The 111130-nt window shown below is 62.3% G+C and carries 113 protein-coding genes, 1 other RNA gene and 1 riboswitch (1 of these 115 cut by a window edge); of the genes, 74 read left to right on the top strand and 40 right to left on the bottom strand.

Going from position 1 to position 111130, the window contains the following annotated elements:
- Positions 1-21 precede the first annotated feature (21 nt).
- The 12 genes from ACQ4WP_RS09420 to ACQ4WP_RS09365 all read left to right on the top strand — a co-directional run bounded on the left by ACQ4WP_RS09420 (position 22) and on the right by ACQ4WP_RS09365 (position 11793).
- The gene (locus ACQ4WP_RS09420) at positions 22-762 is read left to right on the top strand and encodes a Crp/Fnr family transcriptional regulator (RefSeq protein WP_436519939.1); all 741 of its coding nucleotides are present in this window, start codon (positions 22-24) and stop codon (positions 760-762) included.
- A 56-nt stretch (positions 763-818) separates the two neighbouring features.
- Entirely contained in the window at positions 819-3062 is a 2244-nt protein-coding gene (locus tag ACQ4WP_RS09415) for a PAS domain S-box protein (RefSeq protein WP_436519937.1), read from the top strand.
- 28 nt (positions 3063-3090) lie between these two features.
- Positions 3091-3897 (top strand): response regulator, encoded by an 807-nt coding sequence (locus tag ACQ4WP_RS09410; protein ID WP_436519935.1) that lies wholly within the window; start codon positions 3091-3093, stop codon positions 3895-3897.
- A gap of 39 nt (positions 3898-3936) precedes the next feature.
- Entirely contained in the window at positions 3937-4191 is a 255-nt protein-coding gene (locus ACQ4WP_RS09405; protein ID WP_436519933.1) for a hypothetical protein, read from the top strand.
- Between the two features lie 108 nt (positions 4192-4299).
- A riboswitch (TPP riboswitch) is annotated at positions 4300-4415 on the top strand.
- A 79-nt stretch (positions 4416-4494) separates the two neighbouring features.
- A complete protein-coding gene (gene thiC / locus ACQ4WP_RS09400) occupies positions 4495-6408 on the top strand; it encodes a phosphomethylpyrimidine synthase ThiC (RefSeq protein WP_436519931.1) in 1914 nt (637 codons plus the stop codon).
- Positions 6409-6428: 20 nt separating this feature from the next.
- Entirely contained in the window at positions 6429-6632 is a 204-nt protein-coding gene (thiS, locus tag ACQ4WP_RS09395; protein ID WP_436520117.1) for a sulfur carrier protein ThiS, read from the top strand.
- A gap of 14 nt (positions 6633-6646) precedes the next feature.
- Positions 6647-7441: a thiazole synthase gene (locus tag ACQ4WP_RS09390; protein WP_436519929.1), complete on the top strand. Its 795-nt coding sequence runs from the start codon at positions 6647-6649 to the stop codon at positions 7439-7441.
- On the top strand, positions 7441-8205 hold the full coding sequence (gene thiD / locus ACQ4WP_RS09385) for a bifunctional hydroxymethylpyrimidine kinase/phosphomethylpyrimidine kinase (RefSeq protein WP_436520115.1): 765 nt from the start codon (positions 7441-7443) through the stop codon (positions 8203-8205). The genes ACQ4WP_RS09390 and thiD overlap by 1 nt, the downstream gene beginning before the upstream one ends.
- Before the next feature lie 10 nt (positions 8206-8215).
- The gene (gene thiE, locus ACQ4WP_RS09380) at positions 8216-8851 is read left to right on the top strand and encodes a thiamine phosphate synthase (protein ID WP_436519927.1); all 636 of its coding nucleotides are present in this window, start codon (positions 8216-8218) and stop codon (positions 8849-8851) included.
- A gap of 79 nt (positions 8852-8930) precedes the next feature.
- Entirely contained in the window at positions 8931-9563 is a 633-nt protein-coding gene (locus tag ACQ4WP_RS09375; RefSeq protein ID WP_071079471.1) for an ANTAR domain-containing response regulator, read from the top strand.
- A gap of 100 nt (positions 9564-9663) precedes the next feature.
- Complete coding sequence (locus tag ACQ4WP_RS09370) at positions 9664-10770, top strand: S-(hydroxymethyl)glutathione dehydrogenase/class III alcohol dehydrogenase (RefSeq protein ID WP_436519925.1); 1107 nt, start codon at positions 9664-9666, stop codon at positions 10768-10770.
- Positions 10771-10956: 186 nt separating this feature from the next.
- Positions 10957-11793 (top strand): hypothetical protein, encoded by an 837-nt coding sequence (locus ACQ4WP_RS09365; RefSeq protein ID WP_436519923.1) that lies wholly within the window; start codon positions 10957-10959, stop codon positions 11791-11793.
- 1 nt (position 11794) lies between these two features.
- Here ACQ4WP_RS09365 and ACQ4WP_RS09360 read toward each other — a convergent pair whose 3' ends face one another.
- Together ACQ4WP_RS09360 and ACQ4WP_RS09355 are read right to left on the bottom strand one after the other, a co-directional pair.
- Positions 11795-12319 (bottom strand): GNAT family N-acetyltransferase, encoded by a 525-nt coding sequence (locus ACQ4WP_RS09360; protein ID WP_436519921.1) that lies wholly within the window; start codon positions 12317-12319, stop codon positions 11795-11797.
- Entirely contained in the window at positions 12316-12594 is a 279-nt protein-coding gene (locus ACQ4WP_RS09355) for a hypothetical protein (RefSeq protein ID WP_436519919.1), read from the bottom strand. The genes ACQ4WP_RS09360 and ACQ4WP_RS09355 overlap by 4 nt, the downstream gene beginning before the upstream one ends.
- A 109-nt stretch (positions 12595-12703) precedes the next feature.
- Here ACQ4WP_RS09355 and ACQ4WP_RS09350 point away from each other — a divergent pair, with 109 nt between their 5' ends.
- Positions 12704-15013 carry a UvrD-helicase domain-containing protein gene (locus ACQ4WP_RS09350; RefSeq protein ID WP_426074674.1) on the top strand — a complete coding sequence of 770 codons (2310 nt, stop codon included), beginning with the start codon at positions 12704-12706 and terminating at the stop codon, positions 15011-15013.
- A 62-nt stretch (positions 15014-15075) separates the two neighbouring features.
- Here ACQ4WP_RS09350 and ACQ4WP_RS09345 read toward each other — a convergent pair whose 3' ends face one another.
- The 3 genes from ACQ4WP_RS09345 to ACQ4WP_RS09335 form a co-directional block, all read right to left on the bottom strand.
- Positions 15076-15861, bottom strand: a complete 786-nt coding sequence (locus tag ACQ4WP_RS09345) for a BPSS1780 family membrane protein (RefSeq protein ID WP_436519917.1) — start codon at positions 15859-15861, stop codon at positions 15076-15078.
- 2 nt (positions 15862-15863) lie between these two features.
- A complete protein-coding gene (locus ACQ4WP_RS09340; RefSeq protein WP_436519915.1) occupies positions 15864-16820 on the bottom strand; it encodes a homoserine kinase in 957 nt (318 codons plus the stop codon).
- An 83-nt stretch (positions 16821-16903) separates the two neighbouring features.
- Positions 16904-17299: a hypothetical protein gene (locus ACQ4WP_RS09335; protein WP_099760675.1), complete on the bottom strand. Its 396-nt coding sequence runs from the start codon at positions 17297-17299 to the stop codon at positions 16904-16906.
- Positions 17300-17589: 290 nt separating this feature from the next.
- Between ACQ4WP_RS09335 and polA the strand changes: the two genes are divergently transcribed.
- Positions 17590-20349 (top strand): DNA polymerase I, encoded by a 2760-nt coding sequence (gene polA, locus ACQ4WP_RS09330; protein ID WP_436519912.1) that lies wholly within the window; start codon positions 17590-17592, stop codon positions 20347-20349.
- A gap of 28 nt (positions 20350-20377) precedes the next feature.
- A complete protein-coding gene (locus ACQ4WP_RS09325) occupies positions 20378-21262 on the top strand; it encodes a dienelactone hydrolase family protein (protein ID WP_436519910.1) in 885 nt (294 codons plus the stop codon).
- Positions 21263-21340: 78 nt separating this feature from the next.
- Here the strand turns inward: ACQ4WP_RS09325 and ACQ4WP_RS09320 are convergent, their stop codons facing one another.
- On the bottom strand, positions 21341-21622 hold the full coding sequence (locus ACQ4WP_RS09320) for a hypothetical protein (protein WP_436520128.1): 282 nt from the start codon (positions 21620-21622) through the stop codon (positions 21341-21343).
- On the opposite strand from ACQ4WP_RS09320, the gene ACQ4WP_RS09315 reads away from it, so the two are divergent.
- From ACQ4WP_RS09315 to ACQ4WP_RS09305, 3 genes are all read left to right on the top strand, one after another.
- Positions 21510-22268, top strand: coding sequence for a ZIP family metal transporter (locus tag ACQ4WP_RS09315; RefSeq protein ID WP_071079461.1), 759 nt, complete (start codon positions 21510-21512; stop codon positions 22266-22268). The two genes, ACQ4WP_RS09320 and ACQ4WP_RS09315, sit on opposite strands and share 113 nt — an antisense overlap.
- A gap of 284 nt (positions 22269-22552) precedes the next feature.
- A complete protein-coding gene (locus ACQ4WP_RS09310; RefSeq protein ID WP_436519908.1) occupies positions 22553-23947 on the top strand; it encodes an ATP-binding cassette domain-containing protein in 1395 nt (464 codons plus the stop codon).
- Positions 23868-24296 carry a hypothetical protein gene (locus tag ACQ4WP_RS09305; protein ID WP_436519906.1) on the top strand — a complete coding sequence of 143 codons (429 nt, stop codon included), beginning with the start codon at positions 23868-23870 and terminating at the stop codon, positions 24294-24296. Before ACQ4WP_RS09310 ends, ACQ4WP_RS09305 begins: the two co-directional genes overlap by 80 nt.
- A 43-nt stretch (positions 24297-24339) precedes the next feature.
- On the opposite strand, the gene ACQ4WP_RS09300 is transcribed toward ACQ4WP_RS09305, so the two are convergent.
- Genes ACQ4WP_RS09300 through ACQ4WP_RS09290 form a run of 3 tightly spaced genes read right to left on the bottom strand, consistent with a single transcriptional unit; the run spans position 24340 to position 27284 of the window.
- Entirely contained in the window at positions 24340-25191 is an 852-nt protein-coding gene (locus ACQ4WP_RS09300; RefSeq protein WP_436519904.1) for a sulfurtransferase, read from the bottom strand.
- Between the two features lie 12 nt (positions 25192-25203).
- Positions 25204-26127 (bottom strand): DMT family transporter, encoded by a 924-nt coding sequence (locus ACQ4WP_RS09295; protein ID WP_436519902.1) that lies wholly within the window; start codon positions 26125-26127, stop codon positions 25204-25206.
- Positions 26128-26183: 56 nt separating this feature from the next.
- Complete coding sequence (locus tag ACQ4WP_RS09290) at positions 26184-27284, bottom strand: aromatic ring-hydroxylating oxygenase subunit alpha (RefSeq protein ID WP_436519900.1); 1101 nt, start codon at positions 27282-27284, stop codon at positions 26184-26186.
- 351 nt (positions 27285-27635) lie between these two features.
- On the opposite strand from ACQ4WP_RS09290, the gene ACQ4WP_RS09285 reads away from it, so the two are divergent.
- The 6 genes from ACQ4WP_RS09285 (at position 27636) to ACQ4WP_RS09260 (ending at position 34855) form a co-directional block, all read left to right on the top strand.
- The gene (locus ACQ4WP_RS09285) at positions 27636-27887 is read left to right on the top strand and encodes an exodeoxyribonuclease VII small subunit (protein ID WP_010394784.1); all 252 of its coding nucleotides are present in this window, start codon (positions 27636-27638) and stop codon (positions 27885-27887) included.
- Positions 27884-28795, top strand: a complete 912-nt coding sequence (locus ACQ4WP_RS09280; RefSeq protein WP_436519898.1) for a polyprenyl synthetase family protein — start codon at positions 27884-27886, stop codon at positions 28793-28795. Before ACQ4WP_RS09285 ends, ACQ4WP_RS09280 begins: the two co-directional genes overlap by 4 nt.
- Positions 28796-30664 carry a 1-deoxy-D-xylulose-5-phosphate synthase gene (dxs, locus tag ACQ4WP_RS09275; RefSeq protein WP_436519896.1) on the top strand — a complete coding sequence of 623 codons (1869 nt, stop codon included), beginning with the start codon at positions 28796-28798 and terminating at the stop codon, positions 30662-30664. It begins immediately after the preceding gene.
- A gap of 193 nt (positions 30665-30857) precedes the next feature.
- A complete protein-coding gene (locus tag ACQ4WP_RS09270; protein ID WP_436519894.1) occupies positions 30858-32939 on the top strand; it encodes an FUSC family protein in 2082 nt (693 codons plus the stop codon).
- 87 nt (positions 32940-33026) lie between these two features.
- Entirely contained in the window at positions 33027-34166 is a 1140-nt protein-coding gene (locus ACQ4WP_RS09265) for a cytochrome-c peroxidase (protein WP_436519892.1), read from the top strand.
- Positions 34167-34477: 311 nt separating this feature from the next.
- On the top strand, positions 34478-34855 hold the full coding sequence (locus tag ACQ4WP_RS09260) for a glutaredoxin family protein (RefSeq protein WP_436519890.1): 378 nt from the start codon (positions 34478-34480) through the stop codon (positions 34853-34855).
- 317 nt (positions 34856-35172) lie between these two features.
- On the opposite strand, the gene ACQ4WP_RS09255 is transcribed toward ACQ4WP_RS09260, so the two are convergent.
- On the bottom strand, positions 35173-35727 hold the full coding sequence (locus ACQ4WP_RS09255) for a cob(I)yrinic acid a,c-diamide adenosyltransferase (protein WP_436519888.1): 555 nt from the start codon (positions 35725-35727) through the stop codon (positions 35173-35175).
- Positions 35728-35879: 152 nt separating this feature from the next.
- Between ACQ4WP_RS09255 and ACQ4WP_RS09250 the strand changes: the two genes are divergently transcribed.
- Genes ACQ4WP_RS09250 through glcF form a run of 3 tightly spaced genes read left to right on the top strand, consistent with a single transcriptional unit; the run spans position 35880 to position 39699 of the window.
- Entirely contained in the window at positions 35880-37370 is a 1491-nt protein-coding gene (locus tag ACQ4WP_RS09250) for an FAD-linked oxidase C-terminal domain-containing protein (RefSeq protein ID WP_436519886.1), read from the top strand.
- Positions 37371-37386: 16 nt separating this feature from the next.
- Positions 37387-38463 (top strand): glycolate oxidase subunit GlcE, encoded by a 1077-nt coding sequence (gene glcE / locus ACQ4WP_RS09245; RefSeq protein ID WP_436519884.1) that lies wholly within the window; start codon positions 37387-37389, stop codon positions 38461-38463.
- 6 nt (positions 38464-38469) lie between these two features.
- On the top strand, positions 38470-39699 hold the full coding sequence (glcF, locus tag ACQ4WP_RS09240; protein ID WP_436519882.1) for a glycolate oxidase subunit GlcF: 1230 nt from the start codon (positions 38470-38472) through the stop codon (positions 39697-39699).
- Here glcF and ACQ4WP_RS09235 read toward each other — a convergent pair.
- The 4 genes from ACQ4WP_RS09235 to ACQ4WP_RS09220 all read right to left on the bottom strand — a co-directional run bounded on the left by ACQ4WP_RS09235 (position 39692) and on the right by ACQ4WP_RS09220 (position 44661).
- Complete coding sequence (locus ACQ4WP_RS09235) at positions 39692-41803, bottom strand: putative bifunctional diguanylate cyclase/phosphodiesterase (protein ID WP_436519880.1); 2112 nt, start codon at positions 41801-41803, stop codon at positions 39692-39694. The two genes, glcF and ACQ4WP_RS09235, sit on opposite strands and share 8 nt — an antisense overlap.
- A gap of 184 nt (positions 41804-41987) precedes the next feature.
- On the bottom strand, positions 41988-42473 hold the full coding sequence (locus ACQ4WP_RS09230) for a glutathione peroxidase (RefSeq protein ID WP_436519878.1): 486 nt from the start codon (positions 42471-42473) through the stop codon (positions 41988-41990).
- Between the two features lies 1 nt (position 42474).
- A complete protein-coding gene (locus ACQ4WP_RS09225) occupies positions 42475-43614 on the bottom strand; it encodes a PilT/PilU family type 4a pilus ATPase (protein WP_436519876.1) in 1140 nt (379 codons plus the stop codon).
- A gap of 3 nt (positions 43615-43617) precedes the next feature.
- Entirely contained in the window at positions 43618-44661 is a 1044-nt protein-coding gene (locus tag ACQ4WP_RS09220; RefSeq protein ID WP_436519874.1) for a type IV pilus twitching motility protein PilT, read from the bottom strand.
- A 70-nt stretch (positions 44662-44731) separates the two neighbouring features.
- On the opposite strand from ACQ4WP_RS09220, the gene ACQ4WP_RS09215 reads away from it, so the two are divergent.
- Complete coding sequence (locus ACQ4WP_RS09215) at positions 44732-45433, top strand: YggS family pyridoxal phosphate-dependent enzyme (protein ID WP_436519872.1); 702 nt, start codon at positions 44732-44734, stop codon at positions 45431-45433.
- Between the two features lie 16 nt (positions 45434-45449).
- Positions 45450-46280 (top strand): pyrroline-5-carboxylate reductase, encoded by an 831-nt coding sequence (gene proC / locus ACQ4WP_RS09210; RefSeq protein ID WP_436519870.1) that lies wholly within the window; start codon positions 45450-45452, stop codon positions 46278-46280.
- Positions 46281-46287: 7 nt separating this feature from the next.
- On the opposite strand, the gene ACQ4WP_RS09205 is transcribed toward proC, so the two are convergent.
- The 8 genes from ACQ4WP_RS09205 to ACQ4WP_RS09170 form a co-directional block, all read right to left on the bottom strand.
- Positions 46288-47004 carry an anti-sigma factor gene (locus ACQ4WP_RS09205; protein ID WP_436519868.1) on the bottom strand — a complete coding sequence of 239 codons (717 nt, stop codon included), beginning with the start codon at positions 47002-47004 and terminating at the stop codon, positions 46288-46290.
- Positions 47001-47558: a sigma-70 family RNA polymerase sigma factor gene (locus tag ACQ4WP_RS09200; protein WP_436519866.1), complete on the bottom strand. Its 558-nt coding sequence runs from the start codon at positions 47556-47558 to the stop codon at positions 47001-47003. Before ACQ4WP_RS09200 ends, ACQ4WP_RS09205 begins: the two co-directional genes overlap by 4 nt.
- Positions 47559-47651: 93 nt before the next feature.
- On the bottom strand, positions 47652-48209 hold the full coding sequence (locus ACQ4WP_RS09195; RefSeq protein WP_436519864.1) for a DUF3455 domain-containing protein: 558 nt from the start codon (positions 48207-48209) through the stop codon (positions 47652-47654).
- Between the two features lie 88 nt (positions 48210-48297).
- On the bottom strand, positions 48298-48648 hold the full coding sequence (locus ACQ4WP_RS09190) for a hypothetical protein (protein WP_436519862.1): 351 nt from the start codon (positions 48646-48648) through the stop codon (positions 48298-48300).
- Entirely contained in the window at positions 48645-49031 is a 387-nt protein-coding gene (locus ACQ4WP_RS09185) for a phage holin family protein (protein WP_436519860.1), read from the bottom strand. Before ACQ4WP_RS09185 ends, ACQ4WP_RS09190 begins: the two co-directional genes overlap by 4 nt.
- Positions 49032-49098: 67 nt before the next feature.
- Positions 49099-49455, bottom strand: coding sequence for an ElaB/YgaM/YqjD family protein (locus ACQ4WP_RS09180; RefSeq protein WP_070222586.1), 357 nt, complete (start codon positions 49453-49455; stop codon positions 49099-49101).
- A 108-nt stretch (positions 49456-49563) separates the two neighbouring features.
- Positions 49564-50418 carry a 4-hydroxybenzoate octaprenyltransferase gene (gene ubiA / locus ACQ4WP_RS09175; protein WP_436519858.1) on the bottom strand — a complete coding sequence of 285 codons (855 nt, stop codon included), beginning with the start codon at positions 50416-50418 and terminating at the stop codon, positions 49564-49566.
- A 77-nt stretch (positions 50419-50495) separates the two neighbouring features.
- Complete coding sequence (locus ACQ4WP_RS09170; protein WP_436519856.1) at positions 50496-51434, bottom strand: hydrogen peroxide-inducible genes activator; 939 nt, start codon at positions 51432-51434, stop codon at positions 50496-50498.
- A 134-nt stretch (positions 51435-51568) separates the two neighbouring features.
- On the opposite strand from ACQ4WP_RS09170, the gene ACQ4WP_RS09165 reads away from it, so the two are divergent.
- From ACQ4WP_RS09165 to ACQ4WP_RS09130, 8 genes are all read left to right on the top strand, one after another.
- Positions 51569-51808: a DUF3717 domain-containing protein gene (locus ACQ4WP_RS09165; RefSeq protein WP_436519854.1), complete on the top strand. Its 240-nt coding sequence runs from the start codon at positions 51569-51571 to the stop codon at positions 51806-51808.
- 33 nt (positions 51809-51841) lie between these two features.
- Positions 51842-52324 (top strand): adenylyltransferase/cytidyltransferase family protein, encoded by a 483-nt coding sequence (locus ACQ4WP_RS09160; protein ID WP_436519852.1) that lies wholly within the window; start codon positions 51842-51844, stop codon positions 52322-52324.
- Positions 52325-52453: 129 nt separating this feature from the next.
- Positions 52454-53962, top strand: a complete 1509-nt coding sequence (locus ACQ4WP_RS09155) for a hypothetical protein (RefSeq protein ID WP_436519850.1) — start codon at positions 52454-52456, stop codon at positions 53960-53962.
- Positions 53959-55428, top strand: coding sequence for a hypothetical protein (locus ACQ4WP_RS09150; protein ID WP_436519848.1), 1470 nt, complete (start codon positions 53959-53961; stop codon positions 55426-55428). Before ACQ4WP_RS09155 ends, ACQ4WP_RS09150 begins: the two co-directional genes overlap by 4 nt.
- Before the next feature lie 43 nt (positions 55429-55471).
- On the top strand, positions 55472-55912 hold the full coding sequence (locus ACQ4WP_RS09145) for a hypothetical protein (RefSeq protein ID WP_436519846.1): 441 nt from the start codon (positions 55472-55474) through the stop codon (positions 55910-55912).
- A 36-nt stretch (positions 55913-55948) separates the two neighbouring features.
- The gene (locus ACQ4WP_RS09140; protein ID WP_436519844.1) at positions 55949-59626 is read left to right on the top strand and encodes a tubulin-like doman-containing protein; all 3678 of its coding nucleotides are present in this window, start codon (positions 55949-55951) and stop codon (positions 59624-59626) included.
- A gap of 33 nt (positions 59627-59659) precedes the next feature.
- Positions 59660-60877: a hypothetical protein gene (locus ACQ4WP_RS09135; protein WP_436519842.1), complete on the top strand. Its 1218-nt coding sequence runs from the start codon at positions 59660-59662 to the stop codon at positions 60875-60877.
- A 17-nt stretch (positions 60878-60894) separates the two neighbouring features.
- Positions 60895-61641 carry a hypothetical protein gene (locus tag ACQ4WP_RS09130; RefSeq protein ID WP_436519840.1) on the top strand — a complete coding sequence of 249 codons (747 nt, stop codon included), beginning with the start codon at positions 60895-60897 and terminating at the stop codon, positions 61639-61641.
- Here the strand turns inward: ACQ4WP_RS09130 and trmL are convergent.
- Both trmL and ACQ4WP_RS09120 read right to left on the bottom strand, forming a co-directional pair.
- Positions 61638-62108 (bottom strand): tRNA (uridine(34)/cytosine(34)/5-carboxymethylaminomethyluridine(34)-2'-O)-methyltransferase TrmL, encoded by a 471-nt coding sequence (gene trmL, locus ACQ4WP_RS09125; protein ID WP_436519838.1) that lies wholly within the window; start codon positions 62106-62108, stop codon positions 61638-61640. The genes ACQ4WP_RS09130 and trmL overlap by 4 nt on opposite strands.
- 44 nt (positions 62109-62152) lie before the next feature.
- Positions 62153-62902, bottom strand: a complete 750-nt coding sequence (locus ACQ4WP_RS09120; RefSeq protein WP_436519836.1) for a double zinc ribbon domain-containing protein — start codon at positions 62900-62902, stop codon at positions 62153-62155.
- 57 nt (positions 62903-62959) lie between these two features.
- Between ACQ4WP_RS09120 and ACQ4WP_RS09115 the strand changes: the two genes are divergently transcribed.
- On the top strand, positions 62960-63883 hold the full coding sequence (locus tag ACQ4WP_RS09115) for a methyltransferase domain-containing protein (protein ID WP_436519834.1): 924 nt from the start codon (positions 62960-62962) through the stop codon (positions 63881-63883).
- 159 nt (positions 63884-64042) lie between these two features.
- On the opposite strand, the gene ACQ4WP_RS09110 is transcribed toward ACQ4WP_RS09115, so the two are convergent.
- A complete protein-coding gene (locus ACQ4WP_RS09110; protein WP_436519832.1) occupies positions 64043-64270 on the bottom strand; it encodes a hypothetical protein in 228 nt (75 codons plus the stop codon).
- A 79-nt stretch (positions 64271-64349) separates the two neighbouring features.
- On the opposite strand from ACQ4WP_RS09110, the gene coxB reads away from it, so the two are divergent.
- Genes coxB through ACQ4WP_RS09080 form a run of 6 tightly spaced genes read left to right on the top strand, consistent with a single transcriptional unit; the run spans position 64350 to position 69026 of the window.
- The gene (gene coxB / locus ACQ4WP_RS09105; RefSeq protein ID WP_436519830.1) at positions 64350-65558 is read left to right on the top strand and encodes a cytochrome c oxidase subunit II; all 1209 of its coding nucleotides are present in this window, start codon (positions 64350-64352) and stop codon (positions 65556-65558) included.
- A gap of 13 nt (positions 65559-65571) precedes the next feature.
- Positions 65572-67164, top strand: a complete 1593-nt coding sequence (gene ctaD, locus ACQ4WP_RS09100; RefSeq protein ID WP_436519828.1) for a cytochrome c oxidase subunit I — start codon at positions 65572-65574, stop codon at positions 67162-67164.
- Between the two features lie 54 nt (positions 67165-67218).
- Positions 67219-67335, top strand: coding sequence for a cytochrome oxidase small assembly protein (locus ACQ4WP_RS09095; protein ID WP_216350353.1), 117 nt, complete (start codon positions 67219-67221; stop codon positions 67333-67335).
- A 1-nt stretch (position 67336) separates the two neighbouring features.
- A complete protein-coding gene (locus ACQ4WP_RS09090; RefSeq protein WP_436519826.1) occupies positions 67337-67909 on the top strand; it encodes a cytochrome c oxidase assembly protein in 573 nt (190 codons plus the stop codon).
- A 9-nt stretch (positions 67910-67918) separates the two neighbouring features.
- On the top strand, positions 67919-68125 hold the full coding sequence (locus ACQ4WP_RS09085; protein WP_436519824.1) for a DUF2970 domain-containing protein: 207 nt from the start codon (positions 67919-67921) through the stop codon (positions 68123-68125).
- A 40-nt stretch (positions 68126-68165) separates the two neighbouring features.
- Entirely contained in the window at positions 68166-69026 is an 861-nt protein-coding gene (locus tag ACQ4WP_RS09080) for a cytochrome c oxidase subunit 3 (protein ID WP_289952273.1), read from the top strand.
- Between the two features lie 122 nt (positions 69027-69148).
- Here ACQ4WP_RS09080 and ACQ4WP_RS09075 read toward each other — a convergent pair whose 3' ends face one another.
- Positions 69149-69349: a twin transmembrane helix small protein gene (locus ACQ4WP_RS09075; RefSeq protein WP_436519822.1), complete on the bottom strand. Its 201-nt coding sequence runs from the start codon at positions 69347-69349 to the stop codon at positions 69149-69151.
- 78 nt (positions 69350-69427) lie between these two features.
- On the opposite strand from ACQ4WP_RS09075, the gene ACQ4WP_RS09070 reads away from it, so the two are divergent.
- Genes ACQ4WP_RS09070 through ACQ4WP_RS09045 form a run of 6 tightly spaced genes read left to right on the top strand, consistent with a single transcriptional unit; the run spans position 69428 to position 74571 of the window.
- Entirely contained in the window at positions 69428-70153 is a 726-nt protein-coding gene (locus ACQ4WP_RS09070; protein WP_436519820.1) for an SURF1 family protein, read from the top strand.
- Positions 70134-70763 carry an SCO family protein gene (locus ACQ4WP_RS09065; RefSeq protein ID WP_436519818.1) on the top strand — a complete coding sequence of 210 codons (630 nt, stop codon included), beginning with the start codon at positions 70134-70136 and terminating at the stop codon, positions 70761-70763. The genes ACQ4WP_RS09070 and ACQ4WP_RS09065 overlap by 20 nt, the downstream gene beginning before the upstream one ends.
- An 18-nt stretch (positions 70764-70781) precedes the next feature.
- Complete coding sequence (locus ACQ4WP_RS09060; protein ID WP_436520113.1) at positions 70782-71957, top strand: COX15/CtaA family protein; 1176 nt, start codon at positions 70782-70784, stop codon at positions 71955-71957.
- Entirely contained in the window at positions 71958-72857 is a 900-nt protein-coding gene (cyoE, locus tag ACQ4WP_RS09055) for a heme o synthase (protein ID WP_436519816.1), read from the top strand. It abuts the gene before it with no gap.
- A complete protein-coding gene (locus ACQ4WP_RS09050) occupies positions 72854-73447 on the top strand; it encodes an SCO family protein (RefSeq protein ID WP_436519814.1) in 594 nt (197 codons plus the stop codon). The genes cyoE and ACQ4WP_RS09050 overlap by 4 nt, the downstream gene beginning before the upstream one ends.
- Before the next feature lie 47 nt (positions 73448-73494).
- On the top strand, positions 73495-74571 hold the full coding sequence (locus ACQ4WP_RS09045) for an AI-2E family transporter (protein WP_436519812.1): 1077 nt from the start codon (positions 73495-73497) through the stop codon (positions 74569-74571).
- Here ACQ4WP_RS09045 and ACQ4WP_RS09040 read toward each other — a convergent pair whose 3' ends face one another.
- Both ACQ4WP_RS09040 and ACQ4WP_RS09035 read right to left on the bottom strand, forming a co-directional pair.
- Positions 74572-75912 carry a hemolysin family protein gene (locus ACQ4WP_RS09040; RefSeq protein ID WP_436520111.1) on the bottom strand — a complete coding sequence of 447 codons (1341 nt, stop codon included), beginning with the start codon at positions 75910-75912 and terminating at the stop codon, positions 74572-74574. It lies immediately after the preceding gene.
- Positions 75913-76022: 110 nt separating this feature from the next.
- Complete coding sequence (locus ACQ4WP_RS09035) at positions 76023-77357, bottom strand: MFS transporter (protein WP_436519810.1); 1335 nt, start codon at positions 77355-77357, stop codon at positions 76023-76025.
- 182 nt (positions 77358-77539) lie between these two features.
- Between ACQ4WP_RS09035 and ACQ4WP_RS09030 the strand changes: the two genes are divergently transcribed.
- Positions 77540-78559 (top strand): serine hydrolase domain-containing protein, encoded by a 1020-nt coding sequence (locus ACQ4WP_RS09030; protein ID WP_436519808.1) that lies wholly within the window; start codon positions 77540-77542, stop codon positions 78557-78559.
- Here the strand turns inward: ACQ4WP_RS09030 and nhaR are convergent, their stop codons facing one another.
- Entirely contained in the window at positions 78560-79456 is an 897-nt protein-coding gene (gene nhaR, locus ACQ4WP_RS09025) for a transcriptional activator NhaR (RefSeq protein WP_436519806.1), read from the bottom strand.
- A gap of 115 nt (positions 79457-79571) precedes the next feature.
- On the opposite strand from nhaR, the gene ACQ4WP_RS09020 reads away from it, so the two are divergent.
- From ACQ4WP_RS09020 to ACQ4WP_RS09000, 5 genes are all read left to right on the top strand, one after another.
- Positions 79572-80651, top strand: a complete 1080-nt coding sequence (locus ACQ4WP_RS09020) for a DUF475 domain-containing protein (protein ID WP_436519804.1) — start codon at positions 79572-79574, stop codon at positions 80649-80651.
- A gap of 131 nt (positions 80652-80782) precedes the next feature.
- Complete coding sequence (locus ACQ4WP_RS09015) at positions 80783-81358, top strand: TerD family protein (RefSeq protein WP_436519802.1); 576 nt, start codon at positions 80783-80785, stop codon at positions 81356-81358.
- 74 nt (positions 81359-81432) lie between these two features.
- The gene (locus ACQ4WP_RS09010; RefSeq protein WP_436519800.1) at positions 81433-82140 is read left to right on the top strand and encodes a TIGR00266 family protein; all 708 of its coding nucleotides are present in this window, start codon (positions 81433-81435) and stop codon (positions 82138-82140) included.
- 38 nt (positions 82141-82178) lie between these two features.
- The gene (locus ACQ4WP_RS09005) at positions 82179-82760 is read left to right on the top strand and encodes a TerD family protein (protein WP_278317785.1); all 582 of its coding nucleotides are present in this window, start codon (positions 82179-82181) and stop codon (positions 82758-82760) included.
- A 93-nt stretch (positions 82761-82853) separates the two neighbouring features.
- Positions 82854-83072: a YqaE/Pmp3 family membrane protein gene (locus tag ACQ4WP_RS09000; protein ID WP_426074505.1), complete on the top strand. Its 219-nt coding sequence runs from the start codon at positions 82854-82856 to the stop codon at positions 83070-83072.
- 70 nt (positions 83073-83142) lie between these two features.
- On the opposite strand, the gene ACQ4WP_RS08995 is transcribed toward ACQ4WP_RS09000, so the two are convergent.
- The 3 genes from ACQ4WP_RS08995 to ACQ4WP_RS08985 all read right to left on the bottom strand — a co-directional run bounded on the left by ACQ4WP_RS08995 (position 83143) and on the right by ACQ4WP_RS08985 (position 87923).
- Positions 83143-84795 (bottom strand): patatin-like phospholipase family protein, encoded by a 1653-nt coding sequence (locus tag ACQ4WP_RS08995; protein ID WP_436519798.1) that lies wholly within the window; start codon positions 84793-84795, stop codon positions 83143-83145.
- 72 nt (positions 84796-84867) lie between these two features.
- A complete protein-coding gene (locus tag ACQ4WP_RS08990; protein ID WP_436519796.1) occupies positions 84868-87192 on the bottom strand; it encodes a CPBP family intramembrane glutamic endopeptidase in 2325 nt (774 codons plus the stop codon).
- A complete protein-coding gene (locus ACQ4WP_RS08985) occupies positions 87189-87923 on the bottom strand; it encodes an ABC transporter ATP-binding protein (protein WP_436519794.1) in 735 nt (244 codons plus the stop codon). Before ACQ4WP_RS08985 ends, ACQ4WP_RS08990 begins: the two co-directional genes overlap by 4 nt.
- Here ACQ4WP_RS08985 and ACQ4WP_RS08980 point away from each other — a divergent pair.
- Positions 87922-88086 carry a hypothetical protein gene (locus tag ACQ4WP_RS08980; RefSeq protein ID WP_436519792.1) on the top strand — a complete coding sequence of 55 codons (165 nt, stop codon included), beginning with the start codon at positions 87922-87924 and terminating at the stop codon, positions 88084-88086. The genes ACQ4WP_RS08985 and ACQ4WP_RS08980 overlap by 2 nt on opposite strands.
- A 46-nt stretch (positions 88087-88132) precedes the next feature.
- Here the strand turns inward: ACQ4WP_RS08980 and ACQ4WP_RS08975 are convergent, their stop codons facing one another.
- Positions 88133-88831, bottom strand: a complete 699-nt coding sequence (locus ACQ4WP_RS08975; protein ID WP_436519790.1) for an ArsR/SmtB family transcription factor — start codon at positions 88829-88831, stop codon at positions 88133-88135.
- A 76-nt stretch (positions 88832-88907) separates the two neighbouring features.
- Between ACQ4WP_RS08975 and ACQ4WP_RS08970 the strand changes: the two genes are divergently transcribed.
- The gene (locus ACQ4WP_RS08970) at positions 88908-90047 is read left to right on the top strand and encodes a cytochrome P450 family protein (protein WP_436519788.1); all 1140 of its coding nucleotides are present in this window, start codon (positions 88908-88910) and stop codon (positions 90045-90047) included.
- Positions 90044-90391 carry an antibiotic biosynthesis monooxygenase family protein gene (locus ACQ4WP_RS08965; RefSeq protein ID WP_436519786.1) on the top strand — a complete coding sequence of 116 codons (348 nt, stop codon included), beginning with the start codon at positions 90044-90046 and terminating at the stop codon, positions 90389-90391. The genes ACQ4WP_RS08970 and ACQ4WP_RS08965 overlap by 4 nt, the downstream gene beginning before the upstream one ends.
- 2 nt (positions 90392-90393) lie before the next feature.
- Here ACQ4WP_RS08965 and ACQ4WP_RS08960 read toward each other — a convergent pair whose 3' ends face one another.
- Positions 90394-90858 carry a hypothetical protein gene (locus ACQ4WP_RS08960; RefSeq protein ID WP_436519784.1) on the bottom strand — a complete coding sequence of 155 codons (465 nt, stop codon included), beginning with the start codon at positions 90856-90858 and terminating at the stop codon, positions 90394-90396.
- Between the two features lie 178 nt (positions 90859-91036).
- Between ACQ4WP_RS08960 and ACQ4WP_RS08955 the strand changes: the two genes are divergently transcribed.
- Positions 91037-91303 carry a hypothetical protein gene (locus tag ACQ4WP_RS08955; protein ID WP_436519782.1) on the top strand — a complete coding sequence of 89 codons (267 nt, stop codon included), beginning with the start codon at positions 91037-91039 and terminating at the stop codon, positions 91301-91303.
- Between the two features lie 89 nt (positions 91304-91392).
- Here the strand turns inward: ACQ4WP_RS08955 and rpoH are convergent, their stop codons facing one another.
- From rpoH to ACQ4WP_RS08930, 5 genes are all read right to left on the bottom strand, one after another.
- A complete protein-coding gene (gene rpoH / locus ACQ4WP_RS08950; protein ID WP_436520109.1) occupies positions 91393-92286 on the bottom strand; it encodes an RNA polymerase sigma factor RpoH in 894 nt (297 codons plus the stop codon).
- Positions 92287-92771: 485 nt separating this feature from the next.
- On the bottom strand, positions 92772-93692 hold the full coding sequence (gene ftsX / locus ACQ4WP_RS08945; RefSeq protein ID WP_436519780.1) for a permease-like cell division protein FtsX: 921 nt from the start codon (positions 93690-93692) through the stop codon (positions 92772-92774).
- Entirely contained in the window at positions 93689-94426 is a 738-nt protein-coding gene (locus ACQ4WP_RS08940; protein WP_436519778.1) for a cell division ATP-binding protein FtsE, read from the bottom strand. The genes ftsX and ACQ4WP_RS08940 overlap by 4 nt, the downstream gene beginning before the upstream one ends.
- A gap of 8 nt (positions 94427-94434) precedes the next feature.
- Positions 94435-95493, bottom strand: coding sequence for a signal recognition particle-docking protein FtsY (gene ftsY, locus ACQ4WP_RS08935; RefSeq protein WP_436519776.1), 1059 nt, complete (start codon positions 95491-95493; stop codon positions 94435-94437).
- A gap of 164 nt (positions 95494-95657) precedes the next feature.
- Positions 95658-96608: a MerR family transcriptional regulator gene (locus tag ACQ4WP_RS08930; protein WP_436519774.1), complete on the bottom strand. Its 951-nt coding sequence runs from the start codon at positions 96606-96608 to the stop codon at positions 95658-95660.
- Between the two features lie 191 nt (positions 96609-96799).
- Here ACQ4WP_RS08930 and ACQ4WP_RS08925 point away from each other — a divergent pair, with 191 nt between their 5' ends.
- From ACQ4WP_RS08925 to ACQ4WP_RS08885, 9 genes are all read left to right on the top strand, one after another.
- On the top strand, positions 96800-98110 hold the full coding sequence (locus tag ACQ4WP_RS08925) for an NAD(P)/FAD-dependent oxidoreductase (RefSeq protein WP_436519772.1): 1311 nt from the start codon (positions 96800-96802) through the stop codon (positions 98108-98110).
- Positions 98100-98897 (top strand): DUF1365 domain-containing protein, encoded by a 798-nt coding sequence (locus tag ACQ4WP_RS08920; protein WP_436519770.1) that lies wholly within the window; start codon positions 98100-98102, stop codon positions 98895-98897. Before ACQ4WP_RS08925 ends, ACQ4WP_RS08920 begins: the two co-directional genes overlap by 11 nt.
- A gap of 68 nt (positions 98898-98965) precedes the next feature.
- Complete coding sequence (locus tag ACQ4WP_RS08915) at positions 98966-100135, top strand: class I SAM-dependent methyltransferase (protein ID WP_436520107.1); 1170 nt, start codon at positions 98966-98968, stop codon at positions 100133-100135.
- 2 nt (positions 100136-100137) lie between these two features.
- Positions 100138-100686 (top strand): chalcone isomerase family protein, encoded by a 549-nt coding sequence (locus ACQ4WP_RS08910; RefSeq protein ID WP_436519768.1) that lies wholly within the window; start codon positions 100138-100140, stop codon positions 100684-100686.
- Entirely contained in the window at positions 100683-101984 is a 1302-nt protein-coding gene (locus tag ACQ4WP_RS08905) for an MFS transporter (protein WP_436519766.1), read from the top strand. Before ACQ4WP_RS08910 ends, ACQ4WP_RS08905 begins: the two co-directional genes overlap by 4 nt.
- Complete coding sequence (locus tag ACQ4WP_RS08900; RefSeq protein ID WP_436519764.1) at positions 101981-102748, top strand: SDR family NAD(P)-dependent oxidoreductase; 768 nt, start codon at positions 101981-101983, stop codon at positions 102746-102748. Before ACQ4WP_RS08905 ends, ACQ4WP_RS08900 begins: the two co-directional genes overlap by 4 nt.
- The gene (locus tag ACQ4WP_RS08895) at positions 102745-103200 is read left to right on the top strand and encodes a nuclear transport factor 2 family protein (RefSeq protein WP_436519762.1); all 456 of its coding nucleotides are present in this window, start codon (positions 102745-102747) and stop codon (positions 103198-103200) included. Before ACQ4WP_RS08900 ends, ACQ4WP_RS08895 begins: the two co-directional genes overlap by 4 nt.
- 974 nt (positions 103201-104174) lie before the next feature.
- Complete coding sequence (locus ACQ4WP_RS08890) at positions 104175-105272, top strand: porin (protein WP_436519760.1); 1098 nt, start codon at positions 104175-104177, stop codon at positions 105270-105272.
- A 151-nt stretch (positions 105273-105423) separates the two neighbouring features.
- Positions 105424-105966, top strand: coding sequence for a hypothetical protein (locus ACQ4WP_RS08885; RefSeq protein ID WP_436519758.1), 543 nt, complete (start codon positions 105424-105426; stop codon positions 105964-105966).
- Positions 105967-106038: 72 nt separating this feature from the next.
- On the opposite strand, the gene ACQ4WP_RS08880 is transcribed toward ACQ4WP_RS08885, so the two are convergent.
- On the bottom strand, positions 106039-107742 hold the full coding sequence (locus ACQ4WP_RS08880) for a thiamine pyrophosphate-binding protein (protein WP_436519756.1): 1704 nt from the start codon (positions 107740-107742) through the stop codon (positions 106039-106041).
- Between the two features lie 215 nt (positions 107743-107957).
- On the opposite strand from ACQ4WP_RS08880, the gene rnpB reads away from it, so the two are divergent.
- The 5 genes from rnpB to ACQ4WP_RS08855 all read left to right on the top strand — a co-directional run.
- An RNA gene (rnpB, locus tag ACQ4WP_RS08875) (RNase P RNA component class A) lies at positions 107958-108319 on the top strand.
- Positions 108320-108980: 661 nt separating this feature from the next.
- Positions 108981-109409 carry a division/cell wall cluster transcriptional repressor MraZ gene (mraZ, locus tag ACQ4WP_RS08870; RefSeq protein ID WP_436519754.1) on the top strand — a complete coding sequence of 143 codons (429 nt, stop codon included), beginning with the start codon at positions 108981-108983 and terminating at the stop codon, positions 109407-109409.
- Between the two features lie 9 nt (positions 109410-109418).
- Positions 109419-110396, top strand: coding sequence for a 16S rRNA (cytosine(1402)-N(4))-methyltransferase RsmH (gene rsmH, locus ACQ4WP_RS08865; protein ID WP_436519752.1), 978 nt, complete (start codon positions 109419-109421; stop codon positions 110394-110396).
- The gene (gene ftsL / locus ACQ4WP_RS08860; RefSeq protein WP_071325289.1) at positions 110393-110662 is read left to right on the top strand and encodes a cell division protein FtsL; all 270 of its coding nucleotides are present in this window, start codon (positions 110393-110395) and stop codon (positions 110660-110662) included. Before rsmH ends, ftsL begins: the two co-directional genes overlap by 4 nt.
- Positions 110662-111130, top strand: partial view of a peptidoglycan D,D-transpeptidase FtsI family protein gene (locus tag ACQ4WP_RS08855; protein WP_436506255.1) — the start only. The gene runs 1310 nt beyond the window's last position; 469 of the gene's 1779 nt are visible here — the first part of the coding sequence; its start codon is at positions 110662-110664; the stop codon falls past the right edge of the window. Before ftsL ends, ACQ4WP_RS08855 begins: the two co-directional genes overlap by 1 nt.

Genomic DNA, 111130 nt, shown 5'->3' with positions numbered 1-111130 from the left:
TGGAAACCAGGAATCCTGCCCATGTCGAGTCCGCATGCCCAGTTGCACAACCCGAATCAAAACCATTTGCTCGCCGCCATGCTCGACGCCGATTTCGCGCGCCTGGTTCCTCATCTGGAGCAAGTCTCCATGCTGCTGGGCGACGTGATCTACGATTCGGGCGACAAGCTGCAGCATGTGTACTTTCCCACCACCGCCATCGTTTCTCTTCACTATCTGCTGGAAAATGGCGGTTCGTCGGAAATTGCCGGCGTGGGTAATGAGGGCGTGGTGGGCGTGTCGCTGTTTATGGGTGGCAACTCGACCCCCAGCCGCGCCGTGGTGCAGACGGGCGGCGTCGGCTATCGCCTGAAGGCGCACCTGCTGATGGAAGAATTCGACCGTGCCGGTCCCGTCATGCGCTTGCTGCTGCGCTATACGCAAGCCCTGATCACGCAAATGTCGCAGACGGCCGTGTGCAACCGCCACCATACGGTGGAGCAGCAACTGTGCCGCTGGCTGCTGCTGACCATGGACCGCCTGCCGAACCGCGAGCTGACCATGACGCAGGAACTCATCGCCAACATGCTGGGCGTGCGCCGCGAAGGTGTGACGGAAGCGGCCGGGCGCTTGCAGGCGCGTGGCTTCATCAGTTACCGGCGCGGCCATATCTCCGTGCTGGACCGCGCCGGCCTCGAAGGCCATGTGTGCGAATGCTATGGCGTGGTGAAGAAGGAATTCACGCGTCTGCTGTCGGACGTGCGCCAGCGCCAGGCGCACTGAACACCGCATTGAGTACCACATTCCCCCTCTTATCGTAGTCATTGCCCAGGCTCATCATGCAATCTGTCGAAAACACCCCCCCGCGCGCACCCTCGCGCTGGCCCATGGCGCTGGCATTTTCCTTCAGCGCCGTCGTGCTGCTGGCCGTTGGCGTACTGGCCTGGCGCGCGCCGTTCGAGACGGCATGCGCCATTGACGCGCTGGTATTCCTGCTGCTGATGCTGCTGGCGGCACTGTACCGGCGCACGGTGGCGGCCAGCCTGCCACGCCAGCTGCTCAAGGCGGGCGCCTTGCAGGATGCGATCTTCAACAGCGCCAATTTCTCCTGCATCGCCACCGATGCGCAGGGCGTGATCCAGATTTTCAATGTGGGCGCCGAACGCATGCTCGGCTATGAAGCCAGCGACGTGGTCGACAAGCTGACGCCGGCCGGCATTTCCGACGCGCAAGAAATCATTGCGCGCGCCGCCGCCCTCAGTGCCGAACTCGATACCGTCATCACGCCTGGCGTGGAGGCGCTGGTGTTCAAGGCCACGCGCGGTATCGAAGATATTTATGAGCTGACCTACATCCGCAAGGATGGCAGCCGCTTCCCCGCCATCGTCTCCGTGACGGCCCTGCGCGACGCGCAGAGCAAGGTTATCGGTTACTTGCTGATCGGCACCGACAATACGGCGCGCAAGCAGGTCGAGGCGGAACAGGCGCTGCTGGACCAGCGCTTGCGCGAGCAGCAGTTCTATACGCGCTCGCTGATTGAATCGAATATCGACGCCCTGATGACGACGGACCCGCGCGGCATCATCAGCGACGTCAACCAGCAGATGGAAGCGCTGACGGGTTGCACGCGCGACGAATTGATCGGCGCGCCGTGCAAGAATTACTTTACGGAACCGGAACGGGCCGAGGAAGCCATCGCACGCGTGTTGCGCGAAGGCAAAGTGACCAATTACGAGCTGACGGCCCTGGCACGTGACGGCAAGCAGACGGTGGTGTCGTACAACGCCTCGACCTTCCACGACCGCAACCGCAAGCTGCAGGGCGTGTTTGCCGCCGCGCGCGACGTGACGGAACGCAAGCAGTTCGAACTAGCCTTGCAAGACACGAATATCGAAATGGAAAAGGCCCGCCAGGCAGCGGAAAAGGCGAACCTGGCGAAGTCCGAGTTCCTGTCGAGCATGAGCCATGAATTGCGCACGCCCTTGAACGCCGTGCTGGGCTTTGCCCAGCTGATGGCGTCCGAAACGCCGGCGCCGAGCTTGCCGCAGCAGCGCTCGATCGACCAGATCCTCAAGGGCGGCTGGTATCTTTTGCGTTTGATCAATGAAATCCTCGACCTGGCCATGATCGAGTCGGGCAAGGTCACCATGTCGGAAGAGGCGATGTCCTTGCTCGACGTGCTGCAGGATTGCCAGGCGATGATCGCGCCGCAGGCGGAAAAACGCGGCATCAGCATGCATTTCCCCCGCTGCGGCCAGACTTTCTATGTGCATGCCGACCGTACGCGCGTAAAACAGGTGATGATCAATCTGCTGTCGAACGCCATCAAGTACAACCAGAGCGGTGGCAGCGTGAAAGTCGATTGCCGCCAGCGCGGCGACAAAGTGCGCACCAGCGTCACCGACAGCGGCGCCGGCTTGGACGCCGAACAAATGAGTCAGCTGTTCCAGCCTTTCAACCGCCTGGGCCAGGAAAGCAGCACGGAAGAGGGCACGGGCATCGGCCTGGTCGTCACCAAGCAGTTGGTCGAACTGATGGGCGGCGAGATTGGCGTCGATAGCACGGTGGGCCTGGGCACCACTTTCTGGGTGGAATTCAAGGCTTCGCGCGCGCCCGAACTGCACCTGGAACCGGGCGAGGTCTTGCTTGTGGCACAGGAAGACCAGGAAACCCAGCGCACCTTGCTGTACGTGGAAGACAATCCGGCCAACCTGGCGCTGGTGGAGCAATTGATCGCCCGCCGCAGCGATTTGAAACTGCTCACCGCCATCGATGCGCACCTGGGCATTGACCTGGCGCGCACGTATCAGCCGGACGTGATCTTGATGGATATCAACCTGCCCGGCATCAGCGGCTATGGCGCGCTGCACATCCTGCACGACGACCCCCTCACCAGCCACATTCCCGTGATGGCGCTGTCGGCCAACGCCGTGCCGCGCGACATCGAGAAAGGCCTGGAAGCGGGCTTCTTCCGCTACCTGACCAAGCCGATCAAGGTCGTCGAATTCATGGATGCGCTCGACGTGGCCCTGCACCATGCGGCTGCGCACGGCCTGGCCGACGACACTCACGCAGTACGCTAATTCAGCACTTCATTTTAGGAATACCGCCATGCTTCAAGCCACCGAGATCCTGAACGCCAGCATCCTCATCGTCGATGACCAGGAAGCCAACGTCATGCTGCTGGAACAGGTGCTGCGCAATGCCGGCTACACGCGCATCACGTCCACCATGGACCCGCAAGCCGTGCACGCGCTGCACCAGCAGCACCGCTACGACCTGATCCTGCTCGACTTGCAGATGCCGGAAATGGATGGCTTCGAAGTCATGGAAGGCTTGCGCGACATCGAGGCGGGCAGCTATCTTCCCGTGCTGGTGATCACGGCCCAGCCCGGCCACAAGCTGCGCGCGCTGCAGGCGGGCGCCAAGGACTTCGTCAGCAAGCCCTTTGACCTGGTGGAAGTGAAGACGCGCATCCACAACATGCTGGAAGTGCGCTTGCTGTACCAGAAGCTGGCCGAATACAACAAGTCGCTGGAACAGATGGTGGAAGAGCGCACGGCGGAGTTGCGCGAAAGCGAAGCGCGCTTCCAGCGCTTCACGGAGCTGTCGTCCGACTGGTACTGGGAACAGGATGCGCAGGGCAATCTGACGCGCTTTTCCGGCCCCGTGGCCGAAATGCTGGGCATCGGCAGCGAAGAAGAGCCGCAGCGCTGGAACGCCGCCGAGCGCGCCTCGCTCGACGCCAAGATTGCCGCGCGCGAACCCTTCCTCGACTTCATCTACAGCCGCGCCAACCTCGATGGCAGCACGCAGTATCTGCAGGTCAGCGGCGAACCGATGTTCGATAATGGCAGCCGCTTCATCGGCTACCGCGGCATCGGCCTCGATGTCACGGAGCGCCATCGGAGTGCCTGATTTATACTTGCTGCTATCCATATCCACAAGGAAAGCATCATGACTGACAAATCTCCCTCCTACTGGTTTCCAGCCAAGACCTATGGCTGGGGCTGGGGCTTGCCCATCACCTGGCAGGGCTGGCTGGTGTTCCTGGCCGCGCTGGCGCTGTTCGCCTGCGGTGCCTTCCTGTTTCCCCCGCAAACCATGCTGGTGGGCTACATCGTGTATGAAGTGGCCGTCGTTGCCCTGCTCATTTTCATCTGCCAGCTGAAGGGCGAACCGACCCGCTGGCGCTGGGGCAAGAAGAAATAAGCGTGCTGGCATCTGCTGCATTGCAGCAGATGCGCAAAGACGACAGCTGCAAGAAATCATCTGGCCATGCGGCGCGAACCGCGTATAATTGGCTCGCTGCCGCAAGGCGGCAAACGCTAGGGGTCCTGCCTTTCGCTGTGGAAACACAGTGCAAGCGCGGGTGAGAAATACCCTCCGAACCTGATCTGGATAATGCCAGCGAAGGGAAGCTTTAGGATGAACGCACCCCGCTTTTCCGCGTGCGCGCAGCCGAACCTCCTTAGCTGGCTCCAGGCTTAAAAATAGTCTAGCCAAGGAGCCAAAATGAACGCCAACCCGAAATTCCTCTCCGCCACCGCCACGGTCGACGAAGCCGCCATCGCGCCGCTGCCCAATTCGCGCAAGATTTACGTGCAAGGTAGCCGCCCCGACATCCGCGTGCCCATGCGCCAGATCAGCCAATCCGACACGGAAGCGTCGTTTGGCGGAGAAAAGAATCCACCGATCTACGTGTATGACACCTCCGGCCCGTACACGGACCCGGACGTGCAGATCGACATCCGTTCGGGCCTCGACACGCCACGCCTGCCGTGGATCATGGAGCGGGCCGACACGGAAGAGCTGCCCGGCCCCACCTCCGATTACGGCATCGCCCGCCTGGCAGACCCGAAACTGGCCGAGCTGCGTTTTAATTTGCACCGCAAGCCGCGCCGCGCCATGGCCGGCAAGAACGTGACGCAAATGCATTACGCGCGGCGCGGCATCATCACGCCGGAAATGGAATTCGTCGCCATCCGCGAAAACATGCGGCGCGCAGAGTACTTGAAAGAGTTGAAAGCCTCCGGCCCCATGGGCGAGCGCCTGGCCGACCTGATGGGCCGCCAGCACCCGGGCCAGTCGTTCGGCGCCAGCATCCCGGCCGAGATTACGCCGGAATTCGTGCGCGAGGAAATCGCCCGCGGCCGCGCCATCATCCCCGCCAACATCAACCACCCGGAAGTGGAACCGATGATTATCGGGCGCAACTTCCTGGTAAAAATCAACGCGAACATCGGCAATTCGGCCGTCACCTCGTCGATAGGCGAGGAAGTGGAAAAGATGACCTGGGCCATCCGCTGGGGCGGCGATAACGTGATGGACTTGTCCACCGGCAAGCATATCCACGAAACGCGCGAATGGATCGTGCGCAACAGCCCCGTGCCTATCGGTACGGTGCCCATCTATCAGGCGCTGGAAAAGGTCAATGGCAAGGCCGAAGATCTGACCTGGGAAATTTTCCGCGATACCCTGATCGAGCAGGCAGAACAGGGCGTCGACTATTTCACCATCCACGCGGGCGTGCTGCTGCGCTACGTGCCGATGACGGCCAAGCGTTTGACGGGCATCGTCTCGCGCGGCGGCTCCATCATGGCCAAGTGGTGTCTGGCGCACCACCAGGAATCGTTCCTGTACACGCATTTCGAAGATATCTGCGAAATCATGAAGGCGTATGACGTCTCGTTCTCGCTGGGCGACGGCTTGCGCCCCGGCTCCATCTATGACGCCAACGACGAAGCGCAGCTGGGCGAACTGAAAACCCTGGGCGAGCTGACGCAAGTTGCCTGGAAGCATGACGTGCAAGTGATGATCGAAGGCCCGGGCCACGTGCCCATGCAACTGATCAAGGAAAACATGGACTTGCAGCTGGAGCAGTGCGGCGAAGCGCCGTTCTACACCTTGGGACCGCTGACCACCGACATCGCGCCCGGCTACGACCACATCACCTCAGGCATCGGCGCGGCCATGATCGGCTGGTATGGCACGGCCATGCTGTGTTACGTGACGCCGAAGGAACACCTGGGTCTGCCGAACAAGGCCGATGTGAAGGACGGCATCATCACCTACAAGATCGCGGCGCACGCGGCCGACCTGGCGAAAGGCCATCCGGGCGCGCAAATCCGCGACAACGCCCTGTCGAAAGCGCGCTTCGAATTCCGCTGGGACGACCAGTTCAACATCGGCCTGGACCCGGACAAGGCGCGCGAATTCCACGATGAAACCCTGCCCAAGGATTCGGCCAAGGTGGCGCATTTCTGCTCCATGTGCGGCCCGCATTTCTGCTCGATGAAGATCACGCAGGAAGTGCGCGAATACGCGGCCGGCATGGGCATCGCGGAAGACAAGGCGCTCAAGCAGGGCATGGAAATCAAGGCCATCGAATTCATCAAGAACGGTGCCGAGCTGTACCGCAAGGTCTGAAGGAGAGCGTGATGACTGCATTGATATCCATCACGCTCAACGGCGCGCCGCACCAGGTGCCGCCCGGGCAAACCCTGGATCAATTGATCGCTACGCTGTCGCTGGAAAACCAGGCGCTGGCGCTGGCCGTCAACCGCAACGTCGTGCCGCGCAAGGCGTGGCCGGGCAAGACCTTGCAAAGCCAGGATCAAGTGGAAATCGTCCGCGCCATCGGCGGCGGCTAGACTAAGGAAAAGCAATGACAAGTAATAACAACGACGACCTGCTGACCATCGCAGGCAAGCAATATCAATCACGCCTGCTGGTGGGCAGCGGCAAGTACAAGGACTTGCCGCAGACGCGCGAAGCGACGGACGCGGCGGAAGCGCAAATCATCACGGTGGCGATACGCCGCGTGAATATCGGTCAGGACCCGAACGCGCCCAGCTTGCTCGATGTCGTGCCGCCCGACCAGTACACGATCTTGCCGAACACGGCCGGCTGCTACAACGCGAAAGATGCCGTCTATACCCTGCAGCTGGCGCGCGAGCTGCTGGGCGGGCGCAACCTGGTCAAGCTGGAAGTGTTGGGCGATGAAAAGACCCTGTTTCCGCACATGCCGGAAACCCTGATCGCGGCCGAAGCGCTGGTCAAGGATGGCTTTGACGTGATGGTCTATTGCAGCGATGACCCCATTCAGGCAAAGATTCTGGAAGACATCGGCTGCGTGGCCGTCATGCCGCTGGCATCCCTGATCGGCTCGGGCATGGGCATCTTGAATCCGTGGAACTTATCGCTGATCATAGCCCAGGCGAAAGTGCCCGTGCTCGTCGATGCTGGCGTGGGCACGGCGTCGGATGCGGCCATCGCCATGGAGCTCGGTTGCGATGGCGTGCTGATGAACACGGCGATTGCCGGCGCGCGCGATCCCGTGCGCATGGCGCATGCCATGAAGCTGGCCGTGCGGGCAGGGCGCGAAGCGTTTCTGGCGGGACGCATGCCCCGTAAATTCGCCGCCTCGCCGTCGTCGCCGATGGCGGGCCGCCTGGCGTGATGGGGCAACGGCGTCCCACCGTGCTGGTGTTTGCCGGCCTCGACCCGTCGGGCGGCGCCGGCCTGGCCGCCGATATTGTGGCCATTGCGGCGCAGGGCGCGCATGCGCTGCCCGTGATTACGGTGCTGACGGTGCAGGACAACGATCGCGTGTTTGCCGTCGAACCGGTGGCGCCGGAATTGCTGCGCCGCCAGGCGCAGGCGCTGATCGACAAGATGGTGATCAGCGCCGTGAAAATCGGCATCCCGGGCAGCGCCGCGAATGCGGCCGTCATTGCGCAACTGATCGCGCAATTGCGGCTGGCCCGGCCTGACTTGCCCGTGGTGCTCGACCCCGTGCTGGCCAGCGGCCATGGCGACGTGCTCAGCCGGGACGATGCCGTGCTGGCGCTGGCGCCCTTGTTGCCGGTGACAACCGTGATCGTGCCGAACGGGCCGGAAACGCTGGCCCTCGGCGGCGAGGCAGCCTTACTTGCGCAAGGCTGCAAGAACGTGCTGGTGACGGGCGGGCATGGCGACGGTGAGGAAGTGCTCAACCGTTGGCTTGATGGCGGAGGCGGGGAGCGCGCGTGGCGCTGGCCCCGTTTGCCCGGCACCTTCCACGGCAGTGGCTGTACTTTGGCGTCCGCCATCGCGGCGCGACTGGCGTTGGGCCAGGCGTTGCCCGAAGCGCTAGACCTGGCGCAAGCCTATTGCCATGCGGCCCTGTCCGGCGCGTATGCGATTGCGCCAGGTCAGCTGATACCGCAACGATTCAATGAATAAGGAAAACATCATGCGTGGACTGTATCTGGTCACCCCCAACTGGGATGACACCGATCGCTTGCTCGACGTGAGCGAGCAAGCTTTGCAGGAAGGTGTGGCCCTGCTGCAATACCGCCACAAGAGCGCCGAGGCGGAACAACGGCGCGAGCAGGCGGGTGCCTTGCTGGCGCTGGCCCGCAAGTATGGCGTGCCCTTCATCATCAATGATTTTCTTGAACTGTGCGAAGAGCTCGATGCCGATGGCGTGCATGTGGGGGGTACGGACGCCTCCGTGGCGCAGGTGCGCGCGCGCCTGGGTGCTGGCAAGATCGTGGGTGCTTCCTGTTATGGCGATATGGCCTTGGCACGGACGGCCGAGGCTGGCGGCGCCAGCTATGTGGCCTTCGGCGGCTTTTATCCTTCGCTGGTGAAAAAGTACCCGGTGACGACGCCCGCCGATATCGTGCTGCAAGCCAAACGCGAGATCGCCTTGCCGTGTGTAGTGATCGGTGGCATGACGCCGGACAACGCCGCGCCGCTGGTCGCGCGCGGCGCCGACATGGTGGCGGCCATCAGCAGCGTATTTGGCAACGTATTGAGCAACGTCGACCAGGCGGACGATGTGAGTATTGCAGTGCAGCAATTTAATCAATTGTTTGCGGCGTGAGCATGGGAATGGGGGGCTGATTTGGGCGAACAATCGGCATATAATAAGAGCATCATTCATTACCGAGGTCCCTTTACCCATGAGTCAGCCAGCCGCCGCGAAACGCCTTATCCTGATCGTTGACGATGACCAGCTCCTGTTGGAATTCCTCGGCGAAGTCCTGCGCCATGCCGGCTACGAGACGGCCCTGGCCAATTCGGCCGAAGTGGCGCTGCAAATGGTCGCCCAGCGCGAGCCGGACCTGGCCTTGCTCGACATCCACATGCCGGGCATGTCCGGCCTGGAATTGGCCAAGCGCCTGCACGGCGAGACGGGCGTGCCGTTCATGTTCCTGTCCGGCAGTGGCGATAGCGAATCGGGCAAGCAGGCGGCCGCCTACGGCGCCGTCGGCTACGTGGTGAAACCCGTCGATGAAGGCCGTTTGATGCCTGCCTTCGAAGCGGGCCTGGCGCGCGCCGATGAAATCCGCCAGCTGCGGCGCACCGAGCTGAACCTGAATGCGGCCCTGGCAGCCGGGCGCGAAACGAGTCTGGCCGTGGGATTGCTGATGGGCAAGTTCCAGACGGACCGCAATACGGCCTTCGAGGTGCTGCGCGACCACGCCCGCTCCAGCCGCCGCAAGATCAATGAAATCGCCAGCCAGCTGCTGCTGGCCGAGGAAACCCTGAACGGCCTGCACGGCGCATTCCTCAACCGCGCGAAAACCAAGTAAACGTTGCCCCGGCGCCGGCGTGGCATGTCGGCGCCTGCCTTGTTATGATGTGACGATACGGCGCGCTGGCGCGCCTGGTTCAACCACTGACAGGACACACATGAAAACCAAAGCAGCGATTGCATGGAAGGCGGGCGCCCCTTTGAGCGTCGAAGAAGTCGACCTGGCCGGCCCGCGCGAGGGCGAGGTACTGGTCGAGATCAAGGCCACGGGCATTTGCCATACCGATTACTACACCTTGTCGGGTGCCGATCCGGAAGGCATCTTCCCGTCCATCCTGGGCCATGAAGGCGCCGGCATCGTCGTTGACGTGGGCCCGGGCGTGAAAAGCCTGAAAAAAGACGACCACGTCATTCCCCTGTACACGCCGGAATGTCGCCAGTGCAAATTCTGCCTGTCGCAAAAAACCAATCTGTGCCAATCGATCCGCTCCACGCAGGGCCGCGGCCTGATGCCGGACGCGACCTCGCGCTTTTCCATCGACGGCAAACCCATCTTCCACTACATGGGCACGTCCACCTTCTCGAATTACATTGTCGTGCCGGAAATCGCCCTGGCCAAGATCCGCGCAGATGCACCGTTCGACAAGGTTTGCTACATCGGCTGCGGCGTGACCACGGGCGTGGGCGCCGTGCTGTTTACGGCCAAGGTGGAAGCGGGCGCCAACGTGGTGGTGTTCGGCCTGGGCGGCATCGGCCTGAACGTGATCCAGGCAGCGAAGATGGTCGGTGCGGATAAAATCATCGGCGTGGATATCAACCCGGCGCGCCAGGCCATCGCCCGCAAGTTTGGCATGACGCATTTCGTCAACGCCAACGAAGTGGAAAACGTGGTTGACACCATCGTGCAGCTGACGGATGGCGGCGCCGATTACAGCTTCGAGTGCATCGGCAACACCACCACCATGCGCCAGTCGCTCGAGTGCTGCCACAAGGGCTGGGGCCAGTCCATCATCATCGGCGTGGCCGCGGCCGGCCAGGAAATCTCCACGCGTCCCTTCCAGCTGGTGACGGGGCGCGTATGGAAAGGTTCCGCCTTCGGCGGCGCACGGGGACGCACGGACGTGCCGAAGATCGTCGACTGGTACATGGAAGGCAAGCTCAATATCGACGATTTGATCACGCATCGTTTGAAACTGGAAGATATCAACCAGGGTTTCGAATTGATGAAGAGCGGCGAATCGATCCGCTCCGTGGTGCTGTACTGATGTCAGATACGCCGTACCACGGCGTTTTTGCGGAGGCTGCGGCCTCCGTTTTTTTCGTCCGTGATTTGCCATTCATCGCGCAAGCCTGCCGTCCAGGCCAGCCTTTTTGCAGCCTGTCGCACCGCGCTGGAGCCGCCTGCCGTGCCTGGCTAGAGTAGACGCTCCAACCATACACACGAGGCAGCCATGTCCACTTCCCACCGTTTGATCCTCAGCCTGGCCGGTATCGTGCTTGGCGGCAGCGCGCTGGCCGTGCAGCCGCCTGCGCCACCTGCGCCGCCCAGCAAGCAAATCAGCATTTCCATGGGCAGCGGCGATGGCTATGCGCTCGTCGACAGCAGCGAGGATAGCGTCACCATGGCAGGCACCGATGTCGATGGCCAGCAGATTAAACAGCTGCAGCGTTCGCTCAAGGGGCATTTCCTGTGGTTCCGTGACCAGGGCAAGGGCTATGTGACGCAGGATGCCGCGCTGCTGGCCCGCGTGCGCGACGCCTGGAAACCGTCGCAGCAGCTGGGACTGGAAATGAGCGGCCTGGGCAAGCAGATGAGCGAGCACGGCAGGGCGATGGGCGAACTGGGCAGCAAGATGGGCGCCCATGGCCAGGCGCAGGCGAATGGCGGCACGCGCGATGCGGAGCAGTTGCAGGCGTTGGGCCGCCAGCAGCAGGAACTGGGCCGCAAGCTTGGCGAGGCGGCGCGGCGCCAGGCGCAGGCGGGCACGGAGACGGCGCGCCGCGCGGCGGTGCGCGACGTGGAGCGTTTGCAGCAGCAGATGGAAGATGCGCAGGACGCCATGGAAGAGGTCAACGACCGAATTGCCGCCAAGCAAGAGGTCGAAGCGGCCAAGGTGGATGCGTTGTCGCGCCAGATGGATCAGCGTGGCAAGCCGATGGAAACCCTGGGCAAGCAAATGGAAGTGCTGGGACGCCAGCAGGAAAAGGCATCGAAAGCGGCCGACAAGACCACGCGCCAGGTGATCGCCCAGGCGCTCAGCGAAGGCAAGGCAAAGCTGGTGCGCTGAGTCAGCGGGCCAGTGGCTTGCGCATCAGGCAGCGCCGCGCCGGGTCGTGTCCGTCCTGCGCTTCGCGCGCCAGTTTGAGCGCGTGACCCGCGCCCAGCGCCACAGCCTCGATGTCGCTGAAACCGTGGCGCGCATAGTAGGGCGCGTTCCATGACAGGTGGCGATAGGTGCTCAGTGTCAGGCAGGCGCAGCCCAGCGCCTGGGCATGGGCCGCCGCCGCGTCGAGCAGGCGCGTACCCAGGCCCTGCCGTTGATGTGGCAGGGCAACGGACAATTCCACGATAAACCACTGGCCGTCGAGCGGCTGGGCGGCCAGGAAACCCGATGGCCTGCCCTGGCCATCGGCGGCCACCCATACGCCGCCTTCGCGCTGCAGCGCCTGTAAAGTGCTCAATGGCAAGGGTTCTCCTTGCGCCAGCCACGCCAGTCCGGGGCCGGCCTGGGCAAACAGGGCTGCGGCGCTACGCTCGACCTGGGCCAGCAGGGGCAGGTCGGCGCTGGTGGCTGCGCGGATGACGTAGCTCACGGCGTGTTCCACACGGCGGCCACGGCCCGGTATTGGGCCGGCAACTGCCCCCTGGCGTCGTCTTCGCTGGCATACACCTCATCCTGCACCGTGTCCCAGCGCGCATCGCAGCAGAAACGGTAGACGCGCGCCTCGTCGCCGTAGCGGCAGACGGCCAGGCCGTGGATGGCGATAGGGGCGGTGCCACCATGTTCATCGGTGACGTGGCCGAAGGGCAGGTCGGACCAGGCCCAGTCCAGTACGCGGGCGCCGTCGAGATGAGTGGGTGGTGTCATGGGATACAGGCTGCTGTGTCGGGACGCCGATTGTAGCGCGCACATGGAAAACTGGCGCGACCGCTGGACAAATGCACAGTATTTTTAGCCATGCCGGTATAATCACGGCATGCAAAATCTTCTTCACAACCTCAATCCCGAACAATTGGCTGCCGTCACCTTGCCGGCCCAGCATGCGCTGATCCTGGCTGGCGCCGGTTCGGGCAAGACCCGCGTGCTGACCACCCGCATCGCGTGGCTGATCCAGACCCAGCAGGTATCGCCGCCCGGCATCCTGGCCGTGACCTTTACCAACAAGGCCGCCAAGGAAATGCTCACGCGCCTGTCGGCCATGCTGCCAATCAACACGCGCGGGATGTGGATCGGCACCTTCCACGGCCTGTGCAACCGCTTGCTGCGCACGCATTACCGCGACGCCGCCTTGCCGCAGACCTTCCAGATTCTCGATTCGCAGGATCAGTTGTCGGTGATCAAGCGCTTGTTGAAGGCGAACAACATTGACGATGAGAAATTCCCGCCGAAGACGGTGATGTATTTCATTAACAACGCCAAGGACCAGGGCTTGCGCGCCACGGACGTGGAAGCGTATGACGCGCACGAGCGCAAGATGGTCGAGCTGTACCAGTTGTATGACGACCAGTGCCAGCGCGAAGGCGTCGTCGATTTTGCCGAATTACTGCTGCGCACGTACGAATTGCTCAGCCGCAACCAGCCGCTGCGCGAGCACTACCAGGCCCGCTTCCGCCACATCCTGGTGGACGAGTTCCAGGATACGAATAATCTGCAATACAACTGGCTCAAATTGCTGGCCGGCCATGGCAGCCGCGATGGCGGCGCCCTGTTTGCCGTCGGCGACGATGACCAGAGCATCTATGCGTTCCGTGGCGCCAACGTGGGCAATATGAGCGCCTTCGAACACGAGTTCCAGGTGAAGAACTTGATCAAGCTCGAGCAGAACTACCGCTCGCATGGCCATATCCTCGACAGCGCCAACGTGTTGATTGCGAACAACAGCAAGCGCCTGGGCAAGAATCTGCGCACGGACGCGGGCCATGGCGAGCAGGTGCGCGTGTATGAAGCCAGTTCCGACTTGCAGGAAGCGCAGTGGATCATCGAAGAGGCGAAAAGCTTGATCGCCGATGGCGCCTCGCGCAGCGAAATCGCGATCTTGTACCGCTCGAATGCGCAGTCGCGCGTGATCGAACATGCGTTGTTCTCGGCGGCGATTCCGTACCATGTGTACGGCGGCCAGCGCTACTTCCAGCGCGCCGAGGTCAAGCACGCGATTGCTTATTTGCAATTGATGGACAATCCGCACAACGATTCGGCGTTCTTGCGCGTGGTCAATTTCCCCACACGCGGCATTGGCATGCGCTCGATCGAGCAATTGCAGGCCGCGTCGGAACAGTACGGCATCTCGCTGTACGCGTCCGTGCCCTATGTGGCGGGCAAGGCGGGCAGCGTGCTGGCCGGCTTCGTCAAGCTGATCGAAGGCGTGCGTTTCGAAACGCAGCAATTGTCGCTGCCGGAAATGGTCAGAGTCGTGCTGGAAGCGAGTACCTTGCTGCAGCATTATCAGAATGAAAAGGAAGGCGCCGACCGCATCGAGAATCTGGAACAGATGGTCAGCGCGGCCAGCCAGTTCGTTTCCGAAGAAGGTTTCGGCCAGGCAGCGCCGGCCCATCTGGGACCGGCCGCCCAGGCGCAGTCGGGCGCGCCCGTGGTGAACCAGGATGGCATCGAGATACTCGATGCCGATGCGCCGCTGCCGGCCGTGATGTCGCCGCTCTCCGCGTTTTTATCGCACGCGTCGCTGGAAGCCGGGGATAATCAGGCGCAAGCGGGCCAGGATGCGCTGCAGATGATGACGGTGCACTCGGCCAAGGGCCTGGAATTCGACAACGTGTTCATTACCGGGCTGGAAGAAGGCCTGTTCCCGCACGAAAGCAGCTCGAAGGAAGACAACGGCGTGGAAGAGGAACGCCGGCTGATGTACGTGGCGATCACGCGCGCGCGCAAGCGGCTGTATATGAGCTTTTCGCAGACGCGCATGCTGCACGGCCAGACGCGCTATAACATGAAGTCGCGTTTCTTCGATGAATTGCCGGAAGAAGCGCTGAAATGGCTGTCGCCAAAGGTACAGGCGAACTGGTTCGGCAACCGCAAGTCGGCCTGGGACGAGGCACCGCGCGTGGCCAGCCTGGGTTCGGACAATGCGATTGCGCAAAAGATCGCGCAAAAAGCCACGGGCGGCGGCTGGCGCATCGGCGAATCGGTGGCGCACGCCAAGTTCGGCGAAGGCGTGATCGTCAATATCGAAGGCGGCGGCGGCAATGCGCGCGCGCAAATCAATTTTGGACAGCACGGCATGAAGGTGCTGGACCTGGGGATTGCGAAACTGGAACGGCTGGGACGCTAAGTTAGCTGAGGAATGCCGGGGTCAGACCCGTCGGGTCTGACCCCAGTTTTTCGCTGGTGGGATTACTGCTTGTCCAGCGACACCGTCTTGCTCTCATCGACGGGCACGCCGAAGATCTGGCGGTAGGCGGCGTAGAACGAGCAATGCATGATGATGGTGAGTATCATCGACAGCGGCATCATCAGTTGCATCATCAGCGGCGTGCGGCCAAAGATGACGGCGAGCAACTGGCTGGTGACGACGCTGATGGCGAACCAGGTGGCGGCGAAGACGATGAAGGCCGACAGCGAGCGCCAGACGGCGAAAAAGCTGAAGAACAGTGACTTGCCCAGGCCGGTTTTTTGCCAGTAGATCAGCGGCGCGGCAAAGCAGAAGGCCATGGCGGCCGGCACATACAGCACGATGGCCAGCAGGATGCCGAGGCCCAGGCGCGATTCGGGGATGGCGGTGCGCGCGGCTTCTTCCGTCAGTTGCCCGGTGACCAGTTGCCACAGCAGGCCATCGTCCACCAGGGTCGAGGCGCCGATGGCAACAATGGCCATGAGGATGTACAGCACGCCCAGGCCAAACAGGGCGGGGAAGGCCGGCTTGCGGAAGCCCGAGATCAGCAGGCTGGGCAAGACGCGCTTGCCCTGGTCGATATTCAGGCAGCCTTGCACGAAGGCCACGGAAAACACGGGGACGAGGATGACGGGCAGCATCTGACCGAGCACGGGTACGATGCTGACGGCCAGCATGCAGAACATATAGCCGAGAAACAGCATCGACATGCCGCCAGGTTGCTTGCGAAACAGGGCGAAGCCTTGTTTCACCCATTGCCAACCTGTACTTGCAGGTAATTTTTCCATGTTTAAAACAGTTCCGGAGCAGGTGTGGCGATACGTTCGCGCAGAATGCGTTCGAAATGCGCCGGATCGTGCGGGGTCAGCATTTCCGCTTCGCGCGGCTGGTAATAATCGTACAGGCGTGACAGCCAGAAGCGCAGCGCGGCAGCGCGCAGCATCGCTTGCCATGCCGTCTGTTCTTCGTGCGTGAACGGGCGCACGGCCCGGTAGGCGTCGAGCAGGGCGCGCACTCTTGCCGTGTCGAGCACGCCCGTGGCCAGGTTGATGCACCAGTCGTTGACGGTGACGGCGACATCGAACAGCCAGGTGTCGCAGCCGGCAAAGTAAAAGTCGAAAAAGCCCGTCAGTTGCTCGCCGTCAAACATGACATTGTTGCGGAACAAGTCGGCATGCACGGGACCGCGCGGGATGGCTTTATACGTATCGCAGGCCGCAAAGGCATCCTGGAAATGGATTTCCGCGCGCAGCAGATGCGCCCTGGCATCATCGAGGTGGTGCAAGACCAGCGGCGTGGTGGCGTTCCACCACGCCAGACCCCGCAAATTCGGCTGCTGCAGGGGGAAATCGCGTCCCGTCAGGTGCATCTTCGCCAGCATGGCGCCGACAGCCGCGCAATGCACGGCTTGCGGCGCCATCTGCGAGCTGCCGTCGAGTTTGCTGACGATGGCGGCCGGCTTGCCTTGCAAGGCCGTCACCAGTGCGCCATCGGCATTGGCGATCGGCGCCGGCACCAGTACGCCCCGGTCCGCCAAATGACGCATCAGTTGCAGATAAAACGGCAATTGCTCGAAGCTGAGATTCTCAAAGATCGTCAGCACATACTCGCCGCGCTCCGTGCTCAGGAAGAAATTGCTGTTTTCGATGCCGGATGCGATGCCCTTGAGCGCCAGAGGTTTGCCGAGTGGAAACTGCGTGATCCATTGGCCGATATCGTCCAGGTGTAGCGCGGTAAAAACTGCCATGGGAAAGAGAGGAATGGTCTAAAAGGTCAAAAAAAGCCGGCTGCCCCGCAGGTGGCCGGGGCAGGGCAGAAGAGAGTGGCTGCTTACTTCGCTGCTGCGGGCGGTGCTGGTGCGTCCGCTGCCTCTTCATCGCGTTGTTTCTGTTTCTTCTTGCCTAGGTCGAATTCCAGCACTTTCCATTGCGGGCCGCGCAGGGCGTTGCCGTTGGCCTGGTCGGCGCCGGCGGCCGGCTTCATGTAATAGGTGCTGCCGCCGCTGGTGACTTTCACTTCGCTGGTCACGCCCGCTTCGCGTTTCTCGGTAATCTGCTGCTTGGCGGCGGCCGGTGCCACGGTGATGGGCGCTTCGCCCATTTCCTCGATGCGTTCGAGCTGTGGCGGCGCGTCGCTCGGTTTGGCCGGCGTCTGGGCGCTGGCAATGGCCGAACATGCCAGCAGGGGTAGGGCGAGGAATGTCCAGAGTGTCGATGTACGCATCATGATGGGTTCGCTTCCATGTGTGGGACTGCAGCGCGTGCAGTGGTGTAATGCCGTCAATTTATCTATAAGGCATTGTAACAAACTGGTAGGCAATGCTGTTTAAATGAGCCGAAATGGCTCGCAGCGGCAGCCCGCGCGCACGCACGGGGCCGCCAGTGTGGCAAAAACAGCAAGAACAGCACGTGTTGCGGCCGGTGGCGCGGGCCTAAACTCTGCGATAATTGGGCGATATTTCACCCGTCTGCCGCTGTTTCCCCGGCTGGCGCGGCTCACCTTATTTTATTGGCATTATGCAAAACACCCTGCTGTTAGTCGACGGTTCCAGTTACCTTTATCGCGCCTTCCATGCGCTGCCCGACCTGCGCAGCCCGGACGGCTATCCCACGGGCGCCATGCACGGCATGGTCAACATGCTGCGCCGCCTGCGCGCCGATTACCCGGCCGCCTACATCGCCTGCGTGTTCGATGCCAAAGGTAAAACTTTCCGCGATGACATGTATCCCGAGTACAAGGCCACGCGCGCCTCGATGCCGGATGACCTGCGCCTGCAGATCGAACCCATCCACGAAGCCGTGCGCGCCATGGGCTGGCCCATCCTGATGGTCGACGGCGTGGAAGCGGACGACGTGATCGGGACGCTGGCCGTGCAGGCGGCTGCCGCCGGCATGAACGTGGTGGTCTCCACGGGCGACAAGGATCTGGCGCAGCTGGTCAACAGCCAGGTGACCCTGATCAATACCATGAGCAATGAAAAGCTCGACGAAGCGGGCGTGTTGGCCAAGTTCGGCGTGCCGCCGAACCGCATCATCGATTATCTGTCGCTGATCGGCGATACGGTCGACAACGTGCCGGGCGTGTCGAAATGCGGCCCGAAGACGGCTGTCAAATGGCTGACCTTGTACGACAGCCTGGAAGGCGTCATGCAAAACGCGGCCAAGGTGGGCGGCGCCGTGGGTGAACACCTGCGCACGGCCCTGCCTTGGCTGCCGCAGGCGCGCGCCTTGATCACCGTCAAGACCGATTGCGATTTGTCGCAGCACATGACGACGATCGCCGACTCGCTGGTGGCGAAACACGAAGACAAGGAAGCGCTGCTGGCCTTCTTCAACCGCTACGGCTTCAAGGCCCTGCTGCGCGAACTGGGCGCCACGCCGCCACCGATGTCGCCGGTGGGTGCACCTGTGTCCGGTGGCGCGGCTGCCAACACGACTGGCGACATGTTTGCCGATGCGGCCCCAGCGGTCGACGCCGTGTATGAAACCGTGCTGACCGACGAACAGCTGGATAAATGGATCGCCCTGATCGATGCGGCGCCCTTGACGGCCGTGGACACGGAAACCACCTCGCTGGAACCGATGACGGCGCAGATGGTGGGCATTTCCCTGTCCGTTGCCGAGCATGCTGCCTGCTACATCCCGCTGGCCCACGATTACGCGGGCGCGCCGGACCAATTGTCGCGCGAACACGTGCTGGCGAAACTGCGCCCGTGGCTGGAAGACGCGAACAAGCCCAAGCTGGGCCAGAACCTGAAATATGACAGCCACATCTTCGCCAATCATGGCGTGACCTTGCGCGGCATCGCCCACGATACCCTGCTGGTATCGTATGTGTTCGAATCGCACAAGAAGCACGACATGGACAGCCTGGCCCTGCGCCACCTGAACTACACGACGATCCCGTTCGAGGATGTGTGCGGCAAGGGCGCCAAGCAGATCACCTTCAATCAGGTGGAAGTGGAGCAGGCGGCGAAATACGCGGCCGAGGATGCCGACATCACCATGCGCCTGCATAACAATATGTGGGGCAATGTGGCGAACGATGAAAAACTGACCTTCATCTATGAAAAGATCGAGATGCCGACGGCCGTGGTCTTGCAAAAGATCGAGCGCAACGGCGTGCTGATCGACGACGCGCTGCTCAACATCCAGTCGGCCGAGCTGGCCGTGAAAATTCTCGAGCTGGAAAAGAAGGCGTATGAACTGGCCGAGCAGCCGTTCAACCTGGGCTCGCCCAAGCAGATCGGCGAAATCTTCTTCGAGAAGCTGAAGTTGCCAGTGGTCAAGAAAACCCCGACGGGTGCGCCATCGACGGATGAAGAAGTCTTGCAAAAGCTGGCCGAGGATTACCCGTTGCCCAAAGTGCTGCTGGAATACCGCGGCATGGCCAAGCTGAAATCGACGTACACGGACAAATTGCCGAAGATGATCAACGTCACCACGGGGCGCGTGCACACGAACTATGCGCAAGCCGTGGCCGTGACGGGGCGCCTGGCGTCGAACGACCCGAACTTGCAGAATATCCCCATCCGCAGTGCGGAAGGCCGCCGCATCCGCGAAGCCTTTATTGCGCCACCGGGCAGCCACATCGTCTCGGCCGACTATTCGCAGATCGAATTGCGCATCATGGCGCATATCTCGGGCGATGAAGCCATGCTGCGCGCGTTTGCCGACGGCATCGACATTCACCGCGCCACGGCCGCTGAAATCTTTGGCGTGCCGGCCGCGGAAGTGCAGAGCGAACAGCGCCGCTACGCCAAAGTCATCAACTTCGGGCTGATCTACGGCATGAGCGCGTTTGGCCTGGCCGGTAACCTGGGTGTGGACCGCACGGCCGCGCAAAGCTATATCGACCGTTATTTCGCGCGTTTTTCCGGCGTGAAACAGTATATGGAAGACACGCGCCAGCAAGCCAAGGCGCGCGGCTACGTGGAAACCGTGTTCGGCCGCCGTTTGTGGTTGCCGGAAATCAATTCACCGAACGGCCCGCGCCGCCAGGGCGCGGAACGGGCGGCGATTAACGCGCCGATGCAAGGCACGGCCGCCGACCTGATCAAGCTGGCCATGATCGCCGTGCAAGGCTGGCTGGAAACGGATGGCTTGCAAACGAAGATGATCATGCAGGTGCACGATGAACTGGTGCTGGAAGTGCCGGACGCCGAGCTGGAGCTGGTCAAACGCAAGCTGCCGGAACTGATGGCCGGCGTGGCTGCGCTGAAAGTGCCGCTGACGGCGGAGGTAGGTGTCGGTAAAAATTGGGACGAAGCGCACTAAATTTCAACACATCCTTCAGGAGAAACGCATGAGCGACATGATCACCGATTGTGAAAGTTTGCTGGGCCAGAGCAGCTTGTCCGGGCCGGACGGCCGGCGTGGTTTCCTGAAGGTGGCGCTGGGAACGGGCTTTGCCGTGGCCGTGCTACCCGTGGCGGCGCAAAACGTTATCAAGACCGATTCCGCCGGGCTCGTCACGGCCAGCGTGTCCGTCATGATCGATGGCCAGGCCGTGCCCATGTATGCGGCCCAGCCGGAAGGCAAGACGGGCTTGCCCGTGGTCTTGGTCATTTCGGAAATCTTTGGCGTGCATGAACATATCGCCGACATGGCGCGCCGCTTCGCCAGGCAGGGCTTTCTGGCCCTGGCGCCCGATTTGTTCGTGCGCCAGGGCGACGCGACCAAGGCGGCCAGCATCCCGGAATTGATGAAAGGCATCATCGCCAAGACGCCGGACGCGCAGGTCATGGCGGATCTCGATGCTGTTGTTGCGTGGGCGAAACAGAATGGCGGCGACACAAGCCGCCTGGGTATCACGGGCTTTTGCTGGGGCGGGCGCATCACGTGGCTGTACGCGGCGCACAATCCGGCCGTCAAGGCGGGCGTGGCCTGGTATGGCCGCCTGGTGGGCGAACCCAATCCCTTGCAGCCGAGCAACCCCATCGATATCGCCGCCAGCTTGAAAGTCCCCGTGCTGGGATTGTATGGGGGCAAGGATACGGGCATCACGCAGGAATCGATCGCCAAGATGAAGGACGCGCTGGCGAAGGGCGGCAACAAGTCGGAATTCGTCGTCTACCCCGATGCGGGCCACGCCTTCAACGCCGATTACCGGCCCAGCTATGTGGCCGCCGACGCGAAAGACGGCTATGTGCGCTGCCTGGCCTGGTTCAAGCAGCACGGCGTGGCGTGATGCCGCAGCAGCACAATACCTGAATTTTCCAGAAGTTGAACCGAAAGGCGTACCGGGCTGTAAAATGCCCGATACGCGTCAATGCAGTACAATTGCATCTTCACTGCGCCACGCTGCCGCCAAGCGCGCATAAGATTGAATAATAAGCAACACCATACAGATCAAGCCAGACGCCAGCATAGCGGGCGCCCGTAGGCCGGCGCCATTTTGAGGTAAGAAAATCATCGATCCCGTCCTTATATCCATTTTGCTCGCGACCACGCTCGCGGGCGTGTTGAGCATTACCGCAGCGGCAATCTTTTCGTTTGCATTCTTGTCCAAAGTGGTCGAGCGCATGGTCAGCTTGTCCGTCGGCATCATGTTGTCGACGTCTTTGCTGCACGCCTTGCCCGAAGCGTTCGAGTCGCAGGCCGATCCGCGCAGCCTGTTCGCGACCTTGCTGGCGGGCTTGCTGGCCTTTTTTATGCTGGAAAAATTTGCCATCCTGCGCCACTCGCACCACCACGAAGGCGATGGTCACCACCATGCGCACGGCCATGACAAGCACGAGGCGGGCAAGGCCGGCTGGATGATCCTGGTCGGCGACGGCATGCACAATTTTACCGATGGCATCCTGATCGCCGCCGCCTTCCTGGCCGACCCGAAACTGGGCCTGGTGACGGGTCTGGCCATCATCGCGCATGAAATCCCGCAGGAAATCGGCGATTTTATCGTGCTGCTCAATGCCGGTTTCTCGCGCCTGCGCGCCTACATTTTCAATCTGCTGTGCAGCCTGATGGCGGTGGCGGGGGGCTTGCTCGGCTATTTCACCCTGGACCGCGCCAGCAACCTGATTCCTTACGTGCTCGTGTTCGCCTCGTCCGGTTTCATCTATATTGCCTTGAGCGACCTGATGCCGCAGATGCAGCGCCGCGCCACCCTGCGCGAAACCATCCCGCAAGTGCTGCTGATCGCGCTGGGCGTGTGCATCGTGCTGTTCCTGACGCATAAGCGCCACGGTGGTTGATGCGCGGGTGCGGTGCCGCAGTGCTACCTATGCTATATTGCCTTTCTGACTAACTTGAACAGAAAGGAGGAAAATATGGAAATTTTTATGCTCGCCCTATGGGATGCGCGTTCTTCAAGCACATTTGCCAGCTCTTGCCCACGTTCTATCGCGCTGCGATAACTTGGCCAGAGCAAAGCCACCCTCCTGAATAGAGTTTTTCTCTAGAGTCCTTTCTCGGCTCACGGTTTTCGTTAGCGCTCCTGTTAACGCGGATGCTTGCATCCCGAACAAAGACAAGAGCCATGACTACCCTTATCTCTACCCAAGCTTTACAGCTGGATACCCACGACGGTTTCCTCTTCAACGAACTCGCCTTTACCTTGCGCCAGGGTGACCGCATCGGTCTGATCGGCCACAATGGTTGCGGCAAATCCACCTTGCTGGGCTTGCTCAGCGGCACGCGCGAAGCGACCTCCGGCACCATTCATTACGCCCGTGCCTGCCGTTTGCAGCACGTGGAGCAGCACTTGCCGGCAGAACTTGCCAGCCTGAGCCTGTACGATGCCTTGCTGGCGCCCGTGCTGGAGCAGCCCGAGCTGCATTGGCGGGTCGATAGCCTGCTGGCCGAACTGGGTTTCGACCTTGATACGGCGCAAGTGCCCGTGCATTCGCTGTCCGGCGGCCAGCACACGCGTCTGCTGCTGGGGCGCGCCCTGCTGCAGGAGCCGAACGTGCTGCTGCTGGACGAACCGAGCAATCACCTGGACTTGCCGTCGCTGCTATGGCTGGAGCAATTCCTGTTGACATGGCGCGGCGCCTTCATCCTCGTCTCGCACGACCAGCGCCTGCTCGACAACGTGGCCACGCGCAGCTGGATCTTGCGCGATAGCCGGTTGTACGATTTCGACTTGTCGTGCGGCCCCGCGCTGGCGGCGCTGGCCGAAGCCGATATTGCCGCTGCCGCCCGGCATGCGGCCGAACAGAAGGAAATCGACCGCCTGGCCGTCAGCAGCACCCGCCTGGCGCTGTGGGGCAAGATCTACGATAACGTCGGCATGGCGCGCAAGGCTAAAAACATGCAGCGGCGCATCGACAAGCTGCAGGACGAGCAATCGTTCGTCAGCGATGGCGCGCCCTGGTGCTTGAGCCTGCGTGGCAAGGCGCTGACGGCGGACCAGCTGCTGGCGCTCGATGGGCTGGACGTGCGCGCCGTACCCGCATCCCCTTTGCTGTTCCAGGTCGGCCAGCTGTGGCTGAAACCCGGCGACAGGGTCGCCTTGCTGGGCGCCAATGGTAGCGGCAAGTCGTCCCTGCTGCGCCTGTGCTGGCAAGCGATACAGGCACAGGACGAGCGGGCCGACCTGCGCTACCACCGCGCCGCCAATATCGGCTATTACGACCAGTCGCTCAGGCAGCTGGCCGACGATGCGGATTTGTCCGATGCCTTGTATCCGTTTGCCGTGCAAAACGAGGCCGCGCGCAGCCAGGTGGCGCGCAAGCAAGCCTTGATTGCGGCCGGTTTCCCGTATGTGCGCCATGGCCAGACTGTCGCCACCCTGAGCGGCGGCGAGCGGGCACGGCTGCTGTTCCTGGGGGCTATCCCTGGCCAGTTATCACTTGCTGCTGCTCGACGAACCGAGCAACCACCTGGACATGCAGGGCAAGGCGGAACTGGGGCAAGCTCTGCACGGCTTTGAAGGGGGCTGCCTGCTGGTGTCGCACGACCGCGACCTGATCGAGACGGCATGCAACCGTTACTGGGTGGTGGCCGATGGCCAGCTGGAAGAGTGGCCGGATGCGGCTAGCGCGTATGCACGGCTGAGTCTTGAGGATGGGCTGGCGTCGTTGCCGGTGGCGCGGCTGGAAACCTCACCGCTTGCTCCAGCGCAAACCGATGTCGATCTGCAATTGGAACGCCTGTGCGAACTGGAGCAATTGCTGGCCGAGGACCTGGCCCGCAAGCCGCGCCACCAGAAGCCGTCCAGCCAGCTGGCGTGGCAGGCGGAACTGGAACGCTTGAATCAATCGCTGGGGATAACGTCGTAGTTATCCACTGGGCATGAAAAAGCGGACCGAGGTCCGCTTTTTTTTAGTTGCCCGTCGCCACGGGTCGCGCCGGATCGGCGCACCATTCGCTCCACGAGCCCGGGTACAGGGCCGCGCCAGGCAAGCCAGCCACTTCCAGTGCCAGCAAGTTGTGGCAAGCGGTCACGCCGGAACCGCACTGCATGATGGCCGCTTGCGGTGCGTCAAGCAATGCGCTGAAGTCGCGTCGCAGTTCGTCCGCATTCTTGAAACGGCCATCGGCTTGTAAATTATCCTTGAAGAAACGGTTTTTCGCGCCGGGGATGTGGCCGCCCACGGGGTCGATGGTTTCGTTTTCGCCCCGGTAGCGGTCGGGGGCGCGCGCGTCGATGACACTCAATGCCTGTGTTTCCAGGTTGGCGACGACGTCCTGCACGCTGACCGTGCGCGTCAGGCTGGCTTTTTCCGTCAGCTTGCCGGCAGGGCGGGGTGCCACGGGCGTGACCAGCGGCAAGCCTTGCGCCTGCCAGGCGGCCAGGCCGCCGTCCAGCACGGCGACGGCAGGATGGCCGACCCAGCGCAGCAGCCACCACACACGGGCGGCGAACATGCCGCCCTGGCCGTCATAGGCGACGACTTGCGTGTCGTCATTGATGCCCCAGCCGCGCAAGTTGGCCAGCAGGACATTGCGATCCGGCAAGGGATGCCGGCCGGTAAAGTCCGCGCCGCGCGCCGTCTTGGGGCCGGACAGGGCCGTGTCGATATCGGCAAACTGCGCGTTCTGGATGTGTCCGGCGGCGAATGCATCGCTGCCAGCCGTGGGGTTGAGCAAGTCGTGGCGGCAATCGAGGATGACCCAGTTGCTGTCATTCAGATGGCTGGCCAGTTCGTGGCTATTGATCAAGGTCGTATACAAGGTAATCACTCCTTACACTTCGCTGGCGATGGGATCCGTGCGCGCGATGGCGGCGCCACGGGCCGTGTTGCGGGTATTGTAATAGGTGGCGGCAATGCCCGAGGCGAGGATGATGCCGATGCCGGCCCAGCCGTGCCAGTCGAACAGGTCGCCAAAGATCACCACGCCCCAGAAGCTGGAAAAGACGATGCCCGTGTATTGCAAATTGGCAACCACAAGGGTCTTACCCAGGCGATAGGCGCGCGTCATGGCCATCTGCGCCATGGTGGCGCACAGGCCGATGGCGGCCAGCAAGCCGATGCCGTAGCCGCTCGTGTGTGCGTGCCAGACGACGGGACCACCGCCGGCGCTGGCCACGTGGCCGATCACGCCAGCGAGGAAGTTGACGACCGAGAAATAAAACACGACCCGGTATTCGGGTTCGCCCAGCAAGCCCAGTTTGCGCACTTGCAAGTAGGCGAGGGCCGACAGCATGCCGGAAATCAAGGCCGTGATGGCGCCACCCAGCTGGTCCGACTCGAATACGGGTTGCAGCAGCAGGGTCACGCCGACAAAGCTCATGGCAATCGCCGCCACCAGCGGCCACTCGACCTGCTGCATGCCTTTCCACCAGCCACCGGCCAGCAGGATCACGGCGATCCAGATGGGCGCCATGTAATTGAGCGTCATGGCCGTGGCCAGCGGCAGGATGGCGATGGCGTAAAACCACAGCCACAGGGCGATCACGCCCACCACGCCGCGCCACAGATGCTGGCCCGGCATCGTGGTTTTAAAGCTGCCGCCCTGGTACAGGATAGTGCAGCTCATGACGGTCATGCCGATGATGCCGCGGTACATGACGATTTCCGAGGTCGAATACAACTCCGACGCCAGCTTGACGCACACGCCCATGATGGCGAACATGAAACTGGCGAATAACATCCAAAGAGACTGCATGAGTAAATCCTGGTGACGAAAATGAAAAAGGCCGCGCAATGCGGCCCTTGAAGGAATTACAGCTCGATATTGTTGCGGTACCACTCGTGGAAGTGCTGCATGCCATCTTCCATCGGTGACTGGTAAGGCCCCACTTCGCTCACGCCGCGCGCCATCAGGGCCTTGCGGCCGGCATCCATGCGCAGGGCGATTTCATCGTCCTCGACGCAGGTTTCCATGTAGGCGGCCCGTTCCGCGTCGACGAAGTCGCGTTCGAACAACACGATTTCCTCGGGATAATAGAACTCCACCACATTGCGCGTCTTTTGCGGGCCGTCCGGCCACAGGGTCGAGACGATCAGCACGTGCGGATACCATTCGACCATGATGTTCGGATACAGGGTCAGCCAGATGGCGCCATACGGTGGCACTTCGCCACCGCGGAATTGCAGCACCTGCTCCTGCCATTTCTTATAGGCGGGCGAACCGGCCTGCTGCAAGCCGCGGTGCACGCCCACCGTTTGCACGCTGTAATCCTTGCCGAATTCCCAACGCAGGTCGTCGCAGCTGACGAAGCTGCCCAGGCCCGGGTGGAACGGTTCCACGTGATAATCCTCGAGGTAGACTTCGATGAAGGTCTTCCAGTTGTAGTCGCACGCGTGGATTTCCACGTGGTCGAACATATAGCCGGAGAAATCGAGGTCTTTCGAGACGGACAAATCTTTCAATTTTTCCATCACGTTGTAGCCATTTTGCTCGAACAGCAAGCCATTCCAGCTTTGCAGCGGGGTTTTCGACAGGTTCAGGCACGGCGTCTCGGGGAAGTGCGGCGCGCCGATCAATTCACCCTTGAGGTCGTAGGTCCAGCGGTGCAGCGGGCAGACGATATGGTTCGCATTGCCGCGGCCATTGAACATCAGCGCCTGCCGGTGGCGGCATACGTTGGACAGCACTTCGATGCCATTGGCGTTGCGCACGAGCATGCGCCCTTCGTTCTCAGACGCCAGGGTCGAAAAATCGCCGGTTTCCGGCACCATCAGCGCATGCCCGACATAACGCGGGCCGGCTTGGAATAATTGCTGCATTTCACGCTGCAACAGCGTTTCGTCAAAATAGACGTGGACCGGAAGTTGCGCGTTTGAACGCGCCAGCTTGGCGTGAGTTGCCAGATCGGACATCCCAACCCCCCATAAATGTACAACGGTCAGCAGTGCCCCAGGCTATTCCCTGGGCAACCGCTACAGAGAGAAAGAATCCGCAAAGACCTGAATTCAAATTTGTTGAAACGGTATTTCGGACACAACCGGCGATTATAGCGCGTATCGGCCTCGGCATTATCAAACCCCTCCGGCAAATAGGCTATTAATGAGAAATATTGTCATTTACCGTGCAATTTCCGGTCGATGGGGGCGATTGCGCTTTAGTTTTCACTTAATAGTGTGGTTTGTTCTAAAATAACGCTTCTATGCTGGCCGGGAGTCCCCGGCGTCTCCCTACATACCCCTCGTGCCACGAAGAGATCTGAGTCTATGTCGAAGAAATTAACTGCCGCTGCCGCAGCGCCGGCCTCGTTTGAAGAGGCAATGGCGGAACTGGCGCAGCTGGTAACGCAAATGGAAGCGGGCCAGTTGCCGCTGGAAGCATCGGTCGCGGCGTATCAGCGCGGCTCGGAACTGGTCAAGTATTGCGCCACCCAGCTCGACAGCGTCGAAGCGCAGGTAAAGGTACTGGAAGGCGACATGTTGAAACCGTTCGTGGATGCCGGCGAGGCCGCGCTATGACGGCCAGCGTGCAGCAAGACGGCGTGACCTTCGGCGACTGGATGCAAAACACGCAATCCGGCGTGGAAGGCCGGCTCGACCAGTTTTTGCCTGCGGCAGACACCGTGCCGCACAAGTTGCACGCGGCCATGCGCTACGCGCTCTTGGGCGGCGGCAAGCGCGTGCGCCCGCTGCTGGTGATGGCGGCTGGCGAATTGTTTGATGCCGATCAAGATACGCTCGCGCGCGCCGCGTGCGCGCTGGAAATGATTCACGTGTATTCGCTGGTGCATGATGACATGCCTTGCATGGATGACGATGCCTTGCGCCGTGGCAAGCCTACCGTGCACATCGCCTACGATGAAGCGACGGCCCTGCTGGTGGGCGATGCGCTGCAATCGCAGGCGTTCATGCTGCTGGCCGAAGGCGCGGCCATTCCGCCGGCGCGGCAAATGGCCATGCTCAAGCTGCTGGCGCACGCGTCTGGCTCGTTTGGTATGTGCGGCGGCCAGGCGATTGACCTCGACAGCGTCGGCTTGGCCTTGAGCCTGCCGCAGCTGGAACAGATGCATCAACTCAAGACGGGCGCCTTGCTGCGCGCGGCCGTGATCCTCGGTGCGCTGGCCGGCAAGGACTTGACGCCAGACGAGATGACGGCGCTGAACGCCTATGCGCGTGCCGTCGGACTGGCTTTCCAGGTGGTCGACGACGTGCTCGACGCGACGGCCGATTCGGCCACCCTGGGCAAGACGGCGGGCAAGGATGCGGCGGCCAACAAGCCCACCTACGTATCGATTCTGGGGCTGGAACCATCGAGAGCCCTGGCAGAACAATTGCGGTGCGACGCCCATGCGGCGCTGGCGCCATTCGGGGACAAGGCACGCCGTTTGCGCGAGCTGGCGGACCTGGTCGTGCAGCGGAAGGCATAAATGAAACTGTTAGAAACCATCAATGAACCAGCGCAAGTGCGCAAGCTGGCCCGCTCGCAACTGGTGCCGCTGGCCCAGGAATTGCGCAGCTTCCTGCTCGATTCCGTTTCCAAGACAGGCGGCCACTTGTCGTCCAATCTGGGCACGGTCGAGCTGACCGTCGCGCTGCATTACGTGTTCAACACGCCGCACGACCGCATCGTCTGGGACGTGGGCCACCAGACCTATACACACAAGATTCTCACGGGCCGGCGCGAGCGCATGCATACCTTGCGCCAGAAGGATGGCATTTCCGGCTTCCCGAAGCGCGACGAGAGCGAATACGACACCTTCGGCACGGCGCACTCGTCGACGTCGATCTCGGCCGCGCTGGGCATGGCGCAGGCCGCCAAGATCAAGGGCGACCCGCTGCACGCGATCGCCGTGATCGGCGACGGTTCGATGACGGCCGGCATGGCCTTCGAGGCGATGAACAATGCGGGCGTGCAGGAAGACGTCAACCTGCTGGTGATTCTGAACGATAACGACATGTCGATCTCGCCGCCTGTCGGCGCGCTGAACCGCCATCTGGCGCGTTTGATGTCGGGCCAGTTCTATGCGGCAGCGAAAAATGTCGGCAAGTCCGTCTTGCCCGGCCCCGTGCTGGAATTGGCGAAGCGCTTTGAAGAGCACGCCAAGGGCATGGTGGTGCCCGCCACCATGTTCGAGGAATTCGGTTTCAATTACATTGGCCCCATCGACGGCCACGACCTCGATTCGCTGATCCCGACCTTGCAAAATATCAAGCAATTGAAGGGTCCGCAATTCCTGCACGTGGTCACCAAGAAGGGCCAGGGCTACAAGCTGGCAGAAGCGGAACCGATCCTGTACCACGGCACGGGCAAGTTCAATCCGGCCGAGGGCATCAAGCCGGCCACGGCGCCAGCCAAGATGACGTACACGGAAGTGTTCGGCAACTGGCTGTGCGACATGGCCGCGCACGACAAGCGCCTGGTGGGCATCACGCCGGCCATGCGCGAAGGCTCGGGCATGGTCAAGTTCGAACAGCAATTCCCCAACCGCTATTTTGACGTTGGTATTGCCGAGCAGCATTCCGTGACGTTTGCCGCCGGCCTGGCTTGCGAGGGATTGAAACCCGTCGTGGCCATCTATTCGACCTTCCTGCAGCGCGCCTACGATCAGCTGATCCACGACGTGGCCCTGCAAAACCTGGACGTGACGTTCGCGCTGGACCGTGCCGGCCTGGTGGGCGCCGACGGCGCCACGCATGCGGGCAACTACGACATGGCGTTCTTGCGCTGCATCCCGAACATGGTCATCATGGCCGCGTCCGACGAAAACGAATGCCGGCAAATGCTCACCACGGGCTACCACTATCCGGGTCCGGCCGCGATCCGCTATCCGCGCGGCGCCGGTGCCGGCGCGGCCATCGTGCCGGAACTCACCAGCATAGCCATCGGCAAGGGCGAAATCAAGCGCCAGGGCAAGCGCATCGCCATCCTCGCCTTCGGTTCCATGGTGGCGCCTAGCGTGGCGGCGGGCGAGAAGCTCGACGCGACGGTAGTGAACATGCGCTTCGTCAAGCCGCTCGACGTGGCGCTGGTGAAACAGCTTGCCGCTGAGCATGATTACCTGGTGACGGTGGAAGAGGGCTGCATCATGGGCGGCGCCGGTTCGGCCGTGGCCGAAGCCCTGGCGCTTGAGGCCATCGTCAAGCCGATTTTGATGCTGGGCTTGCCGGATACTTTCATCGACCATGGCGACCCCGTGCAATTGCTGAAAAGCGTGGGGTTGGACGCCACCGGCATCGCCGCCTCGATCGAGCAGCGCTACCCGGCAGCTGGACCGCGCCTGGCGATGGTCAGCTAAGACGCTCAAGCAAGATAAAAGAAGCGGCACTGCGGTGCCGCTTTTTTTCGCCTGCATCCCATTTACATTGCACTGCAACATTTTTCGCCCGGGAATGCTACGATGACGCTTTGATATTTTCTCAAAGTCCACCTTGCATTTCAGGAAACTCCACCGCCGTTCACGCGCACTGGCCGGCCGCTGGCTGACGGGCATGCACGCCTACACCGATACCCTGGCGCAGCGCCGTCCCCTGTGGATGGTCACGCTGGCCATCGACGAAACCAATCTGTCCGAAGGACTGCGGGCCGCCTGCGCCTCGAGCGCCATGTTGCTCTTGGGCTTGCTGTTCGACCACCCCGATTTCTCCTGGGCCGCCATCGGCGCCTTCTGGACTTGCCTGGCCGACGCGGCCGGCACGCGGCGCATGCGCTTCGTCTCGATGCTGGGCTTCGGCTTGCTGTCCACCGTGGCTGGTGGCCTGACAGCGCTGGCGGCCGGGCATGGCGTGGCGGCGGCGGCCATCGCCGTGCTGCTGTTTTCCTGGGCCGGCGCGCTGGCGCGCATCTGGGGGGCGGCCACGGCGCAAGTGGCCATCTTGGCGGCCACGGCCTGCGTGGTGATGGTCACGCACCCGCTGGCATCGATGACGCAGACGGCGCCTTTCCTGGGCCTGTACATGTTTGGCTGCCTGTTTGCCACCGTGCTCAGTTTTACCGTCTGGCGCATCCACCCGTTCGGCCCAAGCAGGCGCGCCATCCGCGCCGCGTATTCGCGCCTGGCAGGCATCGCGCGCGACAATGCGCGCTTCCTCGAACATGACGCGCCGCAGGCGGGCGTTGCCGCGCATGGCGCCAGCTACCGTTCGCAGGCGCGCGCCGCGCTGGAAGCGGCGCGGGTGGCGCTGGCCGCCGTGCCACCCGCGCGGGCGGGCCGCAGCGCCCTGTATGACAACCTGCTGCTGGCCCTCAGCGACGCCGAGCGCATTTTCGCCTATCTGATCGCCGTCACGCATACGTGCGAGCGCGAGCAGCAGCGCTTGCGCCAGGACCCGCGTGCGCGGCGCAGCCTGGAAGTGATGGCCGTGCTGCTGCGCCGCCTGGGGCAAGCCGTGCAGCGCCAGCCGGAAACGCCGCCTTTGGCCTTGCAGCGCCGCCTGGCCGGCTGCGGACGGCGCCTGGAAGCGGCGCTGGGCGCCTTGCTGCCCTTGCGCCTGAACGTGGACTTTATCGAGCTGGGCTTGCCGCGCGCGGCGCAGCTGCCGTGGCGCGAGGCGGCTTTCCTGGCGCTGGGGCAGGCGTGGCAAACGGCAAAAGTCAACGCCACGCCACAGTCGCTGAGCTGGCGCCATGCGGCGCGCGTGTCGCTGGCGACGACGGCCGGCTTCCTGCTGGTCGATACGCTACACATTCCGTTCGGCTACTGGGCCACCATGGCGACGTTATTGATACTGCAGCCGTCCGTGTCGACCACCTGGCCGCGCGGCATCGAGCGCGTCGCTGGCAGCGTGCTGGGCGCCGTGCTGGCCGTGCTGATCGGCCTGGCGGTCCACACGCCGCTGGCGATCTCGCTGGTGGTGTTTCCCCTGATCGTCGCCACCATGGCCTTGCGCCGCGTCAGCTACAGCCTGCACGTGCTGTTCATGACGCCCGCCTTCGTGCTGGTGGCCGACTATGCGGCGCCGGCCAGCGAGATGGTGTACGCGATGAGCCGCCTGGGCAACAATGTGCTCGGCTGCGTACTGGCCCTGCTGGCCACGTTTTTCCTGTGGCCGGACCGCGAGGCGGACGACCTGGACCAGCGCCTGGCCAAGGCCGTGTCGGCCAACCTGAAATACCTGCTGGCCGTGCTGGCGGCAGGCGGACGTTGGGATAGCGCCATCGCGCGCCTGCGCCGCGAGGCGGGGCTGGCCAGCAATAACGCCGAACAAGTGCTGCAACGCTTGCGCATCGAACGCCGCCTGGACCGCAGCGCCGGAGTGGGCCTGGCGGCGCTGCGCACCTTGCCGCTGCTGCGCCGCGTGGCGGGCAGCACGGCGCGCATCAGTTTGAGTCCCCAGGCCGAGCCGGCGACGCCCGAGCTGCAGCGGTGGATTGCCGAAGTCAGCGGGGAGATCGATGCGCTGCTGCGCGGTGATTCCGGCGCCCCTGCGCCCGGCCCCTGCATCAGCGAGGTGCTGACGCCTTTGCAGGCCGACGCCGTGGCCCAGGTGCAGCTGCTGCGCGGCTTGCTGCGCGAGCATGTGCAGCCGCAAGCGCAGGGAAATCCGGGAAAATTGACGCAGGTCGCTGAATAGCCACCGCCTGTCCGCTTTCGCTTTGTCGCTGCCATGCCGGATGGTTATCATTTGTCGATGCCAGCGTACAAGACAGGAATGAGCGACGTGTATAGATTTACAGTGGGAAAGACAGGATGGGCGGCGACTGCCGTGCTGGCCATGACCTTGGGATTGCCAGCAGGAGGGGATGCCGCGGCGCGCGAGACCGATGCTGTCGTTTGCACCACGCCGCAGGGCTGGAATCTCGCCTGCCTGCGCCACACGTATGCGCGACCGATGGCCGGCTGGCCCCGTCCGCAGGTGGCCGAGGGCGTGATGCCGGCCGAGCTGGCCCCGGTCTCGGCCATGCCCGCGCTGTCCGTGGCGCCGGCGGTCGTGGCGCTGGGGCAGCGTCTGTTCAACGACCCGCGTTTGTCGCGTTCGAACGCGGTGGCTTGCCTCAGCTGCCACAGTCCCGCGCACAGTTTTGCCGACAGCAAGCGCGTTTCCGTGGGGCACGAAGGGCGGCTGGGCCAGCGCAATGCGCCGGGCTTGCTGGGTGTGGCGCAGATCAAGCCGCTGTTCTGGGATGGCCGCGCCAGCTCCCTGGAAGAGCAGGCGCTGGGGCCCTTGCAGCATGCCGACGAGATGGCCATGGATGTGCCGGCCCTGCCGGCCAAGCTGGCCGCGCTCGGTGATTACACGGCGCAGTTCGATGCGGCTTTCGGCCAGGGCGCCGGCGTGACCCTGCCGCGCATTTTGACGGCACTGGCCGACTACCAGCGCACCTTGCTGCCGCCCGTCACGCGTTTCGATACTTTCCTGGAAGGCGAACGCACGGCCCTGAACGACCGCGAGCTGCTGGGCCTGCATCTGTTCCGCACCAAGGCGCGCTGTATGACGTGCCACAGCGGGGCCTTGCTGACGGACCAGCAATTCCATAACCTGGGGCTGACGTATTACGGGCGCAAGAAATATGAAGACCTGGGGCGCTATCTGGTGACGGGCAAGGATGAGGACGTGGGCAAGTTCCGCACGCCGGGCTTGCGCGGCGTGGCGCAATCGGGACCGTGGATGCACAACGGCCTGTTCCCGCAGATGGTGGGCCTGCTGAACATGTATAACGCGGGCATGTTGCGCCCCGTGCCGCAAAACGCGCAGCAGGCGGCCGATCCGAAGTTCCCCGTCACCTCGCCCCTGCTGCAGCCTTTGCATCTGACGTCCGAGGAAATCATCGCGCTGAAGAGCTTTCTGGAAGCCCTGTAGCCGCTCGGCCGGCTGCGCCCGCAGCCGGCCTTTTCCTGCTTGCGGCGTCAATATTGTATAGACGTTTGGCGCCCCGCAATCTCTCCAAATGCCACATTTCATGGGAGTCGCCGATATATTTTCCAAAGTGGAAATTTATCGAAAGGAAACGTTGACTCTAAAATAAGTGCGGTCTATATTCGTTTTTGTAGCAAGCTCATTCGGTATGCGCAGCACCCGGACACGGGTTGTGGGTAGGACGGTGCCTTTGTTGTGGCCGTGATTTTCATCAACCATAGTAAATGTCGTCGCAGACAAGGAAAGCGCTCACGATGCAGAAAAAACTGAAAACCACGGCGCTGTACCTGGTGATCCTGGCCGCCGGCCTGGGTAGCGGTTATGGCTTGTCCTTGCTGCCTGGTTTATTCAAACCGACTTACACGGAAGGTAATTATGCCGCGTATTTCCCGAATGCCCAGGCGAAGGTGGTGTTGTACGGCACGGACTGGTGCGGCTATTGCGCCAAGACGCGTGCGTATTTCAAGGAAAACAAGATTGAATTCGTCGATCTCGATATCGAGAAATCCCCGGCAGCAAAAAAAGCCCATGAGGAACTCGGCGGCGGCGGCGTGCCGGTGGTGCTGATCGGCAACCGCAAGATCCAGGGTTTCAATACGGGCGCGCTGGAAGCGGCGCTGAAGAAAATCTGATTACCGGATGGCGCGTACTGGACGGCGCGCCATGGATGTCCGTCATCGTCTGTCAACTCAACAGGAGTGCTTATGTTTAAAAAACTGGGTTTCTTTTTGTTTGCCATGGGCGTCAGCGCGTCGTATGCCATGGCCGGCAGCGGCGAGCCGGCGTGCTATTCGCAGTGTAACGACGATCTGGAACAGTGCATGAGGGACCATCCGGGGGCACCGGGCGCTTGCTCCAAGATTCATCGGATGTGCTATGACAGCTGCGCGCCAGATTAAATGAAGTTTGCCGGCTTGCCAGTACGCTGGCCAGGCCGGCAGTGGCGGCTTTATCCCCGCGCGCGGTCATGCCGCCACAGCACGTCGCTACCGCCGCCAAAGCGGTTCAGCACGCGCGACAGCACGAACAGCAAGTCCGACAGGCGATTCACGTACTGGCGCGGATGTTCATGGATAGGCTCTGCATTGGCCAGCGCGACGATGCTGCGCTCGGCGCGGCGGCACACGGTGCGGCACACATGCGCCAGCGAGGCGGCGCGCGAACCGGCCGGCAGGATGAATTCACTCAAGGCCGGCAAGTCCGCATTGTATTTTGCCAATAGCGCATCGAGGCGCAGTACGTGTTCTTCCTTGATCAGCTGGTAGCCGGGGATGCAGATTTCTCCGCCCAGGTCGAACAGGTCGTGCTGGATGGCCACCAGCTCTTCGCGCAAGGCGTCGGGCATGGCTTCGCACAGCAGCAATCCGATATTGGAGTTCAGTTCATCCACGTCGCCCATGGCGTGGATGCGCGCGCTGTCCTTGCTGGTGCGGCTGCCGTCGCCCAGGCCGGTGCTGCCATTGTCGCCCGTGCGCGTGGCGATTTTCGAAAGTCGCTTACCCATGATGCTGATCCTGTCAAAGAAGAATGGGGGCAGCATACGACACTGCGCGCCGCCTGGCCGCGGATTTGGCGTCGAAATGGACAAAAAAAGCGCTGCGCGCCACTTTTGTGCTTACAATCGTTGCACGCCCATGCCCTATTGCCCCCAATCTTATGCTCAATGCTGCCCCTGAATCCGGATTGACCGCCGCGCGCCAGCAAGCCGTCGTCGCGGCCCTGCTGGCCGTGCTGCCGGCCCGCTGCGTGCTGTCCGACGCCGAAGATACGCGCCCGTACGAATGCGACGGCCTGGCCGCCTACCGCCAACTGCCGATGGTGGTCACCTTGCCGGATACGGAAGAACAGGTCATCGCCATCCTCGGCGTCTGCCGCGAGCTGAAGGTGCCGATCGTGCCGCGCGGCGCCGGCACGGGCCTGTCGGGCGGTGCCTTGCCGATCGCCGACGGCGTGGTGCTGTCGACGGCGCGCCTGAACCGCATCGTGCGCCTCGATGCCTACGCGCGCACGGCCGTGGTGCAGCCGGGCGTGCGCAACCTGGCCATTTCCGAAGCGGCGGCGCCCTACGCCTTGTACTACGCGCCCGATCCCTCGTCGCAGATCGCCTGCAGCATCGGCGGCAATGTGGCGGAAAACTCGGGCGGCGTGCATTGCCTGAAATACGGCTTGACCGTGCACAATGTGCTGCGCGTGCGCGTCGTTACGATTGACGGCGACGTGCTGGAACTGGGCGGCGAATGCCTGGACTCTCCGGGCCTCGACCTGCTGGCCGTCTTCATCGGTTCCGAAGGCATGCTGGGCATCGTTACGGAAGTGACGGTCAAACTGATCCCGAAACCGGCCACGGCGCGCGTCATCATGGCGTCGTTCGGCGACGTTGTCACGGGCGGCAATGCCGTGGCCAACGTGATCGCCGCCGGCATCATCCCGGCCGGCCTGGAAATGATGGACCAGACCTCCTCGCGCATGGTCGAACCGTTCGTCAAGGCCGGCTACGACACCGACGCGGCGGCCATTTTGCTGTGCGAAGCGGACGGCACGCACGCGGAAGTGGAAGAGGAAATCGCCCGCATGACGGCCGTGCTGGAAGGGGCGGGCGCCAGCGCCATCGCCGTCTCGCAGTCGGAAGCGGAGCGCATGAAGTTCTGGTCCGGCCGCAAGAACGCCTTTCCTGCGGCGGGACGCATCTCGCCCGACTACTACTGCATGGACGGCACCATCCCGAGAAAAAAACTGGCGGAAGTCCTGACGGGCATCGCCGGCATGGAAACGACGCATGGCTTGCGCTGCGCCAACGTGTTCCACGCGGGCGATGGCAATCTGCATCCCCTGATCCTGTTTGACGCCAACAAGCCCGGTGAATTCGAGCGCGCCGAAGCGTTTGGCGCGGACATACTGGCCCTGTGCGTGGCCGTGGGCGGCACCATCACGGGCGAGCATGGCGTGGGCATGGAAAAGATCAATTCCATGTGCGTGCAATTTACGCGCGCCGAACTCGATGCCTTCTTTGCCGTCAAGCGTGCCTTCGATCCCCACACCTTGCTGAATCCGGACAAGGCGATACCCACCTTGAACCGCTGCGCCGAATTCGGCAAGATGCATGTGACGGCGGGACGCCTGCCGTTCGCCAACCTGCCCCGTTTTTAATTTGCCGGAGACTCCTTTGCAAGCGATAGTGGAACAATTCAGGCAGCAGATCCTGGCGGCCAGCGCAGCGGGCAAGCCGTTACGTCTGCGCGGCGGCGGCACCAAGGACTGGTATGGTCAGCAGTTCGATGGCGAGGTACTCGACACGCGCGCGTATGCGGGCATTATCGACTATGAACCGACGGAGCTGGTGATCACGGCCCGCTGCGGCACGCCGCTGGCGGACATCGAGGCGGCGCTGGCCGCGCGCAACCAGATGCTGGCCTTCGAGCCACCGCATTTCGGCCCTGGCGCCACGGTGGGTGGCGTCGTCGCCAGTGCGCTGTCCGGCCCGCGCCGGGCCAGCGCGGGCGCATTACGTGATTTTGTGCTGGGCGCCGTGCTGATGGATGGTCGTGGCGAGCGCCTGGCCTTTGGCGGGCAAGTCATGAAGAACGTGGCCGGCTATGATGTCTCGCGCCTGCTGGCGGGTTCCCTGGGGACATTGGGCCTGATCCTGGACGTGTCGCTGAAGGTGCTGCCCCTGCCGCTGCGCGAAGCGACGTTCCGCGTGGCGTGCGCGGAAATCGCCGCCTTGCGCATGCTCAATGAATGGGCGGGCAAGCCGCTGCCGATCTCCGCCAGTTGCTGGCATGACGGTGTCTTGAGCGTGCGCCTGTCCGGCGCCGAAGCTGCCGTGTCGGCGGCGCTGCACACGCTGGGCGGCGAGCTGCTGGCACCGCAAGACGCGGCCGCTTTCTGGCTGGCCGTGCGCGAGCAGACGCACGCTTTCTTTGCGGGCGCGGGCAGCCTGTGGCGGCTGTCGCTGCCGCCGCACGCCAGCGCCATGATCCTGACGGGGCGCCAGCTGATCGAGTGGGGCGGCGCGCAGCGCTGGCTGAAGCTCGATGCCGACGCTGACGCTGACGCCGATAGCGCCCGGCACATTCGCCAGGCGGTGGCTGCCGCCGGCGGCCACGCCACCCTGTTCCGCGGCGGCGACAAGGCGGTGGGCGTGTTCCACCCGCTGGCGCCGGCCGTGGCAACCATCCACCAGCGCCTGCGGCAGGCTTTCGACCCTGCCGGCATCTTCAACCCGCACAGAATGTATTGAGCGCGCATGCAAACCAATCTCGCCGATTTCATCAAGAATACGCCGGCAGGCGACGAAGCTGAAGCCATCCTGCGCGCCTGCGTGCATTGCGGCTTTTGCACGGCCACCTGTCCCACTTACCAGTTGCTTGGCGACGAGCTCGATGGCCCGCGCGGACGCATTTACCTGATCAAGCAAGTGCTCGAAGGCGCGCCTGTCACTGCCAAGACGCAGATGCACCTGGACCGCTGTCTGACCTGCCGCAACTGCGAGTCCACCTGTCCCTCGGGCGTGCAATACGGGCGCCTGGTCGATATCGGCCGCAACGTCGTCGAGCAGCGCGTGCAGCGCCCCTTGCGCGAGCGGGCCTTGCGCTTCGCCCTGAAGGAAGCCTTGCCGCGCCGCTGGCTGTTTACGCCCGTGTACAAGGCGGGACAGGCGCTGCGGCCCTTGCTGTCAAAAAGCTTGCAGGACAAGCTGCGCCCCGGCGCCGCTGCCGGCGAATGGCCCGCGCACCAGCACGCGCGCACCATGCTGCTGCTCGACGGCTGCGTGCAGCCGGCCATGTCGCCGAACATCAACGCGGCCACGGCGCGCGTGCTCGATGCGCTGGGCGTGCAGTTGATCGTCGCGCCGAAGGCCGGCTGCTGCGGCGCGCTGCGCCATCACCTGAACGACCAGGAAGCGGCGCTGGACGACATGCGCCGCAATATCGACGCCTGGTGGCCGTATGTCGACAGCGCGGAAGCTATCGTCATGACGGCGTCGGGCTGCGGCGCCACGGTGAAGGAATATGGCCACCTGCTGGCGCACGACGCCCAATATGCGGAGAAGGCGCTGCGCATCGCCGCACTGACGCGCGATTTGTCCGAGATCATGCCCGCGTTCGAGGCGGAGCTGGTGGCGAAGCTCAAAGGGCGCATCGGAAAAAGAGTGGCGTATCACCCGCCTTGCACCCTGCAGCATGGCCAGCAGGTGCGCGGCAAGGTGGAGCAGGTGTTGCGCGCCGTCGGCGTCGACGTGCGCCTGTGCGCGGACAGCCATCTGTGCTGCGGTTCGGCGGGCACGTATTCGATCTTGCAGCCGGCACTGTCGCAGCAGCTGCGCGACAACAAGGTGGCGAACCTGGAAGCGTGCGAGCCGGACATGATCGTGTCGGCGAATATCGGCTGCCTGAGCCACTTGCAGTCGGGTACGGAGACGCCCGTGCGGCATTGGATCGAGTTGATTGATTCCGCTTTGACGCCCGTCAAATAGGTGTCTCGCTATACTGGGCTATACGCCATTGCGGCGCAGGGATGAAATTGTTCGCCCACTCCAGCACGGCGTCGGCCGGCATGGGGCGGGCGATGCCGTAGCCTTGCGCCAGGTCGCAGCCCAGCTGGATCAGGCGCGCGCCATGCTCGACGCTTTCCACGCCTTCGGCGATCACCGTCAGGGAAAATGAACGGGCCAGGCCGATGACGGCGCGCACCAGATGCAGGTCGTCGCGGTCGTTGAGCATATTGCGCACGAAGCTCTGGTCGATCTTGACGATGTTCGCCGGCAGGCGCTTTAAATATGACATCGACGAGTAGCCGGTGCCGAAATCGTCGAGCGCGAAGGTGATGCCCAGCGCCTGGCAGGCGCGGATGATGCGGCGCACGTCTTCGATGTCGTGCAGGGCAGACGATTCGAGGATTTCCAGTTCCAGCATGCTGGCGCGCACGCCGGGAAATTCGCCGAGGATGGTTTCCAGGCGCGAGACGAAGTCCGGTTGCTGGAAGTGGCGCGCCGCGATGTTCACGCTGACCACCCAGTGCTTGCCGCAAGCCACCCAGCGCTGCATCTGCCACAGGGCCTGGCGCAGCACCCATTCGCCGATGTCGATGATCAGGTCCGTCTGCTCCACCAGCGGCAGGAATTGCGCGGGCGCCAGCACGCCGCGGCGCGCATGCTGCCAGCGCAGCAGCGCTTCCATGCCCACTACCGTGCCGGCGCGCATGTTTACCTTGGGCTGGTAGTACAGCCGCAGTTCGCCGTTGATCAGGGCCTGGCGCACTTCCGTGCGCTGGTTGTGGTGCGTGCGCACTTCTTCATCGAAGTTGGTGTCGAAGAAGTGATACTGGTTGCGCCCCGTCAATTTCGCCTGGTAGACGGCGTGGTCGGCATGACGCAGCAGACTTTCCGTATTCAGGTCCTTGCCCGCATAGACGGCGATGCCGACGCTGGCCGTCATGTGCAGCGCCTGCTGGTCGCACTGGTAGGGGCGGCTCAGTTCCTGCATCAACTGCGTGACGTTCTGTTCGATGCTGGCGATGCTGGCCTGGCCGCACAGCAGCAGAACGAATTCATCGCCGCCCAGGCGCGCCGCGTAGTGGACCTGGCCCGTAAAACTGTGCAGGCGGCCCGCCACCTGCTTGAGGATTTCATCGCCCGCCTCGGCGCCGTAGCGGTCGTTGATGGCCTGGAAGTGGTCGAGGTCGAACAGGCAGACGGCCAGCAGGCGCTGGCGTTCGCGCGCCAGAAACAGTTCCTGTTCGAAACGGGCGGCCAGCGCAGCCCGGTTTGGCAAGCCTGTCAGCACGTCATTGTAGTTTTGCCATGACAGTTTTTGCAGCGTCTGCTGCATGTGCACGGTTTCGTTGAGCTGTTCGCCCAGCTGGCGCTGGCTGGTCTTGAGCGAGGAAAACAGTTCTTCGACATCGCCGGCCATGCTGTTGAACGAGTGCGACATGGCTTGCGCTTCCGGCGTGGCGCCAGCCGTCAGGCGCACGGCGAAGTTGCCTTCGCGGAAGCGGTCGGTCGTTTGCGCGAGCCGCGCCAGCAGCCTGCGGTGCGACGCCAGGATCAAGCCCAGCAGGAGGAAGACCAGCACGATATTGATGGTGCTGAGGACGGCCTGCTCGCGCACCCTGTGCCATACCTGCGCCAGGGGCAGGCCGGGCGTGTAGTGCAGGTCGAGGATGCCGTCGCCGCCGTCCGGCAGCGCCACCGTCAGGCGGCTGCGGATGGCTGTGATGCCGGCCAGGCGCGCGAACCACGCCGGCACCGTAGCCGCCACGCTGTCGGCCAGCGGTTTGTCGGCCAGCACTTCGAGATGCCCGCCAGCCGTATCCCAGCGCACGGAGGCGAGGCTGCGGTTCAGCGGCAGGGCGCTACGCAGCACCTGGCGCACGCTATCGTGCATCGTGTGACTGTCCGTGCGCACGGCCAGTGGCAGCACGCTATTGGCCAGGAACAGGTCGAGTTGCCGGGCATCGCTCTGGTAGCGCGCATTGGCCAGCGCGCTTTCCGTACCGAGCAGGGCGTGATAACGGATAGCGAAAACGGCGAGTATCAGGAAGAAAATAGGAATGAACAGGCGCGAATAAATGCCCATCCGCATCCATGAAGATATTAATTTCCCAAAGACTGGCATCGTTTTTTGATCGATATATGCGAATAATTATGTCAACATTATCACCGAAATTTGCTATTGGAAACGCAATATTGATATCAAGCATGAAATAAATACGGATTGTTTGATTTCAACGATTGTTGTCCTAAATCCAATCGTCGAATCGCTATTCCTGTAGTAATTGCCGAATGTCAGCCGCCAGGCTGGCCGGTTTGCTGGTCGTTGCATAGCGGCGAAATACGCTGCCATCCTTGCGCACCAAAAATTTGGTGAAATTCCACTTGATCGACTGCGTGCCGAATATGCCGGGCGCCGCCTGTTTTAATTGTGCAAACAGTGGATGGGTATGCGGGCCGTTCACGTAACCCTTGGCAAACAGGGGAAAGGTGACGCCGAAGTTTTTCTCGCAAAAGGCGTTGATTTCCCCGTTCGAGCCCGGTTCCTGCTGGCGGAATTGGTTACAGGGAAAGCCCAGCACGACCAGGCCCTGGTCCTGGAATTCGCGGTACAGCGCTTCCAGGCCCCGATATTGCGGCGTGAAGCCGCAGGCGCTGGCTGTGTTGACAATCAGCAATACCTTGCCTTTGTAGCGCGCCAGGTCGATCGGCGTGCCGTCCAGCGCCTCGGCCTGGAAATCGTGGATGCTGGTCATGTCAAAGGAGCCCCAGTTTGGTGGTGCCCGTTTGCGGGGCCGGTTCTGGCGCCGTCGTGCCCTTGAGTTTGATCGCCAGGCGCAGGTCGTTGACGGAGTCCGCATTGCGCAGCGCGTCTTCATGGCTGATGGCACCCGCTTCGTGCAGGTCGAACAGGGCATGGTCGAAGGTCTGCATGCCATGTTCGCGCGATTTTTTCATCAATTCCTTGATTTCGTGCACCTGGCCCTTGAAGATCAGCTCGCTCATCAGCGGTGAATTGAGCAGGATTTCCAGCGCCGCCTTGCGCCCGCCGCCCTCCTTGTTGGGGATCAAACGCTGTGAAATCATGCCCTTCAAATTGAGCGACAGGTCCATCAGCAACTGCTGGCGCCGTTCTTCGGGGAAGAAATTGATGATGCGGTCCAGCGCCTGGTTGGCGTTGTTCGCGTGCAGGGTCGCCAGGCACAAGTGCCCCGTTTCGGCAAACGCGATGGCGTGGTCCATGGTGTCGCGGTCGCGGATTTCACCGATCTGTATCACATCGGGCGCCTGGCGCAGGGTGTTTTTCAGGGCCGTGGCCCAGTCGTCCGTATCGACGCCCACTTCGCGCTGGGTGACGATGCAGTTGCCGTGCGGGTGGATGAATTCCACGGGGTCTTCGATGGTGATGATGTGGCCATGGCTGTGCGCGTTGCGGTGGCCCACCATGGCCGCCAGGGTGGTCGACTTGCCGCAGCCCGTGGCGCCCACCATGATGACGAGGCCCCGCTTGCTCATGACGATGTCTTGCAGGATGGCGGGCAAGCCCAGCGCGTCCAGGCTGGGGATGGCGGTATTGATCAATCGCAAGACCATGCCTGCCTGGCCCATCTGCACGAAGGCGGACACGCGAAAGCGTCCCAGGCCGTCCGGACTGATGGCGAAATTGGCTTCGCGGCTGGACTCGAACTCGGCCGCCTGGCGCGCGTTCATGACGGCGCGCACGTAGCCGGCCGATTGCTGCGCGTCGAGCGCGCCGCCTGCCAGCGGCGTCAGCTTGCCGTCGAGCTTGATGGCGGCGGGAAAGCCGGCCGTGATGAACAGGTCGGAGCCGCCCCGTGCGCGCATCTGCGCCAGCAGCGCGTGCATGGCGCCATAGTGTTCGTGCGTCGTCTGCATGGTTTATCCGGGGAAGTTTTCGGGCGACTTGGCGGCCGAGCGGGCCGTTTCCGCCGTGATCGTGCCGCGCCGCACCAGGTCGGAGAGGCACTGGTCCAGGGTCTGCATGCCCACATTGCTGCCCGTCTGGATGGCCGAATACATTTGCGCCACTTTTGCCTCGCGGATCAGGTTGCGCACGGCTGGCGTGGCCAGCATGATTTCATGCGCGGCCACGCGGCCGCTGCCATCCTTGGTCTTGAGCAAGTTCTGCGAAATGACGGCTTGCAGCGATTCGGACAGCATGGCGCGCACCATTTCCTTTTCCTCGGCGGGGAAGACGTCGATGATGCGGTCGATCGATTTTGCCGCCGACGAGGTGTGCAGGGTGCCGAACACCAGGTGGCCTGTTTCGGCCGCCGTCAGCGCCAAACGGATGGTTTCCAGGTCGCGCAATTCGCCCACCAGTATCACGTCCGGGTCTTCGCGCAGGGCCGAGCGCAGCGCATTGCTGAACGAATGCGTGTGCGAACCCACCTCGCGCTGGTTGATCAGGCATTTTTTCGGTTCGTGCACGAATTCGATCGGGTCTTCGATGGTCAATATATGGTGGTTCAGGCGCTCGTTGACGTGATTCACCATCGCCGCCAGCGTGGTCGATTTACCGGAACCCGTCGGACCCGTGACCAGCACGAGTCCCCGCGGGCGCATGGCCAGCTCGCCGAAGATGCGCGGGGCGTTGAGCTCTTCCAGGGTCAGCACTTTCGACGGAATCGTGCGCAGCACGGCCGAAGCGCCCCGTTCCTGGTTGTAGGCATTCACGCGGAAGCGGGCCAGGCCGGGAATCTCGAACGAGAAATCGCATTCCAGCGCTTCTTCATACGCCTTGCGCTGGCTGTCGTTCATGATGTCGTAGATCATGCTGTGCACTTCCTTGTGCTCGAGCGGGGCCACGTTCAGGCGGCGCACGTCGCCATGGACCCGTATCATCGGCGGCAGGCCGGAAGACAGGTGCAAGTCGGAAGCCTTGTTGCTGACGGAGAAAGCGAGTAGTTCGGAGATGTCCATTTATAATCCCTGTGCCTGCATTGATGGGCTGGCGCACTGTGCCGCCGCCCCTATACACTAGAAAATGATTATGTCCACAATCGAACAGAACTTGCAAGCCGTGCGCGACAGTATTGCGCAGGCGGCGCTGGAGGCGCAGCGCGCCCCTGGCGACGTGACCCTGCTGGCCGTCTCGAAGACCTTCGGCGCGGACGCCGTGCTGGAGGCCATGCGCGCGGGCCAGGCGGCATTTGGCGAAAATTATTTGCAGGAAGCGCTCGACAAGATCGCCGCGGTCCAGCTTGCGCTGCCGCAAGGTGGCCCCGTCTGGCACTTCATCGGCCCCATCCAGAGCAACAAGACGCGCCCCATCGCCGAACATTTTGATTGGGTGCACACGGTGGAGCGGGAAAAGATCGCCGCGCGCCTGTCCGAGCAGCGTCCGGCCGGCTTGGCGGATCTGAATATCTGTCTGCAAGTCAATATCAGCGGCGAGGCCAGCAAGAGCGGCGTGACGCCAGCTGAATTGCCGGCGCTGGCGCGCGCCGTGGCGCAACTGCCCCGCTTGCGCCTGCGCGGCCTGATGGCCATTCCCGAGCCGGAAACGGAACTCAGCCGCCAGCGCGCGGCCTTTGCGCAATTGCGCGCGCTGTACGAACAATTGAAGGCCGAAGGACTGGCGCTCGATACCCTGTCGATGGGCATGTCGGCCGACTTGCGCGCCGCCGTGCTGGAAGGCGCCAGCATCGTCCGTGTGGGCAGTGCCATCTTCGGTTCCCGCAACTATTCCTGATGAAGAGAGAACAAGCATGACGACAGAATTGAATATCGCCTTTGTGGGCGGCGGCAACATGGCGGCGGCCCTGATCGCCGGCCTGGCCGGCAAATTGACCCTGGGCGGCAATATCCACGTGATCGACCCGCACGCGCCGGCGCTGGAAAAGTTGCAGGCGCAGTTCGGCGTCACGACGGCGACTTGCGCGGGCGTAGCGCTGCGCGGCGTGGACGTGATCGTGCTGGCCGTGAAACCGCAAAGCATGCGCGAAGTGGCGGCCCAGCTGCTGCCCTTCCTCGACGGAGACAGGGCGCCATTGGTCCTGTCGATCGCGGCCGGCATCCGCGCGCAAGACCTGTCGCGCTGGCTCGGTAATTATCCCGCCATCGTGCGTTGCATGCCGAATACGCCGGCCCTGATCGGCATGGGCATCACGGGCATGGTGGCCAGCAGCGGCGTCAGCGACGAGCAAAAGAAGACGGCGGACGCGATCCTGCGCGCCGTCGGCCAGACCGTCTGGCTCGATGACGAAGCCAAGATCGACCCTGTGACGGCCGTGTCCGGCAGCGGTCCCGCCTACGTGTTTTACTTTATCGAAGCCATGCAGCAAGCGGCCGCCGAGTTGGGCTTGACGCCCGAGCAGGGCACGCAGCTGGCGATTGCCACGTTTACGGGCGCGGCGCAGCTGGCGGCGAACTCCAGCGAACCCGTGTCGCTGCTGCGCGAGCGGGTCACGTCGAAAGGCGGCACCACGTATGCGGCGCTCACCAGCATGGAAGAGAGCGGCGTCAAGGCGGCCATCGTCAAGGGCATCAAGGCGGCCGCGCAGCGCGGACGCGAGATGGGGGATGAGCTGGGTAAATAAAACCGGCTTACATCACCTTCACGGCGCGGCCGATGTATAAAACCGGCCCCGTCGGCCGGCCCGTGGGCGAACCCGTTGCCGGCTCCAGCGTGATTTCAAACAGTTGCTCCGGCTGCAGCGGCGGCAGTTTATCCAACGTAACCTTGAGGCTTTGCCCCGGCTTGACCAGGCCCAGCGAGACAGGCGCGCCCCAATCCTTGCCCTTGGTCCAGAATTGCAAGGCTTTTTGCTGCGGCACGCTAGTCGGTCCCAGCGGGATCAGGCTCAGGTCGTGGTTCTTGCCGCCGCGTCCGCCCGCCTGCACGATCCAGCCCGGCGATTTATCCTGCGGCGCCACCAGCACCACCAGGTAGCCGGGTCCGGCTGGTGCTTGCAGTAGCGTAGTGACCAGCACGGCCAGCGCGGCCGTGGCCACCAGGCCGCCGCCGGCCAACACTCTCCAGAAGGCCAGGCTGTTCCACCACGCCTGCCAGCCGCCCGCCTGTTGCACGGTTTTCGGCGTGAACAGGCTGGCGCTGATGCGCGGCCACAGTTGCGCGGAGGGCGTTTCGGGCGGCGCCAGGGTCGTCAATGGCAACAGACGCTGTTCCCAGGCATCGACTGCAGCGCGCAAGGCTGCGTCGCGCGGCAAGCGCTGTTCCACTTCCGTGCGCTCGGCCAGTTCCAGTGTACCCAGCACGTACTGGCCGGCCAGCCTTTGCAATTCCTCGTCGCTGTTGATCATCCCATGCACTCCCGCAAGGCGGCCAGGCCCCGCTTGACCCAGGCTTTGACGGTTCCCAGTGGCGCTTGCAGGCGCTGCGCGATTTCGCTATGGGAACAGCCATCGACGTAGGCATACAGGATGCTGTTGCGCTTGCCTTCATCCAGGTGACCGAGGCAATCGTGCAGCTTGCCCATGTTCGCTTGAAGGGCGTAGGCATCACCGGCGTCGTCGCCGTGGCGTTGGTGCAGCAGGGTTTCCACGCTATCCTCGTCGGCCGATACTTCATGGGCGCGGGCGCGCGCCACGTCCAGCGCCTGGTGCCGCACCACCACATAGATCCAGCCCTTGCCGCTGCCGCGCGTGGCGTCGAAGCTGCCGGCGCGGCGCCAGATATTCAGGAAGGCGTCGTGCAGCACGTCTTCGGCCAGGGCCCGCTGGCGCACGATGCGCAGGGCCACGCCCAACAGGTAGCGGCTTTCCTGCTGGTACAGGCCGTGCAATGCCTGCTGCTCGCCCCTGGCGCAGGCGCGCAGGGCGGCATCGTAATCGAAGGGAGCGGCTAGCGTTGGCAAGGTTGGCGCAATCGTCAAGAGTAAAACGGTTAGCAAGTTTTTAATGCCGAGTATAGGCCAGAAACCAGCTTGCCAACCGTCGTTTTCACTGACTTATGCGGCTTTCCAAAAGATATAGTCAGCCTGGTAGGGCACCCATTGCCTGGCGCCGATGGACTCCATGCCGCAGGGGCTGCTTGGCGCCACGCCGCCGCTGGTGGCCACGCGCTGGATGTAGCTGACGCCCTGCATGGCGCCGCTGCCCGTGGCCGGATTGGCTTTCACCAGCTGATACGGGATATTGCCCGCGCCGGCGGGCGCTACGGCCACTTGCGTCGCCGTCACTTTCGAGCCGTCCAGGTTGGCCCAGGTGGCGGGCGGACCGACATACGTGCCCACTTGCATGCCGCTGCGGTCGTTCAGGGCCGCGTCCGGGCCCACGAAGACCCATTCATGGCCCGTCATGTCTTTTTTTGCCTTGCATTCGTAGGCGATCTTGCCCACGCCCACCGTCTGCATGGCGACTCGATGGCCATCGGGCACCTTGACGGCGTTCGGCAATTGTTCCTGCGAATAGCGGGCGCTCATGGGGGCGCAGGCGCTCAGCAGCAGGGCGGCGCCCAGCACAGTGAGGGCGGGAATGGCGTGGCGTGGGGCGGTGATGGCAAGCATGGCGAACTCCTCGTAGTTGGCTCAACCGGTTGGTTGATACCATTACTACGCAGGGGCTCGCCATTTGGATGCAGCCAGGAAAAATATTCTAAGGCGGCGGCGTTTCTTTCTTGCTGAACCGCCGCGTCAGCGCCAGTACGACGGGCATGACGGCCGTCGCATGCTTGAGCAGCGCGCCGCTGGCCCGCAACAGCGGCAGGATGCGGCGCGGGCGCACCAGCGCCAGGCCCAGCACGGCGCCTCCCACCATCAGGGGAATCTTGAAACGCGTGGCGAGGGTGTGGCGCAGATTGCCGCCCGTCAAAGGTTCCAGCAACTGGCGCGTCTGCACGCGCAGGGCCAGGCGCTGCAGCGCGCATTCGGCCAGCAGCGCATCGCGCCGCTGCGCCAGGCTGGCGGCCGTGTGGACATGCGACAGTTTGGTGGGATGCGTGGTCATGGCCGCTCCGCTCCCCGGCGGGCCAGCAGTTGCAGCTCGTCCAGGTCTTTGTTCAGTTCGGAAAGTGTGAAGGACAGCAGTTTCGGCTTGCTGCGGAAACTGGCGCGCACGCCCAGCAGGGTGGCGAGGGCGGCGCCGATGAAGACGGCGGCCGTGATGGCGATGGCGGCGATGCGGTGCGTATCCCAGAACAGCACGATGACGAGGAACACGATCAATACCAGGCCGACAAACAGGCACAGCAGTGCCAGCATGGCCAGCGCCAGATAGGACAGGAAGCGCAGCGACTCTTCTTCCATTTCCACGGCCGCCAGGGCCAGACGGGTCTGGACGATGGCGGCGAGGGTCGCTGCGACTTGGGCGACATGGTGCACGATAGCCATATGCTGCCTTTCGCGTCAGAAGACGGCCTGCGCCGTCGGTACTGCGTCGTTACTGCTTCGGTACTATCTAGCGGCGTGACGAGGAAAGCAGCAGGCCGAACAGCACGCCAACGACGGCGCCCGCGCCCACGGCTTTCCATGGATTGTCCTGCACGTATTCGTCGGTGGCCTTGGCCGCCTTCTTGGTCCGTTCGAGCAAGTCTTCTTCCAGCTTGATCAAGTCTTTCTTGGCCGTTTCCAGGGTGGCGATGAACTTGTCCTTGACGGCTTTGACATTCTCGCCCGTCTGATCCTTGGCGCCATCGAGCCAGCCTTCCGCTTCATTGATGACGGTCTTCAGGTCGCCGACCAGTTTGTCGCGGGCCTTGTCGGCATCGGCGAGGATGCTGTCGCTGCTGGATTTTCCGGTATGTATCGAGTTCATGTATTACCTCATGGAAGTGAAACTGCACAGTGAAATACCAGTGTAGGCAGCAGCGGACAGGCTGGTCTTGCGCCGCCTCAAGGGCTGCCGCGGCGCAATGGGCATTGCTTAACGGAAAGCAAAGTCCAGCACCACGCCTGCAAACACCGCTGCTCCTAGCCAGTTATTATGCCGGAACGCCGCAAAACACGGCATACGCTCGCGTGCGCGGATCAGGGTGTAGTGGTAAACGGCGCAGCCGGCCGCCACCAGCAAGCCCGCCACGTACCAGTAACGCAAGCCCAGGTGCCAGCCGCAGGCTAGCCACAGCAGCAGGAAAGCGGCATAGCACAGCATGATGATGGCCACGTCGTAGCGGCCAAAGGTGATGGCCGAGGTCTTGATGCCGATTTTTAAGTCGTCGTCGCGGTCAACCATCGCGTATTCCGTATCGTAGGCTACGGCCCAGAAGACATTGCCCAGCAGCAGCAGCCAGGCGACGACGGGCACGCTATCCGTGATGGCGGCAAAGCCCATGGGAATGCCGAAGCCGAAGGCGATGCCCAGGTACGCTTGCGGAATCGCAAAGAAGCGCTTGAAGTAGGGATAGGTGGCGGCAATGATGACGGCGGCCACCGACAGCTGCTTGGTGAGGGCATTCAAGGGCAAGATCAGGCAGAAGGCCAGCACAGTCAGCACGCCGGCCACGGCCAGCGCTTCCTTGCCGCTGATGCGCCCGCTGGTGATGGGGCGGTCCACCGTGCGCTTGACGAATTTGTCGATATCCTGGTCGGCGTAATCGTTGATGGCGCAGCCTGCCGAGCGCATCAGGAAAGTGCCGAGGGTGAAGATGAGCAGCAGCCGCCAGTCCGGCACGCCCTGCTGCGCCAGCCACAGCGCGCACAGGGTAGGCCACAGCAGCAATACGGTACCGATAGGCTTGTCCAGCCGTATCAGGCGGAAATACAGCGCCAGCTTGTTCATGGAAGACTCGATCTTGTTGAAGAGAAAGGTCGATTATCGCAAATAGTATGCAAATGTACTATTTTGACGCCTGACCGCTAGGCTGCGTCTTCGCGCAAGGGGGTGATGCCGGGCAAGTCGCAGCTGGCGATGGCCGCGCACAAGGCATCGATGGCGGCCTTGCGCGTAAAACTCTTGCGCCAGAGCATCACCACCCTGCGCGATGGCACAGGTGCGGCGAATGGCCGGTATTCGAGCATGCCTTCGGTGGCATGCATATTGGACACGGAGGCGCGCGGCAAGACCGTCAGGCCGATACCGCTGGCCACCATGTGGCGGATGGTTTCCAGTGAGGAACCTTCAAACGTGCGCTGCATGCCGTTGCCGGGCGAGGAAAAACGCGCCATTTCGGGGCACACTTCCAGCACCTGGTCGCGGAAGCAGTGCCCATTGCCCAGCAGCAGCATGGTTTCCGATTTCAAATCTTGCGCGGCGATTTTTTCACGCGCCGTCCACGGATGCTGGCGCGGCATGGCCACGACAAATGGTTCGTCATACAGTTCCTGCATGGCCATGCCGTGCTCGGGCAGGGGCAGGGCCATGATGGCCACGTCCAGTTCGCCCTGGCGCAGCAATTCGAGCAGACGAACCGTGAAGTTTTCCTGCAAGATCAAAGGCATCTGCGGCACTTGGTCTATCATGGCCTTGACCAGGGGCGGTAGCAGGTAGGGGCCGATTGTATAGATCACACCCAGGCGCAGGGGGCCGGCCAGCGGGTCCTTGTTTTGCTTGGCGAGTTCCTTGATGGCGGCCGTCTGTTCCAGCACGCGCTCGGCTTGCGCAATGATCTGCGCGCCCAGGGGCGTGACGGAGATTTCCGCGCCGCCCCGTTCGAACAGGACCACGCCCAATTCGTCTTCGAGTTTCTTGATGGCCACTGACAGGGTGGGCTGGGCAACGAAGCAAGCTTCGGCAGCATGGCCGAAGTGCTTCGCTCGCGCGACTGCAACGATATATTTCAGTTCAGTCAGTGTCATAGCTTGATTGAAACACAGGAAGTTCTTACTTGCAATGAATGAAAGGTGGCGCAAACGTGAAACTGTGGCGCCGATGGCGTATTGTAGCGGATCGCCCCCTATAATGCGGGACCGGGCAGCGAAGGGAGATGGCGATGGAACTGCAGATGCAGGCGCTGGAAGCGGCAATCAATTACTGGCGTGCCAGGCAACCGGCGCGCGGCAATGAATATGCGCTGTCGCCGCCCGTCAGCCGCCTGGCCGGCGTGTATGCGCTGATGATTTATTACCGGCAAGATTGCATCGCCGAAGAGGGACTGGAACCGGCCATTCTGGCCTTGATCGATGCCTGGCGCCGGGATGCCTGCGGCATTCAAGGCGATAGCCACGCTTGAGCGTGACCGTATTTAACCCTACAAGAGATATCCATGCCTGATTTTGAAAACAAACTGTGCGGCCGTGACGAACTGCGTGCGCGCGCCGCGGCCCTGCCGAAACCGGTGGTAGTGACGAATGGCGTGTTCGACATTTTGCACCGCGGCCACGTGACCTATCTGGCGCAGGCGCGCGCGCTGGGCGCCTCGCTGGTGGTGGCTGTGAATACCGATGCCTCGGTGAAACGCCTGGGCAAGGGCGATGACCGTCCCCTGAATAACTGCGAAGACCGCATGGCCGTGCTGGCCGCGCTGGAAGCGGTGAGCCTGGTGGTGCCGTTCTCGGAAGACAGCGCTTTGGCCGTGGTGCAGGAGATTGCGCCGGAAATCTATGCCAAGGGCGGCGACTACGACATGACGGCCATCCCTGAAGGCAAGGCCGTGCTGGCATATGGCGGCCAGGCCGTGGCCATCGATTTCGCGCATGACCGCTCGACCACCAAGCTGTTGACGAAAGTGCGGACGCAGCAGGGCTGAGGAACGCCGTCAATGTTTTCATATAGATAAAAAGACGTTACTATGAGAACTGTCAGGGCTGCGACCTCGTTGCGTCAGCCCCAGCACACGTTACACCATCTGATATGCATTGCTTGTCATAGAAAATACATGGATCTTAAAACTTCTGGGGATTGGGCAGTGCCCTCCGGCGTCTGGTACGTCGATGACGATGGCGCGTGGACCATGCAGCGCAGCGCGGACGGCCAGAACGTCTCGCCTTTGCTGAGCCCTGCCGATATCGGCCTGCTGATGCACGCGCGGCGCCTGCCCGCTGCCGCCGGCGCGCCCGTGCGGCAGTTTCCGCCTGAATTCTCGTTCGACCCCGCCTCCGGCACGGCCTTGCAAATGCCGCCCGACGCGGCCACCACGCTGTCCAGGGTGCCGTCTTGGGTTCCTCCTTTCGGTGCGCAGCCCGTCAGCGATGTGCCGCCGGCTGGCGCGGCCGGCTTGCGCCAGGCCAGCGTGCCCCTGAAACTGGCCGACCAGCGCGCGCGCGAAGAGCATGCGCAGGCCGACGCCTCGCTGCCCATGCCGCCGCCGGGCGAGTATGAATTCTTTTCCGCCCGGTTCGGCACCAGCGCCGCCGCGCTGCTGGCGCTCGATCCGCGCAAGGCGGTCTTGCACGCTTGGCTGCCCGCCTCGAAACGCTGGCTGGCGCTGGACCCCGAGTATGGCGGCTTGCTGGCCGAATCGGACCTGGCCCACGGCGCCTGGCGCGCCGAGCTGGTGCCGGAGTTCAACAGTGTGCTGGTCTTGCCGACCAGCCATGGCCTGGCCTGCATCCGTCCCGACGTGCCTTCGCTGAGCTACGTGGTCGAGCATGTGGGCAACGCGCCGTGCGCGGCCGCGCCCGTCTGGTTCCAGAACCGCCTGTGGGCGCCGCTGCGCGACGACGATGGCCGTATCCGCTTCGTCAACCTTGACGCGCAACAAAAGCCGGGCAGCGATGTGCTGCTTGACGGCGTCGTGGAACTGGGCGCCGTCAGCGCGCCCGTGGCCTACAACCGCATGGCCGTGTGGCCCTGCGCCAACGGCCAGCTGCGGCTGCAACTGCAGCCGGACGGCAATGTTGCCGCCACGTTTACGCCCTGGCCCGAGGGGCTGGTGCCGCACTTCGAATTCGGCAGCCCCTACCTGTCGCGCGATGGTGGCTTGTGGCAACTGTGCTTTGAAAGCCGCCGCGGCACCTATGTGTATGTGAAACTGGGCGGCCAGGTCGAGAAGGCCGATGCGCTGGCGCCGCGCCTGTGTTCGGGCAGTTTCAATTACCGCTTCGCCACCAAGCTGAAAACGGCGCCGTGGGAAGAGCCGGAACACGGCGACGATGGCGGCAAGAACCAGGCTGTCATGCCACTGCTGGAATCGAGTGCCGGGTCGGGTACGGGCAGCAGCGTGTTTGGCGTGAAGTTTGCCACCAGCGCCGGCCTGTCCAGCGTGCTGCGCTCGAACGAGCGCCTGGCGGCCCAGCTGGTGCAGGACGATGAATTGCGCGAAACCGTGTTCCATACCTTTGCCGTCAGCGAGCCGTGGCGCGTACGCCTGTTTATCCATGAACGCACGCTGTGGGCCTACCACCCGCTGCTGTCGCGCATCGATGGCTGGACCTTGCAGGCATGAAGGCGCGCTTACTGATCGTGGCCTGCGCCGCGTTTTTCAGCGCTGCCGCTGCGCACGCTGCCGGTATCCAGCAAGCGTTTCTCGTGCAAAACTCGGGCTGGATGGAGCCGTTCTACACGGATGAGCATTCGCAGCTCAAGGCCCTGGTGGGCGCCGTGGCGCAGGCCGCCACGAATCCGTCCGATAAAGTGTATACCCTGGCGTTCAGCCAGAGCAGCGGCGCGCACGTGTCGCCGTCGTTGCTGGGACAGGGGCAGGGCGCCGGCGGCGTCGCGGGCCAGCTGGCCAGCCTGGGCCTGGCGCGCAAGAGCGCCGGCGGCGCGCTGGCCGACACGGATTTCCAGGAAGCCGTGACCAAGACCATCACGGGTCCGTTCCAGTCCGCTTCCGGCATCGTGTGGATCTTTACCAATAACAAGAACAGCCCGAACAACGACAGCCAGACGGCCGAGCGCAACCGCGACTTTTACCGTTTGCTGCACCTGGAGCCGTCGATCACCAAGACGCTGGTGTTTCCGCTGCGCATGCCCGTGCAGGGCAAGCTGTACAGCGCCAAGGGCTTGATGGTGTACGCGCTCGCGTATGGCCAGCCGGCGTCCGAGGCGTTGAACCGCATCTTGGCCGAAGGCCGCTTGTCGCAAGTGCTGACGCGTCCGCCCGCGCGCCTGAAACCGGTGGACCAGGATGCCGTGCGCATCGTGCCCCAGTCCGTCAAGAACAGCGACTATGTGCACGCCAGCCTGGGCCGCGACGGGCGCACCATCGTGCTCGACGTCGATGCGGCCAAGCTGGTGCCGCAAGTGGTGTTGCAGGCGTCCCTGCAAAACATGTTTTTCCCGTACGTGATCGACAGCGCCAAAGTGCACGCCAGCCTGGCCGGGCAGAACGCGCCCCTGCATGTTGCGCCCGATCAAATCCGCCAGTTGCAGCCGGGCGCCAGCCAGTCCGTGCAAGTGCAGTTCGCGCTGCCGATGGCGCAGATTCCGTCGCCCTGGTCGGCGCAGGCGATTGCCGCCATGGGCAAGCAGGTGATGTTGCCGATGCAGGCGCAAGTGGGCCTGTCGGAACAGCGGCTGGCACTGGCCTCCAGCTTTGGCAAGGATTTGCAGGAACTCTTCCCCGGCGACCCGATTTCGGACATGTTCACGCCGCCCGACAGCGTGCGCGCGTCGCAGGCGACGATACCGCTGCTGGTGCGCATCCAGTATCCGCTGCTGCCCGTGCTGGTGATACTCGGCGGCGTGCTGACACTCGTGCTGGGTTTGCTGGCGCTGGGTTTGCTTGGCACGCGCGCCACGCGCTACAAGGTGATGGCCGATGGCGTGCAGCGGCAAGTGCTGCTGCATCCATTCAAAAGCGTGCAGATCCGCGATGATGACGGCCGCGACATTGGCGAACTCAAGCGGGGCCTGGGCAAGCCGGCCGTCGTGCGCGTGGCCGAAGGCCATACCCTGAGCCTGGCCTGAACAATCATTCTTTAAAAAACCTTCCATTCAACTGAGGCATACCATGGCGCAAGATACTCCAAAAGACAATACAGGTTTTACCTTGCCGGCCCCGGCGTCTGCGCCACCCGCCGCCGATGCGCCGGGCGCACCAGCGTCCGCCACCACTGCAACGACCGAACCTGCGCCCGCGTTTGATGCCGCCAGCACGACCGATACCTCGTCGCGCGATACCCTGGTCGGCGGCGTGGTGCTGTTGCTGCTGTTCATCGCCTTTTTCTTTGCCAAGAATGCCTATGCGAATGGCCTGGTGGCCAAGCGCGTGCCGCCGAACAAGGCCAATGCCTCGGGCTGGTGGCTGTTCATCTTCCTGGCCAGCCTGGCCACGGGCGTCGTGCTGGCGGCCGTGAACGCGCATAAATTCCTCGCGCCACTGTTCATGGGACCGCTGGTGCTGGTGGGCCTGGTAGCGTTACTGTTGACCTTTACTTCCAGCCGCCGCTAATAACACGCCGTTGCACGCATCATCGAAGGAGTCATCATGGCAGAGAACCTGAACCTAACCATCACCGGCGGCGCCAGCGAGCGCAAGCAGGACAAGATCATCGAACTGCGCCCGACCCTGTTCATCGGCATCGGCGGCACGGGCATGCAGGTGCTGATGCGCGTGCGCCGGCGCATCCTCAACACTCTGTGGGGCGGCGCGGGCAAGCGCACGCGCATCGAGGGCTTGGCGGACTTTCCCATCGCGCAATTCATCCATTTCGACCTGGATAATGGCGCCGTGATCGAAAGCGGCGAATCGCAGGCGAAGGACTTGCAATTCGACCAGGTGAAGTTCACGGATGATGACAAGGTGGTCGAATCGTTCGACATGGACAAGTACAGCCGTGATGAAGATTCTCTGGAGAAATATCCGCACATCAAGGAATGGCTGCCGCTGACGCCACAGCGCATACGCGAATTGCGTTTCGACATGAGCAGCGGCGCCGGGCAGATACGCGCCGTGTCGCGCCTGTATTTCTTCGACAAGTATGCGAAGATCCGCGACAAGATCCGTTTGAAACTCAAAGCCTTGAAGGCGGGCCTGTCGCACGAGCGCCAGCTGGCCGAGCTGGGTTTGCGTATGGAAACGAACCGTTTCCGCATCGTCATCGTCGGTTCCGTGGCCGGTGGCACGGGTTCCGGTTCCTTCCTGGACATGGGCTTGCTGGCGCGCTGGCTGGCGCGCAGCGAAGTGGGCGCGGCCGATGTCGAGCTGATGCTGTTCTTGCCGACCGGCTACACCAAGGCCAACAAGGACCGGGTCGAGGCGAACGGCTATGCGGCGCTGATGGAGCTGGAATCGGCGATGATGGGCAACAAGGGTTATGTGGGCCGCTGGGATGCGTATGACCGGCCGGAACTGACGCGCGAGCCGTACAGCGAGGTCTACCTGATCGATTCGGGTAATCTTGCCCAGCAGCACACCAAGGAAGTCAGCGACGTGTACCACATGGTGGCCGACTCGCTGTTCGAGGATTTCGCCTCGGCCGACTTTGCGCGCGCCAAGCGCTCGATCGCCGTCAACCAGGCGCAGCACAAGAATTCCCTGTACAACGCGCCCGTGCCGCAAGACCGCTTCGGCGACATGCGTTTGTACTTCTCGAAGCGCTTTTCCTCGTTCGGCATGGCCGTGCTCGATACGCGCCAGGAAGCGGCGCGCGATGAGCGGGCCCACCGCTGGGCTGGCGCCATGCTGCAAGCGTTCTTTGGCGTGGGCGGCATGGATGCGGGCGCCAACCGCGCCACCGATACGCAGCGCGATAATTTCCTCGCCGCCAATATGTTCCTGAAGGGCACGCCGTTCAGCGATTTCCCCGAGTTTTCCGACAAGAGCATCGAACTGAAGCGCTCCAGCGGCGACTTCATCGATTTCCGCGTCGTCGACGAATTGCTGGAAGACCGCCACGGCCACTTGCTGGCCGGCGTGGAAAACCGGGTCAATACGCGCATCAACGATATCCGCACGGGTTTCGACCGCAGCGAATGGCCGGCGCAAGTGCGCGATGCCATGAAGCACCTGGAGCGCGACGCCGTGCGCGACCAGGATTCCACAGCCGACACGACGGAAGACCGCATCAGCAAGCGCCGCCGCGAAGTGCTCGACGATGTCAAGAAAGTCGTGCGCGACCAGCTGTATGGCTACCTGGACAACAAGGAATTCGGCGGCCTGGAATATGTGCTGTCGCTGGTGGAACAGATCAAGGACCGCATCGAAGCGCCGGGCAGCGGCTTGACGGCGCAGATCGGCAACAATGCCGAGCGCTACCGCGAAATCAAGGAAGCCGTGCGCTCGCGCGAGTACGAGCGCCTGTTGAACAACCTGGAACAGACGCGCAGCACCTTCGGTTTCCTCAGCAATGGCGAAAAGCAGGCGGGCGTGGTGATGGACCATTTGCGCACGGAAATGGCGAATGCGCTGAAATTCCATTTGCGCGCCAAGGCGGCGGACGAGTCCGTCATCCTGCTGGGCGAACTGTCGCGCTGGCTGGGCAACCGGATCGGCGTCGATGCGCAAGGCCGCGCGCAGTGGAATGGCCTGGTGGGCGAGCTGCAAACGGGCCGCGAAGGCGTGCTGGCCATGCTGGCCGAATTGAAGACGGCCAATATCATCCTGCAAAAGGATCTGGACAAGGAACATGCGACCCTGATCGTCATTCCCGTCACGGAAAAAGACATTGCGCTGCCGTCGGCAGCCACCTTGCGCCAGTGGGCCGATGAAGCGTTCAAGGACATGGGCGGCTCGAAAGCGCTGTTCCCCATGTTGGGCGAACCGGCGCAACGGGGCTTGATCCTGGCCAAGGTCACGCGCATGGCCGAGAACATGATCGCCACGGCGGGCCTGGTGGAAGGGGCGACGAGTACGCCTGACCCCTTGTTCGAAGCGCTGGAACAGATGGACGTGTCCGAACGCCTGGACCGCTTCCGCAAGCTGCTGGCTTGCTCCATGCCGTGGATCGACGCCAACATGGCGGGCGATTTCACGGTCGTGTCGGACCAGTTCAAGTGCGTGATCGGCGTGGCCAACGCGGCCGCTTTCAAGGCGAAGTTCGGCGCCGAGCTCGAGTCGTGCGTGCCGACCCAGGTGGGCATCACGGTGAGCCAGCTGGAAATCGTCGAGACGGGCATCCGCGGGCGCGCCGTCTGCTATTGCGAGCTGGCCGGCGTGCCGATGACGGTGCTGCGCGGCCTGGAAGGCTGGCGCACCAGCTACCGCAAGGAAGGCGACAACGACAAGGCGCCGACCCACACGCATATCGATCCGACGCAATTTACGCATCCGATCGCGCCGAACACGGACGAGATGAAGCGCCTGGCGGAAGATTTCGGCGAATTCCTGCAAGCGATCATGCTGGGCGTGCTGACGCGCCACACGGGCCGGGTAGTGCCACCGGGCCAGTACCAGTTTGCCGTCGAACCGGGCGATTTGCGCCGCATCGGCAATGAACGGGCCATCCGCCAGAACGGCATGCCGGCCTCGTACGAGAAAAATATCGCCCTGCGCATCGAAGAAAAATTGACGGCGCTTGACGCCGTGCAGACGGCGGCGCTGGCGGCGCTGGCAAAATACTATGAACGGGGCGTGTATGCACCCAAGCTGGTGGCGCAGGCCGATGGCTCGCAGCTGCCGTACATCGGCTTTGGCAGCGCCATTTCCGCCGAAGTGGGCACGCGCCTGCGCGATTCTGCACGCCGCAAGGGCATGGCCAGCGATGAGCTCGACCGCACGGTACAAACCTTGCTGGGACGCCTGAAGGAATGGGCGAATGTCATCGGCGACTCCGACAGCGATGCCTATGACTGGGAAGTGCGCGAGCCGGAAGCGGATGGACAGCCCCGTTTGAAGTACGCGATCAAGGGGGAAATGCTGGAAGCGGGGCGCCTGGAGCAATTGCTGCGCCCGGCCGGCGCGCCGGCCGCCCCCGCGGCACCGGTTTTCGGCATGGCGCCGCCGCCGCTGGTGGAGCACCAGTATTTCCTGGGCATTAACGGCCAGCAGCAGGGGCCGTTTACGGCCCAGCAGATCGTGCAGTATGTGCAGGCGGGGCAAGTCGTGCCGGCCACCACCAAGGTGTGGCGTGCCGGCTTGCCGGCCTGGGTCGACCTGGCCCAGTTCGCCGAGCTGGCGCCTTTGTTCCTCAGCGCGCCGCCACCGTTGATGCCGCCGCCCCTGTAAACGCTGGAATGATGTTGGAATGAAGGATTAGTTTTGGATATTTGTATCAAATGTCAGGGCGGCCTGTGGCTCGCTGTCAGCCATTGCCCGTACTGTGGGCAGGCGCAGGCTGGCGCGGCTGTACCGCCGCCGCTGCCGCCCGTGCCCGCGCCTGTGCCAGTAGCGCCGCCAGTGGCGCCCAAACCGCCGCCCCAGCCGGTGGCACCGGCGCTTGCGCCGAAACCGCCACCGAAACCGGCACCGGTGCCGCCGCAAGCCGTGCCGAAGCCCGTGCCTGCGCCTGTGTCTGTGCCTCCACCGGCGCCTGCACCGGCAGTACCGCCGTCACCGCCGCGCAAGTGGCTGCGCTGGCTGGGCGGCCTTGCCGTGCTGGCGGCCGTCATCGTCTACATGAATGGCAAGCCGGGCGGCAAGAACGATGCGGCTTGCAATGACGCCATCGACAGTGGCTTGAAACTGGTAGCGAATGGCAGCCTGGACGGCGCGCGCCAGAAGCTGGCGACGGCGAAAAATGTGTGCACGGGGAAGTCCAGCGCCAAGGCGGACGATTTGCAGGCGGCGATCGGCAAGGCGGGCGCCGCATCTGGCAGTTGCCAGCGCGGCGTGCGTGCCATCGAGCGCGCCATGGATGGCCATCAATTGCAAAGTGCCGCCCGGGGCATCACCGCGCTCGACGCCGATTGCGCGGGCGCTGCCAGCGTGGCATCCTTGCGCAAGCAGCTGGCGCGCCAGCAGGCAGCAGCCGCGTCCGTGCTGGTCGGGGTGCGCCAGGCGTTCGATGGCAAGGATGCCACGGCGGCAAGGAATGGTATTGCCAGGCTGGAAGCGATCGACCGTGAGGCGGTGGAATTGCCGCAGTTGAAGGCCGACGTGCAAGCGCTGTCGGCGGCCGCGGCGCCTGCGCCCGCGCCCGCGCCCGTTTCTGCACCGGCACCGCTGGAAACGGTACCGGCCCGCGTCGTGCCGACGGAACCGGCGCCCGTGCGCGCGGTCGAACGTTCAGCGGTGGCCGAACGCCGTCCGCTGGAAACGTCGCCCGTCGATAGCGGCGCGGCCATGCGCAGCGAGATGGCGCAATCGTTCCTGCGCGATGCCGAGCGGTCGTTGCTGGAAGGTAAATTCGATGCAGCCAAGACGTATCTGGAAAGCGCGCGCCGCGTCGATCCCGGCAATGCGCGCATCGACAATCTGTCGCGCCGCATCCGCGAGCGCGAACGGCAAGTGCTGCAGACGGAAACAACGATCAATTAGCTATCTGGGGAGTCATCATGCTGAACCACACCACCTTGCGCGCTGCCGCTGCGCTGACCCTCGCGGCCATGCTGGCCGGCTGCGCCACGGCGACCATGAGCCCGAACGGCGTGCGCCAAGACAGTGCCTATCCGCAAGGCGGAATCCAGGCGGCCACGGATGAGGACCCGTGCAGCGTGGGCACGACGGCCGCTGCCGGCGCGGCCGTGGGGGCGCTGCTGGGCGCGCTGGTGGGTGGCAAGAATAGTGCGCTGAAGGGCGCGGCCATCGGCGGCGGCCTGGCGGCGGCCGGTTGCCTGGCCATCAATGTCAATTCGCGCCAGACCAAGACGGCAGCGCAGGCGGACCGCGACTACATCCGCGCGCGCGGCGCGCTGCCGCGCGAGCCGCAAGTGGTGTCGTACACGCCGCAGCTGAGCGCGACCACCGTCAAGCGTGGCCAGCCATTTAAAGTCACGTCGGTGGTGGAGCTGGTCAATGGCAGCGCGCAGAGCGTCAACGACGTGCGCGAGGAACTGGTGGTGCTCGATCCGCAAGGCCAGCCATTCAAGTCCGGCTCGAAAGCCCTGGCCAGCAACAACAAGTCGGGCGGGCGCTTTGAAAACTCGTTCGAGCTGACCTTGCCGGCCGGCGTGTCGCAGGGCGTGTATGGCGTCAAGACGAATTTGTACGTGAACGGCAAGCTGGCCGCCACGCGCGACCTGCGCACGCAGCTGGTGATGCTCGACGAGAATAGTGGCGCGGCACAGCTGGCGCTGCGTTAATCCCCACCTTGATATCCGTGCTGGCGCCACGCTTCATACACGACGACCGCCACCGTATTCGACAAATTTAAACTGCGGTTATCCGGGCGCATGGGCAGGCGGATGCGCTGCTCGGCAGGAAAACCGTCGCGCAGGGCAGGATCGAGGCCTTTCGTTTCCGAACCGAACACGAACACGTCGCCCGGCAAGAAGGCCACGTCGCCGAACGGGCGCGAGCCGCGCGTGGTCATGGCGAACATGCGGGCCGGGTCGGGCTGGGTGTCGGCCAGGAACGCTGCCCAGTTCTTGTGCACCTTCATCTTGGCGTAGTCGTGGTAATCGAGGCCGGCGCGCTTCATCTTGGCATCGTCGAGCGGAAAGCCCAGCGGTTCGACCAGGTGCAGCTGCGCGCCCGTGTTGGCGCACAGGCGGATGACGTTGCCCGTATTGGGCGGGATTTCAGGTTCTACCAAAACAACGTGAAACAAAATGCTCTCCTTGGGTCTAACTCTCATATGTAGCGAATCTATCTCTAATGCGGCGGCGTGCGCGCCACGACCAGGATGCTGACCTTCACCGCACCCGCGCGCTTGCAGGCGGTGGCCAGGGCGTTGACGGTGTGGCCGCTGCTCATCACGTCGTCGACGATGCCGACGTGGCACCCTTGCAATAACGCCCCGTGTTCCGGCGCGATGGCGAATGCGTGCGCCAGGTTGGCTTGCCGTTCCTGCGGCGCCACGCTGCTTTGCGCCTTCGTTTCGCGCATGCGCAGCGCCAGACGGGGCTGTAAATGTACGTCCAGCAGGCGCGCCAGCGGACGGGCAATTTCCAGCGCCTGGTTAAAGCCCCGCTCGGCCAGCCGGCCCGGTCCCAGCGGCACGGGGCACAGCAGCTGCGGCGCCTCCCATGCTGGTTGTTGCTGAATGGCAACGTGCAGCAACTCTGCCAACAGGGGCGCCAGCGCCAGGCGCGCGCCAAATTTCAGTTGCAACAGCAACTGGTCGACGGGCGCCGCATAATCAAATGCCGTGACGGTGGCGTCATACGCGGGCCTTTGGTGCAGACAGCGTCCGCACAGCGTTGCCATGTCATCGAGCGGATTGGCGCACTGGCGGCAGCGGGGGCGTAGCAGCCCCAGGTACTGCGCGCGGCAGGGCGGACACAGCACTTGCGGGCAGCCGATGCCGCACAGCGCGCATTGCGCCGGCAGCAGCGTGGCGCCCAGCCACTGGTGCAGCGCCTGCCACGCGGCATCAAGGCGGTGCTGAGTGGCGGTCCGCATCGCGATGGCGTCCTTCCATGTACACTGCCGACATTATCTCACCTCACCGGTTTCAACATGCCAGTTCCCACCAGTCCGCCCAAAATGAGTGCGCCCATCGATGCGGTGCAAGTACGCGATTTCTTTTCCCGTCCGGCGCGCATCGCGCCGTCGGACTTCCTGCGCCGCGAAGTATCAAAACGCATGCACGAGCGCCTGGAGCTGGTGAAAATCACGCCCTTGCGCGTGCTTGACGCCGGTTGCGGCCCCGGCGCGGACCTGGCGCAGTTGCATAAGGATTATCCCGCCGCGCAGATTATCGGTCTCGATGCAGCGCAAGCGATGATGCAGGCGGCCCGCGCGCCCGCGTCGAAACTGGCCAGCCTGAATCAGTTCCTCAGCAAGTTGCTGCCGGCCAAGGCGGGCGTGGATTTGTTGTGCGGCGACCTGGGCGACCTGCCGCTGGCGCAGGGCAGCATCGACCTCGTGTGGTCCAACCTGGCGCTGCACTGGCATGCCCAGCCCGACCGCGTGTTTGCCGAATGGCGGCGCGCGCTGCGCCTCGAAGGCTTGCTGATGTTTTCCTGCTTCGGTCCCGACACCTTCCGCGAAGTGCGCGACGCCTTTGCCGAAGCGGATTTATATCCGCACGCCTTGCCTTTCGTCGACATGCACGATTTTGGCGACATGCTGGTCGAAACGGGTTTTTCCACGCCCGTGCTGGACATGGAGATCATCACCGTTACCTACGACACGGCGGAAAAACTGCTGGCGGACGTGCGCGCCTTTGGCGGCAACCCTTTGACCACGCGCCGGCGCGGCCTGATGGGCAAGGCGGCCTGGCAGCGCATGCTCGATGCGCTGGAAAAAATGCGCCGTCCCGACGGCAAGCTGGGCCTGAGTTTCGAGGTCATCTATGGTCACGCCTTCCGTCCCGCGCCGCGCGTGACGCGCAATGGCGAGGCCATCATCCGATTTGATTTACCCAGAAAACCCAAATAAAAGGGCAAAGAAACCGATACTCGGTTGGCATTCGCGCGCCGATATTGCAGCAAGCGTTGCAAAGCGCGCGGCGGCCAGGAGAAGGGCGCGCACAAAGCCGATTATTGCTTGATGGATTCAAGTTTACTTGATTATAATCGTTGATTGTTTGTCAGCTTGCTAAGCAGAAAAAACACGGGCTGCATACAAAATAAAAAAAACAAAGCAAGACTTATTCGAAGTTACTGCATTAGTATAGTAACCATCTTCCACACGAGGCCATTTCAAGGTGGGGAAGAAAAACAGGGTTCCAGCATGGTTGCGCGCCGCCGTTTTTGCCGCGGCAGCCAGCATGGAATTCGCTGGTGCTTGACACACATGGCCGTATCCTGGCTGTGTTGCTTTCATGGAGGAGCGGCAGCGGTCCAGTACGGAGAAGTCCGCAGCCGTTTAAAATATCATTATTTTTTGGGTGGTTGGGGAAAACATGACACATGCAAAGCGACTTCAATCGTTGCTGCTCGGGCTGTCTTTGACAGCGTTTGGCATCGGGCGATGGGCCACGGCGGCACCGGCTGCCAGTACCTATCCCGGCACCGGCGGTCCCGTGCCGTTCGAAATGAATCTGCAACCGCCGGCGACACAGATCGCCCATGAAATCTACGATTTGCACACCCTGATGATGATCATCTGCCTGGTGATCTTCGTGGCCGTGTTCGGCGTCATGTTTTATTCCATCTTCAAGCACCGCAAGTCCCTGGGCCACAAACCGGCCACCTTCCACGAAAGCACCACCGTCGAGATCGCCTGGACCGTCGTGCCTTTCCTGATCGTCATCGGCATGGCCCTGCCTGCCACGCGCACCGTGGTGGGCATGAAGGATACCTCGAACGCCGACATCACCATCAAGGCCACCGGCATGCAGTGGAAATGGGGTTATGACTACCTGAAAGGCGAAGGCGAAGGTATTTCCTTCCTCTCTAACCTGGCCACGCCGCGCTCGCAAGTGGGTGCGCCCGGCGTGCCGCCGACGGAAAAACGGGGCGAAAACTACCTGATCGAAGTCGACAACGAAGTCGTGGTGCCGGTCAACAAGAAGATCCGCGTGGTGCTGACGGCCAACGACGTCATCCACGCCTGGTCCGTGCCCGCCTTTGGCGTGAAACAGGATGCGATTCCCGGTTTCGTGCGCGATACCTGGTTCAAGGCCGATCATATCGGCACCTTCCGCGGCAATTGCGCCGAGCTGTGCGGCAAGGAACATGCGTTCATGCCCATCGTCGTCAAGGTCGTATCAAACGATGACTACAAGGCCTGGGTTGAGGTAAAACAAAAGGAAATGGCGGCACTGGCCGATGATCCGAGCAAGGTGTGGACCATCGATGAATTGAAGGTCAAGGGCGAGAAAGTGTATGCGGCCAACTGCGTGGTCTGCCACCAGGCGACAGGCAAGGGCGTGCCCGGTGCATTTGCGCCGCTGGACGGCTCTGCCGTGGTGAACGGTCCGAAAGCGGAACAGATGCATGTCTTGCTGAACGGGCAAAAGAGCGGCAAGTATCCAGCGGAAATGCCCGCCTGGAAACAGCTGTCCGACACGGAAATTGCCGCAGTGATCACTTACACGCGCAATTCCTGGTCGAACAAGGCCGAAGAGAACATCGTTCAACCAGCCGAAATCGTGGCTGCACGCAAGTAATTAGGAGCCGCATATGAGTACTAGCACCTTGGACCACGCCGGTCACGATCACGACCACGCCCACGATCATCCCCATGGCTGGCGCCGCTGGCTGTTTGCCACCAATCACAAGGATATCGGTACCCTGTACCTGTGGTTCTCGTTCATCATGCTGCTGTCGGGCGGCGTGCTGGCCTTGATGATCCGTACGGAACTGTTTCACCCAGGCTTGCAATTTTTTCACCCTGAATTCTTCAACCAGCTGACCACCATGCACGGCCTGGTGATGGTGTTTGGCGCCATCATGCCGGCCTTCGTCGGCTATGCCAACTGGATGATCCCCCTGCAAGTGGGCGCATCCGACATGGCCTTTGCCCGCATGAACAACTTCTCGTTCTGGCTGCTGCCGCCGGCCGCCATCCTGCTGGCCACGTCCTTCCTCGTGCCGGGCGGCGCCACGGCTGCCGGCTGGACCCTGTATGCGCCGCTGTCGACGCAGATGGGCCCTGGCATGGACATGGCGATTTTCGCCATGCACCTGATGGGCGCCTCGTCCATCATGGGTTCGATCAACATCATCGTTACCATTTTGAACATGCGCGCCCCCGGCATGACCCTGATGAAAATGCCGATGTTCTGCTGGACCTGGCTGATTACCGCGTATCTGTTGATCGCCGTCATGCCCGTGCTGGCTGGCGCCATTACCATGACCTTGACGGACCGCCATTTCGGCACGTCCTTCTTTAACGCGGCAGGCGGCGGCGACCCCGTCATGTACCAGCACATCTTCTGGTTCTTCGGCCACCCCGAGGTCTACATCATGATCTTGCCGGCCTTCGGCATCGTCTCGCAGATCCTGCCGGCGTTTGCCCGCAAGCCCCTGTTCGGCTACGCCTCGATGGTGTACGCCACGGCTTCGATCGCCATCCTGTCCTTCATCGTCTGGGCGCACCACATGTTTACCACCGGCATGCCGGTGACCAGTCAGCTGTTCTTCATGTACGCGACCATGCTGATCGCCGTGCCGACAGGCGTGAAAGTGTTCAACTGGATCGCCACCATGTGGAAGGGTTCCATGACGTTCGAAACGCCGATGCTGTTCTCGGTGGGTTTCATCTTCGTCTTCACCATGGGCGGCTTCACGGGCCTGATCCTGGCCGTGACGCCGATCGACATCCAGCTGCAAGATACTTATTACGTGGTGGCGCACTTCCACTACGTGCTGGTGGCAGGTTCGCTGTTTGCCCTGTTCGCCGGCTTCTACTACTGGTCGCCGAAATGGACGGGCCATATGTACAACGAGACGCGCGGCAAGATTCACTTCTGGCTGTCGCTGATCACCTTCAACGTGACCTTCTTCCCGATGCACTTCTTGGGCCTGGCCGGCATGCCGCGCCGCTACGCCGACTATCCGGCGCAGTTCACGGATTTTAATATGATCGCCTCGATCGGCGGCTTCGGTTTTGGCCTGATGCAGGTGTACTTCCTGTTCTTCGTGGTCTTGCCGACCATCCGCGGTGGCAAGGCTGCGCCAGCGAAACCATGGGAAGGCGCGGAAGGCCTGGAATGGACCGTGCCGAGCCCGGCGCCATTCCACACGTTTGAAACGCCGCCAACAGTGAAGTAATGCCAGTGTCACGGGCCGGCGCTGCTGCCGGCCCCCTTGAATAGAGTGCCTGCCATGACCGAAGTGAAAACTGAGCGCAAGAAACCGAACAACCTGCGTACGGGACTGATACTGGGGGCCCTGGCGGCCTTCTTCTTCCTGTCCGTATTCGTCAAGCGCATGTGGCTCTGACGTGACGACGCCCCACCAACAGGAAACACGCGGCCTGAACCGCAAGATGCTGGGCAAGCTGATCGTCATTGCCATCCTGATGTTTGGCTTTGGCTATGCCCTGATTCCCGTCTACAAGCAGATTTGCGAAGTGATGGGCATCAACGTGCTGACGCAAAAAGATGGCACGGTGGCCTACGACAACAATACGCAGGTCGACACGACGCGCAGCATTACCGTCGAGTTCGACGGCAATGCGCAGGGTCCATGGCGCTTCCGCCCGACCGTGTCGAGCATGCAGGTGCATCCGGGCGAACTGGTGACCGTCATGTATGAAGTGGTCAACACGCAAAACCGCGTCGTCAACGCGCAAGCCATCCCCAGCTACGCGCCGCAGAGCGCCACGCCGCATTTCAAGAAGGTCGAGTGCTTCTGCTTCAAGCAGCAGACCTTGAAACCCCACGAAGCGCGGCAGATGCCGGTGGTGTTCTTCCTCGATCCGGCCCTGCCGAAAGAGGTGAAGACCATCACCCTGTCGTACACGTTTTTCGAGATTGCCGGTCTGAGCCAGGCTCAGACGCCGGCCGTCCAATAGGAGAGTGCCATGGGCGAATCCAAGCAGCCTGAAAAATCGTCGTTCCTGTATTCGCTGCGGGCCGTCGTCTGGTCATTCACGGGCTTGCGCCGCAAGAGCGATTTCGACACGGATTCGGCCAAGCTCAATCCTGTGCACATCGTCATCGCCGGCTTCCTGGTGGTGGCTTGCCTGATCGGCATATTGATTTCGATTGTTAAATTCGTCGTTTTATAAATTATAAGAAACCACCCTACAAGTTTTTGAGGAGATGATGATGAGTTCCAACCACGCCGCCGTACCTTATTATTTCGTGCCCGGCCCGTCGCGCTGGCCCATGCTGGGCGGCGCCAGTCTGCTGCTGACCATGATAGGCGCCTCGGCCTGGGTCAACGACGTCTCCTGGGGGCCGTACGTGAATTACCTGGGTATCGCCGGCATCCTGCTGGTGCTGTATTTCTGGTTCGGCGACGCCATCAGCGAATCGGAGCAGGGCCTGTACAGCGAGCGCATCGATCACTCCTTCCGCTGGAGCATGAGCTGGTTCATCTTTTCGGAAGTCATGTTCTTCGCCGCCTTCTTCGGCGCCCTGTTCTATGCGCGCAGCATTTCCATGCCGTGGCTGGCCGACCTCGACCACAAGGTGATCTGGCCCGATTTCGCCGCCCACTGGGGTAATACGGGCCCGGCCGGCACGGTGCAGGAATTTACCACCATGACGCCGTTCTGGATTCCGACGATCAATACGGCCTTGCTGCTGACGTCGGGCGTCACCCTGACCATTTCGCACCACGCGCTGCGCGCCGGCCATCGCGCCATGACGGCCCTGTTCCTGTTCGCTACCATCGTGCTGGGCGCCATCTTCATGGGCTTCCAGGTCTACGAATACATGCACGCCTACAGCGAACTGAACTTGAAATTGACGTCCGGCATCTACGGCGCCACCTTCTTCATGCTGACGGGCTTCCACGGCTTCCACGTGACCCTGGGCGCCATCATGCTGTCCGTCATCCTGTACCGCGTGCTGAAAGGCCACTTTACGCCCGATCACCACTTCGGCTTCGAAGGCGCCGCCTGGTACTGGCACTTTGTCGACGTCGTCTGGCTGGGCCTGTACGTAGTCGTGTATTGGTTATAATGGCGGGGCAGGGCACGCGCCGTTGTTAGGCGGCCTGCAGCATGAAAAAAGCCGTACCGGGAGATCCCGGGTACGGCTTTTTTCTTAGTGTGAAGAATTTGCCAATCAGGCAATGTCGGGCGTTAATGAATTCCCGTGGGCTGAATATAGCCGAGATGATGCGCCAGCAGGATCAGCAAAAACAGGGTGATCGACAGCCCCACGCGCCAGGCCAGCGCCTGCACGGTGCGGTTGCTCTTGCCCTTGTCGCGCATCAGGAAGAACAGGGCCGAGCCCAGGCTGCCCAGGATCAGGATGAAGGCAATGGCAACGAGGATTTTCATGGATGGTAGCGCCAGGCTTGAGGAGGCTTCATTGTAATGCGTATCCGCTTCCATTTTAGATGGATTCCATTTGTTGTAATGCTGCTACTGGTGGCCCTGGGGGTCTCCTTGGCGCAATGGCAGCAGCGCCGTGGCGACGAGAAACTTGCCCGCGCCGCGCGGCTGGAGGCGGGCAACCAGGCCGCGCCCCTGGCCTTGAGCGCCGCGCCCTTGCTGCCGGCCGATGCGCAAGCCATCGAATATCGCCGGGTCACCGTCACGGGCCATTTCGTGCCCGCCTGGACGGTGTACCTGGACAACCGCCCCTACAAGGGCCAGGCCGGTTTCCACGTGCTCACGCCATTCCAGATTGACGGTTCCGCCATGCACGTGCTGGTGGCGCAGGGCTGGTTGCCGCGCAATAATGCCGAGCGCACGCGCATTCCCGATTTCGCCACGCCGGCCGGCACGGTCACGATTGCCGGTATCGCGCGCCTGAACGCGGGCCATGTGATGGAACTGGGCACGGCGCCGGCCCTGGCGCCGCAGGCCATCGTGCAAAATGCCGATATCGCCCAGCTGGCACAGGCCAGCGGCCTGGCCTTGCAACCTTTCCTCCTCGAACAAACAGCTGATCCAGATAATCCAGTTGATCCGGCAGCGACGGCGCCAGCATCCAGCCAGCTTCCCGTGCGCGACTGGCCGGCGCCCGACCTGGGCGCCGACAAGCACCGCGGCTATGCATTCCAGTGGTATGCACTGGCACTGATGGCTTTTCTATTTTTTGTCTTTACAGGATTTCGACGTGCAAACAAACAGCCCTGACACAACGCAAGACAGCACTGGCAAGCAAGCACAAAATACGGGACGCTGGAAACTGCTGGCCGTGGTGGCCGTGTGCGCCTTTCCCATCATCGCCTCGTATTTCACGTATTACATCATCAAGCCCACGGGCCGCAACAACTACGGTGCCCTGATTGACCCCCGTTTGTATCCGATTCCCGAAGCCCAGCTGCAAGTGACGGAACTGGACGGCAAGGCGGCGCCGCTGGCGCAATTCAAGGGCAAGTGGGTGCTGCTGCAAACGGGGCCGTCCGATTGCCAGGAAACGTGCAAGAAGCAATTGTTTGACATGCAACAACTGCGCCTGATGCAGGGCAAGGAGCGCGAACGCCTGGAACGCGTCTGGCTGGTGACGGATGCCCAGCCGCTCGACACGCTGGTGATGCGCGAATTCGATGGCACCAGCATGCTGCGCGTGAATGGCGACGCCCTGAAAGCCTGGCTGCCCGTGGAGGCGGGCGGCCAGACCCGCGATCATCTGTATTTGATCGATCCGTTGGGCAATTTGATGATGCGCTTCCCGAAAGACGCGGACCCGAACAAGATCAAGAAAGACATCGCCAAGCTGCTCAAAGCTTCGGCGATCGGTTGAGGAGTCTGCATGCCGACGATGCATCTTTCCGCGCTGGCCCAGCTGGGCTTGACGGGCCTGCTGGTGGCGCTGCTGCCGCTGACCATGGTCTGGGTGTCCGCGGACGCCAATAAATACCGCAAGCTGGTGTGGATCGCCGTCTTTCTGACGGTCGACCTGATCATGTTCGGCGGCTTCACGCGCCTGTCCGATTCCGGCCTGGGCTGTCCTGACTGGCCAGGCTGCTATGGCTCGGCCAATCCTTTCCTGGCGCACGAGCACATCGTGGCGGCGGAAACCCTGATGCCGACGGGCCCCGTGACGGTGGTGAAAGCGTGGATCGAAATGACGCACCGCTACCTGGCCATGGCCATTGGCGTGCTGATCGTGGCGATGATGGTGCAGGCGTGGCGCCAGTGGCGCAAAAGCAAACGCGCAGAATTCGCCCCGGCGCTGCCGACGGCGCTGTTTTTGTTCGTCTGCCTGCAGGGCGCGTTCGGCGCCTGGACGGTGACCTTGAAGCTGCAACCGGTGATCGTCACCATGCACTTGCTGCTGGGCATGGGACTGCTGGCCATGCTGACGTGGCTGGGCGGGCGCCAGGATCATGCCGTCAAACCCTTGCTGCGCGCCGATGCGGACGCTGCCGTGCTGCGTCCCGTGCGCGCGCTGGCCGTCATGTCGCTGGTGCTGTTGACGGTGCAGATCGCGCTGGGCGGCTGGGTAAGCACCAACTACGCCACCCTGGCCTGCACGGATTTCCCCCTGTGCGGCGGCAAGGTCATTCCGGAGATGGATTTCGAGCATGGTTTCCATTTGTGGCGCGAACTGGGCAAGACGGCCGCCGGCCACTATCTGCCGTTTTCCGCGCTGACGGCCATCCACTGGGTGCACCGCAACTTCGCCTTCATCGTGCTGGCCGGCATCGGCTATACGGTGTTGCGCGCGTGGAAACTGCCGTCCTTGCGCGGCACGGCGCGCTGGCTTGCGCTGGTGCTGGCCTTACAGGCAGCCACGGGCCTGGCGACGATCTACCTGAGCTGGCCATTGTCGATTGCCGTCCTGCATAACGGCGGGGCGGCGCTGCTCGTGTTGTTGCTGACCATGTTAAACTACAAGGCTAAATTCCAACTCGATGTTGCGCGCACTGTTAAGCGCGCTTGCGCCTCCGCGCCAGTGCCCACGGCACCAGCCAGTCCTTCCCGTACCGCATAAATGACTACTCAGACCATCCGCCGTAAACCATCTCCCCGCATCGCCCAATACTGGGCGCTGACCAAGCCCCGCGTGACGCAACTGGCCGTGTTTTGCGCCGTCATCGGCATGTTCCTGGCCAGCGAGGAGTTGCCTGACTGGCGCGCGGTGGTGTTCGGCACCCTCGGCATCTGGCTGCTGGCCGGCGCCGCGTTTGCCGTCAACTGCCTGGCCGAGCGCGAAATCGATGCGCGCATGGCCCGTACGGCACGCCGCCCCATGGCCATGGGCGATATCACGGTGAAACAGACGGTGGTGTTCGCGCTGGTGATCGGCGGCCTGGGCATGGCGATTTTGTACAACCTCGTCAATCCGCTGACCATGTGGCTGACCTTTGTCACCTTTGTCGGCTATGCCTTGATCTACACCATGGTGCTGAAACCGGCCACGCCGCAAAATATCGTCATCGGCGGCCTGTCCGGCGCCATGCCGCCCGCGCTGGGCTGGGCTGCAGTCGCCAACGACGTGCCGATGCAGGCCTGGCTGCTGGTCTTGATCATCTTTGTCTGGACGCCGCCGCACTTCTGGGCCCTGGCCATGTACCGCCGCGACGATTACGCGCGCTCGGGCTTGCCCATGCTGCCCGTCACGCACGGCTTGAAATTCACGCAATTCCACGTCTGGCTGTACTCGATCGCGCTGGCGGCCACCACCTTGCTGCCCTTTGCCGTGCGCATGAGTGGCCTGATCTACCTGGCGTCGGCCGTGCTGCTCAATGCCGGCTTCCTGTACTACGCGTGGAAGATGTACCGCCACTACACGGATTTGATCGCGCGCAAAGCTTTTACCTATTCCATCATTTACCTGGCATTGCTGTTCGCGGCCCTGCTGGTCGACCACTACATACCCCTCGGAACATGAAAAAATACCTGACGCTGTTGTTGGCGGCCGCACTGGTCGCCGTCCTCACCGGCTGCGGCAAGCCTGCCGCAACCAAGCTGGAATTCAAGAACACGGACGTGACGGGCCTGGGCTACGCGCGCGAGTTCGCGCTGACGGACCATACGGGCCACCCGCGCACCTTGGCCGACTACAAGGGCAAGCTGGTGCTGATGTTCTTCGGCTACACGCAATGCCCGGATGTGTGCCCCACGACCATGGCCGACATGGCGCAGGTGATGCAGGAAATGGGGCCGCAAGCGGAGCAGGTGCAAGTGCTGTTCGTCACCGTCGATCCCGAGCGCGATACGCAAGCCTTGCTGGCGCAATATGTGCCAGCCTTCGACAAGCGTTTCGTCGGCCTGTATGGCGATGCGGCCGCGACGGCCAAGGTGGCCAAGGAATTCAAGGTGTATTACGCCAAGGTCGAGGGCGAAACGGATAGCAGCTACACGGTCGACCACACGGCCGGCACCTATGTATTTGACCGCGAAGGCAAGATCCGCCTGTTCGTGCGCCACGGCGAAAAGCCTGCCGCCATCGCGCACGATCTTAAACTTCTGCTATCCTGACCTGATCGCGCCCCCCCCCCCGGCGCCATCTTCAGGATACGCAGTACATGGATAAACGTTTCGAGCCTCACGCCCGCCTGGCAGCCATCATCTTCTTGCTGATAGGCTGCTTTTTCGTCTTGCGGCCTTTCCTGGCTGCCATGCTGTTTGCCGCCTGCGTGGGCATTTCCAGCTGGCCCCTGTACCTGCTGCTGCTGGACCGCCTGAAAGGCCGGCGCAACTGGGCGGCCGCCATCATGACCGTGTCATTGATCCTGGTCATCGTGCTGCCGCTGGCCCTCGTCACCTACAACCTGGCCGACAATGTCTCGCGCGTGTACGAGCAGATCCGCGTGGCGCTGGAATCGGGCAGCCTGCATCCGCCGGCCTGGCTGGCCAGTATTCCCGTGGTGGGCGAAACCATAGCCGGCTACGTGCGGCGCTTGCTGGAAGACCGCGAGGAATTATTGAATTTGGGTAAGACCATGCTGGAGCCGGCGCGCCATTTCCTCGCTTCCGGCGGCATCTTGCTGGGCACGGGCCTGGCGCAGACCAGCCTGGCCGTGTTTGTCAGCTTCTTCCTCTACCGCGACGGCCAGCAGCTGAGCCGTGCCTTGATGACGGGCGCCGGCCGCATCATCGGCGACAGCGCGCCCGGCGTGGGCCTGACCATCAGCCGCACCGTGCGCGGCGTCATGTATGGCTTGCTGGGCACGGCGCTGGCGCAGGCGCTGGTGGCCGTAGTGGGATTTTTGATCGCCGGCGTGCCTGCCGTGGCGCTCTTGGGCGTGGCCACCTTCATCTTTTCGCTGATTCCCGTGGGCCCGCCCCTGATCTGGGGCGGCGCCGCCATCTGGCTGTTCAATGACGGCCAGACGGGCTGGGGCATTTTCATGCTGGTGTGGGGTGGCTTGCTGATCAGCGGCGTGGACAATGTGGTCAAGCCCATGCTGATCAGCCGCGGCAGCAGCTTGCCCTTCCTGCTGGTGTTGCTGGGCGTGCTGGGCGGCGTGCTGGCCTTCGGCTTCGTCGGCATCTTTATCGGGCCGACCCTGCTGGCGGTGCTGTACAGCTTGCTGCAAACGTGGACGGTGGGCGAAACCACCGTGCCACAGGGCAAAGATACGCTGACGCGCAAGAAGTAATCAGTCTCTTAAATCCGCATCCAGATCCCGTTCCTGTTTCGGGATCACCTTGATGAGCACGATGCGGGGCCCGTTCATCTTCTTGACGACGATGTCGAAGTCGACAAAGGTGATGCGCTGGCCTTGCTTCGGGATGTCTCCCAGCTTGACCATGATCAAGCCGCCCACCGATTCCACGTCATCGAGCCCCAGTTCCTCGTTTTCGATATCGATGCCGAGGATGCGTTCGAGTGAGAAGATGGGCAGGCTGGCCTTGCCGATCAGGGTGCCGTCGCTTTGCTTGAGCCAGTCGTTTTCATTGCGGCGGAATTCATCGCGGATTTCACCCACCATGGCGCCGAGCAAGTTATCCAGGGTGATGAAACCCAGCGGGCGCTTGCCCTTTTCGCCGATCAGGGCGAAGTGGGGCGCGCCGTCGCGGAAACGGCGGAACAGTTCCAGCGCCGGCGTGCGCGCGGAAATGATGTCGACGGGACGCAAAAACGGCGTGAGCGAGGTGATCGGTTTGCCCGCCTGCTGGGCAAAGAACAGGTCTTTCAAATGCACCACGCCCAGCACATCGTCTTCATTCATGTCGAAATACGGGTAGCGGCTGAAGCGGTTGCGCAGCACCGTGTCGAGGTTTTCTGCCAGCGTGCTCGAGGCGTGCAGGGCGATCACTTCATTGATCGGGCGCATCAGGTCCGACACTGTCATCTGTTCAAAATCAAGCGATTGCGCCAGGATGTTGCGTTCGTCACGCGTAAACTTCTCGCCGGGCTGGCTGGTGCGCAGGATCAGTTTCAGTTCCTCGGACGAGTAATGGGCATCGTGGCCGCCTTTGCCGGACAGGCCCGCCATGCGCAGCACCCAGTTGGCGCTGGCGTTGAGCAGGTAAATGGCCGGATACATGGCCCAATAGAAACCATACAGGGGAATCGCGCTCCACAGGCCGACGGCTTCCGGATTGCGGATGGCCATCGATTTGGGGGCCAGTTCGCCCACGACGATGTGCAGGAAGGAAATGACGCTGAAGGCGACGACGAACGAGACGCCGTGGATCAGTTCTTGCGAAGTGACGCCGATGGCGCCGAACACGGGTTCCAGCAAGCCGGCAAACGCCGGTTCGCCGACCCAGCCCAGGCCCAGCGACGCCAGGGTGATGCCCAGCTGGCAGGCGGACAGGTAAGCGTCCAGCTGGCCATGCACCTTGGCCAGGATGCGGCCCCGTAGTCCCTGTGTCCTGGCGATGGCGCGGATGCGCGTGCGGCGCAATGTGACGATGCCAAACTCGGCGGCAACAAAAAAACCGTTCAGCGCGACCAGGAAGAGGGCGAGCAGGACTAGCAAGACATTGTGCATGGGGGCGCGGAAGATGGGCTGTAAAAACGTCATCTTAAACGACGAAGGGCGCCATAGCCTAATTTGGCCGCGCCCGCCGCCCGGTAGCGGCGGGCGCGCGGCCGGTGGCCTTATGCTTTGACCGCCGTTTGCGGGCCGCCGCGCATGGCAAAGACCATGATGGCCGAGACGATGGCGGGAATGGCGACGACGAGGAAAATCGTGCTGTTGGGCCAGTTCAGGCGGATCAGCTCGCCACCGAGCACGGGCCCGATGATGGAGCCGATGCGTCCGATGCCCAGGCTCCAGCCGATGCCCGTCGAGCGCAGGGTGGTCGGGTAGTAGCTGGCAGCCAGGGCATTCACGGCCGGCTGGCCGCCCACCACGCAAAAGCCGGCGATGAAGATGGTGATGAACAGGAAGGCCAGCGACACGTCGGGACGGCCGATCAGGGCAATGGCCACGGCGGCGACCAAAAAGCATGGCAGCAGGATGCGGCGGAAGCTGGAGCGGTCGATCAGCTGGCCCATGACCAGGGTGCCGATGGTGCCGCCCACTTGCAGGGCCGTGCCGGCCAGCACGGCGTTGGCCGTGGACAGGCCCGCTTCCTTGGCGATGGTCGGCAGCCAGTTCGACAGGAAATACAAGTTCAGCAAGTTCATGAAGTTGATGACCCACAGCAAGATCGTCATCTTCGCGCGGCCCCCTGTAAACAATTGCAGCACGGGCGCGCCCTTGTGTTCCTTCTCATGCACGACATATTGTGTGTCGGCCGTGATGGTCACCGTCGGGTCGATACGCTTGAGCCATTGGGCCACCTTGTCCAGTTTGCGTTTCTTCAATACCAGGAATTGCATCGATTCCGGCAGCAGGAAGAACATCAGCACGCCGATGACCAGCGGCACCACGCCGCCCACGTAAAACACGGATTGCCAGCCAAATGCGGGAATCAGCGCGGCCGACAGCAAGCCACCGAGCACGGCGCCCAAAGTAAAACCGCACGAGACCAGCATCATCAGGGTGACTTTCTTGCGCAGGGGGCTGTATTCGCCGGCCAGCGCCATGGCGTTCGGCATCACGGCGCCCAGGCCCAGTCCCGTGATAAAACGGATCAGCTGCAATTGCTCGATGGTGGTGGCCAGAGGCGTGACCAGCATGCACAGGGAAAAGAAGATGGTCGAGCCGATCAGCACGGGGCGGCGGCCGAATTTGTCGGCCGTGATGCTGAACACCAGGGAGCCGACCAGCATGCCCAGCAAGCCCGCGCCAAACACGGGACCCAGGTTGGCCTTGCTGACGTGCCAGTCGGCAATGATGGCGGGCGCCACATAACCCATCGCCTGCACGTCGAAGCCATCCATGATGACGCACAGCCCGCACAGGATCAGCATGCCGATCTGGAAGGAGCCGATCTTGTTGTTATTGATGAGATCGGGAATATCGATCGTCTTGCCTGCCGTGGACATGGTGCCGCTCCTGTTTTTTATGGTGATCGCGCCCTTCCGACGAGGGACAGGCGCGTGTTTGTCTCAGGCTTTATTACAATCGCTTTTGATTGATTATTCAAACGTTATTTTCGAATGGATTTATCGGATTGGCTAATGAATATGGCGAAGAGTTAATCTTGCCTGCATGCTAAGATCGCGCCATGAAAAATCTTGTTCAGCACTTTCTTTCCCTGCAAGCGAGCCTGCCGGCGCAGGGTCCCGGATTCAGCGCATTGATCCAGCGCGACGGCCAGACGTTATTCGAACTGCATCACGGCCTGGCGTGCCTGGAACTGGGCGTGTCCCTGACGGCGCAGTCGCGCTACTACCTGGCGTCGGAATCGAAGCAATTTACGGCCGCCTGCGTGCTGGACCTGGTGCGCCAGGGCGCGATCGGCCTCGACGATGACGTGGCGCCCCATCTGCCGGAAGTGCGGCAGTTCGGCGCCGCCATCAGCGTGCGTCAATTGTTGAATCACACCAGCGGCATTCCCGATTATTTCGATTACCTGGCATGCCAGCTGGGTCGTCATGACAGCGACTATTTTGACAATGCGCTGCTGCTGCGCCTGATCGCGCGCATGCAGGACTTGACGGCGCCACCCGGCAGCGCGCATGCCTACAGCAATTGCAATTACATCTTGCTGGCGAAACTCGTGGAAGTGCTCGCGGGCCAGCCGCTGGCGGCGCAGGCGCGCGAGCGCCTGTTCGTGCCGCTGGGCATGCATGCCACTGGCTTCGATGTCGATCGGCAAGCTGTCATGCCGCAGCGCGTGCGCAGCTATAGCGTTGATCCCGCGCAGGCGGGCGCCTATCGCCAGCACTTGGGCAATGCCAATACGGTGGGTGACGGCGGCGTGTATGCCTCTCTGGATGACCTGGCGCTGTGGGAGCGCGAATGGCAGCGCCAGTACCGCGATCCGTCCAGCCTGGTGCGCGCGCAGCTGGCGCAAACGCCGGGTGCCGATAGCCAGAGCTGGACCTACCGTTTTGGCCTGGAGCAAATCGAACACGCCGGGCGCGCGGTGGTGTTCCACGGCGGCGGACTATGGGGCTTTCGCGCCTTGCTGCTGCGCGTGCCCGAAGCGGGCCTGTCCGTTATCCAGCTGGCGAATGTCGACAGCTGCGAGGCGGACGAGGCAGTGTGGCTGGCGGCCATCGCCGCCGATCTCGGCGCCTGATCAGTGGCGGCCCGGCACGGCGGCCAGGATCACGTCCAGCGCCGGGTGCATGATCTTGCGCTCGTTCGAAATCACATAGAACTGCTCGCGCAGGGACGAGGCGTCGCCCACCAGCACGGCGCCGAATTGCTCCTCGATCTCGCCGGCCAGGCTGGCCGAGGCGAAGAACAGGCCTAGGCCCTTGCGGCCAAACGCGTTGAGCATGGCATTGTCTTCGAATTCACCGACCACGTCGGGGCGCACGCCTTGCTGCACCATCCATTCGTCGATGCGCCCGCGCAGAGCGTTGTTGCGCGCAGGCAGTAAAAATGGCGCGCCGTGCAGGCTGTGCGGGAAATTGTCGCGATACTGTTCGGCCAGCGCGGGGATGGCGAACAGCTTCATGGCGCTTTCGCCCCACAGATGGCTGAATACGCGCAGGCTGGCGCCGGCCGGCACGGCGCGGTCCGTCAACACCAGGTCCAGCTTGTGCAGGGCCAGGTCGGCCAGCAGGGACTCGAATTCGTCTTCCAGGCACACCAGCTTGACGGGCTTGTCCAGGCTGCGCGTGGCGTCGAGCATGCGGTAGGCCATCAGTTTCGGCAGGGAATCGGAAATGCCCACCGTCAGGCGCATCTTTTCTGCATCGGTGTCGGCCAGCGCTTCCTGCATCTGTTCACCGAGCAAAAAAATCTGGTCCGCGTAGCCGAGCGCCAGCCGGCCCGCTTCCGTCGGCACCAGGCGCCGTCCCTGCGGCTGCAGCAGGGACTTGCCCAGTTCCTTTTCCAGCAGGGCCAGCTGGGTGCTGATGGTTTGCACTGCCAGGCCCAGGCGTTCGGCAGCGCGCGTCACGCCGCCCTCCTTGGCGACCACCCAAAAAAAGTACAAATGGCGGTAATTGAAACCGGTCGTTTTCATCGTGTTCGCCTATCTTCTGTTTTTACGAAGTAATACTTCCATTATCTTCTATTTTTAAATGTGTCACATGTCCCTATACTACGTTCCATTGAATTTGGATAAAAGGGAACTATCGATGAAACATTTCAGAGTGTCATTTTTAGTGACATTTATCTGCCTGGGTATTTCCGCCTGGTGGGGTTACACGCACGGTGGCGTGCAGACGATGCTGGCAGCGCTCGGTATCGCGGTCATCCTGGGCGTGATGGAAGTCTCGCTGTCGTTTGACAACGCGGTGGTCAACGCCTCGGTGCTGAAGAACTGGGACAAGTTCTGGCAGGGCTTGTTCCTGGGCGTGGGCATCATCATTGCCGTCTTCGGCATGCGTCTGGTGTTCCCGCTGGTCATCGTGGCGCAAGCGGCTGACCTGGGCTTGCTGGAAGTATGGAATCTGGCCCTGAGCAATCCTGAACAGTACTCGATGCACCTGACGAACCACCATGCGGAAGTGGCGGCCTTCGGCGGCATTTTCCTGCTGCTGGTGTTCCTGAACTTCCTGCTGGACTCGGAAAAAGAAACGCACTGGCTGGGCCGTATTGAAGAAAAACTGGGCGCGCTGGGCAAGATTTCCTCGATTTCCGTGATGATCGCGCTGGGCACCCTGATGGCCAGCCTGTCGATGATCGAAGAAGGCCAGAAACTGGTAGTCTTGACGGCCGGCCTGTGGGGTATCCTGACCTACGTGGGTGTCGATGTGGTCAGCGGTTTGCTGGAAGGCGATAACGGCGACGGCAACATGGGCGACATCGTCAAGCGCGGCGGTATTGGCGGCTTCCTGTACCTGGAAGTGCTCGATGCATCGTTCAGCTTTGACGGCGTGATCGGCGCGTTTGCCATCACCAAGGATGTCGTGATCATCATGCTGGGCCTGGCTATCGGCGCGATGTTCGTGCGTTCGATGACGGTGTTCCTGGTGCGCAAGGGTACGCTGGACGAGTTCGTTTATCTGGAGCACGGCGCGCACTATGCGATCGGTATCCTGGCCGTGATCATGTTGGTCAGCATGAAGTTCCACATTCCCGAGATCTTCACGGGTCTGATCGGCGTGGCCTTCATTCTCGCCTCGCTGTGGTCGTCGATCCGCTACAAGCGCAGGATGGCACTCGAAGAAGGCAAGATAGAAGCGCTGGAACCAGTCAAGGCAACAGCAGTGTAAAGAATGCGCGGCAAACGACTACACCCGTTTGTCGGCAAGTTGTAGCAAGCGTCGCCGCCGGCCTGGGGAGTCAGGCCGGTGGAGGGCGCCAGGTGTTTGGTCATACACAACCCACATAGGAGAAATACATCATGGCAATCAGTCTGCAAAAAGGCGGCAACGTCAACCTGAGCAAGGAAGCCCCTGGCATTTCGAAGATGATCATCGGCCTGGGCTGGGATGCCCGCGCCACCGATGGCGCCGCATTCGACATCGACGGCTCCATCTTCCTGCTGAAGGCCGACGGCAAGGTACGCGCCGACGTCGACATGATTTTCTACAACAACCTGAAATCGAGCGACGGTTCCGTTACCCACTCGGGCGACAACACCACCGGCGCCGGCGATGGCGATGATGAAAGCGTCATCGTCGACCTGGCCACGGTGCCAGCCGAGATCGACAAGATCGCCGTCTGCGTGACGATTCACGATGCCGAAGCGCGCAAGCAAAACTTTGGTATGGTATCGAAGGCGTATGTACGCTGCGTAAATGCCAACGGCAACACGGAAATCGCCCGCTTCGACCTGTCGGAAGACGGTTCGGCGGAAACGGCCATGGTCTTCGGCGAAATCTACCGCAATGGCGCCGATTGGAAATTCAAGGCCATCGGCCAGGGATATAAAGGCGGCCTGGGCCCACTCGCCGCCTCGTTCGGCGTCGGCGTGTAAGGTAGTTACGCTGTATTAAAGGCGGTTCACTGTGTGAGCCGCCCCATCATCACCTAGTTGAGGAAGGAACAGGTATGCCAGTTTTCAATATTACCGGGGACGTCGACCCGTTCCTGCATGTGTCGCTGGCCAAGGGCGAGAAGATTTATTGCGAATCCAACGCGATGGTGATGATGGAAACCAATCTTGAACTGAAAGGCAAGATGACGGGCGGCATAGGTGCTGCGCTGATGCGCACCTTTGCCAACGGGGAGTCGTTCTTTCAGCAGCATATCGAGGCCATGCGTGGCGACGGCGACTGTCTGCTGTCGCCCACCTTGCCCGGCGCGATGCGGGTGCTTGATGTGGGCAATGAGGTTGGCGCCCAGCAATACATGATCAGCGACGGCGCCTTCGTGGCGGCCAGTGCTGGGGTGGAATTGAAGGTGCGCACGCAAAGCCTTGGCAATGCGCTGTTTGCCCAGAGCGGTGGTTTTTTCATCACCGAGGCGGCAGGCAGCGGCCAGTTGGCGGTGTCCGGTTTTGGCGCGATGTCGACACTGGAAGTAACGCCTGGCAAGGACGTGGTGATCGATAACTCGCACGTCGTGTGCTGGGACAACCGCCTGCAATACGAAATTTCCATGACGACCGGCAGCAGCGGCGGCTTTCTGGGGAACCTGATCAATAGCCAGACCAGCGGCGAGGGCATGGTATTGAAGTTTTCAGGCACGGGAAAAATCCTCGTGTGCTCGCGCAACCGCGCGGCCTTCCTCGCCTGGACCCAAAGCAAGCCGGCGTAAGAGCAGTTAATGCAATCAACCAAACAGGAGCAATGCGTATGTCTGTCAATTTGAGCAAAGGCCAGAAGATTTCTCTGGACAAAGAAGCTGGTACCACCCTGACCCGTATCACCATGGGCCTGGGCTGGGATGCGGCCAAGACCAAGGGTTTCCTCGGTTTTGGCTCGAAGACGGAAGCCGTCGACCTGGATGCATCGTGCGTCATGTTCGATGAAAACAAGGGCACGTCCGATATCGTCTGGTTCCGCCAGCTGAAAAGCAAGGACGGCAGTATTGTCCATACGGGCGACAACCGCACGGGCGCGGGCGATGGCGACGACGAGCAGATCAATGTCGATCTGTCGAAAGTGCCAGCGAACGTGAAAAGCCTGGTCTTCACCGTCAACAGCTTTACTGGCCAGAACTTCTCGCAGGTAGAAAATGCCTATTGCCGCATCTTGAATGCCAGCAATAACCAGGAAGTCGCGCGTTTCAACCTGTCTGTGCAAGGTACTCACACGGCACAGATCATGGCCAAGCTGTACCGCCATAACGGCGAATGGAAGATGCACGCCATCGGCGAAAACGGCAATGGTCGCACGTTTGACGACCTCATGCCGCAGATTGCCGTGCATCTATAAATTGTAGTTGTAAGGAGCAGTACGCAGCGGGCGAGGGACGGACCGGATACCGGCCCTTGTCCGCTGCTCTATATTGAAGGAGAGTATGTCGTGATGCGATTGCTGATAGCCTTGCTACTTCCGTGTCTCACGTTTTTCATGCTGGGGCGCCCGCTGGCCGGTGCCGCCGCCTTGATCTTGCAGTGCACTGTGATCGGCTGGGCGCCGGCGGCCCTGTGGGCCCTGTACACGGTGAACCAGCATAAAACGGAGCGGGAACTGGAAGGTGCGTTAAGCCGCAGCTACATGCGCAGGCGTAGTCGGTTGATCTAAGTCAACCGTGCGCTTGGAATCCTTGCGCTAAAGCCCGCACGAGCGATCGTGCGGGCTTTTTTGTACGCGTTCACTTCTTGCAGCGGATGGGCACATTCACCGAATTGCCATCCGAACTCAAGTTGCGGTATTGCAAATCTTCGCTTTCGATGGCAAAGCGGGGCACGGCGTGCACATAGCGTTGCTTGCAGACGGTATCGTCATTGATCAGCTGGCTTGCCAGCATGTAGTCGCACAGGGCAAAGCGTGATTCTTCGTCGTCGAGGATCAGCACGCGCGCGGCGCTGTACAGGGCCGATTGCAAGACGTCCGGACTGCAGTTTTCCGGACCCGTCAGCTTCAGATGGGTTTTTGTCTGCGTGGCCAGGCGTTGCAGCTTGACCAGGGCGGCGCGCTCTTCCTTGCGCGCACCGTCGACTTGCGCATCGCCGCTGGACAGGCGCAGCGCCAGCGAGGCGATTTGGTCGATGGAAATATGCCAGGCAAAGCCTTCCAGCCGCGTGCGGATCTGGCCCGGCAAGGGATCGGCCGCATCGACTTCGCAGCGGTACTGCCCCAGATGGGGGCGGCACAGCACGGGAATGGCAAAGGCCGAAGTGCGCTTGCCCTTGACGAATTTCTGGCTCAGGTCGCCAAAGTTTTCATGCGTGATGGTATCGAAGCGGGCTTGCCCAAAGCCCATCTTGACGAGGTTTTCCTTGCGCTGGCGCGAAAACAGGGCGTCGACGGCATCGTAGATATTCTTGTTGAAGATGCGGTCCAGCGGCTGGCGCTCGTCCGACATCTTTTCGAATACGGCGCTGGAATTGGGCGCGTTGGCATCGATGGAAATGAGGATGAAGGGTTTGCTGTTCAGGCGCGGCGGCACGATGGCCATGTCGTTGCCATACAGTTGCGTCAGGGCCACGTCCCACAGGGTTTCCACACCCAGGTTGTCGGCCGCGCCGCCGTCGAACAGATGCACGTAGGACGGCGACTCGCGCGACTCGGAACCGAGTTCCGGCACGAAACTGTTTTTCGGCCGGAAACGCTCGAAGGTGACGGAATCGAACACGCCGGGAAAGGCGGCCGAGGTGGCCACGGCCGTGGCCAGGCGGATATCCTGGATCGGCGAATGCAGGGTGCCGTAAAAATACTCATAGGAAAACACCACGCGCTTGCCGCCATCGGTGGCGTCCGTCGCGTTGGCCAGGAAGATGGGGCCGTCGTGCGGCAAGTCCTGGTAGGTTTTCTTGTCGTACAGCACATCGTCCAGCACGTCGGACAGGAACGAGGTGCGCGTCTTGTTCGTCAACAACATCGTTGTCAGGTTGGCGGGTTTCAATATGGTCTGGCCGAAGAAATCCGTTTTTAGTTTGCTGCGCAGCAAGGGCCAATCCGTCTGTTTTCCATGCAGCGCATAGTAGCCGCCCGCGATGGCGCCGCCCGAGACGCCGGAGATGGCCGAGGCGCCGCTGACGAGGCCGAACTGCTCCAGTTGCTCCAGCGAGGCGGCCGAGAAATTGGCTGCGCGGCTGCCGCCGCCGGACAGGGCGATGCCGATGAAATGGTCGCTGGGCATGGGATTCTGGATGCGCGCCTTGGGCGCGTCAATGCGCAGGCGCGGTGTTTCCTGCACGGTAAACGTGCGGTTTTCGACGCCGCTGTTGGGGCGCAGGGCGAGTACCGTGCAGCCGCTCAGCAGTGCAAGGAGGACAAAGGGTAGGAACAAGCGTGGATGCATGCGTGATCTGTGCGTAGTCATGGGTTGGGATACGGACGGAAACGTGTGCGATTCTAACAAACCCGGCAACAATCACCTATTCATCTGATAGCCGAGCATGGCAGCGTTGTAGAGCGCGTGCGTGAGCATGGGCGCCAGCAGCGATCCGCTGCGCTCGTACGCGACGCCCGTGCACAGGCCCAGCACGAAGACGGGCAGCATGGCAGCCGGTGGATGCACGATGGCAAACAGCGCGGCGGCGATGCCGATCGCTTGCCAGGCCGGCAGCGAGCGGCGCAAGCCGCCCTGCAACAAGCCGCGGAAGATGAATTCCTCGCACAGGGGCGCAGCCAGCACGCCCACGGCCAGCAGCCACAGTCCGTTGCCATTGATAGGCACCAATGGCGAAGCGGCCGGCGGCAACAGGGCCGCATAGCCGATGCCGAACAGCGCCGCGACACAGGCGCCCGCGATTCCCCGGCGCCACGGCTGGCGGCCCTGTCCGATGCGCGGCACGCCGGCCGTCCTGCTGCGCCAATAGACCAGGCGCAGCAGCGCATACGTGAGCGAGCCGGCCGCGCCGAAGGCGATGGCCAGTTGCGCCAGCAGCGTCGCACTTGTACCTTTGAGCAGCATCAAGGCCAGTGTTTGCAGAGTAAAAAACAGCATGGCGGCGATCAGGCCGTCGGCCGCCGCTACCGTGGCCGGCGGCGAGGCGGCGGGATCGAGCAGGTAGGGCAGCGCGTCGCGTGCCTTTTGCCACAGCGCCATGGCCAGCGCGCCCGTGAGCACAACTGACACCAGTTGCTGCAGCAGGCTGCCGGCGGCCAGGGCGGCGAGGTACAGGCCGGTGAGCAGCAAATACAGGTACATATAGGTGGGGCGCACCTTTGCCCTTGTTTCGGTGGCCAGCGGGTCGCTGGCAAACACGCCCAGCGCCACGGCGATCGCCGCATACAGGGGAATGCCGGTCAGGGTCAGCAGCATCAGGCTCGCCGTCTGCCACGACCAGGCGGGCAGCCAGGCCAGCGCCACGCCGAACAGGGTCAAAGGATACAGCAGGGCCAGCATGGCCCACAGCTGCGCCTTTTGCCGCAGCGCCTGTTCGACGGAGATGGGAAACGTGTACAGCAGCCACAGGGCGCCGCCTTCCTTGTTCAGGGTCTGGAAAGCCGACATCATCAGCACATAGCTGCCGAGGAAAAAGCCGGTGGATGCCAGCAGGGTGGGGCTGGCTAGCAGCGCGTGCATGTCGCGCGCCTGGCCCGTAAACAGGGCTTGGCCACCGAGGATCAGCAAGGGCATCAGCAGGGTCTGCACGAGAAAATTACGGTCGCGCAAGAGTAACGTCAGCTCGCGCCGCTGGATCGCCGTGCCGATGCGCGGGCGCCACCGACGTGTTGGCGGCAGCGTCGGCGCCGGCTTGCGCGCGCCTTCGCGCTGGCCCGCGCCCACCACGCCGTGGCGCAACTGGCGCCGCAGGATGGCCATGCCCAGCTGCATCAATAGCAGTACTTGCGCCAGCAGCAGGACGGCTGGCAGCAGCAGGGCCGCCACGTCAGATGCATTGAGCAGGCGCAGCAGCAAGCCCGGCGGCGTCCAGCTGCTCCAGGCGGGCATGTCCGCCGCCCAGGCATACGCGAAGCCGCCCGTGCCCATGCCGAACGACATGCCCATATACATGGGGAACAGGCCCGCCAGCGAGATCACTGCCTGCAGGTTGCCTAGTTGGGACGGACTGAGCGACAGGCGCAAACCCGTGTCGACCAGGGTGCGCAGCATGGCGGCCAGGGCCAGCAGGACCAGGCTGGCGAGCAGGCCGGATAATGGAGACAGCCAGCCCTGGCCCGCATACCAGGCGATGACGGTGGTGCTGGGCCACAGGGCCAGCAAGCCGGCCGGATTGACGAGCGTGCGTTCGAGCACGCGTGCCCACAGCAAGGTGCTTTTCGCGACGGGCAGGGTGACCAGCCATTCCAGGTCCCAGTCCGGCGTTGACAATTCTCCCATGCCCAGCGGCAACAAAACGCTAACCAGCCACAGCAGTGCCAACTGCAGGGTCAGGCCGCCTATCAGCGCCGCGCTGAAGGGCGTGGCCATGAATTGCGCGACGACGGGATCGAGCAGGTGGCTGCCCGTGTGCAGGCTGCCGCGCGCCTGGCAGGCGGCGACCCGGTCCAGCAAACAATGCATGTTCAGTACGCTATGGCGGGCAATGCTGCCGAAGGAAAACAGCATGGGCAGCAACAGCAGCGCGCCCAGCAGCCAGCGTCCGCCACGCTTGCCCGGCGTGGCGGGGCGGCTTTTATTGTTTTTCTTGAAGGAAAAGCCACGGCCGCTGACGTTGAGCAGGCGCTGCAGGCGCAAGCGGGTCAGCAGCCAGACGGCGCGCCAGGCGGTGGGCGGCGCCGGTGTCATGCCGGGGACGTTTCATCGGTGAGTTGCAAGAAGAGGTCTTCCAGGCTGCCATCGCTGGACAATTGCTGGCGGATATTGTCCAGGCTGCCCGTGGCGACCAGGGCGCCACGGTGGATGATGGCCACCCGGCTGCACAGTTTTTGCGCCATATCCAATAGATGCGTGGAAACGAAGATCGTGGTGCCGGCGGCGGCGCGGCGCAGCAAGCGTTCTTGCACGTCGCGCGAGGCACGCGGGTCGAGGCCATTGATCGGTTCGTCGAGGATCAGCACGGCCGGATCGTGGATCAGCGCGCAAGCCAGGCCCAGTTTTTTCTTCATGCCCAGCGAGTAATTGACGGCAAAATCCTCGCTCGCTTCGTCGAGACCAAATTCCGTCAGCAGGCGCGCGGCGCGGGCGGCCGCTTCCGCGCGCGGAAAACCATGCATTTCGGCCACGAATTGCAGGATTTCACGGCCCCGCAAATAATCGTAAAAAATCGGATTGTCGGGCAGGTAGCCTACCTTGCGCTTGACGGCGGCGCCATCGCGGTGGCAATCGAGGCCATCGACCAGCACGCGGCCGGCGCTGGGCACGAGGATGCCCATCAGCATGCGGATGGTGGTGGTCTTGCCGGCCCCATTCGGCCCCAGGAAGCCGAAGACCTCTCCTTTGCCCACCTGCAAGGTCAATGGTTTGAGGGCCTCGAACGTGCCGTACTGTTTGGACAAGCCTTCGAAGGCAATCATCATGCATCCCAAAAAAGATAACGTGCAGGATGATAGCCTGAGAACTGGCGCCTGCAGCAGCCGTATTTATCGGCAGGCCACGCTCTTAATGTCGCAACATCACGCCCGTGGCGATGCAGGCCACGATCGCCAGGCTCATGACGAGGCCGTAGGCTGTCATCAATAACAACCAGCTCGATAGTTGCTTCAGAGATACAAAATGCCTGCGCCGTTCAGTTACCACCGAAGGCGGCCAGCAGGCGCCGTTCGCCGTCCGGCGTAAGGCGCAGGGCGCGGCTGTCGAGTTCGCGCTCGGCCCAGCGCTGGCGCAGCGCCAGCTGCAGGATGGCGGCCCCCAGCGCGCCGCCCAGGTGGGCGCGCCGTTCGCTCCAGTCCAGGCAAGCACAGGCGAAGCGGCGGCGCTGGCGCTGCAGTTGCGGCACGTCGATGCCCAGGGCCGCCATGCCGGCCGCACCCGCTGCCGACAGGCGATATTCTCCGCCATCGTCCAGCAGCCAGCCTTGCGCGTGCAACTGGTCGTGCAGGGTGACGGCGACGCTGCCTGCCATGTGGTCGTAGCAGGTGCGCGCATGGCGCAAGCGGTCGGGCGTGGTGGGCGTAAAGGGCGTTGCCGGCGCGCCGGCCACCACCAGCAGCGCTTCCAGCGCCCGTGCCACCTCTGCATTGGCCAGGCGGTAATAGCGGTGCTTGCCCTGCGCCACCATCGACAGCAAGCCATCCTCGCGCAGGCGTGCCAGATGGGCGCTGGCCGTCGAAGCGCCTGCCTCGGCCAGCGTCGCCAATTCCGTGGCCGTGCGTGCATGGCCATCGAGCAGGCTGCATAGCATGCGCGCGCGCGCCGGTTCGGCGATGGCACCGGCCAACTGCGCCAGGCGTACATCGGCCGTGTGGGGAAGGGGGCTGTCATCCATGATTCGTTCTCGGGCGAAGTGTTGTAGTGGAAGGGGCAGCATACTCGTGTCCCCACCTCACTGCAATGGAATGCGCATGCCGCTCGACTATCCCACCGACCCTGTTCACCCGCTCGCTGCCGTCACTCACGCGGCGCCATATGACTACTATCGCCGCCTGGCGGATGGCCCGCCCTTGCGTTTCGATGCGTCACTCGACTGCTGGCTGGCGACGGGCATGGCCGGCGTGCAAGCCGTGCTGGCGCATCCCGCTTGCCGTGTGCGCCCACTGGGACTGGCCGTGCCGCACAATCTGGCGGGCACGCCGTGCGGCGCGATCTTTGCCGAACTGGTGCGCATGAATGAGGGCGAACGGCATGCCGTGCCGAAACAGGTGCTGGCGCACGCGCTGGGCCAGGTGGACCTGGCGCGCCTGCATGCGCGCAGCCTGCATCTGGCGCAAGAGCAGCTGCCCGGCAGCGCCGCTCGGCTGAACGATGCTATTTTCGAACTGCCCCTGTTTGCCATGGCGGACTTGCTGGGCTTTGCGCCAGCGCAATGGCCGGCGCTGGCCGCCTGGACGCGCGACTTTGTCGCCTGTTTGTCGCCGCTAAGCAATGGCGCGCAACTGGCTGGCGCACAGGTGGCAGCCGAGGCGCTATTGCAACGCTTCACGGCCTTGCTGCATGAGGAGGATGCGCTGCCCGGCAGTCTGTTGCACGACGTCGTGGCCGGGGCACTGCAGGCTGGCTGGCATGCATCAGGCGGCGTGGTGGCCAATCTGGTGGGCTTGCTGTCGCAGACTTGCGAGGCCACAGCCGGCTTGCTGGGCAATGCCGTCGTGGCCTTGCGTACCCAAGCGGATTTGTTGTCGCAACTGCGCGCAACGCCGCAGCGATGGCCTGCCATGCTGCGCGAAGTCAGCCGGCATGATCCCTCCATCCACAACACGCGCCGCTACACGGCGGAGGACGTGGCGTTCAATGGCGTGCGCGTGCCGGCCGGGCAGATGATCGTCGTGGTGCTGGCCAGCGCCGGCCATGATGCTGGCGGGCATGCGGCGCCGTGCTTTGGCCATGGCCGCCACGTCTGTCCGGGCCAGTCCATCGCGCACGCCATCGCCACGGCCTGCCTGCAAGCGTGGGGCGATGCGCTGGAACGCTTACCGCTGGCGTGGACTTATCTGCCGTCGCTGAACGCCCGCATCCCTGTCTTTAGCCCAGGAGAAATGACATGATCGCCGTGATTTTTGAAGTCTGGCCCAGCGCAGAAGGGCGCCAGGAGTATCTGGACCTGGCGGCGGCGCTACGGCCCTTGCTCGATGACATCGATGGCTTCATTTCCATCGAACGCTTCAGCAGTCTGAGCGAGCCGGGCAAAATGTTGTCGCTCTCGTTTTTCCGCGACGAGGCGGCGCTGGCGCAGTGGCGGCAACTGGAAGCGCACCGCGCGGCGCAATCGGCCGGCCGGCACGGCGTGTTTGACGATTACCGGCTGCGCATCGCCGGCGTGGTGCGCGATTACGGCATGCTTGAGCGGCAACAGGCGCCCGGCGACAGCCGCCAGCGCCACGATGCCTAGCGTTAGCGGGGCAGCGCGCCCTGCGTGATTTTCACCTTGATCCGGTAGGTGGGTTCGGCCGCGTTGAGGGCGGGCGGCGTGGCCGGGTCGACGTCGAGCAGGGTGAACGTCAGGTGGTTGACGGTGACGGAACTGGCGGCGCCCGGCATGGAGTCGGACAAGACGATGTCAGTTTCGTTCGCGGTGGCGCCCGCGGTGTTGAGCAATGTGAAACTGTAGCTGACGTAGCCTTTCCACACGCACACGGCGCCCTTGCGGCAGCGGCTGTCGTTGACACGCTCGAGTTTCAGGGTATCGGTGGCCGTGATGGCGACCTGTTCGCCCGGCGAGAGCACGTGGGTGACGCTGCGCGGCGTGTTTTCCGCGTCGCCGGCGCTGCCGGCCGCGCCGCAGCCCGCCAGCACGGCCAGGCAGGCGAAGAACAGGGGAAGGAGTACGGTACGATAAGAGCGGGTCAGAGAATGCATGTTTTTCCTTTCAGGTGGAGCGTCCCCGGCGTGCTTGTTCACGCGTGGGATAAAATGATAGTAGCAAAATGATATTTTTCCGGCGCACTGTTGGCGCGCCGTGGATGAATTGATGCGCCGGCCACGCGGCGCGCCGATTACTGCGTAAAATGGCTGTTTTGAAAATCAGGAAACAACCATGAAAAAAACTGCCCTGGCGAAAAGCGATGCCAAGAAACTGATGGGAAAGATGAATGTTCCCGGCGCCGGTGCATTCGGTAAGGAAGCGGTAGTCGTCGACCGCCGCGAGCAGCGCAAGCGCGATCAGGCCCTGGGCCTGGTGCCCTTCGCCGTCAAGCTGAACAGCGATCTGGTCTTGCAATTGCAGACCCTCGCCAAGGAGCGCGACGCGGATCTGAATGAATTGGTCGCCGAAATCCTGGTCAAGGGCTTGGCTGCAGCTTAATCGGCTGCCATGTTTATCTGTTGATAAACATCATTTGTAAAACTAAAAGGCGCCTTGCGGCGCCTTTTGCATTGCGGCTTTGCCTGCGACTACACATAAGCGGCCAGCGCGCCCTTCATTTTTTTCAGCGCCGCTACTTCGACCTGGCGGATGCGCTCGGCCGATACGCCGAACTCTTCTGCCAAAGCGTGCAGGGTGGCGCCGGAACCGTCGTCGTTGGCCAGCCAGCGTGCTTCGATGATGCGGCGCGAACGGGCGTCGAGCTTGCCCAGGGCCGTTTCCAGTCCTTCCGATTGCAGACGCGTCACTTGTTCCGCTTCCAGCACCTTGGTCGGCTCGTTTTGCTCCGACGACAGGTAGGCGATCGGCGAAAACTTGTCGTCTTCATCGTCGGTCGGCGATTCCAGGGCGATGTCGCGGCCGCTCAAGCGCGTTTCCATCTCGATCACTTCTTCGCGTTTCACGTCGAGCAGCTTGGCCAGCGCATCGATCTGCTTCGGTGTCATCGCATCCAGGCCCGTCTTGTGGCTGCGCAGATTGAAGAACAGCTTGCGCTGTGCCTTCGTCGTCGCGACCTTGACCAAGCGCCAGTTTTTCAGGATGTACTCATGCATCTCGGCTTTCACCCAGTGCATGGCGTACGACACCAGGCGCACGCCCTGGTCCGGATCGAAACGTTTCACGGCTTTCATCAAGCCGATATTGCCTTCCTGAATCAGGTCGGCGTGCGGCAAGCCATAGCCCAGGTAGCCGCGGGCAATCGAGACCACCAGGCGCAGGTGCGACAGCACCAGTTCTTGCGCGGCGGCCAGGTCATTTTTTTCACGCAGGCGTGTCGCCAGCGAAATTTCTTCGGCGTGGGTCAACATGGGCAGGCGGTTCACGGCCGAGATATAGGCATCGATATTGCCCAGATTGCCAGTGAACCCGAGGCCCAGCGCATTACTTTTGGTCGGAACCAATGCGGACGTTGCGGACATCATAGTCATGTTTTCTCCCTCGTAGTCTTGCTTTGTTCCAGTTGGCCATGTCACGCGACGTGGCCCGATTGTCTGTTCGGTTTTGCGTATTCGGTCTTGCACTTGCAGATCGCGGCTCCATCTATATCTGGCGCTCATGGCGGTTCTGCTGTTGGTATGTCCCTATATTAGCACTCTCTGCCTGAGAGTGCCAATCAGCACATTTAATCGTCCTGATAGCCTGAATACTATGGCGATTTACTAGTTGATATTTTATCTAAAACACGCGGCCAGGGCGCATGGGCACTGCAGTGTGCACCTGTTTGGTCGCGCCTGAAAGGGCTGCACGCCTCTTGACGACAACGTACATAGTCTACGGCCGCAAGCTGAAGCGAACCTTAAGAATACTTGCTAAATATCAAGATAACCACAGTATGCGGTGGATATTAAAAAACAAGGGGAGGGTGAGGCGCATGGCGGCGCCAGGAGCGCCGCCATGGAACGGATGGTCAGTTCAGGCGCGCCAGGTGGCGTTGCACGCAGAGGAAGGCGCCGATCAGGCCCAGGCCGGCGCTGAGAGCCAGCAAGCCAGCCATCGGCAGCGGCGCCAGTGGCACCAGCTGGAATTCGGACGCATACAGGCGGGCAAACTCGGCAATCGCGGTATTGAGTGGCTGCAAGGCCAGCGCCACGGCGCCCAGCGCCAGCGCACCGGCGCACAGGCCCAGCAGGGCGCCCGTGTAATAGAAGGGGCGGTGGATGAAGGTGTCGGTGGCGCCAATCAATTTCGAGATGCTGATTTCATCGCGCTGCTGCATCACTTGCAGGCGGATGGTGTTGAAGACCACGGCGATCACGGCCACGCCCAGGGTAATGGCCAGCAGCAACAGCACCAGGCGCAGCACGCCCAGCAGGGCCGCCAGGCGCTTGACCCAGGCCGAATCGACTTGCGCCGATTCCACGCCTGGCAGCTGGCGCAGCTGTTCCGCCACGGCATCGACATCCTGCGCCTCGCTGGCGCTGCTGAACGCATCGAGTTTCAGCACATAGCTGTCGGGCAGGGGATTGTCGCCCAGAGTGCTGAGCACGTCGGCCAGGCCGTTCTTGTTTTTCAGGGTGTCGAGCGCCTGTTCGCGCGGGATGAAGACGATCTTCGCCTTTTGCGCGCCGACGATCTTGCGCATGGCGCCCGCTAAGGCCACGGCTTGCTCGCGCGGCGTGTCGATCTTCAGGAAAACGCTGATTTCCGGGTCGACCGACATCTGTTCCGACATGGGGCGTACATTGTCGAGCATGGTCAAGCCGGCGAACGGCAGAGACAGGGCGATGGCGACGACGAGCACGTTCAATAGGAAGCCGCCTGGCGACTTGCGCAAATGAATCAGCGCCGAACCCAGCGCGAAGCGGTGTTGACGGAACCAGCCTCTCATGCCTGTTCTCCTGCGTCATCATCGGTGCCGGGGGCGAAATCGGGATCGGGCGGCGCGAAGACGGGCGCCTGCGTGGCCTTGTCGATGGCCACCAGCCGGCCGTTTTTCAGGTGGATCACGCGGGCGGCGGCGTCGAGCATCTGTTCGTCATGGCTGGAAATGAGGCAGGTCACGCCCACCGAGTGAAACGCTTTCAGGGCGTCGAGCACCTTGTTGGCGCTGGCGCGGTCCAGGTTGGCCGTCGGTTCGTCGGCCAGGATGATCTGCGGCCGGTTGACGATGGCGCGTGCGATGGAGACGCGCTGCTGTTCGCCACCCGACAGCGACAGGGGACGCGCCATGGCGCGGTCCAGCAGTCCCACCTTGTCGAGGGCGGCGCGCGCGCGCTGCTCGGCAGCAGCCTTGTGGGCGCCCACCACCAGCAGTGGCAGCATGACGTTGGCCAGGATGGAGCGGTCGTTGAGCAGTTTTTGCTGCTGGAAGATCAGGCCCATGTTACGGCGCAAAAAGGGCACGCCAGCCGGCTTGATCTTCGCCATGTCCTGGCCATTGACGATCAACTTGCCCGAACTGGGGCGTTCCATGGCGGCGATCATTTTCAGCAGGGTAGATTTACCGGCGCCGGACGGGCCGGCCAGAAAGACCAGCTCGCCTTTGGCAATGCTCAGCGAAATGTCGCTGAGCGCCACGGCGTCGGCGGAGTATTGCTTGGAGACGTGCTGAAATTCAATCATGTATAGGCTTATCCGAGCAGCGCTTCGACAAATTCGGCAGCCACGAAAGGCTGCAAGTCTTCAATTTTCTCACCGATGCCGATGAAATACACGGGCACGGGGCGTACGCGGGCAATCGCCGCCAGCACGCCGCCCTTGGCGGTACCGTCCAGCTTGGTGATCACCAGGCCGGTCAACTGCAGGGCATCGTCGAAGGCCTTGACTTGTGTCAAGGCGTTCTGGCCAGTATTGCCGTCGATGACGAGCAGGGTTTCATGCGGCGCGCCCTCCATGCCTTTGCCGATCACGCGCTTGATTTTCTTCAATTCTTCCATCAGGTGCAACTGTGTCGGCAAGCGGCCAGCCGTGTCGACCATCACCACGTCGATGCCACGCGCTTTCGCCGATTGCACCGAGTCGTAAGCCACGGCGGCCGGGTCGCCCGATTCCTGCGAGATGACGGTGACGTTGTTGCGCTCGCCCCAGACCATCAGCTGCTCGCGCGCGGCGGCGCGGAAGGTGTCGCCCGCGGCCAGCAGCACAGATTGATTGTTCGACTGCATGTGCTTGGCCAGCTTGCCGATGGTGGTGGTCTTGCCGGCGCCATTCACGCCGGAAATCATCATCACCAGCGGCTTGTGGCGGCCCAGTTCGAAGCGTTTTTCCAGCGGCGAGAGCAAGTCGATCAGCAGCACTTTCAGCGCGGCCTTGACGGCGGCGGCGTCGAGCAGCTTGTCTTCCTTGACCTTTTTCTTCAATTCCGTGAGCAGGAATTCCGTGGCGTCGATGCCCGCGTCGGACATCAGCAGCGCCGCTTCCAGCTCTTCGTACAGGGCGTCGTCGATTTTCGCGCCGACGAACAGCACGGATAAGGTATTCGAGGTTTTCGACAGGCCGGCCTTCAGGCGCGTCATCCACGATTTTTTCTCGGGTTCGGCGGCCACGATCACGGGCACGAGCTCGGCCGGCGCGCCGCTCAGGGGCGCAGCGGCAAGCTGCGGGGCAGGCGGCGTGGCGGCGGGAAGAACGAGGGGCTCGGCTGGCGCAGCCTCGGGAACGATGGGTTTTTTCTTGAAGAAACTAAACATGGATGTGTGGTGGCGGGTGCTGACCTAAGGCCCGGCGGCGCCGGACACTGTGTTACGGGCTATTCTACCAGAGCGGGCCCGGCCCTTCATGCTTTACTGTTCGATTGGCAACATTGCGCGGCTATCCACGGAGATCGCCGCAGTTGCCGCGCTTTCCAGCCGGTTCAGTGGGTTTGCAGGGCGTGCGCCTGATGGCGGCGGCGCCAGTCGGCGATGCTTTCCTCGACTTGCCGCAAGTCCAGCACCTGCAGGAAGGGCGGCGGGTGCTTGGTCAGCACGGGACTGCGTCCGCCAGCCCACAATTCCATGCTTGGCGGCAAGCTTGCATGCAACTGCTGCAGGCTGTCGCGCGTCTGTCGTTGCTTGCTGGAACTGGAAAACGATAGCGCCACGATGTCGGCCCGCTGCGCGCGGGCGGCCGCGACGATATCGGTCAACGGCGTTTCCACTCCCAGCGACATGCAATGGGCGCCGGCCGCCGCGCACAGCGCCTCGGCCATCAGCAGCCCCAGGCCATGACGCTCCTGCGGCAAGGTACTGAGGACGATGCGCGGCGTACGCGCGGACGGGCTGCTTGCTTGCGGCAGGGAAAAAATCGCGTGGCGCATCACCGTCTGCAAGGTTTCGCTATATAGATGTTCTTCATACACGGCCAGTTCGCCGCAAGCCCACGCTTCGCCCACCATGCCCGTCAGGGGAGCGATGACGTCGATGGTGAAGGCTTTCAATCCCAGCACGGCCAGCGCCTGGCGCAGGGCTTCGCCCAGTTCCGCCATCTGGTGGCCGCGGCACAGGGCCAGGTAATGCGCCAGTTGCGGTTGCGGCAAGGGCTGCGCCGTGCTGCCGGCGTTGGCCAACTGCTGCAGTTGCAAGGTGCTGTGCTGCATGATTTTACCCGGGCGAAATCCGAGGTCCAGCAGGCGCTTGACCATGCGCAATTTTTGCACTTGCTCGGCCGGGTAGCTGCGCTCGCCAAAGGCATCGCGCTGGGGCTGGGGAAAGGCGTAGCGGCGTTCCCAGACACGCAAGGTTTCCTTGGCCAGCCCGGTGTCGCGCTCGACATCGCTGATGCTGAAGGCGGAAGGGGATTGCAGCGGTTGCAAATCAGTATCCATACAGGGGCTTGCTCGCATGCCAAAAGAACGTGGATGCATTTTACGCCTTCCGCCGTTCCATACCAAATAGCTGAATCCGATTGAAAATTGCCTGCGTATAAGTTTGTGAGCGGCTCGCACCCTCATTGACATGAATCAATATTTAATTGATTATTGATTCTGTCCTGGACAAACTTGATACGGATACTGTTATGAAAATCGCCGTTGTCGGAGCGGGAATTGCCGGTTTGTCATGTGCCTATCGCCTGGCGCAGGCGGGCCAGGACGTTACCTTGTACGAGGCGGGCGACTATTTTGGCGGCCATAGCCATACGGTGGATGTCACGCTCGATGGCGTCACGCATGGCGTCGACACGGGTTTTCTCGTGTTTAACCGCGCCACGTATCCGCACCTGGTGCAGCTGTTTCAGGAGCTGGGCGTGGAGGCGGCCGACAGCGATATGTCGTTTTCCGTGAAAATGCCCTTGGGCACCACGCCCGATGCCCGCGTGCTGGAGTGGGCGGGTGCCAATCTGGACACCGTATTTGCCCAGCGCAGCAATTTGCTGCGCCCCGCCTTTTTGCGCATGCTGCGCGACATCCTGCGTTTCAACCGGCAAGCTAGCGCCCTGGCCACGGCCAGCTTGCCGGCGCCGGCCATGTCGCTGGGCGAGTTTCTCGACCTGCACGGCTATGGCGACGAGTTCCGTCACTGGTATCTGTTGCCGATGGCGGCCTGCATCTGGTCGTGCCCGGCGCGCCAGATGCTGGCCTTTCCGTTGGCCACGTTTATTCGTTTCTGCCACAACCATGGCTTGCTGCAAGTCAGTGACCGGCCGCAATGGCGCACGGTACGGGGCGGCTCGCGTGTTTACGTGGAAAAATTGCTGGCGGGAATTGCGCAGCAGCGCCTGGCGTGCCCCGTGCTGGCCGTGCGCCGCCAGCCGCACGGCGGCGCGCGCATGGTCGAGCTGCACACGGCCGCCGGCGTCGAGCATGTCGATCACGTGGTGCTCGCTTGTCACAGCGACCAGTCGCTGGCCCTGCTGGCGGATCTCCGCGACGACGAGCGCTCCGTGCTCGAAGCCGTGCGCTACCAGCCCAACCGCGCCGTGCTGCATACGGACGCGTCTTGCCTGCCGCAGCGCCGCCGTGCCTGGTCGGCCTGGAATTACCAGGGCCGGCCGGCCGCGCACGGCGAGGCGCCGCAAGTATGCGTGCATTATTTACTGAACCAGTTGCAGCCGCTGCCGTTCAGCACGCCCGTCATCGTCTCGCTCAATCCGCTCGACGAGCCCGATCCGGCGTCCATCATCGACGAATTTTCGTATGCCCATCCCGTGTTCGATGGCGCGGCCATTGCCGCCCAGGCACGTCTGGTCGGCTTCCAGGGCGCGCAGCACACGTGGTTTGCGGGGGCCTGGACGGGCTATGGGTTTCATGAAGACGGCTTGAAGTCGGGCCTGGCCGTGGCAGAAGCGCTGAACGGCATGGCGTCGGCGGAGCTCGGCCATGCCGCGTGATTTCTCGCCGCCCGTGCCGCACCAGCCCCAGCTGTGCCTGGGACGGGTGCGCCATGCGCGGCTGCGCCCGCGTCCGCATGCTTTTAGTTATGGCATGTTCTATCTGCGCCTGCCCTTGCGCAGCCTGGGCGTGCAGGATTTTTCCGCCCGCTTGATTTCGCGCAACGGCGCCAATGTGCTGGCCTTCCGCGACAGCGACCATGGCGATGGCACAACCCCGTTGCTGGAGTGGATCGATGGCTTGCTGCGCCAGCATGGCGTGCCGGACGCGGGCGGCGAAATCTGGCTGCAAAGCATGCCGCGCATGTTTGGCTATGTCTTCAATCCCGTCAGTTTCTGGTTTTGCCATCGCCCGGATGGCGCGCTGCGCGCCGTGGTCTGCGATGTGCGCAATACCTTCGGCGAGCGCCATCTGTACTTGCTCGAGCAGGGCGGCGCCATCGCGTATGGCAGCGAGTTGGTCGCCAAGAAGATTTTCCATGTGTCGCCGTTTTGCAAGGTGGAAGGACAGTACCGTTTCCGTTTCCTGCGCAACAGCGACCAGGGCGGCGAGCGCCACCTGGCCCGGGTCGATTACGACGACCTCGACGGTCCGATTCTGGAAACGAGCTTGTCCGGCACGGGACAGCCGCTACGCGATGGCGCCATCGCCTGGGCCTTGCTGCGCTACCCCCTGATGACGTTTGGCGTAATGGCGCGCATCCATTGGCAAGCCTTGCGCCTGTGGTTGCGCCGCGTGCCGTTTTTCAGCAAACCCCTTCCCCCACAAGAAAAGGTGTCCCGATGAGCTCCGATTCCCTGCCGACCGGCCTGCATGCGCGCAGCAGTGTATGCCTCGACCACATGCACCTGGACATGCCCGCCACCGCGCGCATGATTGTGCGCCTGCTGGACAAATTGCAATATGGCGCCTTGCGCTTGCGCACGCCCGATGGCCGTATCTTGCTGTACGGCGACGGCAGCCACCCCGTCACCCTGGACTTGCACAACTGGCGCTTGTGTGCGGCTGTGCTGCGCTCGGGCGACATCGGCTTTGCCGAAACGTTTATCGCGGGCGACTGGCGCACCGACAATTTGCCGGGCTTGATCGAATTGATGGTACGCAACCGCGCGCAGATCGAGTCTCTGATCTACGGCAACTGGTGGGGCAACCTGCTGTACAAAGTCAGGCATTTGCTCAACCGCAATTCACGCGCCGGCAGCAAGAAAAATATCCATGCCCATTACGACATCGGCAACGCCTTTTATCAGCTGTGGCTGGACCCGTCGATGACGTATTCGAGCGCACTGTTCAGTGTAGGCGCCAGCCTGGAAGAGGCGCAAGCGGCGAAATACGCGCGCATCGCCGGCCAGCTGCATCTGCAGCCGCAGCTGGGCCAGCGCGTGCTGGAAATCGGCTGCGGCTGGGGCGGCTTTGCAGAAACGGCGGCGCGTGACTACGGCGCCCACGTGACGGGTTTAACCTTGTCGACCGAACAACTGGCGTATGCGCGCCAGCGCCTGCAGGACGCGGGGCTGGCGTCGCAGGCCGATTTGCAACTGTGCGACTACCGCGACAGCCGCGGCCAGTACGACGCCATCGCCTCGATCGAGATGTTCGAAGCCGTGGGGCAAAGCTACTGGCCCGGCTATTTCGAGTGCGTGGCGCGCAACCTGAAGCCAGGTGGACGGGCCTGCATCCAGACCATCGTCATCGCCGATGCCTTGTTCGAGCGCTACAGCAAGAGCACGGATTTCATCCAGCAATACATTTTCCCGGGCGGCATGCTGCCATCGCCAGCCGAGTTTCGTCGCGCCGCCGAGGCGCAGGGCTTGCGCGTGGTGGATGCCTTCAGCTTTGGCCTCGACTATGCAGAAACCCTGCGCCAGTGGCGCGCCAGCTTCCTGGCCCAGCGCACGGCGCTGGAAAAACAGGGTTTCGACGGCCGCTTCCTGCTGACCTGGGAGTTTTACCTGGCCTATTGCGAGGCCGCTTTCCAGGCGCACAACACGGATGTGATGCAATTTACCCTGATCAAGGACTGACCATGCGCCGCTTGCTTGCCGCTGTTGTGCTGTCGTTGAGCATGTCCGGCGCCGTGGCCGCGCCGCCTGCCTTTATCGCCGCCGACGTGCCCGAAGCGCGCCTGGCGGGGGAAGGCGAATACACGTGGTTCGGCATGCGTATTTATCGCGCGCAACTGTGGGTGGGCACGCAGGGCTACCAGGGTGCGGCGTCGGCAACGGCGCCTTTTGTGCTGGAATTGCGCTACGCGCGCGCACTCGACGGCAAGAAGATCGCCGGGGCCAGCTATGAACAGATGCAGAAGATAGGCGCGGGCACCGAGGCGCAGCGCCTGGCGTGGCTGGCCACCATGCAGCGTATCTTTCCTGACGTCAAGGAAGACCAGCGCATCGCGGGCGCCTACCGGGCCGGCATCGCACCCGGCGTGCGCTTTTATCTCGATGGCAAGATGCTGGCTGACGTGAGCGATGGCGACTTTGCGCGCGCCTTCTTTGCCATCTGGCTGTCGCCCGAGTCGATGGCGCCGAAGCTGCGCGGCGCGCTGTTGCAGCATGCGGCGCCGCTGCCATGACTGCCGGGGCTAGCGCTTTGAGCTTGCCGGCCTTGTTCAGTTATGGCCTGTTCGGCTTGCCGTTGGCCATGCTGGCGCTGCCTATCTATATATATGTTGCGCCGTTTTATGCGCAGCGCAGCAGTCTTGATCTGGCGCAGATCGGCGCCGTACTGCTGGCGGCCCGCATCGCCGCCGCCTTCATCGACCCGGCCCTGGGCGCCTGGATGGCGCGCGGCGGGCGCAGCTATGCCGTATATATCGGTGCCGCGCTACCGTTGTTGCTGCTGGGCTTTGGCGCCCTGTTTCATCCGCCATCGCTGTCGCATGGGGCCACCCTGGCCTGGTTCCTGGCCGCCTTGCTGCTCGTGTATGGCGCCTATGGCCTGGCCGGCATCGCGCACCAGAGCTGGGGCGCGGCCCTGAGCCAGGCGCGTGCGCAGCGGGCGCGAGTGGCGGCCGTGCGCGAAGGCTGCGGCTTGCTCGGCGTGATCCTGGCGGCGGGGCTGACTTCCGTGCTTGGCTATGACGGCTTGTCGCTGGCCTTTGCCGCCTGCCTGCTGGCCACAGGCGCGCTGCTGCTGGCGCGCGCACCGCGGCCTGCCTTGCGCAGTGCCGGGGACGTGGTCGCCGGCGGTGGCTGGAAAGTCCCTTTGCGCCAGCGCGCGTTCCGCTGGCTATTCGCCGTCCTGCTCGTCAATGGCGTGGCCGCCGCCATCCCTGCCACCCTGTTCCTGTTCTTTGCCGGCGATTATCTGCGCCTGGGGCATTACGCCGGACCCTTCCTGATCGTGTATTTTTGCGCGGCAGCCGCTTCGATGCCCTTGTGGGTGGCCCTGGCGCGCCGCTTTGGCGAGGCGCGCGCCTGGGGCGGCGCCATGCTGCTGGCCGCCAGCGTGTTTGTCTGGGCCTATGGACTGGGCGCAGGCGCCGCCTGGGGCTTTGCCAGCATCTGCCTGCTGTCGGGCCTGGCGCTGGGCGCCGACCTGGCCTTGCCGCCGGCCCTGCTGGCGGGGCTGATCGGCGCGACGGGGCATGCCGGCCGGCACGAAGCGGCGTATTTTGGCTGGTGGAACTGGGGTGTGCAAATGAGCCTGGCGCTGGCGGCCGGCATCGCCTTGCCCCTGCTGGCCTGGCTTGGCTATGTGCCGGGCAGCAGCAAAGGCTTGCCTGCCCTGTCGGCGGCCTACGCCTTGCTGCCCTGCGCCTTGAAGCTGCTGGCGGCGTTGCTGCTGTGGCGCGCGCCCTTGCAACATATATATAGCAATAGTGGGTTCAGCACCGATGGCGCCACCCCATGTCAACAGGCGGCCTCATGAATCGCAAGATTACCAGTTGGGCCGGCAAGCGCGTGTGGATTATCGGCGCTTCCAGCGGCATCGGTGCCGCATGCGCCACCTTGCTGCTGGAGCAGGGCGCCAGCGTGGCCTTGTCATCCCGCCATCGCGCCAGCCTTGAGCAACTGTGCGAGGGGCAGCCGCTGGCGCAGGCATGGCCGCTCGATATCACCCAGCCCGTGCAGATGCGGGCCGTCTGCGCGGACTTGCAGCAGCAGTGGACGCATATCGACCTGATACTGGTAGTCGCTGGCGGCTATCAGGCCATGCGCGCCGATAGTTTCGACCTGGAAGCGGCGCAGGGCTTGCTGGCCCTGAATGTGGGCGGCGTCTTCAATTGCCTGGAGCAGGCCTTGCCGTGGCTGTTGCGCCAGGGCTGCGGCGGCATCGGCATCGTCGCCTCGGTGGCCGGCTATGGCGGCTTGCCGAAAGCGCTCGCGTACGGCACCAGCAAGGCCGCGCTGATCAACCTGACGGAGTCGCTGTACCTGGATTTGCATGGCCGCGGGATTGATGTGTATCAAATCAATCCCGGTTTTGTCGACACACCCCTGACGGCGGACAATGATTTCAAGATGCCTGCCCTGATGACGGCGCACGACGCGGCCGCCGCCATGCTCGACGGCATCGAGCGGGGCCAGTTTCACATCCACTTTCCCAAACGGTTCACGAATACCCTGCGCCTGGCGCGGCTGTTGCCGTACCGGGCCTATTTTTGGCTGATCCGCAAGGTGACGGGCCTATGAACGCAAGCATGCAGGATGCGGGGCAGACGCAAGGCGCGCTGGCGCGCCTGGTGGCGTTTTACGAGCATCTGAGCATCGAGAGCCTGGCCCAGCTGGGCGCCGTGTACGCGCCGGACGCCCATTTCAAGGACCCGTTCAATGAGGTGGTGGGGCAGGCCGCCATCCTGGCCATCTTCGAGCACATGTTCGTGCAAGTCGATGCGCCGAGGTTTGTCGTGCTGGAAAGCCTCGGGCAGGGGGCGCAAGCCTTCCTGACGTGGGAGTTTCGTTTCCGCATGAAACGCCTGGTATCTGGCGAACAATGTATTCGTGGCGCAACACATGTGCGCTTCGATACGCAGGGGCGGGTGGTCTTGCACCGCGATTATTGGGATGCGGCGGAAGAATTGTATGAAAAACTGCCGCTGCTCGGTGGTTTCATGCGCCTGCTCCGGCGCGCAAGCCAGCGCTAAGCTTGTTTTTTGATGCTTCTCAGCAAAAAATCAAAAAAAGAAAAAGTAAATTGTGTGAAATTGAGCAGTGAAAAACTTGATTTCGATCAATATGTCGTTTTTTTGACACATATTTGTCAAAATATTGAGAAGGCAACATTGTAAGAAATTGTTTCAACTGATGCGCAATTTGCAAGCAAGAGTCGTCCTCATCCGTTGCTATCGGGTCGCTGGCGCATGCATGGCAAAACATGGAAAACATTTCTATGTGAGCAATTTAAATTACCGGAAAGTCAGTAATTTCATTATCACTCTGGCTATTTTTTGGATGCGTATACCGACGTGCGAATTTGCGCCTACGCCCCTGAATAATGCGGCAACGCACCAAAACAGGGCGCATTATTTCCCATTTTTGGGTATCCGGCAGCAAACATTGGCGATGCCGTGTATGCTTCGTTCCGTTTATCCATTATCACCTGACAAATTGTGCGCTTTGTCGCGTAAGTCTTGGAGGGCAAATGATGGGTAAAGCATGTTGACGTTTTAATCATGCGCCTGATACTGTTGCACTTATACAACGGGTGCCAGCAAGCCATGCGTTATGATGGAATGGTCAATCAGGCCAATGCATTGGTTGGCAAGGGGCACTGGCTCTGTCGCGTAGTACGGTTGGCGATGGTCGGGATGCCTGTAAAAGCACCTGGCCTGGTACCGGAAGTAACATGTTGGAACTTGATGGAATGTGAAACGGTCGTTATAGTGCCGATTCCGGTGCCCTCTGAGCACCGAACCGGCGCACGAATGACGGTCGTTATGCAGCCTTCAAGCTTATCGGTGCAATAGCGTGCCGATACCGATATGAATGTTCCCCTGACCGGAACAGCAATGTGGCAGGTGGAGACCTTGCCCTCACTCATAAAAAGCGCTCTGCTAGAGCGCAGCTCGAGATGCATAGGCTGTATTACTTTTTGCTTCAAAAATTAAAGGAAATCGCAATGAAAAAAACTCTGATCACCCTGGCAGTCCTGGCAGCAGCCACTGGCGTAGCCCAAGCTCAATCGAGCGTTGTTATCTACGGTACCGTTGACGCTGGTTTCGTCAGCGAGCGCGGCGGCAAAGCCGGCACCGTCAACAAAATCGATAGCGGCGTTGCTTCGGCTTCGCGTATCGGCTTCAAAGGCACCGAAGATCTGGGCAGCGGCCTGTCGGCACTGTTCGTTCTGGAATCGGGTTTCAAAGTTGATACCGGTTCGCAAGAAGGTGAAGCGCTGTTTGGTCGTCAAGCCTACGTTGGCCTGAGCAGCAAAACGGCTGGTACTGTAACCCTGGGTCGTCAATACACCCCTTGGTACAACACCCTGTCGAAAGTTGCTGATCCATTCGCAGCTGGCTACGCTGGTTCCGCCAAGAACTTGTTCCCAGCGAACACCACCCGTACCAGCAACACCGTGCTGTACACCTCGCCAAACTTCAGTGGTTTCGATGCTGACGTCGCTTACAGCGCCGCCAACAACGGCCAAGAGAGCCTGGTATCGAGCAAAATCGGTCGCCAAATGGGCGCATCGGTTGGCTACGCTAACGGTCCTTTGAACGCACGTGTTGCTTACAACACCACGTCCAACGACCAAGTTGGCATCGCTGGTTCGGTTGTTTCGCCAGGTAGCGCACGCAACTGGCTGGCAGCTGCTAACTACGACTTCGCAGTAGCGAAAGCGTATGTTGCATACGGCGTCAACAAAGGCGACAACAGCTCGACCCGTAACAACGCCAACGCTGGTAACTTGTTCAACATCGCATCGACCGGTGGTCTGACCAACGACAGCACCACCGCCCTGATCGGCGCAACCGTACCAGTTGGTCCAGCCGGCACCGTGATGGCTTCGATCATCCACGTCAACGACAAAAACAGCTCGAACGCCGATGCGAACCAGTTCGCAGTGGGCTACTCGTACGCTCTGTCGAAGCGCACCAGCACCTACGCTTCGTACGCCAAGATCTCGAACAAAAACAACGCTGGTTACACCGTTGGTAACAACAGCAATGTTGGTTCGGGCGACCAAGCGTTCAACGTTGGTGTTCGTCACTCGTTCTAATATTCGCGCAAGCGAAGCTTAGTACCGCTGCCAGCATCCCTTCGGGGATGTTGATAAGCAAGAAAACGCGTCTCCAGGCTAGTCCTGGCGGCGCGTTTTTGCATGGGCGGCGCCAGTTATAATGGCGCCGTTACTCAAGTAAAGGAATGTCATGTATTCATACACCTCGCCGCGCCTGCCTATTCTGCTGGCCGCGTTGTTATTCGCCAGCGTCACGGGTGCCGCTTTCGCCGCCGTCAAGGGCAAGAAGCCGGCCGGACTGGAGCGCTACGGCGTGGCCGTCTATTCGGATCTGTGCCTGCAAAAGGATAGCGGCGAAATCGGCGGCCAGCGCGTGACCCTGCACCGCTTTGCCGAGGCCGATTCCGTCATCTATGAATTTACGGCTGGCGCGCTGAGCTGGCCTATCGTGGCCAACGACGTCAACCTGGACGCCGCGACGGGCGCCTTCGACTTCACCATCGCCGGCGCCGATAGCGAAGAACGCACCATCGTCGGCAAGTTTTCCAGGGATGGACAGACCCTGACCCTGGAAGGCGATTACTGCGGCGGCAACGTGCGCATGCCCATGAAACTGAGCCGCGTGCGCGATTTTGGCCGTCCCCTGAAAAATTGCACGCCATGCCCGCCGGTGCCGGAAGCGCCCGCCGAGGCAGTGCCTGCCGAGGAAAACGCGCCAGTGCCTGCTGCCTGAGCGATTGCCGCTGTCAAAAAGGAAAGGCCCGGTATCGACCGGGCCTTTGTTATTTCTTGCCTTGCAAGCGGCTTATTTTCCCGCCTGCGCCTTTTCCGCCGTGGCGCGGATGGTGGCCAGGGTGGCGTTCGGCGTGATCAGGTTGCCGTCGTAGCGCAGCTCGATCAGGGCCGGCAAGTTGTGCGCCTTGGCGTGCGCCAGCGCCCGCTGCAGGGCAGGGACGAACTCTTCTGTCGTATTCACCACTTCGCCATGCGCGCCATACGCTTGCGCCAGCGCCGCAAAATCCGGGTTGTGCAGGGTCGTGCCCGAGACGCGGCCCGGGTAATCGCGTTCCTGGTGCATTCGGATGGTGCCAAACATCTGGTTGTTGAAGACGATAATGACCACGCCCGCCTGGTATTGCACGGCGGTGGCCAGTTCCTGGCCATTCATCATGTATTCGCCATCGCCGGCAAAGGTGATCACGGTGCGCTCCGGATGCACGATCTTGGCCGCCACGCCGGACGGCACGCCATAGCCCATGGCGCCGTTGGTTGGCGCCAGCTGCGTGCGCATGCCGCCGTAGCGGTAGAAGCGGTGCGCCCACGAGGCGTAATTGCCGGCGCCGTTCGTCAGGATGGTGTCTGGGGGCGCCTGCGCCATGATCTCCTGTGTCACTTGCCACAGATCCAGCGGTGCCTGGCCATCCTGGAAGATGGGTGGGCGCTGCTGGTAGGCGGCCAGCTCGGCCTTGGCTTCGGCCGGCGTATGTTTCCATGCGGAAGCGTCGACGGGGTCCATGGTGGCCAGCATGGCGCAGACTTGCGGCATGCCGCTGTTGATCATCAGCTCGGCCTGGTAAACGCTGCCCAGTTCCTCGGCATCCGTATGGATGTGCACCAGGCGCTGGCGTGGTACGGGCGAGTCGAACAGGGTGTAGCCGCCCGTCGTCATTTCGCCCAGGCGCGGGCCGATGGCGATGACCAGGTCGGCATTTTTCACGCGCGCGGCCAGTTTCGGGTTGATGCCGATGCCGACGTCGCCGATGTAGTTCGGGTGTGCATTGTCGAGCAAGTCCTGGAAGCGGAAGGCGCAGGCGACGGGCAAGTAGTTGCTTTCCGCGAACTGTTGCAGATCGGCGCACGCCTGCGGCGTCCAGGTGGTGCCGCCCAGCAACACCAGCGGCTGTTTTGCGGCGGCCAGCATGCTGCGCAGCTGCTGCAGCTGGGCGTTTGATGGCGCCGCCTGCACGGGCTGGTAGGCGCGCGTGTCGGCGACAGTCGCCATGGAAATGAGCATGTCTTCCGGCAGGGCCAGCACGACAGGGCCGGGGCGGCCGCTAGTGGCGACCTGGAAGGCGCGCGCCAGGTATTCGGGGATGCGCTCGGCGCGGTCGATCTGCGCCACCCACTTGGCCATCTGGCCGTACATGCGGCGGTAGTCGATTTCCTGGAACGCTTCGCGGTCGACGAAATCATTGCCCACCTGGCCGATGAACAGGATCATCGGCGTGGAATCCTGGTAAGCCGTGTGCACGCCGATCGAGGCATTGGTGGCGCCCGGTCCGCGCGTGACGAAGCAGATACCTGGCTTGCCCGTCAGCTTGCCGTAGGCTTCGGCCATGAAGGCGGCGCCGCCTTCCTGACGGTTGATGATGAAGCGGATGCCCGAATCGTGCAGGGCGTCGAGCACGTCCAGGTAGCTTTCGCCAGGCACGCCAAAGGCGGTGTCGACACCATGGATCTGCAGGGCATCGACCAGGATCTGGCCGCCGGTACGGGATTGTTGCGTCATGTTCGGCTCTTTATATTCTAGTGGGGTGGCAAAGAAGTGGGGCAAGCGGTGCGCATGCGCTTGCATGCAAGCAGCTTGCCTCATTCTATGTGAGCCGATTTGGCCCGGCTTTTGAAATGGCGACACAGAATTACACAATCCCCCGGGCCGGGGGCGACGAGGGGCGTGCACAGGCCTTTTGCAGAAACATGCTGCGGCGCGGTACAATGGCGGGTGAAGCAGGCCAGACAGTCGCTGGCCGGCGCAGCAATGCGCTGGCGGGAGGAAGGTCCGGACTCCATAGAGCGGGGTGACGGTTAACGGCCGTCCGCTGAAAGCCGACCTGGCGTACTTGTATGCCGGGGGAGTATAAGGCGAGGAATAGGGCCACAGAGACGAGCGTATTAAGTTACGGTGAAACGCGGTAACCTCCACCTGGTGCAATTTCAAATAGGCACGCGATGATGCTGCTCGCGGAGCGTGCGGGTAGAAAGCTTGAGCGCCCGAGTAATCTGGCGCCTAGAGGAATGACTGTCATAGCGCCAACCTGCAAGGGAAGGTGCCGTAACAAAATCCGGCCTACCGGCCTGCTTCACTTGAATTCTGCTCCCTGGCTTGCCGGGGGAGCGTATCGGCCGCAGCGATTTGCCTGCTGCGCGCCACCAAAAAGCCCCCGCAACGGGGCTTTTTTTGTTTCTAAAAGTATAGCAGTTAAGATAAAGTTGTATATACAACTAAAAGTGAACAATTGGTTAAAGTTTCCTTGTCTTAATTAATTGCTGCATTGCAAAAATAATTTTCCCGCGACAGGCCAGCCCCGGAAAACAGGGCCGATACGCGCCATGGACGAATTTTTTTTGCCGTAAGCCTAGTCTTTTGCGGCGACTGATTGTTGTTGTGCCTGGATGACGAAACTATTGTCATGTGTCAACTAACTGTAAAAAATTCAATTTTTTGATTTCGTTTTTTTCGATGTTTACGGTAGGAAAACACATGTGTGCAGATGAGGTAGCACATTCACTATCTTTCATAAGTATCTAATTTATCGATATATTTTTATTTGAGACTCCTTCAACGATATGCGCTAAGTCCTTAATTTCATTAATAAAATTCCTGTTTTGCCAATCGGAAACCGCTTGACCACTATCTTTGCTTCCTCTAAAGTGGGCAACTGTGTGAAAAAGTGTGTTTTTGTGGGAAATTTTCCCTTTCCATCGTGATGCACAAGCGTCGCAACTCAAGCTCAAAAAAGGTCTTCCGTGTTTCAAGGCGCGTCCGCAATCAATCTCGATGCCAAAGGCAGGATGTCTATCCCTGCCAAGCACCGTGACGCGCTGGCGATTCAATGCGAAGGCCGTTTGACCCTGACCAAACACCCCGATGGCTGCCTGCTGTTTTTCCCCCGTCCCGTGTGGGAAAGCCACCGCCAGCAAATCGCCGCCTGGCCCATGTCGGCGCGCGCCTGGCAGCGCATCTTCCTCGGCAACGCCGTTGACGTCGAGCTGGACTCGGCCGGCCGCGTGCTGATCTCGCCCGAATTGCGCAACGCCGTGGGGCTGTCGCGCGAAGTCATGATGATCGGCATGGGCAGTCACTTTGAAATATGGGATGCCGGCAAGTTGGCCGACAAAGAACAGCAGGCGATCGATGCCGGCACCCCCGATGTACTTTCCAATTTTTCTTTCTAAGGCTCCGTAATGACACAACTCACGGTGCCGGAATTTCAGCATCGCACGGTGCTGCTCGATGAAGCGGTCGATGCGCTCGACCTGTCGGGCGACCGCGCGCACGGCATTTATGTCGATGGCACGTTTGGCCGCGGCGGGCATAGCCGATTGATCCTGTCGCGCCTGGCTGCCGATGCGCGCCTGATCGGCTTCGACAAGGATTTGCAAGCCATCGCCACGGCCGAACAGATCGGCGACCCCCGCTTTGACATCGTTCACGACAGCTTTGCCACCATGACGGCCAGCCTGGCCGCGCGCGGCGTGCAACAGGTGGACGGCATCCTGCTCGACCTGGGCATCTCGTCGCCGCAGGTCGATGATGCTGCGCGCGGTTTCAGCTTCCGCAACGACGGACCGCTGGACATGCGCATGGATACCACGCGCGGCATCTCCGCAGCCGAATGGCTGGCGGTGGAAACCGAGCAGAATTTAGAGAAAGTGATACGCGATTATGGGGAAGAACGGTTTGCTTTTCAGATTGCAAAGGCGATTGTTGCTGGCCGGGCAGTCCAGCCAATTTCAAGCACACGACAGCTTGCCAGCATCGTGGCAGGCGCCGTCAAGACCCGCGAGAAGGGTAAGGACCCCGCTACCCGCACCTTTCAGGCCATACGCATTTTCATTAACAAAGAGCTCGAGGATCTCGAGATCGGTCTGAATCAGGCGTATGCCTGCCTGGCACCTGGCGCGCGCATGGCCGTGATCAGTTTTCATTCGCTGGAAGACCGCATGGTCAAGCGCTTCTTCGCCTCGAAGGCAAACGTGGAGCAGCCTGACCGCCGCCTGCCGATCCGCGCGGTGGACTTGCCGCAGCCGGAAATGAAGCTGATTTTGAAGATGAAGCCGTCCGACGCCGAGATCGAGGGGAATCCCCGTTCGCGTTCGGCCGTGATGCGCGTGGCGCAGCGTCTGCCGTTGCTTGCCCCTGCAAATGGCGGCGCCCGATGACTGGCAAGCTCAGTGTCGTGCTGTCGGCCCTGCTGGTGTGCTGCGGCCTGTCGCTGGTGAACGCGCAGTACCAGGCGCGCCACCTGCTGATCGACCTGGAACGCGCGCAAGCGCTGTCGCGCCAGCTCGATATCGACTGGGCGCAGCTGCAACTGGACCAGTCTACCCTGGGCAAGCACGAACGCATCGAATCGATTGCACGGCGCGATCTGAGCATGACGCCGCTGACGGCGGCGCGTACGCAATACCTGACGGAGGGTGAATAATGAAGTTGGGCGGTAACAGCAACGGCCGGGTGGCTGCATCGAAAGGCGTGCCATTCTCGAAGAACCCCGTACTGGCAGTGCGTCTGCCCGTCTGGCGTTCGCGCGTCGTGCTGTTCCTGCTGTTCTTCGCTTTCGCCGGCCTGGGCGCGCGCGCCCTGTGGCTACAGGGCGTGTCGACGCAGTTTTTGCAAAAGCAGGGCAAGGCGCGCTACGAGCGCACGCTGGAGCTGCCGGCCACGCGCGGCAAGATCACCGACCGCAACGGCCAGGTGCTGGCCTCTTCCGTGCCCGTGAAAGCCATTTGGGCCATTCCCGACGACGTGCTGCAAGCGTCGCCTGAGAAAATCAACGCGCTGGCCGGCCTGCTGGAAATGAATGTCAACGAATTGCGCAAGAAGCTCGATTCGGACCGCAGCTTTGTTTACTTGAAACGTCAGGTCGAGATGGACGTGGCTGACAAAATCTCCA

This window comes from Janthinobacterium lyxosi, assembly GCF_051380665.1.
Classification (GTDB): Bacteria; Pseudomonadota; Gammaproteobacteria; order Burkholderiales; family Burkholderiaceae_D; genus Janthinobacterium.
The sequence above is the reverse complement of the archived record's forward strand: the minus strand, read 5'-3'. Positions and strand labels throughout refer to the sequence as shown.

Coding starts and splice junctions, on each gene's coding strand:
- ACQ4WP_RS09420 (WP_436519939.1), top strand. CDS start 22: ATGTCGAGTCCGCATGCCCAGTTGCACAACCCGAATCAAAACCATTTG.
- ACQ4WP_RS09415 (WP_436519937.1), top strand. CDS start 819: ATGCAATCTGTCGAAAACACCCCCCCGCGCGCACCCTCGCGCTGGCCC.
- ACQ4WP_RS09410 (WP_436519935.1), top strand. CDS start 3,091: ATGCTTCAAGCCACCGAGATCCTGAACGCCAGCATCCTCATCGTCGAT.
- ACQ4WP_RS09405 (WP_436519933.1), top strand. CDS start 3,937: ATGACTGACAAATCTCCCTCCTACTGGTTTCCAGCCAAGACCTATGGC.
- thiC (WP_436519931.1), top strand. CDS start 4,495: ATGAACGCCAACCCGAAATTCCTCTCCGCCACCGCCACGGTCGACGAA.
- ACQ4WP_RS09390 (WP_436519929.1), top strand. CDS start 6,647: ATGACAAGTAATAACAACGACGACCTGCTGACCATCGCAGGCAAGCAA.
- thiD (WP_436520115.1), top strand. CDS start 7,441: ATGGGGCAACGGCGTCCCACCGTGCTGGTGTTTGCCGGCCTCGACCCG.
- thiE (WP_436519927.1), top strand. CDS start 8,216: ATGCGTGGACTGTATCTGGTCACCCCCAACTGGGATGACACCGATCGC.
- ACQ4WP_RS09375 (WP_071079471.1), top strand. CDS start 8,931: ATGAGTCAGCCAGCCGCCGCGAAACGCCTTATCCTGATCGTTGACGAT.
- ACQ4WP_RS09370 (WP_436519925.1), top strand. CDS start 9,664: ATGAAAACCAAAGCAGCGATTGCATGGAAGGCGGGCGCCCCTTTGAGC.
- ACQ4WP_RS09365 (WP_436519923.1), top strand. CDS start 10,957: ATGTCCACTTCCCACCGTTTGATCCTCAGCCTGGCCGGTATCGTGCTT.
- ACQ4WP_RS09355 (WP_436519919.1), bottom strand. CDS start 12,594: ATGACACCACCCACTCATCTCGACGGCGCCCGCGTACTGGACTGGGCC.
- ACQ4WP_RS09350 (WP_426074674.1), top strand. CDS start 12,704: ATGCAAAATCTTCTTCACAACCTCAATCCCGAACAATTGGCTGCCGTC.
- ACQ4WP_RS09345 (WP_436519917.1), bottom strand. CDS start 15,861: ATGGAAAAATTACCTGCAAGTACAGGTTGGCAATGGGTGAAACAAGGC.
- ACQ4WP_RS09340 (WP_436519915.1), bottom strand. CDS start 16,820: ATGGCAGTTTTTACCGCGCTACACCTGGACGATATCGGCCAATGGATC.
- ACQ4WP_RS09335 (WP_099760675.1), bottom strand. CDS start 17,299: ATGATGCGTACATCGACACTCTGGACATTCCTCGCCCTACCCCTGCTG.
- polA (WP_436519912.1), top strand. CDS start 17,590: ATGCAAAACACCCTGCTGTTAGTCGACGGTTCCAGTTACCTTTATCGC.
- ACQ4WP_RS09325 (WP_436519910.1), top strand. CDS start 20,378: ATGAGCGACATGATCACCGATTGTGAAAGTTTGCTGGGCCAGAGCAGC.
- ACQ4WP_RS09320 (WP_436520128.1), bottom strand. CDS start 21,622: ATGATGCCGACGGACAAGCTGACCATGCGCTCGACCACTTTGGACAAG.
- ACQ4WP_RS09310 (WP_436519908.1), top strand. CDS start 22,553: ATGACTACCCTTATCTCTACCCAAGCTTTACAGCTGGATACCCACGAC.
- ACQ4WP_RS09295 (WP_436519902.1), bottom strand. CDS start 26,127: ATGCAGTCTCTTTGGATGTTATTCGCCAGTTTCATGTTCGCCATCATG.
- ACQ4WP_RS09290 (WP_436519900.1), bottom strand. CDS start 27,284: ATGTCCGATCTGGCAACTCACGCCAAGCTGGCGCGTTCAAACGCGCAA.
- ACQ4WP_RS09285 (WP_010394784.1), top strand. CDS start 27,636: ATGTCGAAGAAATTAACTGCCGCTGCCGCAGCGCCGGCCTCGTTTGAA.
- ACQ4WP_RS09280 (WP_436519898.1), top strand. CDS start 27,884: ATGACGGCCAGCGTGCAGCAAGACGGCGTGACCTTCGGCGACTGGATG.
- dxs (WP_436519896.1), top strand. CDS start 28,796: ATGAAACTGTTAGAAACCATCAATGAACCAGCGCAAGTGCGCAAGCTG.
- ACQ4WP_RS09270 (WP_436519894.1), top strand. CDS start 30,858: ATGCACGCCTACACCGATACCCTGGCGCAGCGCCGTCCCCTGTGGATG.
- ACQ4WP_RS09260 (WP_436519890.1), top strand. CDS start 34,478: ATGCAGAAAAAACTGAAAACCACGGCGCTGTACCTGGTGATCCTGGCC.
- ACQ4WP_RS09255 (WP_436519888.1), bottom strand. CDS start 35,727: ATGGGTAAGCGACTTTCGAAAATCGCCACGCGCACGGGCGACAATGGC.
- ACQ4WP_RS09250 (WP_436519886.1), top strand. CDS start 35,880: ATGCTCAATGCTGCCCCTGAATCCGGATTGACCGCCGCGCGCCAGCAA.
- glcF (WP_436519882.1), top strand. CDS start 38,470: ATGCAAACCAATCTCGCCGATTTCATCAAGAATACGCCGGCAGGCGAC.
- ACQ4WP_RS09235 (WP_436519880.1), bottom strand. CDS start 41,803: ATGGGCATTTATTCGCGCCTGTTCATTCCTATTTTCTTCCTGATACTC.
- ACQ4WP_RS09230 (WP_436519878.1), bottom strand. CDS start 42,473: ATGACCAGCATCCACGATTTCCAGGCCGAGGCGCTGGACGGCACGCCG.
- ACQ4WP_RS09225 (WP_436519876.1), bottom strand. CDS start 43,614: ATGCAGACGACGCACGAACACTATGGCGCCATGCACGCGCTGCTGGCG.
- ACQ4WP_RS09220 (WP_436519874.1), bottom strand. CDS start 44,661: ATGGACATCTCCGAACTACTCGCTTTCTCCGTCAGCAACAAGGCTTCC.
- ACQ4WP_RS09215 (WP_436519872.1), top strand. CDS start 44,732: ATGTCCACAATCGAACAGAACTTGCAAGCCGTGCGCGACAGTATTGCG.
- proC (WP_436519870.1), top strand. CDS start 45,450: ATGACGACAGAATTGAATATCGCCTTTGTGGGCGGCGGCAACATGGCG.
- ACQ4WP_RS09205 (WP_436519868.1), bottom strand. CDS start 47,004: ATGATCAACAGCGACGAGGAATTGCAAAGGCTGGCCGGCCAGTACGTG.
- ACQ4WP_RS09195 (WP_436519864.1), bottom strand. CDS start 48,209: ATGCTTGCCATCACCGCCCCACGCCACGCCATTCCCGCCCTCACTGTG.
- ACQ4WP_RS09190 (WP_436519862.1), bottom strand. CDS start 48,648: ATGACCACGCATCCCACCAAACTGTCGCATGTCCACACGGCCGCCAGC.
- ACQ4WP_RS09185 (WP_436519860.1), bottom strand. CDS start 49,031: ATGGCTATCGTGCACCATGTCGCCCAAGTCGCAGCGACCCTCGCCGCC.
- ACQ4WP_RS09180 (WP_070222586.1), bottom strand. CDS start 49,455: ATGAACTCGATACATACCGGAAAATCCAGCAGCGACAGCATCCTCGCC.
- ubiA (WP_436519858.1), bottom strand. CDS start 50,418: ATGAACAAGCTGGCGCTGTATTTCCGCCTGATACGGCTGGACAAGCCT.
- ACQ4WP_RS09170 (WP_436519856.1), bottom strand. CDS start 51,434: ATGACACTGACTGAACTGAAATATATCGTTGCAGTCGCGCGAGCGAAG.
- ACQ4WP_RS09165 (WP_436519854.1), top strand. CDS start 51,569: ATGGAACTGCAGATGCAGGCGCTGGAAGCGGCAATCAATTACTGGCGT.
- ACQ4WP_RS09160 (WP_436519852.1), top strand. CDS start 51,842: ATGCCTGATTTTGAAAACAAACTGTGCGGCCGTGACGAACTGCGTGCG.
- ACQ4WP_RS09155 (WP_436519850.1), top strand. CDS start 52,454: ATGGATCTTAAAACTTCTGGGGATTGGGCAGTGCCCTCCGGCGTCTGG.
- ACQ4WP_RS09150 (WP_436519848.1), top strand. CDS start 53,959: ATGAAGGCGCGCTTACTGATCGTGGCCTGCGCCGCGTTTTTCAGCGCT.
- ACQ4WP_RS09145 (WP_436519846.1), top strand. CDS start 55,472: ATGGCGCAAGATACTCCAAAAGACAATACAGGTTTTACCTTGCCGGCC.
- ACQ4WP_RS09140 (WP_436519844.1), top strand. CDS start 55,949: ATGGCAGAGAACCTGAACCTAACCATCACCGGCGGCGCCAGCGAGCGC.
- ACQ4WP_RS09130 (WP_436519840.1), top strand. CDS start 60,895: ATGCTGAACCACACCACCTTGCGCGCTGCCGCTGCGCTGACCCTCGCG.
- ACQ4WP_RS09120 (WP_436519836.1), bottom strand. CDS start 62,902: ATGCGGACCGCCACTCAGCACCGCCTTGATGCCGCGTGGCAGGCGCTG.
- ACQ4WP_RS09115 (WP_436519834.1), top strand. CDS start 62,960: ATGCCAGTTCCCACCAGTCCGCCCAAAATGAGTGCGCCCATCGATGCG.
- ACQ4WP_RS09110 (WP_436519832.1), bottom strand. CDS start 64,270: ATGAAAGCAACACAGCCAGGATACGGCCATGTGTGTCAAGCACCAGCG.
- coxB (WP_436519830.1), top strand. CDS start 64,350: ATGACACATGCAAAGCGACTTCAATCGTTGCTGCTCGGGCTGTCTTTG.
- ctaD (WP_436519828.1), top strand. CDS start 65,572: ATGAGTACTAGCACCTTGGACCACGCCGGTCACGATCACGACCACGCC.
- ACQ4WP_RS09095 (WP_216350353.1), top strand. CDS start 67,219: ATGACCGAAGTGAAAACTGAGCGCAAGAAACCGAACAACCTGCGTACG.
- ACQ4WP_RS09085 (WP_436519824.1), top strand. CDS start 67,919: ATGGGCGAATCCAAGCAGCCTGAAAAATCGTCGTTCCTGTATTCGCTG.
- ACQ4WP_RS09080 (WP_289952273.1), top strand. CDS start 68,166: ATGAGTTCCAACCACGCCGCCGTACCTTATTATTTCGTGCCCGGCCCG.
- ACQ4WP_RS09075 (WP_436519822.1), bottom strand. CDS start 69,349: ATGAAAATCCTCGTTGCCATTGCCTTCATCCTGATCCTGGGCAGCCTG.
- ACQ4WP_RS09070 (WP_436519820.1), top strand. CDS start 69,428: ATGCTGCTACTGGTGGCCCTGGGGGTCTCCTTGGCGCAATGGCAGCAG.
- ACQ4WP_RS09060 (WP_436520113.1), top strand. CDS start 70,782: ATGCATCTTTCCGCGCTGGCCCAGCTGGGCTTGACGGGCCTGCTGGTG.
- cyoE (WP_436519816.1), top strand. CDS start 71,958: ATGACTACTCAGACCATCCGCCGTAAACCATCTCCCCGCATCGCCCAA.
- ACQ4WP_RS09050 (WP_436519814.1), top strand. CDS start 72,854: ATGAAAAAATACCTGACGCTGTTGTTGGCGGCCGCACTGGTCGCCGTC.
- ACQ4WP_RS09045 (WP_436519812.1), top strand. CDS start 73,495: ATGGATAAACGTTTCGAGCCTCACGCCCGCCTGGCAGCCATCATCTTC.
- ACQ4WP_RS09040 (WP_436520111.1), bottom strand. CDS start 75,912: ATGCACAATGTCTTGCTAGTCCTGCTCGCCCTCTTCCTGGTCGCGCTG.
- ACQ4WP_RS09035 (WP_436519810.1), bottom strand. CDS start 77,357: ATGTCCACGGCAGGCAAGACGATCGATATTCCCGATCTCATCAATAAC.
- ACQ4WP_RS09030 (WP_436519808.1), top strand. CDS start 77,540: ATGAAAAATCTTGTTCAGCACTTTCTTTCCCTGCAAGCGAGCCTGCCG.
- nhaR (WP_436519806.1), bottom strand. CDS start 79,456: ATGAAAACGACCGGTTTCAATTACCGCCATTTGTACTTTTTTTGGGTG.
- ACQ4WP_RS09020 (WP_436519804.1), top strand. CDS start 79,572: ATGAAACATTTCAGAGTGTCATTTTTAGTGACATTTATCTGCCTGGGT.
- ACQ4WP_RS09015 (WP_436519802.1), top strand. CDS start 80,783: ATGGCAATCAGTCTGCAAAAAGGCGGCAACGTCAACCTGAGCAAGGAA.
- ACQ4WP_RS09010 (WP_436519800.1), top strand. CDS start 81,433: ATGCCAGTTTTCAATATTACCGGGGACGTCGACCCGTTCCTGCATGTG.
- ACQ4WP_RS09005 (WP_278317785.1), top strand. CDS start 82,179: ATGTCTGTCAATTTGAGCAAAGGCCAGAAGATTTCTCTGGACAAAGAA.
- ACQ4WP_RS09000 (WP_426074505.1), top strand. CDS start 82,854: ATGCGATTGCTGATAGCCTTGCTACTTCCGTGTCTCACGTTTTTCATG.
- ACQ4WP_RS08995 (WP_436519798.1), bottom strand. CDS start 84,795: ATGCATCCACGCTTGTTCCTACCCTTTGTCCTCCTTGCACTGCTGAGC.
- ACQ4WP_RS08990 (WP_436519796.1), bottom strand. CDS start 87,192: ATGACACCGGCGCCGCCCACCGCCTGGCGCGCCGTCTGGCTGCTGACC.
- ACQ4WP_RS08980 (WP_436519792.1), top strand. CDS start 87,922: ATGCATCCCAAAAAAGATAACGTGCAGGATGATAGCCTGAGAACTGGC.
- ACQ4WP_RS08985 (WP_436519794.1), bottom strand. CDS start 87,923: ATGATGATTGCCTTCGAAGGCTTGTCCAAACAGTACGGCACGTTCGAG.
- ACQ4WP_RS08975 (WP_436519790.1), bottom strand. CDS start 88,831: ATGGATGACAGCCCCCTTCCCCACACGGCCGATGTACGCCTGGCGCAG.
- ACQ4WP_RS08970 (WP_436519788.1), top strand. CDS start 88,908: ATGCCGCTCGACTATCCCACCGACCCTGTTCACCCGCTCGCTGCCGTC.
- ACQ4WP_RS08965 (WP_436519786.1), top strand. CDS start 90,044: ATGATCGCCGTGATTTTTGAAGTCTGGCCCAGCGCAGAAGGGCGCCAG.
- ACQ4WP_RS08960 (WP_436519784.1), bottom strand. CDS start 90,858: ATGCATTCTCTGACCCGCTCTTATCGTACCGTACTCCTTCCCCTGTTC.
- ACQ4WP_RS08955 (WP_436519782.1), top strand. CDS start 91,037: ATGAAAAAAACTGCCCTGGCGAAAAGCGATGCCAAGAAACTGATGGGA.
- rpoH (WP_436520109.1), bottom strand. CDS start 92,286: ATGATGTCCGCAACGTCCGCATTGGTTCCGACCAAAAGTAATGCGCTG.
- ftsX (WP_436519780.1), bottom strand. CDS start 93,692: ATGAGAGGCTGGTTCCGTCAACACCGCTTCGCGCTGGGTTCGGCGCTG.
- ACQ4WP_RS08940 (WP_436519778.1), bottom strand. CDS start 94,426: ATGATTGAATTTCAGCACGTCTCCAAGCAATACTCCGCCGACGCCGTG.
- ftsY (WP_436519776.1), bottom strand. CDS start 95,493: ATGTTTAGTTTCTTCAAGAAAAAACCCATCGTTCCCGAGGCTGCGCCA.
- ACQ4WP_RS08930 (WP_436519774.1), bottom strand. CDS start 96,608: ATGGATACTGATTTGCAACCGCTGCAATCCCCTTCCGCCTTCAGCATC.
- ACQ4WP_RS08925 (WP_436519772.1), top strand. CDS start 96,800: ATGAAAATCGCCGTTGTCGGAGCGGGAATTGCCGGTTTGTCATGTGCC.
- ACQ4WP_RS08920 (WP_436519770.1), top strand. CDS start 98,100: ATGCCGCGTGATTTCTCGCCGCCCGTGCCGCACCAGCCCCAGCTGTGC.
- ACQ4WP_RS08915 (WP_436520107.1), top strand. CDS start 98,966: ATGCCCGCCACCGCGCGCATGATTGTGCGCCTGCTGGACAAATTGCAA.
- ACQ4WP_RS08910 (WP_436519768.1), top strand. CDS start 100,138: ATGCGCCGCTTGCTTGCCGCTGTTGTGCTGTCGTTGAGCATGTCCGGC.
- ACQ4WP_RS08905 (WP_436519766.1), top strand. CDS start 100,683: ATGACTGCCGGGGCTAGCGCTTTGAGCTTGCCGGCCTTGTTCAGTTAT.
- ACQ4WP_RS08900 (WP_436519764.1), top strand. CDS start 101,981: ATGAATCGCAAGATTACCAGTTGGGCCGGCAAGCGCGTGTGGATTATC.
- ACQ4WP_RS08895 (WP_436519762.1), top strand. CDS start 102,745: ATGAACGCAAGCATGCAGGATGCGGGGCAGACGCAAGGCGCGCTGGCG.
- ACQ4WP_RS08890 (WP_436519760.1), top strand. CDS start 104,175: ATGAAAAAAACTCTGATCACCCTGGCAGTCCTGGCAGCAGCCACTGGC.
- ACQ4WP_RS08885 (WP_436519758.1), top strand. CDS start 105,424: ATGTATTCATACACCTCGCCGCGCCTGCCTATTCTGCTGGCCGCGTTG.
- ACQ4WP_RS08880 (WP_436519756.1), bottom strand. CDS start 107,742: ATGACGCAACAATCCCGTACCGGCGGCCAGATCCTGGTCGATGCCCTG.
- rsmH (WP_436519752.1), top strand. CDS start 109,419: ATGACACAACTCACGGTGCCGGAATTTCAGCATCGCACGGTGCTGCTC.
- ftsL (WP_071325289.1), top strand. CDS start 110,393: ATGACTGGCAAGCTCAGTGTCGTGCTGTCGGCCCTGCTGGTGTGCTGC.